The sequence below is a fragment of the Umezawaea endophytica genome (genome assembly GCF_025061645.1).
GTDB lineage: Bacteria > Actinomycetota > Actinomycetes > Mycobacteriales > Pseudonocardiaceae > Umezawaea > Umezawaea endophytica.
Window position 1 is genome coordinate 4,539 of the sequence record NZ_JANYMP010000005.1, and the last position, 87,983, is coordinate 92,521.

Here is an 87,983-nt window from a genome sequence, read left to right on the forward strand (position 1 = left end):
CGGCCACGACGTCACCCGTCGTGGCCCCCCCCCATCGGCTCCGTCAACGCCCATCAGGACGCCGGGTTCCAACCGGACCACCTACAGAGGGAGGACCTCACGCGACGGCGAACTGCTCGTCGCGGTGCTCTCGTTCGTCATTCAAGAACGCCGTGGCCCACTGCGCCACGGCGTGCGGTGGCGGCGTCGGCTCCCCGCCCATGCGGGCGACCACGAACAGGTCTTCGCCATTCCGGGTCTCCACGGCGGCCGACCAGCCGTCCTCGTCGCTCCACAGCAGTGCCACGTCGCGATCCGGGAAGTCCTCCACCCAGCCGTCCACGGCGAGGTAGGCCTGTGCGGGCGTGCCCGCCTCGATGTAGGAGGACTCGCCGGTCATCCCGAGCGCCTCGGTCACGAGCCGGACGTATCGGCGCAGACCCAACCTCGCGGTGTCGTCGAAGTCCACGTCCATCACGCGCCACCTCGCGCCACATCCGAGCGGGTGCCGAACACCGGGTCCACCTTCGACCTCTCCCTTCGACTTCGGAAGGGTGCTGCCGGAGCACGTCGTGCCACCCCGGCAGCACCCGGTTGACCTCGATGAGCGCGTCGAACTCGCGCACCGGCGGGAACCTCTCCCCGGTGCTCGTGCGGACGCGACGGTCAGGCGTTGATCTGCTTGACGTTCCGGTCGCCCGCGGTGATGGAGATCTTGCGCGGCTTGGCCTTCTCCGAGATCGGGATGCGCAGGGTTAGGACACCTGCCTCGTAACCGGCCTGGATGTTCTCGGTGTCCAGGGTGTCGCCGAGGAACAACTGGCGGGAGAACACGCCCAGCGGCCGTTCGGACACCTGCGTCTCCACGGTGTCCGCCGACACCGCGGGACGCCGTTCGGCCTTCACCGTCAGGACGTTGCGCTCGACGTCCAACTCGATCGCGTCCGCCGCCACTCCCGGCAGGTCGAACGCCACCACGAACTCATCCCCCGCGCGGTACGCGTCCATCGGCATCGCCGTCGGCCGCGTCCACGTGCCCGACCCGGTGGACACCTGCTGCGCCAACCGGAACGGATCTGTGCGCATCAACATCCGGCACCTCCTCGTTGTTCTCTACTCCGTCAACGCGCACGACAGTTCTATCATGTCATCACAAGGACGACAACACCTGAGTCATCGATCGGATGACAGAGCCGTTCGGCTGGGGTCCACCGCGACATGGATGTCCGACCATCTGTCGACCTCGGTTGGACCGGATGTCCTCGGGTCCGCCACTACGTCGAGGAAGAGGAGCAGGAGTGGTTTCCGGAGGTCCGCAAGGCCCTGGGACGCAAACGCCTGCAAGAACTCGGCGCGCGCATGATCGCCGCGAAGGCCGACGCCCCGCGCGACCCGCTCGCCCTGCGCAGCGCCTCCGCGAAGTAGTGGAACGTCCCGCGCCGTCTCGTCCGGTCCGGACGAGACGGCGCGGAAGCGAAGTGCGATGGTGAGCCCGGTCCAGCGAGGGTGGCCACCGCGAACCTGGTGCTGTGTCCGCGACCCTCACCGACTGAGGGGACGGCGGGCGACGAACACGTACTCCGTGCTGCTCTCGGTGAACGGTTCGCCTGCGAACCCGCCGTACAACGCCTCCAGTTCGAGGCCTGCGACGTCGAGCAGTCCGAACCATTCGTTCTTCGTCGCCCACCACAGCGAGATCGTGGCGCCGTCGTCGCGGATGATGTCGGTCCTGTTGTCGCCCACCGAGTACCGGATCGTGTGCGGTTGCGGTTCGTCCTGGTGCACGCCATCGAGGCGTGCGGCGACGTGGTGGTCGAACGCGAACGCGTTCCAGGCGAACCGCCCACCCGGCCGCAACGAGGCGGCCACGCGTTCGAACGTGCGGCGACGATCGGCCCACGTGGCCAGGTGGAGGAGCGAGCGAGCCGGGCAGTAGATCAACCCCGCCGCTTCGTCGAGACGCAGGTCGCGCATGTCCGCCTCGCGCAGATCGAGTTCCACGCCCGCGCTGTCGGCGCGAGAACGGGCCTGCTTGAGCATGGCCGGGGACGAATCGAGGCCGATCACCCGCTGCCCGGCCGCACGCGCGACCGGGATCGCGACGCGCCCGTTCCCCACCGCCAACTCGACCACCGGCCCGACGACCTCACCCGCGAGACCGGTGTAGAACGCGATGTCCCCGGTCACGTGAGGCCACCATTCCTCGTAGGCGATCGAGAACGCCTCGTCCCAGCTCATGTGCCCGAGGTTGCCACGCCACGACCTGGCGCAGCCAGTCAATTCCACGCATCCGCTCGATGCCGACAAGCCAGTCCGGCGGCGCCACCCTCCACGACACGCAACCCGTGGCACGTGCGGGCGGTTGACCGGGAGGTGAAACCCGACCTGTTCGGTCTCGGCAAAGCAGGCAACTTCTTTCACCCGCGGGAAAGAAGTCTTGACCGGCGCGGTGGAGGGGAAGGAAGTACGGTCGTCGGAGTGGACGAGCGCCTGGAACAGGGCGGACGGGAACGGGAAGTCGATGCGGCAGGACACGGAGTCGTCGGCCGGGCTCGTGCGCGTGCAGGTGGCGGATGACCTCGTGGTCCTGACGCGGGACGGTCGGTGGGCCGCGGGTGAGGCGCACTACCTCTACCACGAGATCTTCACCCACGACGACTACCTCAAGGACCTCCCGCCTCTGCCACCGAACGCCGTCGTCGTGGACGCGGGCGCCAACATCGGCCTGTTCGCGCTGCGAATCGCTCGCGCCTGCCCGGAAGCGCGCCTCGTCGCGGTGGAACCCGTTCCCTCCACGTGTGCGCTGCTGCGCCTCAACCTCGCCGATGTCGCTGCCGCTGCCGCTGCCGAGCAGTTGCGCGTGCTGGAGGTCGCGCTCGGGGAGTCGTCCGGTCGAACGGTCCTCACGGCGTACACGCACCTGTCGGCGAACTCGACCGGGCGCCCGCGGGAGAAACCGGCTTCGTGGGTGGCGGCCATGCGCGGTGCCCAACCCGACCAGGCCACGGCCGACGAGATGCTGAGCACCAGCTCGGTGGAGGTCGACGTCGTTCGCCTGTCGCAGGTGCTGCCGCAGCACCCGACGCGGATCGATCTGGTCAAGGTGGACGTCGAGGGCGCGGAACTGGAGGTGCTGCGCGGCATCGACGATCAAGACTGGCCGCGGATCGCCGCGGTCGTGGTCGAGGTGCACGACGTCGACGGCCGTCTGGAGGAGGTCGAGCGCCTGCTCACCCGGCACGGGTTCTCGTGCACCCGGCGGGTGCCCGCCATGATGTCACCGGACCTGGAGCACTACATCGTGACCGCCAGGGCGAACGACGTCGATCACATCGGGACGACGACCGCCGGGTGAGGACGATCGTCTAACCGCCACAACGATTTCCTCCGGTGCCCGGCGAATGACCGTCACCGCCACGTGGAGAAGAACCCCTCCAGGGTCCGGCTGCGGTCGTCGCTCGCGTCGAGGTCGATCCGGTGGGTGCCGAAAGCCCGTCGCAGGACCTCGTCCCGCTCGAACCGGTGAGCCCACCGACGCGCGCGGCCGAGCGCGCGGGTGGACCACGCGACGGCCGACAACTCCCCCTCGTGGACCAGGTCGACCCGACCGACGTCGGTCTCGGTGATCAACCCCACCGCGCGGCGGACGGCGGAGACGGGCAGCGGCCCGTGCACGGTGAGGTGGACCCGTGCTCGACGCGCCTGGTCCACCGTCCACGGTTCCGCTCGCACCACCCCCGCGTAGGTCTCCAGCAGCCTCTTGTCGTCGACGGGGAGCCGGATACCGAGGTCCCGGTGGTCTTGGCGCAGCAGTGAGTGCACCGTGCGCACCACGCGGTGGAAAGGCCCCTCGGCGCGCACGGTGGCCAGCACGTCGAACACCACCCCTGGCAGAGGGGCACCGCGGGTCGCGGGTTCGGGTATCACGGCTGCCAGCCTCGCGCTTTGCCGGTCCAGGACGTCGGTGTCGTCCCCGCGCCCGCTCCAGTCCGGTCCGTCGTGCCACGCGACAGCCGTGGGCTCGTGCACGAGCACGGCACCCGCGTTCCACGCGCGGTAGGCGAAGTCCCAATCCTCTCCGCCGTAGCCCACGAACCGCTCGTCGAACCCGCCGAGGTCGAAGAACAGCGCTCTCCGGCAGGCCATCACCGCTCCGATCACGAAGCGGAAGCTGCGGCCGTCCGCGTGCAGGAGGTTTTCCGTTGCCGCGTAGGCATCTCGCAGCCACGGTGGCTCGTCGAGTGCGTCCACGTCCTGGGGCTGTTCGTCCTCGGCGAGTCGGGAGAACGACGTGTGCCTGCGGCGGCCCACCGCCAGCACGTCGGGGCAAAGACCGATGTGGTGCACAACGCGTTCCACGTAGTCGGCTACGGGCACGGTGTCGGCGTCCAGGAAGACCAGGACGTCACCGGTGCTGTGCCGTGCCGCCAGATTTCGGACGGCCGCGGCCCGGAACCCCTCATCGGGCTGGCTCACCACGAGGGTTTCGACATCCTGCACGACGAAGGTCGGGGTGACGGCCGACCCGTCGTCGGCCAGCACCACCTGGGTCGGTCGCAAGGTCTGACGTCGCAGGGCCGACGCCATGCGGCCGAGCAGGTGGTGCTGTTCGAAGTGGGTCACGACGACGGTCACCGCGGGTTCCTGCCGCGGGTACCCCGCCAACGAGTCCCATTCGTTGTGCGGTACCAGGATGTCGGTCAGCACGGTGGCTCCTCCGACCTCGCCAGCTCGGAGCGGTAGACGGCGACGTGCTCGGCACCCGTGTCCTGCCACCGCGGGCGACGCGGCAACCGCGTCGTCCCCGGATCCTCCAGTGCGCGGGAGATGTGCTCGACCAGTTCGCGTTTGTCGTTCCCCAGCAGCAGGTTGCCCGGATGGCGGTGGTCGATCTCCGTGCTGTACGGACCGGCCCAGGTGATCGGCCGTCGCAGGCAGGACAGCCAGGACAGCAGCGAACCGCTGGCGCTGACGTCGCGGTTGAGCACCAGGGGGACCCCTGCCGTTGCGGCCATCGAGGCGAACCGCGCGTCGGTCAGGTAGCCGGTGATCACCAGTGGCACCCGTCTGCGCTGGGCGTGCCGTCGCAGGCGGTCCTCCAGGTCGTGGTGCCCGGTGCTGGTGGTCCCCGCGGCGATCACCGCGGGGGCGCCGCCCGCGCGGTCGCGGCCCACGTCCGCGGCCAGGTCGATCGCGTCTTCGTGCCCCTTGCCGGGGTAGAGGTAGCCGAGCAGGACCAAGGACGAGGACGCGCCAGCGGGGCTCGCGGCCGGTGCCGGCTCCGGCGGCAGTGGCAGTGGCAGGTCGATGAGGTACGGGGTCTTGCCGGTGAGTTCGGCGATCTTGTGCGCTTCGTGCTCCGCGGAGACGACGACGGCGTCGCTGGCGTCCACGACGGCCGCGTAACCGGCGCAGCGCGCTCGGTCACGACGGCTGTGGCCGCGCGGATCGGGGACGTCGTGCACGGTGAGGACCAGCGGGCGACGGGCTCCTTCCGCCCACCTGCGGTACGCCTGAGCGGCTTCCTCGATCGTGGACCCGAACAGGGCGTCGGTGAAGTGGGCGTGCGTGAGGTCCGGGGCCTGGTCGGTGTCGAGCACCCCGTGCGGCGCGCAGAGGCGGGCGATTGCGCGCGCGTGGCGGACGACTCCGTGACCAACGGGCCCCGGAGCGTGGGTGTGGACCCTCATCGGGGGACGCGAGCGGTGGAGGTCACCGCGTGGTAGAGGGCGTTGTGGGCGCTGGTGATGGCGGACCGGTCGGCCCTTCGCCGGTCGGGGTCGGCGCGCCACCGCGGCCGCTGGGAAAACGCGCGGCGCAGTGCGGCGTCCAGGCTGTCGAGGTCCAGCGCGGTCTCCGTGCGGTGGTAGAGCAGGCAGGGAGCCTGCTGGTGGTAGAACCCGCAGTCCGGGGCCAGCACCGCCGTCCCCAGGTCGTAGCAGGCTTCCAGCCAGCCCGAGTGGGTGCCGAACCGGTGTGGGAGGACGGAGACGTCGAGCCCCTCCAGGTAGTCGTACAGCTCGGGGTCGGAGAACGGCGGCCCCACCGTGACCGCGATGCCGCGCCGGCCCAGCTCTGCCGCGGCGCGGCGTCCGCCCTCGTCGTCGTGGGCGTGAACGACCAGTCGCGCGTCGGGCAGCGTGGACGTCGTGCGCGCGAGCTGGTCGGCCACGGCGACGGCGTCGCAGTTGGCGCGCACGCTCTTCGCGTGCACCCCGACCACGAACGAGTCGCGTTCGCCACGCGTGGACGCCCGCCGCGCGCGCTCCGGGTCGACCACGTTCGGGTGCGGGATGACCGTCGCGACGCGCCCCCAGGTGGAGGCGATGTGCTCGGCCGCCCCAGGGGTCAGGGTGATGACGGCGTCGGCTGAGGGGATGAGCAGGTCGAGCGCCTCGCGGTGCGGCCGGGGATCGACCTGGTGGGGGTTGCGCAGGTCGTGCACGGTGAGGACCAGGGGTTTGTCGTACGCGTGCAGGGTCTCCACCACCGAACGCAGGTCCCGTGTGGAGAGGTGCTCGTAACCGAAGTGCAGGTGCAGCAGGTCGAACCGCGCGTGGTGGGTGCGCAGCCACCCGAGTTCCAGTGACCGGTGCGGCCACCAGCGCCCGGCGGGCGCTCCCGGCACCGGCGGGTCGGGCAGGACGTGGAAACCCGGTGCGGCGCCCACGTCCGAGATGTTGCGGATGTAGGGGTGCCCTGCCGGCACGGAGGCGACTCTCAGCGGCCGTTGCACAGGCTGCGGTTAGCCCTTGTCCCCCTTGGCCAAACGCGTCGACGCGACACCTCTTCGAGTGAAAACGCCCGAGGTGCGCCGTGTTTCCCCCGTCCCTGCGCGGGTATCTCCGGCACACGGGGCGGAAAGTCCGGTCTCGAAGTCGTCGCAACGGATCGAGGCGCGCGAAGATCTCGCAGGCTCCACCTTGGACGTTCGGGGGCCTGCTTCGTGCCCGCACGCCAAGGATTCTCGCGTTCTACGCCGACATCCCGTCGTTCGTCCACATCGGCTTCCGGCCGGATCGACGAGCGCGTCCGGTAGAAGGAGCACACGCGGTGGCACCAACAGCACCCGCCGTCACGTCAGGTGGGTTTCACCCAGTACCGCACGAGGACGGTCGCGCGGGACCCGTGACGGGTTCGCGCGGGCTGCCGGGGGCTGACCTCGCCTGCCCTCCGCTGTCCATCGGCCTGATCGCGTCGGCGCGCTACCCCATCCGCGAGCCCTTCGCAGGCGGGTTGGAGGCGCACACGTGGCAACTGGCCACCGGGTTGAGGGCGCGAGGGCATGAGGTGACGGTCTTCGGGGGCACCGGTTCGGACCCGTCGCTGCGGGTGGAGGCCATGCCGGTCCTCCCGACCCTGTCGGCGCAAGCCCGGCGCGACGTCAGCATGCCGCCCGACTACTTCATCGCCGAGCACCACGCCTACCTGGGGTTGATGATGGACCTCAGCACCTCCGCGGTGTGCGACGTGGTGCACAACAACTCGCTGCACTACCTGCCGGTCGCCATGGCGTCGACGCTTCGCACGCCGGTGCTGACCACTCTGCACACACCGCCCACCCCGTGGTTGGAGTCCGCGATCAGGTTGTGCTCCCCCGAGCACGCCTCCTTCGCCGCCGTCAGCGCCCACACCGCCCGGCAGTGGTCGCCCCTGGTGCCCTCGATCACCGTGGTGCGCAACGGGGTCGAACTCGACCGGTGGCTGCCGGGCCGCGGTGGAGGAACACCGGTCTGGTTCGGGCGCCTGGTACCCGAGAAGGGCGCGGAACTGGCCATCAAGGCCGCTCGCGCGGCCGGAACGGGACTGCGGCTGGCCGGTCCCAGACCGGACGCCGAGTACTTCCGGCACGAGATCGAGCCGCTGCTGGGTGGTGATGTCGAGTACGAGGGGCACCTGACCCACCACGACCTGGTGCGACTGGTCGGATCCGCCGCCGTCGCCGTGGTGTCGCCGCGCTGGGAGGAACCGTACGGGCTGGTGGTGGCCGAAGCGCTCGCCTGCGGGACCCCGGTCGCCGGTTTCGCCAGAGGTGCCCTGCCCGAGGTGCTCGACGAGCACAGCGGCGTCCTGGCGGCTCCCGACGACGTGGCCGGACTCGCCAGGGCCATCACCCGAGCGGCCACGTTGAGCCGCGCCGCGGCACGACACCGCGCCGAGACCACGTGCTCGGTGGACCGCATGGTGGACGCCTACGTGCGGATGTACCGGGAGTCGCGGTCGTGATCGCCTACTACGTGCACCACCACGGGTCCGGGCACGTCCACCGGGCCACGTCCATCGCCCACCACTTGGGTGAGGACGTCATCGGCATCTCCAGCCTCGACGCACCCGCCCGCTGGCCGGGTCGGTGGACGACGCTGCCCGGTGACGCCCACGGCGTCGACGCGGCGCACGACGACGTCAGCGCGGGCGCCACGCTGCACTGGGCACCCAGGCACCACGCGGGACTGCGTGAACGGATGGCACTGGTGAGCGCGGACCTGCGCGGCGGTGCGGTCCGCCTGCTGGTCGCGGACGTGTCGGTCGAGATCGCCCTGCTGGCCCGGCTGCACGGCGTGCCGGTGGTGGTCGTCGCGCAGCCCGGACGGCGGACCGACCGGGCGCACCGCACGGCCTACGACCTGGCCGACGCGCTCATCGCGCCGTGGCCGCGACAGCCCGCCCCGGACTGGCCGGAGGCGTGGCTGGCCAAGACCGAGCACGTCGGGGCGTTCTCGCGCTTCGACGGCCGTCCCGCCGCACCGGCCACCGCCCAGCGGAACGTCCTGGTGCTGTGGGGGGCGGGCGGCCTGACGGTGTCCGAAACCCAGCTCCACGCTGCGGCGGCGGCCACCCCGCACTGGCGCTGGGACATCGCCGGTCCGCCCGTCTCCGGGACGGCCTCCGACCCTCCCCCGCCCAACCTGCGCCACCACGGCTGGGTGGACGACCCGTGGCCGCTGCTGGGCGAAGCCGGTGTCGTGATCACCCACGCCGGGCAGAACGCGCTGGCCGAGGTGGCGGCGGCCCGCAGGCCCGCGGTCGTCATCCCCCAGCCCCGGCCCTTCGACGAGCAGCACGCCACCGCCGCGGCACTGGTCCGCGCGGGCCTGGGTGTGGTGGTCCCGACCTGGCCCGAACCGCACCGGTGGTCGGCCGTGCTGACCACCGCCCAGGCGCGCGGCGGCGACTGGTCACCGTGGTCGCGCGGTGACGGCGCCGCGCGTACCGCAGCGGTGCTGCGCGATCTGGCTCAGCGCCGATGACGGGGCCCGCGCGACGGCCCCGCACCGCCGTCATCACCATCGCCGCCGGGCGTGAGGCCCATCTTCAACGACAGCGCGAAGCCCTCGACGCCGACGAGGTCGACCTGCACGTCGTCGTCGGCATGACCGGCTCTCCACGGTTGGGTCCTGTTGACTCCGCTCCCGAGGTGACGCCGATCTCCGTGCCGTCGGGGCACCGGGGGCTTCCCCTGGCGGCGGCTCGCAACGCCGGCGCACGAGCCGCGATCGAGCACGGCGCCGAACTCCTGGTCTTCCTGGACGTCGACTGCATACCCGGCCCGCGGTCGCTGTCCCGCTACACCGCCGCTGCCCTCGAAGTCCCGCGGGCGACCCTGCTGTGCGGCCCCGTGGCGTACCTGCCGCCTCCGCCGCGCCAGGGATATCCCCCACCCGCGGAACTGGCGTGCCTGGCCGAACCGCACCCTGGAAGACCCGCTCCCGAAGCGGGCCGAATCCTGTTGGACGACAAGCGGTTCGACCTGTTCTGGTCGCTGTCGTTCGCGACGTCCAGCGACGACTGGGACCGCTTCGGCGGTTTCTGCGAGCAGTTCGCGGGCTACGGCGCTGAGGACACCGACTTCGCGCTCCGCGCGGCGGAACGCGGGGCCCGGCTGGCCTGGATCGGCGGAGCCGTCGCGTACCACCAGCACCACCCTCCCAGCAGGCACGAGGAGCGCCACGTCCGGGAGTTGGTGGTCAACGCCCGGCTCTTCCACCGACGCCACGGCTTCTGGCCGATGGAGGACTGGCTGACCGACCTGGACCAGGCCGAGGTCGTCCGGTTCGACCGTGCGCGCGACGTGCTCCGACTGCTGCCGAATTTCGGGGCGAAGCTCCGAGCTCACAGGCTGCGGTAGCGCGTCCGGGCGTTCGACTCCGGGGTGGTCACGCGAGGCGGACGCGGATCGGACCCCGCCACGGCCCGTCCACGTCGAGCACCTCGCCGCGCTGGGTGATCTCGACGGCACCGCGGCGTGCGAGATCCCTGGCGATCTCACGGGTTCGGTCCATCAGGTCCCTCCACTCCGCACCACCGACCGCGCGTGCCGCGTCGGACGGGCACGTGGTGCCGGGAGACCGGTGTTCGGCCAGGGCCAGCAGGGCGGCTTCGAGCCGTTCCTCGACAGACGCGTCGGACAGCGCCACCTTCGCCGACGCCGATCCGATCGACGTCAGCTCGGCGCGCAACCGCCCGTCGGACATCGCCCGAGCCTAGCCGGGTGAGCGCTCCACGTCGCAGCGGCGACGTGGACAAGACAGAAACAGCGGTCACCCGTTGACCCGATCGGTTCGCGCGGTGAACAGTTCCTCCCTGACCGCCCCGGTTCCGGAGGAACGATGCGACGAAACCTGTGCTTGGTCCTGTCCACCATCCTGGCCGCGGTCAGCCTGGTGCTGCTGCCGAACACGGCGAGCGCCGCGGCGGGCGGCGAGCTGGCCTACGTCGCGATCGGCAGTTCCTTCGCCGCCGGTCCCGGAATCCCCTCGCCCCAGCCCTCGTCACCGGGCGGGTGCTCGCGGTCGACGAACAACTACGCCAGCGTGCTGGCCCATGACCTCGGCGCCGGGCTGGTCGACGCGAGTTGCAGTGGCGCCACGACGGCCAACGTGCTCACGACGTCGCAAGCCGGTCAGCCGCCGCAGGCGGACCTGGTCACCGCGGCCACCAAGCTGGTGACCGTCACGATCGGCGGCAACGACGTCAACTACCTGGGCAGCCTGGGCGCGTACTCCTGCCAGGACAGCGGGAGTTCCGGGTGCGGCACGGTGGACACCGCCGCGATCGACCGGGCTTTCGGTGAGCTGCCAGGACGTTTGCGCGCCGTCGTCGACCGCGTTCGGGCAAGGGCACCGCAGGCCACCGTCCTGCTGGTCGAGTACTTCACCCTCCTCCCCGATTCCGGTGCCTGCGCAGGGGTTCCGCTCACCAGCGCGCACCTGGACTACGAGCGCGGCATCGCCGCCCGGCTGGCCGCCGCCACGAGCGACGCCGCGACGGCGACCGGGGCGCGGTTGGTCGGCCTGGCGTCCGCCAGCCACGGCCACGACGCCTGCGCGGCCGACCCGTGGGTCGAGAAGTACGCCGTGGCTTCGGGGAAGTCCAGCTACCACCCCAACGCCAACGGCATGCGGGCGGCCGCTCACCTGATCGAACGCGAACTCGACGCACTCGCGATCACCGCGACCGGCCCCATCCGCTCCGCGTTCCCCGGAAAGTGCCTGGTGGCACCGAAGGCCGTCGAAGGCACCGCGATCGAACTGACCGGCTGCGCCGACTCGGCCAACCAGCAGTGGACGAAGGTGAAAGCCGCGCCGGAGGGCACCCTGCGCGCGCTCGGTGGTTGCCTGGACGTGAAAGGCGGTGGCACGGCCAACCACACGGCGGTGCAGTGGTGGTCCTGCAACGGAACCGGCGCGCAGCGGTGGGTCCCCGACGCGCGCGGAGGACTCGTGAACCCCCAGTCGGGTCGGTGCCTCGACCTGCCGGAGGGCGCGAGTGCGAACGGAACCCGCTTGCAGATCTTCGACTGCAACGGCACGGCCGCGCAGCGGTGGACCACGGCGGGATGACCTGGCGTTCCCTCGCTCACACCCCCGATGAACCGGCGGCGTTGACGGTCGACTTCACCACCAGATCGCCCAGGCCAGGAGGACCGCCCCCACGCACAGGACCGGCAGCAAAACCAGTGCCCACAACGGAAAGCGGGAGGTCTTGGGCGACGGGGCCACGACAGCCGGGCTGAGGAACTCGGTGGGCGCCGACGACGCGCGTGACGGGGGCGCGGTTCCGTCGTCCACGACGTCGGCCACGATGACCGTCACGTTGTCCGGTCCTCCCCCGTCCAGCGCGAGTCCGATCAACGTGTCGGCGCACGTCTCCACGTCGTTCCCACGCATGGCCGCCGCGATGGCGTCGAACTCGACCACATCGGACAACCCGTCGGAGCACAGCAGGAACCGGTCGCCCGCGCGGGCCAACCGGACGTGCATCGTCGGCTTGATGGTCGACTCGCCCGTCAACACCTGCAACACGATCGACCGGCGCGGGTGGGTCTTGGCCTGCTCCGGCGTGATGTGGCCCGCGTCCACCAGGAACTGCACGAAGCTGTCGTCCTTGGTGACCTGGGTCAGTTCCCCGCCGCGCAGCAGGTACGTCCGCGAGTCGCCGATGTTCAGCGACGCCACCCACTCGCCACCGAACAGCAGCGCCGTCAACGTCGTACCCATGGACCCCAGCGCGGGATTCGCCGCCGTCAGCTCGGTGATGGCGGCGTTGCCCGACTCGACGGCGGTCCGCAACCGCTCCACCGGGTCGCCGCGCAACGCGTGGTCGTCGAGGGACGCCAACGCGCCGATGACGACCTTGCTCGCCACCTCACCCGCCGCGTGACCACCCATGCCGTCCGCGACCGCCACCAGCCTGGCACCCGCGTAGAGCGAGTCCTCGTTGTTCTGGCGCACCAGACCGGGGTCGCTGCGCGCGGCGTAGTTGAGCACGAGAGCCATCCCAACAGCCTAACCAAGTGGTGGGGCTGCTAGGCGCGGGCCCACTTCTGGTTCGTGCCGCCGGTGCAGGGCCAGATGACGAACTCGGTGCCGTTGGCGGTGCCGTGTCCGGTCACGTCCAGGCACTTGCCCGAGCCGACGTTGACGACCGCGCCGTCGGACCGGACCCTCCACTGCTGCCCGGCCGATCCGGTGCAGTCGGTGATCTGGACCGGAGTGCCGTCCGCGACGGCGCCACCCGCGGCTTCCAGGCACTTGGTGTCGAACACCTTGAGCTGGTTGGTGGTGGTCGACGTCCACGCCTGGTTGACGCCGTTGTTGCAGTCCCACAGCGCGGGCCTGGTGCCGTTGGTCTGGTTGGCCGCCGGGACGTCGGCGCACTTGCCGGACTCCTGGCCCCTGAGGATGCTAGACGCGTCGGCGCGGGCCCATTTCTGGTTCGCGCCGCCGTTGCACCCCCAGATGACCAGTGCGGAGCCGGTGGTCGTACCGTGCCCGGTCACGTCCAGGCACTTGCCCGAGCCGGTGTTGACGACCGCGCCGTCGGCGTTGACGCTCCACTGCTGACGGCCGCCCGTGAGGCAGTCCTCGATGCGGACCGGGGTTCCGTCGGTGGAGCCGCCCGCGTCGAGGCACTTGGTGCCGTAGACGGTGAGCTGCTTGGCCGGGGTCGCCGTCCACACCTGGTTGGCGCCGCCGTTGCAGTCCCACAGCGCGACAGCGGTGCCGTTGGTCTGGCTCTGGCCGGGCACGTCGACGCACAACCCGGACTCCTCGCCCTTGAGGATCCCGGCGAAGTCACCGGCCGCGTTGGGCGTGACGGTGAGGTTGTCGAACTGGTTCGTCTGGTAGCCGACGACGCCGAACCCGACCTGCCCAGCGGTGAAGGAGGTGTCGGTGACCGCGCCGAGCGGCGCGCCGTCCAGGGTCGCGGTGATCCGGTTGCCGGAGAAGCCGAGCGTGGCGGTGTGCCAGGTGTTCAGGCCCAGCGCCGGTCGCGTGCCGGAGGTCAGGGTCGTGAGGACGCCGCCGCTGCTGTTCCTGGCGATCGACCAAGCCCCGGTGTCACCGATCCGCAACTGGTAAGCGGCTTGCTTGCTCTGCGGCCGGTTCTGCGTGTTCGCCCGCCCGAGCAGCGTCACCGTGCCCGCCCGCTGCATGGCGACGTCGACGCTGACGGTGTAGTCGCTCCACGTCGGGTCGCCGACGAGTCCGTAGGCGTCGCTGTCGTCCTGCCAGTTGATCGGCTTGACCGGCGCGACCTGCTGGAGGCACTGCCCACCGCGACCCGCGGCGCAGGGGCGGGCCTCGTAGGCGCCCTGCATGGTGGAGAAGTACTTCGCCATGTCACGGGTGGCGTAGCTGTCGAACGTGTCGGAGTACGGCAGGGGCAGCGCCCTGGTCGCGGGGCTGGTCGCGGAGCCCTTGCCCTGGCCGGTCGTGGTGGTGACGGTGTAGACGCGGTTCGGTTGCAGGGTCAGCGAGTACGTCCCGCCGCTCGGTGTGACGTCGGCCTGCTTCACGAAGTGGTCGGCGGTGTTGGACGATCCGAGGTCGGTCGACCAGACGTGCACGGTGCCGGTCTTCAGCCCTCCCGCGACGGAGACGGTCACGGTCTGGGCGGCGGTGGTGCCGGTGGTCTCGTAGACCGTCGAGTAGTCGGTCCCGTTGGTGGACTTGAGGGAGATGTAGCTGCCGTTCGCGCGGTTGCCGCCGAGGTAGCCGCTCGCCGAGCCGGTGAGGAACTTCCAGCCGGGCTGGGTGAACTGGGCGACCTGGGCGTTGGCCCACAGGTTCTTCCCGAGCTGGTAGGAACCCGACCACGGGGAGCCCGCGACGGCCAGCGCCACCGTGGCGTAGGGCAGGTTGGGGTAGAGCGCGGCGACCAGCGGCCAGTTCAGGAAACCGGTCATCTGCCCGTCGAGGTAGCCGCGGGTGATGCTGCGGATGTAGGGAACCGATCCCGAGTTGTAGTCCTGTGATCCGAACTCGCTGGCCCACAGCGGTTTCCCGGTCGCCACGGCGTTCGCCGAGGACGCGCACGAGGTCGCGTCGGACAGGTAACCGCACGGGTAGTGCGAACCGACCACGCCGACCGCGTTGTTGAACGCGCCGTCGGAGAGCATGTCGTCGGCCGTGTCCCACCCGGTGTCGTCCCCCACGATCTGCACCGAGGCGTACCCGCGGGCGTTCAGCGCCGACCGCAGGTTCTTGTACCAGGTCTTGTCGCGGCCGCGTTCGTTCCAGCCGCCGAGGTAGCTGATGGTCAGACCGTGCCCCTTGGCGCAGTCGAGCCAGGAGATGTCGTAGTCGATCATGTCCTGGGTCCAGAAGTTCCCGTTGCCGATCCACCCCGGCGCGGCCCACGGCAGGGCGACGAGTTTGATGCCGGGGTTGCGGGCGACGGCTTCCTTACCGAGCCAGAACTCGTAGCCGACAGCGCAGTTGATCTCGCCGCGGACGTGCTGGTGACTGGGTTCCGCGCCGTCGGTGGAGTTCGCGTCGCCACCGATCTCCAGTTTCAGCAACTGCACCGCGGCGCCGTGGTTCGGCTTGAACAGGTAGTCGAGGATCTGCGCGCGCTGCTCGGGCGGGTAGTCGATCAGCAGCCTGGAGTTGCCGCCACCACCGCTGATCGCGCCGACACCGTCGAAGGTGCGGCCGGTGCTCGCGCCGTTGACGGCGACCGTCGTGGTGACGGCGTCGGCCGTGGGCGCCGAGCGCACGCCGGACACCACCGCGACGGCCAACGACAGCACGGCGAGGACGAGAAATCCCCGCCTGGGGCCAGGCTGGAGCATGGGTGGTTCTCCTTCGACGTTGACGGAGAGGTCGCCGTGGGACGGTGCGCGAGATCCACTCTGCTCTCACCTTCGAGCGGTTTCTCCCGCGCTGTCAACGGATTCGCGCAACCTTGTCCACGTTGTCAGGACCGTCACTCAATTGGACTAGACCAGCCACTTCTCTCTGCTGGCGCGGTGATCACTATCCGAGGTCGCGTCGGAGCAGGTCCTCCTCGGTCTCCCCGCGCACGAGGACGGTCGCGGCGCCGTCGTGCACGCCGATCAGGGGCGGTCGGCACACCTGGTTGTAGTTGGACGCCAGCGAGTGGTGGTAGGCGCCGGTGCAGGGAACGGCCAGCAGGTCGCCCGCCCGCACGTCGGCGGGTAGCAGGACGTTCGTCGCGAGGACGTCTCCCGCCTCGCAGTGCCTGCCGACCACGGTGACCAGGACACGGCGGGCGGGTGAGGGCCGGCCGATCAGCCGGACCGAGTAGCGCGCGCCGTACAGCGACGGGCGGGGGTTGTCGCTCATGCCGCCGTCGACCGCGACGAACGTCGTCGCACCGCGCTTGACGGTGACGACCCGGTAGACGGTGACGCCCGCGGTGGCGACGATCGACCGGCCGGGCTCGATGATCAGTTTGGGCACCGGGACCCCGTGCGCCTGGCACTCGTAGTGCACGGCCACCCGCAGCCGGTGGGCGTATCCGACCAGGTCGAATCCGTCGTCCTCGGGCAGGTAGGGCACGGCGAAGCCGCCGCCCAGGTCGAGTTCGCCGATGGTGATGCCGTGGTCGCGGCGCAGTCGGGCGATCAGGCCGACCATGCGGCGTGCGGCGAGTTCGAAGCTCGCGACGCGGCGGACCTGGGAGCCGATGTGGCAGTGCAGGCCGGACAGTTCCAGGTTCGGGTGGGTCAGGACTCGGCGGACGGCGTCCTCGGCCGCGCCGGAGGCGAGGGAGAACCCGAACTTCTGGTCGTCGGTCCCGGTCGTGATCGCCTGGTGGGTGTGACCGTCGACGCCCGGTGTCACCCGGATCATCACCCGCTGCCGGGTTTGGGCCAGTGCGGCGAGTTGGTCGATCTCGTCGAGGGAGTCCACGACGATCCGCACGTTCCCGTAGGCCACGGCGGCCTTGAGGTCGTCGGGGGTCTTCGCGTTGCCGTGCACCAGGATCCGGTCGGCGGGGAAGCCGACCGAGCGGGCGACGGCGAGTTCACCGGCGGAGCAGACGTCGAGGGACAAGCCCTCCTCGGCGACCCAGCGGAGCACCGCCCGGCAGCTCAGCGCCTTGCCCGCGTAGGCGACCTCGGCCTCCGGCAACACCTCGCGGTAGGCCCGGCACCGGGCGCGCACGGTGGCCTCGTCCAGGACGTTGATCGGCGTACCGGAGGTGGCGGCCAACGACGCGAGGTGCACTCCCGCGACACGGACGTCGTCGTCCTGGGTGGTGCTGTCGGGCCAGAGGTGCGCGGGCACCTTGTCGGCCAGGGAGACGGCCAGCGTCGGGAGTAGGTCTGCGAGCGTCACGGTGTCCTCCGGTTGTGCGTCCGACACCACCTCAACGGCCACCGCGGCACCGCTTCGCGGTCGTGGACGAACCCTTGATACCGCGACGCGCGATCCTGACGCCTTCCTGACACCGCCGTGGCGGCGGTCACGCGGACGGACGGCCGCAGTTGCGGGTGCTCTCGATCCCAGAGGTCATACTACTTGAATAACTCCATGAGTTTCTCAGGTAGCATCTCACGCATGAGCGACATCTCCATGACACGCGTACGACTGACCACTGCCGGAGGACCCGACGTGCTCCGAGTCGAGACCCACCCGGTTCCCACGCCCGCACCAGGCACGGTGCTCATCCGCACCGAGGCAGCAGGGGTCGCGTTCAACGACGTCACGACCAGGCAGGGCCTCAACCCCGGTCGACTGCCGGAGGTGCTGGGGTTCGACGTCGTGGGCCGTGTTGTCGAGGTCGGACCGGGAGTGGAGGGGTTTTCCGAGGGGCAGCGGGTCGGCGCTCTCGTGGGCACGGGTGGTTACGCGACGCACGTGGTCGCGCCGGTCGACCGCGTCGCGCCGCTCCCGGAAGGGCCTGACGCCGCCGTTCTCGACGCGCTGATGCTCAACTACCTCACGGCCAGGCAGATGTTCCACCACGTCGCGAAGCCCCGCGCGGGCCAGGCGGTGCTCGTCCTCGGGGCGGCGGGCGGCGTGGGGTCGGCGCTCTCCCAGATCGCGCGCGCGGCCGGTGTCGCGGTCTACGGCACGTCCAGCCGCGCGCGCCGCGACCGCGTGGAGTCCCACGGGGCGACGTGGGTCGCCGACGCGTCCGCCGTGCCGACACCCGTCGCGGCGACCTTCGACGCCGTGGGCGGACCTTCCCTGGCCACGTCCCGGCGTGCGACCGCCGAGGACGGCGTGGTCGTCTCCTACGGGTTCAGCTTCGCGTCCGGGGCCGGGCACTCGCGGAGCGGTGCGCTCGTCCGCACCGCCGCCGCCATCGCACGCGCCAAGCTCACACCCGGCCCCCGTCTCGTGCTGCACACCGTGGAGAGCGCGGTCGCGAAGGACGTGGCGGGGTTCCGCGCGGACGTGGCGGCGCTGACCGGCCAGCTCGCCGCGGGTGAGATCGCACCCGAGGTCACGACGCTGCCGCTCGCCGAGGCGTCGGAAGCGCACCGCCGCCTCGAAAACCGCGAGGTCGCGGGCAAACTCGTCCTGATCCCCTGACCGGCTCGACTCACTCCTCCAGGGAGAGGACCTGGCCGGGGCACACGAGTACGGCTTCACGGGCCTTGTCGACCAGTTCGCCCTCCGGCGCCTCGTTCAGCACGATGATCGTGCCGTCGTCCTCGTCCTGGTCGAACAGCGCGGGCTCGGTCAGCACGCACTGTCCGGCACCGACGCACTTGCCGGTGTCCGCGATGATCTTCATGGCCCTCTCCTCCCGGGATGGCGGTCGGTCCTCTACCAGGTCACCGGGAGCCGGTAGAGGCCGTAGATGTTCGCGTCGTCCTTGAACGGCAGGTCGTCGACGTCCACCGCCAGTTCCAGGGTGGGGACGCGGCGGAACAGGGTGTCGAACACGATCTGGAGCTCCATCCGGGCCAGGTTCTGGCCGAGGCACTGGTGTGGCCCGAACCCGAACGCGACGTGGTGGCGAGCACTGCGCTCGACGTCCAGCTCGTCGGGGTTCTCGAACGCCCTCGGATCCCGGTTGGCCGCATGACCGAGCGTCAGCACTCCTTCGCCCGCGCGGATCAACTGGCCGCCGACCTCGATGTCCTCGACGCACAGCCGGGCCGACGCCACGTCGATGATCGTGAAGTACCGCAGCATCTCCTCGACCGCGTTGAGCGTGTTGCCGGGGTCGGCCTTGATCAGCGCGAGCTGCTCCGGGTTGCGTAGGAACGCCACGGTCGACAGCGAGATCATGTTCGCCGTCGTCTCGTGGCCCGCCACGAGCAGCAGCAAACCCATGCCTACCAGCGCCGACCGCCGGTAGGTGCCCTCCGCGCGCAGCTTGACGATCTGCCGCCCGAGCAGGTCGTCCGGCGGGTTCTGCTCCTTCTCCGCGATGAGGTCGGCCATGTACCCCTGGATGGCCCCCATCGCCGCCATCCGCTCCTCGGGCGGCGTCGACTGCCTGAACGTCTTCACCGTGAGGTCCTGGAAGAACTCGTGGTCGGCGTAGGGCACACCCAGCATCTCGCAGATCACCAATGACGGGACCGGCAGCGACAGCGCGTTCACCAGGTCAGCGGGCCGCGGGCCTGCCAGCAGCGCGTCGATCCGCTCATCGACGATCTCCTGGATCCGCGGCCGCAGCGCCTCCAACCGGCGCACCGTGAACTCGCCGAGCACGGCCCTGCGCGCCGGCCCGTGCTCGGGCGCGTCCATCGCGATCAGCAGGCGTTCCTCGTCCGGCCGCCGGGACGCCGCCTCCCCCTTGACCAGCGCCGGGAAGTCCGGGTGCTGCCGGTCGGCGCTGAACCGCCGGTCGTTCAACACGGTTCGCACGTCTTCGTGACGGCTGACCACCCAGGCCCATCCGTCGGGCAGGCGAACCCGTGAGACCGGCTCCTCTTCGCGGATCTGCTCGTACGCCGACGGTGGCGCGAACGGGCACGTGCGGGCCATGGGGAACTCGTGCTTCTCGGTGGTGGTCATGACTTTCCTTCCACGACGTCACGGACAGCGAGAACGGCAACGGGGCCGATTCAGACTTGGCCTTTCCCCTCACGGGCGAAGTGCGGTTCCGCCGCTTCCAAGCGCGGTACCGAGATGCCTCGTGGGGTACGATCTGGAGGTCATCTCCACTTCCAAAATATGGAGATCGTCTCCACTTGTCAACCCGAGGAAGCGCATGACCGCCGACAAGCCGCTGCGGGCCGACGCCCAGCGCAAGCGTGAAGCCCTGCTCGCCAAGGCACGGGAACTGTTCGACGCCGGGGACTTCTTCGACCTGCGCTTCGACGACTTCGCCCGCCTGGCAGGCGTGGGCACCGGCACGCTGTACCGCCACTTCCCCACCAGGGAGGCACTGGCCGAGGCGGTCTACCACGGGGAAGTCGCCGCGCTCTGCGACCGCGCCCGCCAACTACAGGCCACGCTGCCCGCGGCGGAAGCCCTGGCGACCTTCCTCCGCGGCATGGTCGACCACATCCACGCCCACGAGGGCCTGGCCCGGACGTTCGCCACGCTCATGACCCACCGCTCAGGCGCCCTCACCGAAGGCAGCCAGGCACTGGAGCAGGCCGTCACCGACCTCGTGGCCATCGCCGTGAAGGACGGAGCCATCCGCGACGACGTGGACGCCGGCGCCATCATGATGGCGCTGCACGGCATCGCCGCGGCCCACAACCGCCCCAACTGGCGGACCGAGGCCGACGGTGTCATCACCCTCGTGGCGAACGGGCTGCGCCGCCCGCTCTGACGAGGCTGGCGTACCCGTCGAGATGGTGGCGGCGGGCGACGATCAGAAGCTCCACCTCGATGGCGTCACCCCGACCTTGCCGACCCAGCGGCCACTCCCTGGACTGCCCCAGCAGCAGCGACAGGATGACGCGCTGCGAAATTCCGGTGTCGGGTGCAGGTATTCGCCGATGTCGGGCCGGACATGCCTCCACCTAGACTTGCAGTCTGACTGCAAGGTAGACTTACAGTCTTACTTCAGCTTGAGAAGGGACAGGCTCATGGTTGACGAACAGCGCCAGATCGAGGTCGCCATGCTGGTGTGCCCGGACTACGCGCCGGTCGACGTCATCGGGGCGCACGCGGTGATGGCAAGCATGCCTGGGGTGAACGTTCACCTCGTCTGGAAGAACTTGGACGAATTCCTGGGTTACGGCGGATTTCCGGGTCGCGCGACCACCACGTTTTCCGACTGTCCAGCCGACTTGGACGTCCTGCTGGTGGGGGCGACGCCGACGGAACTTCTGGACGACTCGGAGACACTCGCGTTCCTTGCCGACCGGGGTGCCCGTGCCGGCTGGGTCGCCGGGGTGTGCGAGGGCAGCCTGGTGCTCGGCGCGGCCGGATTGCTCCGCGGGTACCGAGCCACCACCAACTTCCACTTCTACGACCAGTTGGATTGGTTCGGCGCGAAGACGGTCGAGACGCCCAACGTGGTGGAAGACCGGAATCGGATCACCGCAGGCCCGGCCACCGGGTGCATCGAGATCGCTTTGCGGCTGGTCCAGGTCTTCTTCGGTGACGAAGTGGCTCGCCAGACGGAGCTCAACGCCGAGTACGCGCCGCAACCGCTGTTTGGCGTGGGTACGCCCGCGTTGGCCGGGCCGGAACTCACCCGACGCACGCTGGCCGGGTCGCACGAGTGGACACAGGCGGTCGCGGCGGGCGCGCGGCGGGCCGCCGACAGGCTGGAGGCTTCCGCCGTTGGGTGATGCTTGGCCCAGAACCGCGCCAAGATCGAGTCTCTGACAGTTCAGCGAGGTTGCGGACCGGCCTGATCCGCCCTGTCGAGTGGGTACCGCTCAAGGCGCGGGGTGCAGCACTGCCGTTCTCCAAGCGTTACCCGCACCTTCATCTATCAGTCTGACTTCAAGCGTGCATGCGAGAATCATCAAATGACCACCAGCGCCCCAGGGCCGTCACCCGCCGGCGAGTCCGTCGGATTGCGGCTCGTCGGCATCGGCCGGATCTTGCAACGTCAGTACGAGGTCGAGCTGTCCAAGATTGGAATTACCCTCCGTCACCTTGGAGCCCTGGGGCACCTCTCACGCCATCCAGACATGTCCTACAGCGATCTCGCTCGTCGCTCCCGCATCACCAGCCAGAGCATGAACGCCACCGTTCGGGCGCTCGAAGAACTCGGCGCAGTGCAACGGATCCTCCCCGGCCAGGGCCATGCCGCACGCCTCCAGGTAACCGCAAGGGGCCGAGAGCTGCTGCAATCGGCAAGTGCGGCGGCCACGCGGTTGGACGACAGCATCGCCATGAACCTGCCCGCGGCCGAATGGGACACGCTGAAGAAGCTGTTGGACAAGCTTGGCACTCTCGACTCGCCACCTGTCGGCAACAGCTAGTGTCCCACCGGGCCAGGTCCGGGCTCGCGAGAACGGCGTGATCGGGCCGGCCGCACTTGGGCTCTGCGTCATCTCAACGTTGTAGGACTCTGCTCGCACACGATCAGCGCTCCGGATTTGCTTTCCTCGTGCGGCGGCCTGAGTATCGTCGCTCGCGGCGGAGGACACAGCGATCGGTTGACTGATCAGGCCGAAAGATCCGAAGTGGACCGTGCAGGACGAATGTCCACTTGGGTCACGGGACTGGATACACAGTGGACGTTCGTCGAGCAGCCGATGGGCAAGATGTGAAACATCTTGTTGCCCCTCAACTACTAACACCGCGGCGCGCCGGCGCGATACGTGGGTGAGTGGATTCGGTTCGCTGCCGTCGGGGAGATCCATTGGAACATCACGGGTTGACATCGGTCATCGAGTCCGCGCACGGCGCGCTTGCGGGCTGTGCCGCCGCGCAGCGGCTGTGCGACGAGGTCGCGGCCGATCCGCGGGCGGTGCGGGTGGTCGATGTTTCCGGGCCTGGTGGGGCAGGCAAGACCGCGTTGTTGTCGATCCTGTCGACGATCTTCGACGCGGCCGGTGGTGACGGGGCTGTGCTGGTCGACGACGCGCACAGGCTCGGGGACGCCGAGTTGAGCAGGCTGGCCCGGCTGGCTGAGGACGGTCGTACGAGGCTGGTGGTCGCGCACCGCCCGTGGCCGCCGCTGTCGCCCCTGCGGTCCTTCGCGTGGACCCAGCCCCTCGTGCGGCTGGAGCCGCTCACCCGTGCCGCGGTGGCGGAGCGGATCGCCGCCCTGGTGGACGCGGACCCGTCGGAGGAGTTCGTGGACCGCGTGTGGGCGCAGACGGGGGGTATGCCGTCACTGGTCGTCCAGGTCGCCATGACACTGCGTGACGGTCGGCCGATTCCCGTCGACGTGCTGGAACAGGTGCGGCGCGAGGTCGACAGGGCGCCCGCGGCGGTGCACCGGGTGCTCGCCGCCGTCGCCCTGGGGTGCGGCGCGACGGTGGACGCCTTGGCGTCGGTGCTCGGGACCGACGGGGAGGAGATCGCGGCGGCCGCCCACGGGGCGTGGGCCACGGGCTTGCTCACCGGTGCCGGGACCGTGGTCGAGCTGGCCAGGGAGGCCGTTCTCGACCAGATCCCGGCCGCGGAGCTGCTGGAGCTGAGGCAACGGGTGGCGTTCGCGCCTATGGATCAAGGCGGGTCCGTGATGACGGTGGGGCGGTCGCTGCTGGAGTGCGGTGCGCGCGGGGTGCGGGCGGCCTCCGCGTTGGAGGCCGCCGGGGACGAGGTGCACCTCAGCGAGCCCGCGTTGGCGGCCGAGCTGTACACGGCGGCCGTGGCCGCGGGTGCGTCCGCGTCGGACCTCGGCGCTCGGCGAGCCGAAGCCGCCGCGTTGTCCGGCGACCTCGACACGGCGTTGAGGCTGGCCCAGGAAGTCCTCGAACGACCGGACGGGCAGGCGCAGGCGCACGCGCTGGCCGCGGCCGTCACCGCCACGGCGTTGGCGCACCGGGGGATGCCCGCCGCGAGCGCGTCCCTCTACCAGTGGCCGGTCCCGTCCACCAGCGCCGTGCCGCTGCTGGTCGGGCTCGGTCGACTCGACCAGGCCAGGAAGGTGCTCGACACGGCCGACGAGGACCACCCGACGGTCGGCAGCGCGGTGCGTTCGCTGATGGCGCGCGGCGTGGTCGACTCGGTCGTCGGCTCGCCGGTGTGCGCGTTGTCGGAACTGCTCCGCGCCGAGGCGCTGCTCGAACCCGGCGGGCGTGCCGAGCTGCTTCCGGACACGCCTGTCGCCCTGGCCGCGCTGGTGGCGATGCACCTGGGCGAACTGGACATCGCGACGGACGCGCTGACCCGAGCGATCGACAACCCCCGCGGTTCCGTGGACCTGACCCGCTACCGGCTCCTCCGGGCGTGGGCGCACATGCTGGGCGGCGAGTTGGGGCGCGCGAGTGCCGGGCTGCGGGAAGCCACCGCGGGACGCCCGGCCGCCGATCCGCGCGACGAGCTGTTCGCGGCGGCGATCGAGATCGGCGTCGCTCGACGGCTCGGGGAGAACGCCGACCTCCTGAGCGCGTGGCCCCGCGCGCGTGACGCGATCATGCGGTGCCCGGTGGACCTGTACGTGCTGCAACCGATCGGGGAGATCGCGGTGGTCGCTGCGCGCCTGCGCAAGGAAGCCTGGGTGGCACCCCACCTGGCGGAGGCGGAGACGCTGCTGGAGCACCTCGGCCGACCGCCGCTGTGGAGCGCCCCGCTGCACTGGTACGCCGCGCAGGCGGCCATCGCGGCGGGGGCACCGGCCAAGGCGTTGCACCACGCGTCGCTCATCAAGGCCATGGCCGACGGCACCCCGCTCGCCGCCACCCTGGCCGAGGCGGTCCACTGCTGGCTGCGGGTCCTCGCGGGCGACGTGGACGTGCTCGCGGTGCAGAGGGCCGCGCGTTCGATGCAGGAGGCGGGCCTGACGTGGGACGCCGCCCAACTCGCGGGCCAGGCGGCCATCCGCACTCCGGATCGCCGCGCGATGAGCACGTTGCTCACGTGCGCGCGCTCGTTGCGGGACCACAGGGACAACAGGGACCACAGGGACGCCGCCTCGCCCACCTGCCCGCAGAGCGACCGGCCCGGTCCCGATCTCAGCGACCGCGAACTCGAGGTGGCCGAACTCGTCGTGGCGGGCCTGACCCACCGGCAGATCGGCGAACGGCTGTTCATCTCGGCCAAGACCGTGGAGCACCACATCGCCCGCATCAGGCGGCGCATCGGCGCGGGCAATCGCGCCGATCTGCTGGCGCAGCTCAGGCTTCAGCTCGCCGCACGGGACTCGGCCTAGTCACCGAGCCTGCTCACCACACCTTCGCAACTGCGCACCACGATCCGCGCCAGTTCGACGAAAGCGCGGCTGGACATGGGGCTCTCCGCCCAGCGCTGCCACCGCGCCAGCACCAGCGCCACGGCCTCGCGCTGCTCCTCCCGCGTCGCGTCCGGTCGTAGGGCGAGCCGGGACCACGCGGTGCTCCCCGCCCCGCCGAGCAGCCGTTCGGCCTCCGCCTTCGCGTCGGCGGGCATGGCCACCGTCCCCGAACGCACCACACCGATCGCGCGGAGTTCGGCGAACTCGTGCGCGTCGGCCAGCACGCGTTCGACGGCGGTCGACAGCGCCGCCGCCTCCGGGTTCGGGCGCTCCCGCAGCACGGTGTCCAGTGCCAGCAACGCCGAACGAGCCTTGAGCAGGTCGCGCCGCTCGGCGAACAGGACGGACAGCGTCTCGCGCAACTCGTCCAGACCGCTGCGGCGCACCAGTTCGGCGGCCAGGCGCGCGGGGTCGTCGAAGCCCTGCCGGATGAGCACGACGGCGAGGCGGATCCCGAAGAGCCCGAACCTCGCGAGCAGCCGCGCGTGGTCCGGCCCGGCACGGGTGAACCTGTCCACCGACAGCATCGCCGCCTCGACCTCGTCACGCGGCGCCGCGGCGAGTTCGGCGAGCGCGGCGAACTCGTCCTGCCGAAGCGTGCGTGCGGTCTGCGCGATCAGCCCGGCGACCGGCACCACGGTCTGGCACAGCTTGCGCAGCCGCGGATCCGAGCGGTAGCGCTGGGCGATCCGCCGTGCGGACATCAGGGCATCGATCCGGCCGACGCCCACCTCGTCCGCGCGGGAGAGCACGGCGATGGTGTTGACGGGAGTCGCCCTGGCCACGCCGCGGTCGTGGAACGACTCCAGCAGCCCCAGGTCGGCGCTGTGCAGGTGGCGCATCAGGTAGATCACCGCGTCCGCGTCGCTCGGCTCGTCCTCCGGGGCCAGGAACCGGGTGGCCGCCGCGGAGACGTCGCCCGAGATCGAGGCGATGCCGGGGGTGTCGATCAACGTGGTGTCCCGCAGCCCCTGCGTCGGCCAGTCCACCGACAGGCGTTCGACGGCGTCCGGCTCGATGCCGTCGAGGTCGACGCGCAGTGCGCCGTCCACGCGGTTCACCGGCAGTTGCCGGGCCGACCCGTCGCGGGGGTGCAGGGTCACCCTCGGGCTGTGGCCGTGCCGGTACCAGATGACCACGCGGGTGCACTCGCCCGCGTCGGTCGGCGCGATCTCCTCCCCCACCAACGCGTTGAGCAGCGTGGACTTGCCCGCCTTGACCTTGCCCGCGATGGCCACCCGCAGCGGCTCGTCCATGCGGTCGAGCTGCCTGCGCAACAGCTCGGCGGTCTCGACGTCGTCCCGGTAGACCTCGATCGCGTCGCGCAGCAACGAGCGCACCTCACCGGCGAGGTGGTTCCTCCCGCTCACCGCGCCGTCCCGACCCGGTCGACCAGCGCGTCCGCGGCCGTGGCGAGGTGCGCGATGCGGTCCAGTTCGGCCCGCACGTCCCGGATGCGCTTGTCCCGCTCACCGCGGTCGGAGTCGACCGCGCGCTGCGCGGACTTCATCGACTCGCTGAGCGATCGGGACAGTTCCGCGGCGCGGCCGGTGAAGTGGTCCCGCAGGTCGCGCTGGAGTTCGCGCAGCACGTCCCTCGACTCCTTGCCGAGTTGGAACACCACGTCGTCGACGAAGCGCCGCACGGCGAGCTTGGCCTCCGACCGCCTGCGTTCCAGCATGCGCTTGCGCTCGTCCTTGACGACCTTGCGGCCCAGCAGCACACCCGCGGCCACCGAGAGCGGGTTGAGCAGGGCGAGCCCTCCGATCGTGCTCAGCATGCCGATCATGAGCGTGCCGCCGTAGCCGCCGCGCAGGCCCACGATCAGCTTCTGCCCGAACCCGAACGCCTCCGGACGGCCGAACTCGAGCGGGATCGCCTGGCTGAGGGGGGCCTCCGGGTCGTGGGTGTGCAGGTCCGGCAGCACCCCGCCACCGTCGTCGGCGAAGTGGTCGCCGACCTGTCCGGCCAGCCACCGGGCGCGCTGGTTGGTCCACACGAAGTTGGCCGACGCGGCGGCGGCCACCCGTTGCAGGACCCAGCCGACGAACTGCTCCTCCACCAGCGCCGGATCGATCCCGTCCAGCTCGGCTTCGGCGTCCCGCGTGATCTTGCGCATCCGGTCGCGCAGGTCGTACTCGACGTCCGAGATCAGGTCGCCGACACCGTCGTTGAGGGTCTGCTGCCACCGCGCCGAGCGCTCCCGCAGGGCGTCCGCCCGCCGCTTGGCCTCGCGCAGCCCCGACAGAAGGTCCTCGGCGCGGTCCGGGTCCCGCAGGGCCGTCAGCTCGGCCCCCATCGCGGTGGTGAGCTGCACGGCCGCCCCGCGCACGTCGTGCACGACGGACCGGGTGGCCAGTTCCGCGGCTCGCCCGACGATGCGGTCGCGCAGGTGGTTGAGCAGCAGGGGGAAGCCGGACTCGTGGTTGAGCGCCTGGTCGCCCTCGCGCACGGCGTGCAGGCGCAGCACCGAGGACACCGGCAGCAGGTCAGCGGACAGGTCGGCGGCGGCCAGGTGCGCGCGGTCGCGCTCGGCGATCCGCCGCCAGTCCGGGTACAGGTCGATCTTCGTGAGGACGCACACGACGGTCGGGCACACCCGTGCCGCCTGCCGCAGGAACTCCAGTTCGGTGGCCGTGTACTCCTGCGCCGCGTCGGAGACCATGAGCACGGCGTCCGCGGACGGCAGCGCGGTCATCGTCGTCGCGCCGTGCACCGATCCCAGCCCACCCACGCCGGGGGTGTCCACCAGGCACAGACCTCCGGCGAGCACCGAACGCGGGATGCCGACCTCCGCGTGCCGCAGCCCGCGCCGGTTGCCGGGGTTGCCCGCCTCGGACACGTGGTCGGCGAGCTGCTCGACGGGCACCTCGGTGCGCACCGCCGTCTCGCCGACCAGGACCACGTTCGGGGACTCCGCGTAGCGCACGACCGTGGGCACCGCGGTGGCCACGTCGTCGTCCACCGGGCACACCGGGGCGTTGACGAGCGCGTTGACCAGGTGGCTCTTGCCCTGCTTGAACTCCCCCACGACGAGCACGCGCACGGTCGGGTCCAGCAGCCGCTGCCTGGTCTGCGCCAGCCGACCGGCCAGGTCGTCACGGCCGTAGGCGTTCGCCGCCTTCAACGCGAGGTCGACCACCTCGACCGGTGTCCGTCCGCTCACCGCCGCTCCTCTCCGGGACACGCGGCGACCGCGTCACCCAGGGGGTGACGCGGTCCAACCGCTGTGGCCAAGGGAAGGACATCCGGGGACATCCCGCCACTCGAACCGGTGGTTCAGCCGACGACGATGGCGTCCTCGACCTCGACGTCGTTGTTGGACAGGATGTCGGTGTCGGTCTCGGTGTTGAACGAGTCGTCGACGTCGACGCTGTTGTCGATGTCCGTCTCCGGCTCGAAGTTGAACGAGTCGTCGATGTCGACGCTGTTGTCCGTGTTCGTCTCGACGTCCGTGTCGATGTCCGTGTCGGTCTCGGTGTTGAAGGAGTCGTCCACGTCGACGCTGTTGTCGGTCTCGGTATTGAAGGAGTCGTCGACGCTGTTGTCGGTCTCGGTCTCGGTGTTGAACGAGTCGTCGATGTCGACGCTGTTGTCGCTGTTGTCGCTGTTGTCGGTGTTCGTCTCGGTGTCGGTGTTGTACGAGTCGTCGACGTCGACGCTGTTGTCGGTGTCGTGCGAGTCCTCGTTCTGCCAGTCGTGGGAGTCGTTCTGGACGGTGTCGCTGCCGTTGGTGGCGACCGCGACGTTGCCGGAGCCGTAGGCCTCCACATCGGTGGAGTAGTCGTTGGCCTCGTACTCGCCCGAGGCGTTCCCCCCACCGATCGACACGGCGCCGCCGGTGGCCGCGGAGGCCGAACCGACGTGGTTCACCTCGTTGTCGTCGCCCACGACGTTGCGGTCGCCGGTGGTCACGGTGCCGTTGATGTCGTCGCCCGCGGCGACGGCACCGTCACCCGAGGCGATCACCGGGTCGTTGTCGAACCACTGCACCACGTCGCCGTCCGCCCAGATGTTCTGGTTCACGGAGTTGTCCAGCACCGTGTTGTGGCTGTCGCTCCACGAGTAGGTCTGGGTGATGTAGTGGATCTCCTGGATGGCCCCGTCCATCCCGCCGTCACCCCCGTGGCCGCCGTGACCCCCGTGGCCGCCGTGGCCGCCCTCCGGAGGTGGCGGAGGCGTGTGGTGCACCTGGGTGGTGTTGCCCCCGCCGTTGAGCTCGCGGTCGAAGGAGTTGCTCTGCGCCGTCTGCACGTTGTCCACGATCAGCGGCCGCGCGTCCCGCACGTCGTCGGCGCACAGGTCGTCGAAACCGTTCTCGCGCAGCACCTGGTGGGGGCTCGCGGTGAATTCGGCACGGGCACCCTCGTCGCCGAGCAACTGGAGGATGAACTGGAGAAGGCTCATGTTGGGCATCGGTCGCACCTTTCCTCGGGGAAGCTGACATCACGCTACGTAGCGAATCCCGGTGCGCCATCGGTGTGTCCCCCCGGTTCTCCAAGCTGATCGATGGGGGATTTGAACGCCCCGTTAGGGGATCCGGGCTGCGGAGGCCTCCCAAAAGTTGGGGGCTCACCTGGGCTAATGATGACGGGACCGGCTGCGATACTCCAGATGGACGAGCCGGAACGACCGGGTGCGGCAGCGTGCCCCAGGTGACCGTCCGTCACTGTCGTTGGTCTGGGTGGAGGGACGAGCGGATGTCCTACGTGCTGGGTGTCGACCTCGGAACGACGTTCACGGCGGCCGCGATCTGCCACCGGGAGGCAGGCGACTGGGGGAAGGTGGAGGTCCTGCCGCTCGGCTCGAGATCCGCCGCGGTGAGCTCGGTGGTGTTCTTCGGCCCGGACGCGGCGGTGCTGTTCGGTGACGCGGCCGAGCGCCGCGCGCTGGCCGCTCCGGACGGCGTGGCGAGGGAGTTCAAGCGCCGCATCGGCGACCGGACTCCGCTGCTGCTCGCGGGCGAGCCGCACACCGCCCACGAACTGGCCGCCCGGCTGGCCCGCTGGGTGGTCGACCGGGCGATCGAGCGCGAAGGCGGTGCGCCCGAGCAGGTCGCCATCACCCACCCGGCCGGGTGGGGCGAGCACAAGAAGAGCCTGCTGGTCGACGCGCTGTCCGAGGTAGGACTCGGTGGCGCGAGACTGCTCAGCGAGCCGGAGGCGGCGGCGTTCGACTACAGCGGCGCCGAGCGGGTCGAGCCGGGCAGCGTCATCGCCGTGTACGACCTCGGCGGCGGCACGTTCGACGCGGCGGTGGTCCGCAAGGTCGACGACACCCGGTTCGAGCTGCTCGGCGAGCCCACCGGCGTCGACCGGCTCGGCGGCGTCGACTTCGACGAGGCCGTCTTCGAACACCTGCGCGCGACCGTCGCCAGAGGACTCGACGACCTGGCGCCGGACGACCCGGTGGCGATGTCCGCGGCGGCACGGCTCCGCCGTGAGTGCACCGAGGCCAAGGAAGCCCTCTCCACGGACACCGAGGTCACCATTCCGGTCCTGCTGCCCAGCGGGCACACCCAGGCGCGAATGGTGCGCGGCGAGCTCGAGGCGATGATCCGGCCCGCGCTGGACGAGACCGTCGAACTGCTGCGCGCCGCCATCCGTTCGGCGGGCGTGGCGGAGTCCGAGCTCGACGCCGTGCTGCTGGTCGGCGGCTCGTCGCGGATACCACTGGTCAGCCAGCTACTGTCGCAGCGGCTCGGTCGCGCCGTCGCCGTGGACAGCGACCCGAAGAGCACCGTCGCGCAGGGCGCGGCCAGGGCCGTCGTCCCCGTCGCGCAAATCGTGGCCCCCGCCCCACAGCCTCCCGCCGAGCCGAGCAGTCCACCGGCACGACCGGAAGTCGCGGACATCCCGTTGGTGGTGTCGCCGCCGTCCACGACGCGCAGGCGTGTGCTGAGGCCACGGGTCCTGGTGGGAGCGGCGGTGCTCGCCGTGAGCGGGGTCGTCGCGATGGGCATCCACACCGTGAGCGACGTCGCGTCGACCAGTTCGGCCCTGGCGCCCACCACGGAGGTGGCCGCGGAGCAACCGGCACCGGTGCTTCCCGCCGAGGTACCGGTCGCCGAGCAGAAGTCACCCGCTGTTCGGCAGTTCGCACAGCCCAGTCCGACGACGCAGACGACCACCCGCAAGGCCAAGCCCGAACCGAACACCCCCGACGCGAGCCTGCCGACCACCGGCACCTCAGCCGCATCGTCCCGCTCGACCAGCACGTCGACGTCGGCGGCCAAACCGTTGTCGCGGCAATTGCCCCCGACGACCCAGGCCCCTCCGCCGACGACCCAGAACCCAGCACCGCAAACCGCGAATCCGCCACCCACCACGGATGACCCACCACCCGTCACCCAGGATCCCCCGCCCATCACCCAGGATCCCGCGCCCACCGTGCAGAATCCCCCGCCCACGACCGAGGACCCGCCACCCGCCACTCAGGACCCACTCCCCACGACCGAGGATCCACCGCCCACCACGCAGGACCCGCCACCGACGCCGTGAGTCCTGATCCCCTCTCCTCGGCACGTCGCGCTGTCCGTCCGATGTGGACTCCACGTTCGGGCGAGGTGAATGCGCCGTTCGGCCCACCGGCACTGGCCGGTGGGCTGGGACGATCATCGGCGAGAAGAAATCGTGGCTCCTCTCGGGCGTCGCCGTGACCGTGGTCGCCGCCGTCGTGGTCCTCGTCATCGTGCTCACGAGCGGACCGGACACCAGCACGGCGGATGGTGCCGCGAAGGCGGCCGTCACCGCGTTCGCCGACAAGGACACGAAGGCGCTCACCGCACTCCTGTGTTCCGGCGCGTCGAACCCCCTCGACCAGGTCGCCCCTTCGCCGTTGGTCGGCGCCGAACTGGGCGCCGTCCGCCCGGACGGCGCCGACAACGCGGTCGCCGAGGTCTCCGTGACGTACGCCGATTCGACCGAGCCGACCGAGATGGGTTTGGCCAGGGAGAACGGCCGGTGGTGCCTAGCCTGGTTCGGGAACTGAGTTCACCCGCGTGGGATGAGCAGACGATCGGCGGTTACGCCCGCCGACCGGCGCTCCTAGTGTTGGAGCCTGATCGGAAAACCCTGCTCCCGGTCCGTTTCGGCGGTCCGGGATTTCCGGCGAGGAGCACAACACCATGAAGATCCTGCGTGCAGCGGGGTTGGCCTTGCTGACCGCTTCCGCGGTCGCGTTGTCCATGACGACCGCGTCCGCGCACGACCCCGACACCGCCGAGGGGCAGGCGGCCGCCCGGACGTTCCTGGCCGACCACCTCCCGGCCGAGCGGCACGCCGTGGTCGGCACCGCGGCGGGAGTGCCGTGCGTCAACGGCAAGGCCGACATCTACCCGTGCAAGAACGTCGACCTGCTCAGCGTGCTGCCACTGTCCGGCATCGGCGGCGGCAACGGCAACGACATCTGGGGCTGGACGGATCCGTCCTCCGGCAAGGAGTACGCGATCGTCGGCCGCACCAACGGCACCGCGTTCGTCGACGTGAGCACCCCGACCTCGCCGAGGTACCTCGGCAACCTGCCGTCCAACGGCGGCAGCAGTTCGTGGCGGGACATGAAGGTCTACCGGGACCACGCGTTCATCGTCGCGGACATGATCAGCGGGCACGGGATGCAGGTGTTCGACCTGACCCGCCTGCGCACGATCACGACACCGCAGACGTTCACGACCGACGCCCTGTACAAGGAGTTCGGTCCGGCGCACAACATCGCCATCAACGAGGAGACCGGCTTCGCCTACGCGGTCGGGTCCAACACCTGTAGCGGCGGACCGCACATCGTCGACATCCGGAACCCGAAGTCCCCGGTGAAGGCGGGGTGCGTGTCGCAGGACGGCTACACCCACGACACGCAGTGCGTCCTCTACCGCGGCCCCGACACCGCGCACCGCGGCAAGGAGATCTGCTTCAACTCCAACGAGGACACGCTGACCGTCGTCGACGTGACCGACAAGGCCGCTCCCGTGCAGATCGCCCGCAAGGGCTACTCCGGCGCGCAGTACTCCCACCAGGGCTGGCTGACGGAGGACCAGCGGTACTTCCTGCTCGACGACGAACTGGACGAGTCGCGCGGCACCGACAAGCGCACCAAGACCTACCTGTGGGACCTGGCGAGCCTGGCCGACCCCGTGCACACCGGCGTCTACAACTCGCCCGCCACCGCGATCGACCACAACCAGTACATCAAGGGCCACCACTCCTACCAGGCCAACTACCAGGCCGGTCTGCGCGTGCTGGACATCAGCGGGGTCGCGTCGGCGAAGCTGACCGAGGTGGGGTACTTCGACATCTACCCCGCGGGTGACTCGGCGAACTTCAACGGGGCGTGGAGCAACTACCCGTACTTCGCCAGCGGCATCGTGCTCGTCAACGGGATCGAGCAGGGACTGGTCGTCGTGAAGCCGGACCTCGACGCCGTCGAACCACCGCCGCCCGGCGGGAAGTTCGAGAACACCGACGACGTCGCGATCCCGGACGCGGGCGCGGCGGTCACCTCCTCGGTGACCGTCTCCGGAGTGGCGGGCAACGCGCCCGCGACCCTGGCCGTGACGGTCGACATCAAGCACAGCTACCGCGGCGACCTGGTGCTCGACCTGGTCGCCCCGGACGGGACTTCGTTCCGGCTCAAGGGGTCCAGCTCGGATTCGGGTGACGACGTGCGAGCCACCTACACCGTGAACGCCTCGGCGGAGGTCGCCGCGGGTGTGTGGAAGTTGAGGGCGCAGGACGTCGCCAGGGCCGACACCGGGTTCATCGACTCCTGGAACCTCCAGTTCTGAGACTCGCGGTGGGTGGCGGCGGCCTCGTCGCCACCCACCGACGCGCCCCCCAGTGAGGAGTGGTCGATGCGCGCGCCGCGGTTGACCGACTGGTTGTTCATCGCGGTGTTCGTGGTGGTCCTCGTGGCAGCCGGACTGGTGCTGGTCCAGCCGAGTGGCCCGGCGCACTCGGCGCACCAGGTCATGGCGTCCGCGGACCTGGTGCCCGCCGCGCACAGCGACGGGTTGTCGGACTCGGAGAGCGGGTACCGGTTCGAGCAGATCACCACACCCGCCACCCGCGGCCCGGCCGTGCCGGTCGAGTTCCGGATCCTCGACGGTGACGGGAAACCGGTGACCCGGTTCCTCGACAACCAGACCAAGCAGGTGCACTTCTTCGCGATCCGGGACGACATGCACGTCTTCCACCACGTGCACCCGACCCTGGTCGGCGACACCTGGCGCACCGCGCTCGCGTTGACCGACGGCGGCGCGTACCGGATGTTCGCGGAGTTCGTCCCGGTGGACACCAAGGACCCCCGCCACCCCGTGGTGCTCGGCGTCCCGTTCAGCGTGCCTGGGGACACCACGCTGGTGCCGGTCCCCCCGCCTGCGGCGCACTCCGTGACCGCCACGGGTTTCACCGTGGTGCGCGTGGACGAACCCGTCCACCCCGCCGTGATGACGCCGCAGACGCTCCGGTTCGCCCTCCGCACCCCTGACGGCACACCGGTCAGCAGGCTGGAACCCCACCTCGGCGCCAACGGCCACATGACGGGCTTCCACACGATGCTCCTGTCGGCCACCCACCTGCATCCGCTCGAACCGCAGGGCGCCCTGCTGGTCAACGGCGAACTGACCTTCCAGGCGGTGTTCGCCGACCGCGGCGAGTACCGCCTGTTCCTCGAGTTCTCCCACGGCGGGGCCGTGCACACCGCGTCGTTCACCGTGGCCGTGAGCTGATCGGTTCGTGGTCAGGGCGTTAGATCACGCGGCGTCGTACCCGCCACACCACCACACCGATCAGGACCGCCGCGACGGTGAGGAACAGGGCGGTCTCGATGAGCTGGAACGGCCAGAACCGGTCGGCCGGGTGGTAGACCCCGAACTGCTGGACGCCCCGCGCGTGCAGGAACTGGTTGAGGTTGGTGCCCGCCCGGTCGGCGGCGCCCTCCAGTTCGGCAAACTCGGTCGCGCTCAGCCTGCGCCCGGTGGCGTCGGCGTAGCCGCGCTCGATCATCCAGTCGGCGACATGCCCCGCGCGGTCCTTCGAGCCGCCGACGGGCACCGGCTCCACGCTGGTGAGCGGCGTGGCGTACGCGGGACGGGCCAGCAGCGCCACCGTCATCCGGGCGGCCAGGAACGCCCCGAACGCGACGCCGAACGCGGGCAGGCTCCGCCTCAGGATCGCCCCCGCGGCGGTGGCGACGCCGAACGCGAACAGCGCGTACGCCACCGGGACGAGGCCCTCCAGGTCGAAGGCGTCGTACTGGAACCGCCCTTCCCCCGCGTCGAACGGCTCGCGGAACCAGGTGAGCACCGCGGTGAACATCCCGGTGAGCGCGACGGTGACACCGGCCAGCGCCGCGAGCTTGGCCGCCAGCCAGCGCGTCCGCGGCACGGCCTGCGTCCAGGCGAGCTGCCAGGTGCCGTCCTCCAGTTCACGTGCGAGCAGCGGCGCCCCGAGGAACGCGCCGATGACGACAGGGACCAGGTAGAAGGCCGCCAGCAGGTTCTCGACGTACCCGTACCGCTCGTCGAGCCCGCGGAAGGAGGCCGCGCAGGCCTCGTCGACACCGGCCTGTCCCGCGCACCGGGCCGGACCGCCGGGGAACAGGTCGTGGGCCTGCGTCCCCAGCACGAGCAGGGCGAGGCCGAACACGCCGACGAGCACCGCCAGCACGCAGACCTCGGCCCGGTGCTGGCGCCAGATCAACCACGCCATGCCGCCACCCCCGAGGCGCTCGGTCGGCGCAGGTAGGCCAGCACCAGTTCCTCCAGCGCCACCGGCCGGGCCTGCCACCCCGGCGCGGTCGGGATCGCCCCGTCGCGGACCAGCAGGGTCGTGTGCCGGTCGCTGTGGACGGCCTGCACGACGGCGCCTGCCCGGTCGAGATCGGTGGCCGTGCGCGGGCCGACCAGCAGCCGGTGCTCGGCCAGCAGGGTGTCGATGTCACCGGTCAGCGTGACCCGGCCGTGGTCGAGCACGACCAGGTGGTCGCAGACGCGCTCCAACTCGTGCACGACGTGGGAGGAGAACAGGACGGTCACCCCGCCCTCGGCCACCGCCCCCATCAGCACTTGCAGGAACTCGTGCCGGGCCAGCGGGTCGAGGCTGGCCACCGGTTCGTCGAGGACCAGGAGGTCCGGACGCTTCGCCAGGGCCAGCGCCAACGCGACCTGGGCCTGCTGCCCACCGGAGAGCGTGCCCGCCCTGCGGTCGAGCGGGATGCCCAACGTCGCCAACCGACGCTCGGCCAGCCCCTGGTCGAACCGCAGGTTGCACGCCCGACCGAAGCGCAGCATCTCGGCGACGGTGAAACGCTTGTACAGCGGGTGCTCCTGGGCCAGGAACCCGACCCTGGACAGGGTGTGCGGGGTGCCTGCGGTGACGTCGTGGCCGAGTACCTCCACGCTGCCGGCGGACGGCGCCAGCAACCCGACGACCAGGCGCAGCAACGTGGTCTTGCCCGCCCCGTTCGGCCCGACCAGCGCGATCACACCACCCGCGGGCAGGTCCAGCGTGCAGTCGCGCAGCGCCCAACCCTTCCGATACCGCTTGCCCACCCCGTCGGTGCGCAACGCGAACTCCGTCGCCGTCACGCCACGTCCTCCTTCCTCGTCTGCTGGTGGACGGAGGCGAAGAGTGCCGCGACCGCCTGCTCGTCGAGACCGGCCGCGTAGGCGCGACGCAACCAGACCGCCAGCCCGCGACCCAGCGACGTGTACGTCGACGCCGACAGCGCGGGCGACTGCTGTTCATCGACGAACGTGCCCTGACCTGGTCTGCCGGTGACCAGGTTCTCCTGCTCCATCTGCCGGTAGGCCTTGGCGACGGTGTTCGGGTTGATCGCCAGGTCCTCGACCACCTCGCGGATGAGCGGGAGGCGGTCACCGGGTTGGAGGAAGCCCAGCAGCACCGCCTGGCGGACCTGCTGGACCAGTTGCAGGTACGGCGGAACGCCGGAGTGGGTGTCGAGCCGAAAGACGAACACGGAAGCCCCTTTGCTGCTTTACTAGTTCCATAGTAAAGCAGCAAAGGGGTCATCACGCTTTCCGCCGCTCGGCGTGGTGGGACGTCGCGGCGGAGCTGTATCTCCATCGACGTACGGATGACTCCTCAGGTGGAGGTCACGACTGTTCAGGGGGAGGACATGCCGGAGTTACGCGTCCACTTCACCGATCGGGACTTCGCGCGCACGCGGTTGAGGCTGAAACCCGACCTGATGTGGGAGATCGTCAGCAGCGCGCAGATACTGCAGCACAAGGACGGCGACCTGTCGTTCGGTGCGTGGCGCCGCGGTGTGCGCGAGCTCGCCGCACGCGATCCGGGGCTGCGAACGGCGCTGCACACCGTGGTGACGGTGGCGCCGCACGCGGCGTACTTCCCGGATCTGTTCACCCCACCGGAAGACCTGTGCGGCATCGACCAGTGCGTCGACGCGGTCCTGTCGACGGAGCCGGACCGCCTGCGCGCGGAGATCGAGCTGATCCGCCCCGAGTCGGGGCCGCAGGCGAGCTGGCTGGGCGACCTCGCCAGAGGGAGAACGCCAGCACTCCGGCAGTTGCGCGAGGCCTTGCGCGTCTACTTCAGGTCCGTGATCGCGCCGCACCTGCCGACGATCGAGGAAGGGCTGTGCTCCGACGTGGCGCCCTGGATCGAGCGGTACCTGCACGGCGGCCCGGAGGGGCTGCTGGACGCGCTGGGGCCCGCCATCCGGTGGGACCCGCCCGTGCTGACCGTCGACTACGCCCTCGACCGGGACCTCCACCTGGACGGCAGGGGTCTGGTGCTGATCCCGTGCTACTTCGCCCTGCACCACCCGGTGGCCTTGGCCGATCCCCAGCTACCTCCCGCGCTGGCGTTCCCCATCCGCACCGAGTCACGGCTACTGGCGGCCAGGCCCGCGGGCGGCGACCGGTTGACGGCGCTCCTGGGCTCCACCAGGGCGTCGATCCTGCGTTCGGTGGTCGGCGGGAGCACCACCACCAGGCTCGCGAAGCTGGTGGGCGTCGCCCCGGCCACCGTGAGCCACCACACCGGCGTCCTGCGCGAGGCCGGTCTCATCGCCACGGAGCGCGAGGAGAACTTCGCCCGCCACCTGATCACGCCGCTGGGGCTGAGGGTGCTCGCGGCCGGGGGCTGAGCCGCCGGGGCACGACAACAGACGTCCGAGGGCTACCCCGCCGCGGTCCGTCGGCGCGGCGGGGTGACCTTCCCCGACGTCGGCTAGGAGTTGAAGCACGCGTTGCCGGAACTCACCCAGCGGTGCGACCTGACGATGTACTGAGGGCCGGGCACGTACGTCTGGCCCTGGGGTACGTAGTACAGCCAGTGGGTGTAGTTCGCGTTGGCGTACAGGCAGACACCGCTGTAACTCGAACTGGTGCCGTTGTTGTAGATGGCCTTCACCGTCTGGCTGGACGCCCAGCTACACACGACGGGCGTGTTCCACCAGTCGTTGTCGCTGTTCAGCCAACTACAGCGGTTGCGGCTGCCATCGGTGACCGGCCAGACGCAGAGGTTGCCCGAGGGACAGGTCAAAGCCTGGGGCGTGACACCGGGGTCGGCCGCCTGCGCCTGGCCCGTCGTGGCGGACCGGGACGCGGCGGTGTCCGCGGGGTCGGTGTCGGCGCCGGCGGTGCCCACCAGGCCTGCCAGAGCTCCGAGGACGACCAAGAGCACACAGAGTGCCTTTTTCATCTTTACCCCCTGGAAGAGTGATCTGCGGACGCGGAGTATGCCGAGACCGCCACCCGCCGGGAGGGTCCTTCGAACCTGGTCGAAGCCCTTCCACGCGACGCGGACTGATCGCGGCGCCACCTTTCGTCGCGCGAAATCAACGCTCCAGCGTGCCGCCCCGACAGGGATCCCCAGGGGACCATCGCAAGAGGTGCTGCTCCCCGGTCCGGACGATCGGGGAACAGCACCTCGGATCCAGCTCAGAGCGAGAGGACGAACAGGTCCCACTCGGTGTGCCCCTTGTCCCAGGTGCAGTACGCGGCGAGGTCGGCCCCGCTGCGGATCCCGTTCGCGGCGCGCTCGCAGTCGGCCTGCGACTGGTAGCTGCGGATGTACTGGGGGTTGCTCGCGGAAGCCGTGCCCGCCGCGAACCCGAGGAGCGAACCGGCGATGACGGTGACGGCGCCCAGACGCCCTAGTGCCTTCTTCATGTCGAGATCTTTTCACGGCACCGGGAACGCTGTGGGCAAGAATCCGTCAATTCGCTGAAAGTGGTGATCGCAGCCGAGGAACAGGGGTTCAGCCACACGATCGGCGGTGGTCACAGCTCGTCGACAGGCTAAGTTGACTATTGAAACTCAGCTCGATACCTTCGCCTCCACCGATCGAAGGAGAGGCTCATGGCAGTGGCGAAACACCGGTTCCGGGTGGCGGTCGAGACCAGGGACATGGACGCGTTGGTCGCGTCGTTGGCTCCCGACGTGGTCTTCTACCCGCCGATTCGCGACGCGCCGTTGCGCGGCCGGGAGGCGGCGGTGGCCGGGCTTCGGTTCGCGGCCAAGGCGTTCGCGTTCACGGATCGGTTTCGCTACGTCGACGAGCTGGCGGGCGCCAGTTCGGTGGCGTTGGTGTTCGAGACCGAGATCGACGGACAGTTCCTCGAGGGCGTGGACTACCTCGTCCTCGACGAGGACGGACTGGTGCGGGAGCTGAGGATCAGCATGCGGCCCGTGTCGGCCGCCCAGAAGTACCTCGACTTCGTCACGGAGTCGATCGCCAGTGGGGAGTTCGCGTCGGCTTACGAGGTCCGGGCGGACGCAGGACAGCCCAGCTAGATGTGAGATGTAAACCCAGGTAGGGTTCGGGCATGGAGTTCGACCGGTCGAAGTGGAGTGCCGAGAACTGTTCCGCCAAGCGCACGCTGGAGATCGTCGGGGAGAAGTGGACGTTCCTGGTGCTGCGCGAGGCGTACTTCGGCGCTCGTCGCTTCGAGCAGTTCCTGGCAGGCGTCGGGTGTGCGCGCAACCTGTTGACCGATCGGCTCACCACCCTGGTCGATCACGGTCTGATGCGGCGCCTGCCCTACCAGGAGCCGGGGGCGCGGCAGCGGCACGAGTACCGGTTGACCGAGGCGGGCGTGGAGTTGTTCCCCGCGCTGGTCGCGCTGATGCAGTGGGGCGACCGCTGGGTCGCGGGCCCGGACGGTCCCCCGGTGGAGGTCACCCATCGGGACTGCGGTCAGCGCGTCCGGGTGGAGCTGCGCTGCGGTGCCGGACATGACGGATTGACCGCCCGTGATGCCGTTCCGGCGCCAGGGCCGGGGGCGCGGCGGGTCGGGTGACTGCCGCGCCCCTGACCAGCGTCGACCTGCGTTGAACTGGCGGCAACGTCTCGCTGAGGTAGACTGATCGAGTTCCTGATGTCCGTGCGACATTCCCGCTACGCGGAAGCACCTGTTCTCGGGTTCATCCCAGAGCCTGGCGACCGACGCCTTTCTCGTGGCCTCCACATCCAGGAGGTCCACAGATGACTTGTCCTCCCACGACCGAGCGCCTGGACGTCGTGCCCGCCGATGGCGACCTCGACATGATCAGCGCTTCCGACCTCGCGATCGACCTGGGCCTGGCCCTGTCCGCCAGGCCGCGGGCGGTGATCGCCGACCTGACCGCGGTGCGGTTCGTCTCCGCTGCCGGGCTCTCCGTGCTGGAACGCGCGCACCACCACGCCGAGACGGTGGGCAGCCGGTTCGTGGTCGTGGCCGCGCAACGCTGCGTGCTGCTGCCGCTGGCGCTGACGGGGCTGGACGCGGTGCTCTCGGTGTTCCCGGACGTGCGTGCCGTCGTCGAAGGCCTGATGAGCGGCGCTTCCTGACCACTGCCCAGGTCAGGCCAGGGTCATCGCGGCCCAGACGGTCTTGGTGCGCTCGCCCCGCAGGACTCCCCACGATCGGGACAGCGTCTGCACCAGGCGCATCCCCCTCCCCCGGTAGGGGCCCGCCGTGGACTGGTTGATCAGCGGGACCAGGTCGCGCGACCCGTCGAGGACCTCGATCAGCACCTCACCTCGCCCGATCAGCACGGCCGGGTCGACGTCGCGCGGCACGTAGCTCGCGATGGTCACCTGGTGCGGGAGCCGGGCGTGGTCCACGGCGTTGGAGATCAACTCGGTGGCGACCAGCTCCACGTCGCCCACCACGTCCGGCGAGCACCAGTCCAGCGACAGCCGCACCCGCTCCCGGACCGTGGCCAGGTCGTCGCGGGCGATCGACATCGTCAACAACGTGGTCCGCTGAGTGCCCTTGACCGGCAGGTAGACCTGGCTGGTCTGGGAGAGCAGCAGCTCGGAGGCGGGTAGGACGACCGGCCGGGACGAGCCCACCACCGGAGCCGGGTCGACGGTGATCGCGGGCCAAGTGGTCGGCCGCATGGTCGTCGCCTCGGGGTCTGCCATGTCGAAGTGCTCCTCGTCCGCCACATCGGCGTGTCGGGTCGTGCTGTGCCATTCCACCATCGGGCACCGAGCTCGGTCGACTGGGGGTTACCCCGTTCGGCGGGCTGTCACGCAAAGTCGCCCGCCCGAGTGACACCGCGTCGCGAACTCCGGCCGTGTGGTCACGCTGCGGCGTCGTCGAACAGCCTCCGGCGGCGACCCGAGCAGCGGCGGCGGATCACCCCCGCCGCACGCGTGTCCACCGGGTGGGGACGCCGTCCATCAGGCACCATCCGTGGGAGCCGGGTGTCCCGGCTGTGGTGGCGTGACTGACGGAGGGTGGACGAGGTGCTCGAGATCGACGGCCTCACGTGGGCCGCGACCATCGGCCTGGTGTTGGCGCTGCTGGCGGTCGACCTGGTCGTGGCGGCGCTGAGGCCGCACCGGGTCGGGTTCGCGGAGGCGACCGCCTGGTCGGTCTTCTACATCGGGGTCGCGGTCGCGTTCGGCGCCTGGCTGTGGATGGCCCACGGCGGCGAGTTCGGCACCGAGTACTTCACCGGCTACATCGTCGAGAAGTCCCTGTCGGTGGACAACCTGTTCGTGTTCGTGATCATCATGACCACGTTCGCCGTGCCCGAGGAGCACCAGCACAAGGTGCTGACGTTCGGCATCGTGCTCGCGTTGATCATGCGCGGCATCTTCATCGCCGTGGGCGCCACGCTGCTCTCGTTGTTCTCGTTCATGTTCCTGCTGTTCGGCCTGCTGCTCATCTTCACCGCCGTGCAACTGTTCCGGCACCGCGACGAAGACCCCGACGTGGAGAACAACGTGGTCGTCCGCACGGCCCGCCGCCTCCTGCCGCTGTCCACCGAGTACGACGGCGGGAAGCTGTTCATCCGCCAGGGCGGCAAGCGCGTCGGCACCCCGCTGTTGATCGTGCTGGTCGCCATCGGCGGCATCGACCTGCTGTTCGCGCTGGACTCCATCCCCGCGATCTTCGGCGTCACCGAGGAGCCGTACATCGTCTTCGCCGCCAACGCCTTCGCGCTGCTCGGCCTGCGCGCCCTGTTCTTCCTGGTGAAGGGTCTTCTCGACCGGTTGGTCTACCTGTCGACGGGCCTGGCGATCATCCTGGCGTTCATCGGCGTGAAGCTGATCCTGCACTGGCTGCACGTCGACATCTCCCCCAGCGTGCCCGAGATCGCCACACCGGTCAGCCTCGGCGTGATCATCGGCGTCCTCGTGATCGTGACCGTCGCGAGCCTGATCAAGTCCCGCCAGGACCCGTCGACCAAGGCACACCCCGGTTCCCTACGAGCCTCACGCCCGCACCGGGACGAGACGCCCTGACGGCGACTCGGGAATCACAGCTCGGTGTCCAGGAGGTAGGTGTACTGCTGGCCGGAATGCATGTCGCGCTCCTCGACGCCGCCCTGCGGTGACTTCCTCGGGTAGGACACCTTCAGCACCTTGAGCGCCGGGATCGGGTACAGCGATACCGTCGCGGCGTCGACGCCGTAGACCGCCGCGATCGACTCGGCGCTCAACGCCGGACTCGCCGAGTAGCGGTCGAAGTTCTCCTGGCCGTCGAACATCACGTCGACGCTGACCCAGAACGGTCCGGCCGCCTTGGACCTGACGTGCCGGGTGACCTCACTGAGCTTGGGCACTGCTGACCAGCCTTCCTGCGGAGGGGGTTTCGAGCGTCTCGATCCGGACGAGTTCCAGCGGGTGCTCGACGCTCACGACGTGGTTGAGCACGAACTGGTAGACGGCCCCGCGGTCGATGTCGCCGGGGCTGAACGCCCAGCCGTAGCTGGGCAGCTCCATGCCCGAGCGGAGCGGCATGTGGAAGAAGTACGGGTTGCAGGCCTTGGCGACCTCGCTCGCCAAGGCCTGGGTGTTGGCGGTGATGACCGCCATCAGGCCGATCTCGAGCGGCACCGAGCCCGGCGCGGGCGGCATCCCGCTCACCCCGTTCCACCCGTACATCCGCAGCGAGATGTGGAACTCGTCCTCGTCGAGACCGGTCGCCGACTTCGCCCGTTCGGTCAGGACGAACAGCATCTTGTCGTGGAACGCCTGCGGTTCGGCCAGCACGTCCGGGTCGGTGATACCGACGATCATGATGGTCTGGAACAGGTTCCCCGAGGCGCCCTCCAGCTTCATCGTGTACGGCTGCGGGGTCCACTTCGAGCCGGTCACGCGCACCTTGGCCTCGGTCACCTGGACGTACTCGCAGTCCTGGACGTCGAGTTCACCGCCGGGCTCGGTCAGCTTCCACGGGTTCTTGTTCTCGTAGAGGAGGTGGACCGGGATGCTGTCCGTCGTCGCCCGGAACCGCGGGTCCACCGGTTCGACGTCGAAACCGTCCTCGTGGATCTCGATCAGCACCCCGCGCTGCCCGGTCGCGGCCGTGGTCGCCTGGGCCCCGCACTCGGCGATCTTGCCCGCGTGCCAGGACGGCCCGGCGGGCGCGCCCTTCCAGAGCGGGTAGGCCGCGATGACCGCCGGGTCGGAGGAACGGCCGCCGATGACGATGTCGGCACCGGCGTCCAGCGCGGCGAAGTACGGCTCGGGGCCCATCAGCGCGACGATGTGCAGGCAGGTGTCGATGGTCTCCTCGTCGAGGTCACCCAGCGGGGGCAGGGCGGCGATCTTGCCGTCGGCGAGCTTCTGCTTGACGAGCCGGGGCGACTGCTCCGAGTACAGCAGCGCGATCTTCGGCGTGTAGCCCCGTTCCTCGGCGATCTCCAGCACGATGTCCCGCGTCCAGTCGACGTTCAGGTCACCGCCCGCCTGACCGGACGTGCCGATGAGGATCGGGATCCCCGCCGTGTGCTGCATGCCCATGAGCAGCTCCAGGTCCTTCTTGACCGAGCCGCGGTCGTTCTTGGACATGCCCTTGGCCAGGTACGCCGCGCCGCTGTCCGTCGAACCGGCGTCCACCGCGATCGCGTGGGGACCGAGCGCCAGGGCGTGGTCGACTTCTTCGGGGAACATCCCGGCACCCAGAGAGCCTTGGGGCACGAAGACTTTGACGGATGTGTACATGGCGCCTTCCTCTTGCGGTGGTGGGGCGGGGGTCTTGGACGGCATGACACGAGCGTAGCAGTTTTGCTGTAGCAAGAACTGCAAAAGTTGCTTAGTGATTTTGCTATAGCATATGCGGTAGAGTGTCGACGCGGTGCAGCACCGCGCCCGTCGCGACGTCGAGCACCTCGACCAGGTGCGCCGAGCGCTGCACCGCGATCCACGGAAGTTCGTGGTGGATCAGCACCGGCCCGTCGAACTCGACGACCGTGCGCCCGCCCTCCGCGGTCCGCGCTCGGACGGTGTCGCCCTCGCGGGTCAGCAGCGCGTGCCCGTCGCCGATCTCCGTCAGGCTCAGCACGGTCTCGCCCGGCGGGACGGGGATGACCTCGTCGGCCCCGCCGGGCCCCCAGACCCTCCACGTGGATCCCTGCGGTGCGGCGTGCCAGAAGCGCGGCCCGAACAGCACCTTCCCCGCGCCGTCGATCGTGGTGTGGCCGGGCGACCTGCCGGGTTCGTGCACGACCGCGGTCGACCGGCGGAGCGAGACCTCGACGCCGTGGCAGCGCAGGTTCCACCACTCCCCCGCGCGGCGGAAGTAGACGCCGAACTTCCAGAACTCGTCCATGTCGAGGTACAGCGGCGACAGGTCGTGCTCGGCCTCGTCGGCGACGCTGAAGTCGATCGGCACGCGCAGCTTCCGGAGGAAGGTGACCTGGTGGCCCTCGACGTGCACCAGCAGTTCGCCGTCGACCTCGATCAACGAGATCAACTGCTCGGTGGTCGAACCGGACACGTAGATCGCGGCCAGTACGGGGCCCGGCAGGCGGAACCTGGCCGTCGGCGTGCCGCACCGCCACAGCACCAGTTCGTCCGGCCCGTCACCGCGAGCGACCAACGACGGACCCGAACTGGGGAAGACCGGGAACCGCAGCGCCGTGCCCCGCGCCCCGGATCCCAGCAACCGCAGGCACTCCTGCTCCGACGGCACCGTGACGTCGACCCACACGTCCCCCACCGCCACCCTCACGGACCCGTCGCCGTTGTCGGACAACACGACCGTGCGCTCGCGCGGCTGCTCCGCCCCGTCGGCGAAGGTGAACCCCTGAGCAGGCGCGACCCGTGAGACCAGCCACTCCGTGCCGATCCGGTTCCAGTGGCAGGCGGTCACCGGCAGGACCCGGAGGCTCTCGGCCCGCCGCTCCAGCGCCACGAGCACCGCCAACCGCACCAGGTCCAGGCGGAGGGAGAAGTCCGGCCGGTCGTCCAGCAGCGCTTGGACCCACCGACCTTCGGGCGACACCAGTTCGGCGATGGCGTCCACCACCGCGCGGAACTCCGGCCCCTGATCGACACCGACGAGCACGGGCACGGTCGTTCTCATGGTCAACCCCCTGTCCAGCGATCGTCCCCTGTGCAGGGTCTCATCGTCTCTGACATGGTGAGGTTCGCCGACCTGCCTCAAGTGCGCAGCGGCTGCGAGCAAAACACCACGGCGTAGCTGGACGGGGCCTGACCGGAGGAATTCCCGAAGTGCCGACGAAGGAATCCGACGACGTCAAGGTGAGGCTGGGAGGTCGGTTCTACAGGCTCTTCGGTGCCACGCTGGTGTCGGCCGTCGGTACCGGTATGCACGCCGCCGCGTTGCCCCTGCTGGCCTTGCAGAGCACCAGCAGTCCGATGGCGTTGAGCTTCGTCGTCATGGCCGCCGAGATTCCCTGGGTGCTGCTGTCGCTGCACGCCGGTGTCGTGGTGGACCGGCTGGATCGCCGACGGGTGATGGTGTGGGCGGACCTGGGGCGGTTCGGCGTCCTGGTCGTTCTCGCGTCGCTGATCGTGACCGCTCGGGTGAACCTGGTATGGCTGGTGCTGGCGGCGTTCCTGTTGGGGGTCGGCCAGGTCTTCTTCGACCTCGCCGCCCAGTCGGCCATTCCCGACTTCGTGTCGCGGGATCCGCGGACCCTGGCGACGGCGAACGGGCGGATCGTCGCGGCGGAGAGCAACGGTGAGGACTTCGTGGGGCCTCCGGTCGGCTCCGCGCTGTTCGGCGTGTGGAACGTCCTGCCGTTCGCGGGCAACGCTCTCTCGTTCGTCGCCAGCGGTCTGTTGATCCTCTCGATCCGGACGGACGCCAAGCCGGAGGAGAAGTCCGAGGCTCCGCGCCAGAGCGTGCGGAGCGACATCGCCGAGGGCGTTCGGTGGTTGTTCCGAAACCGCACCCTACGGGCCCTGGCCACGGTTTCCTGTCTCGGCAACGTCGCCGTCACCGCCCAGTTCGCGATGCTCGCGCTGCTGGCCAAGGAAGTTCTCGGACTTCCGGACTTCGGCTTCGGCCTGTTGTTGACGGCCACCGCGGTCGGCGCGACGTTCGGAGGGCTGGCCGCCGCGGCGGCCAGCAAGCGATTCGGTCCCGGCACGGTGATGCTCGCGGGCAAAGCAGGCGTGGGAGCGGCCATCCTGGTTCTGGGACTCGTCGCCAATTCGTGGGTCGCGGCCGCGATGATGATGGCGACCGGTGCGTTGATGACGGCGGAGAAGGTCGTCGTGAGTACCTTGCGCCAGCAGATCGTGCCCGGTGAACTCCTGGGGAGGGTGCTCTCGTCGAGCAGACTGGTGGTGATGATCGGCGGGCCGATCGGTGCGGCGCTGGGCGGTGTTCTCGCCAGTGTGTTCGCCGTTCAGGTCTCGTACGTCGCCGCCGGCGCTTTCCTCCTCGTGGTGGCGCTGGCCTTCTATCCCGTGCTGAACAACCGAGCCCTGGCACGCGCTGCTGATGGAGCAGCCGGGTAACCGGGAACCCGCCCGTGCCTAGAGATCAGCGAACTCGTCGAGCAGGGTGGCTGCCACTTGGACGTCGAGGGTGAGCTGGCGGTCGACCATGGTCGGGCTCAGCACCGCTGCCGCCAGGTCGTAGGCGGTGCGGGCCGGGGAGCCGCCGGCGGGTGAGGTGTGCCGCAGCCTGAGGGTTCGGAGTGCGGCGACCAGTTCGCAGGCGAGCAGCAGTCTGAAGGCGGTCAAGGACTTCAGTGCCGAGCGGGCGGACAGGTAGGCGAAGCTGGAGTGCTCCTCCATGCCGCGCGACACGACGGCGTTGCCCAGGCTCGCGGGCTCGGCCAGGTGGCGGACCTCGGCCAGTGCGGAGTTCGCGCCGTATTCGAGGAGCATCACGCCTGAGCTGCCCGCGGCGCCGTCGGCCAGGAACGGGCGCAGGCCGGTGAACGCGGGTTCGACCAGTGTGGCCAGGCGGGCGGTGGACAGTTGGCCGGTGTGCAGCAGGGCGAGGCGGGTCCGGTCCAGCGCCTGGCCCAGGTACGCGCAGTGGAAGGCGCCGTGGTGGTAGGCCGCGTCGTCGTCCGGCCAGATGAGCGGGTTCTCGGCGGCCGCGTTGATCTCGATCGTCAGGACGCGGCCCAGGTCCTCGACCGCGTCCAGCGCGGGCCCGTGGATCTGGGGGAAGCAGCGGAAGCCGAACGGGTCCTGGAGCCGGGCGGCGGGAGTGGTCGGTGGCCCCAGGAGTCTGCGCAGCTCGGCCGCGACTCGGACCTGACCGGCGTGCGGTCGGGCCGCGTGGACGGTTTCGGCCAGCGCCTCGCGGGAGCCGTCGACGGCGAGGAACGACAACGCCGTCACGACGTGGGTCGCCCGCAGCAGTGTCCGGGCGGTGTGCCAGGCGAGCGCGGCGATGCCGATGGTCAACGCGTTGCTGCTCATCAAGGCCAGCGCGTCGCCCGAGTCGATGACGATCGGCTTGGGGTGCGGGGTCGGACCGAGCCAGGAGCGCTCCCCGATGAGGGCGAGGCCGGTTTCGGCCAGTGCGGTGAGGTCGCCGGTGCCTATCGAGCCGAACTCGTGCACGGCGGGGTAGGCGCCGGTGTTGAGGGCGTCGGCCAGGGCCTCGACGACCGCGACGCCCAGGCCCGCGCCGCCTGCCAGCAACTGGTTGAGGCGGATGACCATCATGGCGCGGACCAGGTCCTCGGGGAGCAGCTCGCCAAGGCCGCTCGCGTGGCTGCGCAGGAGCCGCAAGGCGTGGTCGGCGTGGTCGTCCTGGTGGACGGCCTCGGTGCGGTTGGCGCCGACCCCGGTGGTGCGACCGTAGACCTCCTGGCGGAACACCAGGCTTCGCGCCGTGCGCCACGAGGCCTCGACGCGCGCGAGTCCGGCGTGGTGGAGCACCACGGGTGCGTGGAGTCGGGCGACTCGGACCACCTCGTCCGCGGACAGGGTCCGTCCGGTGAGGACGACGGGGTGGGAAACGGAGGTCGGGACTTCGACTTCGAGCGACATGAGGTTCTTCGTTCAGCCTTGGGGAAGAGGTGGTCGGAGTGCGGAGGTGAGGCGTGCGCGGAGAGCGGGCCACTCGTCGGCGGTCATCGAGTACACGACCATGTCGCGCAGGGAGCCGTCGCTCTGCCGCCGGTGGTGGTGGCGCAAGACTCCTTCGCGCGTCGCGCCGACGCGCTCCACCGCTCGGTGCGAGCGGGTGTTCTCGGTGTCGACGTGCCACTCCACCCGTTCGGCCGCGAGTTCGTCGAAGGCGCGGCTGAGCAGGAGGAGCTTGGCCTCGGTGTTGAGCCCGGTGCGCCACCACGGCCGCCCGATGATCGTGTGCCCGATGGCCACCGACGCGCGACCTTCGCTGATGTCGTAGTAGGACGTCGTGCCCGCGACCGCGCCGGACCGCGCGTCGCGCTGCACCCAGGGCACCCTCGCGCCGGTCCGGTGGTCGCGCAGGGCGTCGGCGACGATGGCCGTCATCTCCGCCGCGTCGGCGGGTCGGCGCAGGTGCAGGTGCTGCCAGACCTCGTCGTGCGCGGTGGCGGCCAACAGGTCCGGAACGTGCGCCAGGTCCAGCGGCTCCAGGATCACGTGCTCGCCGCGCAGGGGTGTGGCCGTCGACCAGGGTGATCGTGCTGTTCGGGGATTTCCGACTCCCTCGAACGACACCTCGACGAGCGGCAGGGCGAGCACCTCGCCACCGGCGGAGCCCCCGTCGTCGGTCAGCGTGGCCAGCACCCGTGCGCGCTCGGCAGGATCGTCCACCAGCCTGGCCGTGCCGCGCACGATGACCGAGCGGTAGTCGGGACGAGACCCGTCGAGGTCGGTGACGGACACGCAGATCCGCAGGTCGTCGTGACGAGAGCCCGGCAGTGGCCTGCCCGCGGTGAACCCCCGCAGGTAGAGGGTGTCGGCCACGCGCGCGATCCGCGCGGGCGACACCTCCGCCTTCCCGTCCACGACGAAAGCCACGCTCGCCGCGGCCGACTCGTCCAGCAGGGCGCGCGCGCTGGAAACACTGTCCACTCAGGACTCCTGTATCCGAGATGCCTGTCAGGGTTCGAAGATGTCGTCGGTCCACGCCCGCAACCGCGGTTCCAGCGGTCCCCCGCCGGTCAGCACGTGGCCGACGAACGCGCTCCGCTCGTGCGTCAGCACGGCGGCCTCCCAGACGCACGGCCCCAGCCCCGGAGGAGCCGGGCGCAACCGCCCCGGTTCCCCCGGTGGGCCCGCGAAGATCGTCAGGGACGTCATGTAGTCGGTGAGCCAGGACTGGATGATCACGTAGTCCCCGTCGGCGCCTGCGTGCACGACGACCACCGTGAGGCCGGTGGAGTCGCCTTCGCCGTCGTGCGGCCGGGCGGCGAGGTGGAGTGCGGCCTGCTCCTGACCGGCGTCGACGACGCGGCCGGGTGCCTCGACGGCGTACACCTTGACCAGTTGCCCGTCCTGCTGCCGGGTGCCCAGGCTCCGCGTCCGGCGCTCGTGGTAGCCGTCGGCCAGTTCCCGCAGCAGCTCCGCCCTGGCCGGTCCCAGCGCGCTCGTCACGCCGTTCCGCACGCGGTCACCCCCGTGGTCCGCGCAGCACGCGTTCGGTCATCCGGTCGATCGGCCACGGTCCGGTGCCGCTCCACCCGTTCGACCACGGGTCGAGGGTCTCCATCCACCAGGTCGCGCCGGCCTCGGCGTAATCGTCCATCACCGCGCCGGCCGAGCCGTGCGGCGTGACGCCCCAGTGGACCAGGTCGAAGGGCTCGTCGTTCTCCCGGTGACGGGCCACGAAAGCGGCCACCGCGCGGATCTCCGCCGGTTTCATCATCTCGGTGTAGAACAGCCCTTCGCCCATGGGGACCACGCCGTCCCAGCGCGCGGCGCGCCGGAACGGGCGCGGCCGGGGCCACACCCCGCCGACCCACACGGGTATCCGCGGCGTCTGCACCGGGCGGGGCTGGAACGTGGTCGGACGAACCGAGTAGTGGGTGCCGAGGTGCTCGAACTCCACGCCGGTCCACAGCCCGGTGACGATGCTCAGCGCCTCGTCGAGCTTGGCCGCCCGGACCGTGGCGCTGCCGTCCTCGCCGAACCGCTCGAAGTCCGCGTCCGGCGGGTAGCCGAGGCCGACGCCGAGGACCAGCCTGCCGCCGGACAGGACGTCCAGCGCGACGGTCTCCCGCGCCACCTTCCACGGTCGGCGCCGGGCGAGCGGGGTGACCATCGGACCGATGCGCAGCCGCTCGGTGCGGGCGGCGACCGCGGCGAGGGTGATCCACGCGTCCCCGATGGGCAGCACCATGCCGAAGTCGGTCAGCAGGTGGTCGGCGACGAAGAAGCCGTCCCACCCGGCCTGTTCGGCCGCCGCGGCCAGGACCGCGACGACGCGCGGGTCGGCGTAGCCGTCGAAGATGGGCACGTTCACGGCGTGGCGCACGATGGCTCCCAGGAGAAGGACGGGACGTCGGCGTCGAGCGCCGAGGCCGGATCGGTGAAGCGCGACAGCGACGGCTCGTCCGGGAGGCCGAGCGAGCGCCAGAGCCGTCCGGCGAAGTCGGGTGTCACGGGGGCGGCGAGGAACGCCAGCCCGCGCAGCCACCAGAGCGAGCCGTCGGCGGGCACGCCGTCGTCCACCCAGGCGTGCACGGCCGCCATGACCGCCTGGAGGTCCTGGTCAGCCGGGTCGAGTGCGCATTCCTGGTCGGACAGCAATCGGTCCAGGCGATCCGCCAGGCGGGACGGCAGCGGCCCCTCGGACGCCCCACCGGTCGCCCGAGCGTGCTCGACGGCGGTGCGCCACCGTCGGCGGAACACCTCGTCGTGATAGTCGGCAAAACCGGTGCGGGAGAAGTCCGTGGTGGACCGGTCGGGGCTGTTCTCCGCCAGGTACGCGCGGATCACGTCACCACCGGTCTCCTGGGCCAGGTCACCGGCCCAGATCACGTGGTCGCGGCTGGTGGAGAACTTGCTCCCGTCCAACGTCATGAAGTGGTTGAGCAGCATGTGGTCCGTCGGCCGCAGGCCGGGAAGTGCCGTGGCGAGGCCGATCCCGCCGAGCAGGAAGGGCAGCGCGTTGTCGTAGCCGAAGCTGGTGACGGTGCGCGGCGGGTGGTCCGGTCCGAGGCCGAGGTCCTCGGCGCCGATCCGGGCGGACAGGGTGAGGAACGCCAGTCCTCCCACCACGTAGGTGAACGCCACCTGGTGCACCGGGCTGCCCTCGACCGGTACCGGGACGCCCCACGTGCCGGGGTGGGTCAACCGGAGTTCCGGTCCCTGCGAACGCAGGTAGGTGCGCACGATCCGCTCGAACGGGCTCGGCACCCCCATGTCCGCCATGCGCCGGACGACCGCGTCGGGGTCGGGCAGCCGCGCGTACAGGCACGGGATCTCGCGCCACTCCGGCGCGCAGTCGTCGAAGCCGCACCGGACGTCGACGACCTGCTCGGGCCGGAAGTGCAGGCCGCACTGCTCGCAGAAGTAGCCCGCCACCGGCCCGGCGCAGTCCGGGCACCGCCCGCGGACGAAACCTCCGGTGGCGAACGCGCCGACGCCCGTGCAGTACGGGAACCGCTCGCGCCGCACGGTCACCAGTCCCAGCGCCCTCAGGTCCCGCAGGATCGCTTCGCACGCCCGGTGGTTGCGGCCGCGCCACGGCGGGTCGAGGAAGTTCATGAACCGGTCGGGGACGATGCCGACGGCGTTGAGGTCGCGCTCGATGAGCGGGTGCCAGTGGTCGACCACCTCGGTGGGGGGCTGGCCCTTCTCCTGACCGCGCAGCAGGACGTAGGAGTCGTAGGGGTCGGTCGAGCCGACCAGCGAGACCCGGCCGCCCATGCGCCTCAGGTGGCGCGCCAGCACGTCGAGTTTCAGCATCGGGCCACCGATGTGGCCGAGGTGCAGCCTGCCGTTGGCTGTGGGGGCGATCGGCAGGAGCACGTGCTCGCGCGGTACCTCGTGGGACCGCCGGATCACGCCTGCCCCTGCCAGTACACCGAGTGCACCACCATGGTTTCCGGTCCGTCGTTGACCAACTGGTGGGTGCGCGGCGGCTCGAACCGGACGGCGTCGCCCTCGCCGAGCCGGATGCCCTCGACGCCGTCGTAGCGCAACTCACCGCTGCCCCTGGCCACGACCCACACCTCGTGCACCGCGTGCGAGTCGATCGGGGTGGCGCACCCCGGCTCCACGGTCAGGCGGGCCACCGTGAAGGGCGCGCCCGTCACGTCGACCTCGTGCCAGCCGATGCCCTCCGGGGCCGCTGGGTCGCTCGTGGAAGACAACAGCGGGTTCACGACAAGGTCGTCCCTTCGTGCCAGGTGATGGTGGGGAATGGGTCGCTCACGTCGTACAGTTCCTTGCCGAGCAGGCTGTTGACGATGACCGCCGAGCGCCACGCGAGCAGGCTCAGGTTGGGGTCGGCGATGCCGTGGCTGTGTCGCGCCATGTTCTGGAGGTGGATCGTCGACTCCTCCGGGCCGTCCCAGTCCAGGGAGAAGTCGGGGCCGACGACCGGGTGCCCGTCCTCGAACCGGATCCGGTCGCGCAGCGGGTCGAGGTACGGCGGCAGGTCGTGGTGGTAGCCGGTGGCGAGCACGACGACGTCGACGACCTCCTCCAGCACCTCCCCCGTGCCCGTGTGGCGCAGCGCCAGCGCCCACCCCGAACTCCGGGGCCGCAGGTCGACCAGCTCGTGCAGGGGGCGAACGGTCGGCTGGCCGGTGCTGTACTGCGACTGGTACATCTCGCGGTAGATCCGCCGCAGCAGGTCGGTGGAGATGCCGTCGCTGGTCAGCCGCTGCTCGGCCAGCAGGCCGCGCCGGGTCGCGGTGTCCAGGCCGTGGAACATGACCGCGTAGTGCGGGGTGAAGAACTCGTTGGCGAACGGCGAGTCGTCCAGCGGCAGCAGGTTCGACCGGCGGGTGACGAACAGGACGTCCCGGCACCGGTGGCCGAGCAGGTCGAGGAAGACCTCGGCGCTGCTCTGGCCGCCACCCACCACGGCCACCCGCTGGTGCGGCAGCGGCCTGCGGTAGGCGTACTCGCTCGCGTGGAACACCGTCGTGCCCAGGTGCGGGGCGGCGCAGTCGGGCACGGTGGGCACGGGACCGGTGCCCAGGACCACTGATCGGGTCCGGTGCGCCTGACCGCCCGCGACGACGCTGAACCCCACGCCGTCGTGGTGGATCTCGTCGACCCGGAGCCCGTACTCGATCGACGGCAACTGCTTGGCCACCCAGCGCAGGTACTGGTCGAACTCGACCCTGCTCGGCCGGTCGTAACCGGCCGCCGTGAAGCGGTAGAACTGCTTGTTCTGGACGAGGAAAGACAGGAACGAGTACGGGCTGGTCGGCAGGACCGGCGTCACCAGGTCTTTGAGGTGGGAGACCTGGAGGCTCGCGTCGGGCAGGAGCAGACCGGGGTGCCAGCTCACCTCCGACCGTTGCTCCAGCAGCCGCAGTCGAGTCGGTTCGGCCGCCAGGAGCGCGGCGAGGCTGAGGTTCGCGGGTCCCGCGCCGACACCGATGACGTCGAACGTCACCGTGCACGTTCCTCTGCCGGGAACCGGTCGAGGGCCAGCGGGGCCAGTGCCGGTGCTCGTGTGGCGGTGCAGATCCAGTCGGCGAGCAGGCTGGCGATGATCGGGCCGTAGGACATGCCGTGCCCGTTGAAGCCGCCGACGGCCCACACGGACTCGTCGACCTCGTCGACCACCGGCAGCTCGTCGGACGTGACGGCCATGGCGCCTGCCCAGCCGCGAACGGCGGGAGTCGGGCCGATCTCGGGGAAGAGCCGGGGCAGAACGGTTTGCAGTGCCTCGTGCACCGCCGGTTGCGGGACCTGCGCGGCCGGGTCCGACGGAGCGGTGGTCACCGCCCGGCAGCCACCGAGGATGATCGTGCCGTCGGGGGTCTGGTGCCAGTACTCCCCGGTCGCCGTCAGCGGTGCCGTCATGCCGAACCGGAAGACCTCCGGCATCGGCCGGGTCGCGATGACCTGCCCCTGCAAGGCCCGGACGACACCGGACAGCCGCGGCACCAACTCGCCGAGCCACGCGTTGGTCGCGATCACGGCGGCGGTCGCGTGCACGGGCCCGCCGCTCGTGTCGATCACGACCCCCGAGCCGGTCGCGCGCACGGAACCGACCCGGACCCCGGTGCGGATGGTGACCCCGAGCCGCCGCGCGGCCGTTCCGATGCCGTCGACGACCGCGACCGAGTTCGTGAGCGCGCCGGGCACCGCCCTCCCGCCGACGATCCGGCGACCGAGCGGGGTCGGGATCAGGTCGGCCAGTTCGCGACGGTCGAGCCACGACTCGTCGAACCCGTCCGCCTGGGACAGGGCGACCTCCTGCCGGCTCTTCAGTGCCTGGTCGTCGGTCAGCGCCAGGTGGACCGAGCCGCGGTCCCGGTGCGCCCCGGCGATGGCCTCGTCCGCGACGATGTCCGCCAGCAGGCGGGCGCCGTCGATCGCCAGTCGCCTGAGAGAACGTGCGACATCGACACCGTGGGTCGCCACCGCGTCCGGGTAGGACCGCGCGGTGGTGGGGAGGACGAAACCGGCGTTGCGGCCGGTCGCACCCGCGGCGATGTACTCGCGTTCGAGCAGCAGCACGCTCTTCCCGCGGCGAGCCAGCCAGTACGCGCAGCAAACTCCCAGCAGGCCGCCTCCGACCACCACCACTTCCGCGTCACCCGGTAAAGCACCGTGCTGACGTGGGATTCGTGAAACATCCCGCTGCCAATAGGATTCGGATTTCATCTCCGCCAGTCTTCCCGTGCCCTAACGCTCCAGTCGACACATTCTGCTGACGACTGGGAAAAGAGGCGGTGCGGTCACCACAATTCCCCAGCGCGAGTATCCGCGCTCGGGCGGTCACCGTTGTCCGATGTCCACCGGCGTCATCGTTTCGCCTGCGGTACGAGCTTCGCTACTGTCCGAAGTGGATGTGGCATTTGTTTGCCCACTTGCCTGACACCCGTTGCCACCGGCCCTCGTCGGGCATCGCCGAAGACAGGCCTGGCGAGGGCCGGTGGCATTTATTCGTCAGCGCTCTCTTCATTGACGAATCGTGTCGCGAAGCGATAAGGGGATTCGGATAGCCGAGGATCACGGCCGTAATCTTCACGGCCGCTTTCCGAGGACCGAGCCCTTTTCAGTCCGCGAAGGCCTCTAGGCGATGCCCGCCGCGATCAGTTGCTGCCAGATCACGCCCTGGTCGACGACCTCGACCTCGAACTTCTCCGCCTTGGTCAGCTTGGCCGCGCCGACACCCTCGCCGGTGATCAGCATGTCCGTGCTCGCCGACACCGAGGACGCCGCAGTGGCACCGGCCTTCTCGCACAAGCGCTGGAACGTCGGCCGCGCGACCTTCTCCCCCGACCGGGGGTCGCTGATCGCGCCGGTGATCACCACCGTCTTGCCCTCCAGCGGCGCTCCGGCCGCGACGACCGGCGGCAGGTCCTCCTCGCGCACGTCCAGCGACACCCCGCGCTCGCGCAGCCGCTCCAACTCCGGCCGCAACCGCGTCAGGTGCTCCACGAGGGACGCGGCGACCTTCGGGCCGATGTCCTCCACCTCCACCAGCCCATCGACGCCCGCGTCGAGGACGTCCTCCAGCGACCCGAAGCCCGAACGGCACAGGCGCGCGGCGGTGCCCTCCGACGCCATCGGGATCGCCAGGCCGATCAACGCCCGCCGCAGGCCGACCTGACGGCTGGTGTCGATCGACTCGATCATGCGGGTCGCGGAGACCTCGCCGATGCGGTCGAACTCCAGCAGCCGTTCCTTGGTCAGGGTGTAGAAGTCCGACGGGTTCTCAAGGATCCCGGCCTCGGCGAGCCGTTCGATCCACACCCCGCCGACGGCCTCGATGTCCGCCGCCGCACGCGAGGCCCAGTGGATCAGGCGGCGGACGGTCTGGGCGGGGCAGGCCACGTTGGTGCAGAACAGTTCCCGGCTGTTGCCCTGTTCGGTCAGCGGCTGCGCGCACGACGGGCACTCGCTCGGCGGGACGATCTCGCGTTCCGCACCCGTGCGCTGCGCGGCGTCGAGCACGCCGGCGACGAACGGGATCACGTCGCCCGCGCGGCGCACGAGCACCGTGTCGCCGATGCGGATGCCGCGGGCGCGGATGACCTCCTGGTTGGCCAGGGTCGCGCGGGTGACGGTGGTGCCGCCGACGAACACCGGTTCCAGCCAGGCGACCGGGGCGATCTTGCCGGTTTTGCCGACGTCCCAGACGACGTCCGCGAGCACGGTGGTCTTCTCCTCGGCGGCGAACTTGAACGCCAGCGCGCCGCGCGGGGAGTTGGAGCGGGTGCCGGCGGCGGCGTAGGCGGTGCGGTCGGCCAGGCGCAGCACGGCGCCGTCCAGGTCGTAGTCCAGGTCGTTGCGCTGCGCCTCGATGGCGCTGATGACCTCCTGCGCGGCCTCGGCGTCGTCGCAGTGGCGCATGTCCGCGACGGCGAAGCCGAGCGTGGTCAACGCGACGTGCAGGTCGGTCTCGGCGGCGTCGGGCTCGGTGGTCAGGTCGAAGGCGAAGAACTGCTGGCGGCGTTCGGAGACGGTGGCCGGGTCCTTGGCGCGCAGGGTGCCCGCGGCGGCGTTGCGGGGGTTGATCAGCGGCTTGTCCGGGTGCGCGGCGTTGTAGGCGGCGAAGGTGGAGCGCAGCATCACGGCCTCACCGCGCACCTCGACCCGGCCGGGCGCGTCGACCCGTGCGGGAACGCCGTCGGTCAGGGCTTTGACCAGCGGGGTCACGTCGTCGCCGGTGGTGCCGTCACCGCGGGTGACCGCGCGGGCCAGGCGCCCGTTCTCGTAGACCAGCGCGAGGGACAGGCCGTCGAGCTTGGGCATGACCACGACCGGCTGGCCGGGGAAGCGGGCGAAGAAGGCGGTGACCTGTTCGGGTTTGGTGGCCTTCTCCAGCGACAGCATCGGCCGGGAGTGCCGGACGGGCGCGTGCAGCACCGTCGGGGCGCCGACCTGCTCCAGCGGGTTCGGGTCGGGCGCCAGGTCGGGGTTGGCCTCGATCAGGCCGCGCAGTTCGTCCTCGACCTCGTCGTACTCGGCGTCGGCCACCTGCGGCGAGCCGCGGTAGTAGGCGTCGCGCAGCACGACGATCCGGTCGGCGAGTTCCTGGATGCGATCCCGAGCGTTCACGGTCCACAAGTTACCTGCGACCGCCGGATTGCGGACCCTGCCGCACCGATCGGGTCAGAGGTCGAAGTGCGCGGCGGCCGTCGCGGTGCCACCGTCGGCCAGCACCCGGCGGAGGAAGTCGCGGTACGCCAGCACGTCGCGCGCCGCCTCCTCGAACCACGCCCACGGGTCCGCACCGCCGCGAGGACGGCGGCTACGCTGACCTCGGCACCACGTCGATCGAGCCCCCCGCTCTCGGCGGTCCGGCCGCCACTCCCCCTCGTCGCACGGAGGAACCCGCCATGCCCAAGTACGTCCTGACCGGCACGCCCGGCGCCGGGAAGACCGCCGTCCTGCGGCTGCTGGAGACCAGGGGCCACGTCGTCGTGGAGGAGGCCGCGACGGACACCATCGCGCTGGACCACGCCCTCGGCCACCGGGAACCGCAGCACGACAACGCCTTCATCGACCGGATCGTGACGCTCCAGCGGTCGCGGGAGCGACTCGCCGGGGCGTCCACCGCCTTCTTCGACCGCTCGCCGGTGTGCACGCTGGCGCTGAGCCGCTACCTCGGGCTCACGACCTCGCCGCTGCTCGCGCGCGAGGTCGACCGGGTCTTGGCGGAGCGCGTCTACTCCACGACGGTCTTCCTGGTCCGCAACCAGGGTTTCGTCCAGCCCACCGCCGCCAGGAGGATCGGCTTCGCGGACTCGCTCGACTTCGAGCGGGTCCACGAGCGGACCTACCGCGAGCTCGGGTTCGAGCTCGTCGAGGTGCCCGCCGGTCCGCTGACCGAGCGCGTGGCGCTGGTCGAGCGGACCGTCGGGCGCCTCCCTACCCCACCGTGAACGTCACCGTGAGGAAGTCCCCGTTCCGCACGACCGCGCGGGCGGGCTCGTTGTTCAGCTCCACCGTGCGGATCCCCGGCGCGTACACGGACATCGTGACGCGGCCGGTGCCGACCTCCGGCCCGCCGCCGACCCGATCCGCCGTGCGGTGCACCGCGAGCCGCAACGTGGTCCCGTCGTAGACGGCCGAGGCGTTGCGCAGGACCTTCGGCGCGCCACCGCCGGTCACCCTGATCCACTCGCGGCCGTCCACCGCGACCGACGACCGGTCGAGCAGGTCGACGCTGACCGGTTTGCCGCCCGCGCGCCGGACCAGCGCGTAGCCGCCGTCGAACAGCACGTCGTCGCGCCGGTCGCCGGTCAGGTCGACGCGGACGTGGCCCTGCGCGACATGGGTCGCGGCGGTCACGGCGCCGGGGGCCGCCGCCGAGCGGGTCTCCAGCAGGGTGGTGAACCTGGTGGCGGCCAAGCCGTCGCGGCGGGCCAGCACGAACGGGATCCGCTTGCCGTCGGTGGCCACTCCGGGGCCGGTGGTCCGCACCACGGAGGTCGCGACCGGTTCCAGGGCCCGCGCCTCCAGCACGGCGTTCGGGGTCGTCCACCGCGCCGACCAGTCACCGGTCCCGGCCCGGCCCTCCGCCACGACGCGCAGTTCGTCGTAGCCGAAGTCCTTGTCGTTCGGGTCCAGGACGCAGTCCTCGCCGCAGCTCGGCGCGCCCATCACCGGGCCCTGCACGGCGAGTTCGCCGAGGCCGTGCCACGACTGGTCGAAGCGGTGCGGGGTCGTGCCGGTCGCGTCGAACACGTCCACCGCGTACTCGTCGGTCATCAGCTCGGCCCGCCGCAGCGACACGTCGGGGATGCTCGCGTAGGGCTTGTCCGCCTTGGCGTCCACCACCTTCAGCCGCGGCGTGGTGCCGAAGAACGCCAGTGCGCCGCGGACGTTGCGGTCCTGGCTGCGGCCGTCCACGACGACCGTGTTGTGCGACACCGATTCCCGGTACCAGTTGTCGGTGAGGTCGCGGTTGTCCGCGCCGTAGATCTGCCCGAGGTCGGTGGACTGGTTACCGCCTCCGCCGACGATGTCGAGGTGCAGCTTGTCCGCGTGGCCGTGGGTACCGCCCGCGACGCCGTGGTCGAGCCGGAGCGCGTTGGCCTGGAAGGGGTCCACGGCGCCGGAGAACCGCAGCACGACGTCGTCGAACAGGGCGAGGCCGAGCGCGTTCTCCACCACCAGCGAGACCCGTGCCGCGATGGCGTCCTTCGGCACATCGGCCGACAGCGTCCGCGAACGCCACCCGAGCGGGTCGCGGAACGCGGTGCTCACGGGGGTCATCACGCCGGACGGGGTCACGAACGACAGCTCGACCCGTGCGCCGCCCTGGTCCCGCAGCGGGATCAGCGGGGACAGCGTGCGCGCGTCGAGCCGCACGGACGTGACGTTCCCGCCGCTCACGGGGACGTCGGTCGTCCACCCACTGCGGTCCGGCCCGCCGACCACCTTCGCCGCCGCCGAGCCGCGCTCACCGAACGGGGCGACCTCGGCCCGCCCTTCGGCGCGCCACCCGGTCGAGCCGTCCTCGAACCCGCCGTTGCGCGCGAGGTCGTCGACGAACAGGTCGACGTCGTCCACGGCCAGCGTGCCGCGCACCGCGATCCGCACGGCACGGGCCGACGCGGGCACGTCGAGCCCCAACTCCTTCGAGGTCCACGAGGTGACGCCCTGCACCGGCAGCGTCGCGGTGCGGACGTCCCGACCTGCGGCGTCCAGGAACGTGACGTCGATCCTCCCGGTACCCGTCGAGCGCACCACCGCCTGCAACCCCAGGTGCGCGACGCGCGTGCCGTCGAGCGGGAACTCCTGCTCGGCACGACCGCCGGTGACGGACAGGGAGCGTTTGCCCGCGAAGGCCCCGCGGTCGGCCCAGGAGGCGCCGTCGAGCCTCCAGAACGACGGCGCGGCGGCGTTGGACACCGACGCCTCCTCCAGGCCGCCGTTCGGCACGAGGTTGGGTGAGTCCGACGAGCGCAGCACGGTCTCGCCCAGTCCGTCGAAGGTGGCGCTGGTCTGCCGGGGGCCGCTGAAGCCGGGGATGGCGTCGGCCCCGTAGCGCAGCGCCCACCGGTCCGTCCTCGGGCGGGCGAGGTTCCGGTAGGCCAGTGAGAGCCCCGTGGCGAAGTCGCGCGAGCCGTACTCGGCGTAGGCCCACTCGGCCATGGCGGTGAAGCTCGGCCCGAAGCGCCTCCCCCACGTGCCGCCGTCACCCGCGGCCGGGATCGTCAGGTCGGGTTGCAGGTAGGGCAGCAGGGTCGTGTGCATCGACCGGAACCGCTCGTCGCCGACGTAGTCGCGCTCGCCCGCGTTGCGCGCGGAGATCGCGAGCTGCGTCAACGCCTGCACCGCGTACACGTGGTAGCTCGCGGCGCCCTCCCACCACCAGCCGTCGGCCAGGCGGGCCTTGTCCAGCAAGAACTCCGCGCCCATCTGCGGGTCGTCGAGCGCCCACTTCCGCAGACCCGCGTCGTCGACGGCGGTCCCGACCCCGTGCACGGCGGCGACCGTCCACGCCTGGAAGTTCGACGTCACCGTGGGGTAGGCGATCACCAGTTCCGCCAACGGTTTCAGCAGGTTGTGCTCCACGTCGACGCGGTCCGCCTCGGACAGCGCGTCGCGCACCAGGTCGTAGGCGTCGACCAGGCCAATGGCGGCCACCGCCTCGTCCAGCGACTGGTAGTGCACCCGCCCGTAGAGCACGCTCATCGGGACGGACAGGAACCGCTCGGCGTAGTAGACGAGGATGTCGCGGGCCTTCACGGCGTACCGGGCGTCGCCGGTGACCCGGTAGGCGAGCCCGAGGTCGGCCGCGGCCTGCGCGGCGTTGTTGTGCCAGATCTCCACCCACGCGGCGTCCAGCAGCGGCCCGGTGTGGGTCGAACCGTCGATCGGGCAGCGGTGCAGCGTCGGCGAGCGGTAGTCGAACTCCAGCGAGGTGTTGGTGCCGGGGCACTTGAAGTTGCCGCTCCACCCACCGTGGTCGACGGGCTGGTCGAGCGGGCGGTCCAGCCACGCGTCGGCCTCGGCCTTCACGGTGGTGTCGAACGCCTTGGCCGCCCAGTCCTGGCCCGCGATCCGCCGCTTGAGCACGTCGAGCTGGGCGGGGGTGGTGTAGGTGCGGGGCGGGCCGGTGGACGCCGTCGCCTTCTCGACGCGGAACGTGGCGGGCTGCGCGAGCGCCGCGTCACCGGCCGGGGTGGCGGTCAGCACGGCGCTCCCGCCCGCGGGCACGGCCACCCTTACGGTCGCGGACTGCCCTGGCCGCAACAGCGGCGTCGCGGCGGGCGTCACCGTGCCGGGGCCGTCCAAGGCGAGCTGGAGCACGTCGGCCACGGCCCGGCGGTTGGTGACGGTGGTGAGGAACGTGGCCGACGTGCCGTCCGCGGCCTTCCTGGTCTCCGCGTCCGGCGCGATCCACGGCGACTCCGGGGTGACCCGGACGTCGTCCACCCACGCGGTGCCGGTGGCGTTCTGGATCGCCGGGATGATCTGGAGCTTGGTCATCAGCGGTGGCACGCGGAACGACCCGGAGATCGTGGTCCAGTCTCGCGAGCCGGTGAGCACGCCGTTGAGCAGGCCGGACGCGGAGTAGACGCTCGCGCCCGCCGCGTCGGTGTAGAGGAACCCGATCGACACCCGCAGGCCGCCGGGGAAATCGGTGTAGTCGGCGGTCTCGACCCGGTCGAGCCTCACCTTCGCCGAGACGTGCACGAGCGGCCAGGTCTTCTGGTCCAGCGGGACCGTGACGAAGCCGCCGATCTTGCGGGTGGGCGAGGCGTCGATGCGCAGCGACCTGGTGCCGTGGGACGCGGTGGTCGGGTCGACCCGGTAGGTGTCGCTCAGGTACGGGGTGCACCAGGCCGGTGCGGGGCAGGTGTCGGTCGAGGGCGTGGTGAGCTCGAAGCTGGGGTTGGCGACCAGGTTCACCCACGACGCCGGGGTGACCGACAGGTCGTCGAACCGGGCGGTGCCCGTGGCGCGGTCGAGCGCGACCGACAGGAACGCCGACACCGTCCCGGCGGGAACGGTGTGCACGTCGGACCGCTCGGTCCAGTCCTGCGTGCCGGTGAGGGAGACGCCCTTCCAGGTGCGCTTGCCGGTGGCGTCGACGAACGCGACGCTGATCTTCGCGGCGTTGTCGGCGGTGGCGCCCGGCACGACGCCGTCGAGCTTGACGAAGCCCCCGATCCGCACCGAGGCGACCCGGCGGGCGTCGACGGCGAACGACGCCGAGGTCGCGCCCTCCCAGGACGTTCCGGTGGCCGAGGTGACGGCGAGGGACGCCGTTCCGCCGTGGCCGCCCTGGTCCCGTCTCGCCGCGCCGGAGAGCGTCCACGCGGAGGTGGTGTTCTCGAAGCCGCCGTCGCGCAGCGACTCGTGCGCGACGGGGCCGTCCGCGGCGGGTGGGCCGGGTTCGGCCGACACGGCCGGGGTGGACGCGGCCACGGCCACCGCGGTGGCGGCCACGACGACGAACGCTTGCAGCACCGCGATCGGTCTTCTCATCGGATTCCTCCAGGAAATCCCGCAGTCATTCCCTTTGAGGGAACGAATTCCACGGTCCCAACACCTTGCCGAGATCCTGCGACACGACGAATGTCCAGTCAACAGCGGGTTTTTCCGCGAGCGTCCACACGGGAATCAATGAGGAATGACTTCACCTGCCGTTGACCCGCCGTCGCGACACTGGCGATACTGCTTGCCCAAGTGGTGTAGACCACATCACCTCCCGTCCGCCCGCGGGTCCGACACCAGTGGAGGAGAACCATGAGAACCCTGCCGATGCTCGTGCTGTCCGCTTGCGCGGCCCTGGTCGCCACCACCATCGCCGCCCCTGCCGCGATGGCAGCTTCGCTGAACAACACCTTCGAACGCCCGACCGCCGGTTCCTCCTACCCCCGAGCCCAGTGGGGCACCGACGGGTGGAGCGCGCCGTGGGACCTCGGTCTCGACAACCGCACGCTGATCGACTCCAGCGTCAAGCGCAGCGGCTCCAAGTCGTTGCGGGTGACCTACCCGGCCCGGCAGATCGGGCCGGAGAACTCCGGCGCCTCGGCGCCGTTCGCCATCCCCAGGGCGCGGGAGTACTACGTCGCGCAGTGGGTCCGGTTCAGCCCGGACTTCAGTTGGGGGACGACCCAGTTCGCGGGCAAGATCGGGATCGGTCTCGGCGCGGGCGCGTCGTGCTCCGGTGGCGTCCCCTGCGACGGCTACAACGGCTTCACGTCGCGCTTCATCTGGCGCAGCGGCGGCAAAGCCGCGATCTACTACTACAGCATGGACCACGCCGGTCAGTACGGCGACTACCGCGACCTCAGCGTGGGCGGCTCCACCGTCTACTACCCGCGCGGGCAGTGGGTGGAGATCGTCCAGCGGGTGCGGGTCAACACCGTCACCAACGGCAACGCCAACCCCGACGGTGAGATCCAGGTCTGGTACAACGGCCAGTCCGCGGCCCTCATCTCCGGGCTCAAGTTCGTCCGCAACGGCGACCTGATCGACCGCGCCTACCTGTCGTCGTTCCACGGCGGGGCCGACACGACGTTCGCCCCGACCAACACCTCCTACATCTGGTACGACGACCTGAGGGTCAACACCAGTCCCGTCTAGGCGATCCACAGGTCCCGTCCACCCAACCGGGTGGGCGGGACCCGTGCGGTCAGGGCGTCACCGCCTGCCGGGGGACGTCCACCGGGTGGCCGCGGTCGGCGGCCTCGTAGACCGCGAGCGCCGCGGACACCACGGACCGGCCGTAGGCGCCGCCGACGTGCTCGCCCGCCCGGCCGGTCGCGACGGCGACGAACCCGTCCAGTTGGGTGCGGAACGCCGACCGCAGGTGCTCGGGGCTCGCGGGCACCAGCGTGGTCACCGCGCCGTCGCGCAGGAGCAGGAGGCCGTCGGCGGCCGACACCCGCAGCGTCACCTCCGGCATCACGACGTCGGTCTCGTCGACGTACGGCACGCCCCGGCTGGTCAGCACGACGCTCGCCGCGACGCCGTTGGCGAGTTCCACCAGCGCCAGCGAGTCCGTCTCGACGTCCATGCCCTCGCGGCCCCGCACGACGCTGCTGACGCGCTGGATCTCACCGCCGCCGAACCACTGGATGCGGTCCAGGCCGTGGGTGCCGACGTTGAGGACGATGCCGCCGCCCGCGAGGACGGCGTCGAAGAACCACGCGGGCCGCGAGTCGCGGTCGTAGTGGGCGGACCGGCGGTGCGCGATCAGCAGCGGCGCCCCGAACTCGCCGGAGGCGATGAGCCGCCGGGCCTCGCGCGCCACCGGGTCGAAGTGGATCACGTGCGCGACCGCGAGCAGCGTGCCCGCCTCCTCGCAGGCCTCGATCATCCGCGAGCAGTCCTCGACGGTGGTCGCCATCGGCTTCTCCACCAGGACGTGCAGCCCGGCCCGCGCGGCGTCGACGACCTGCTGGGCGTGCAGGGCGTGCGGGGTCGTGACGATCACCGCGTCCAGCCCGGCTTCGGCGATCATCCGCCGGTGGTCGGTGTGCACCGCGACACCGGGCCCCGCCAGCACCTCGGCCGCCTCCCGGCGCACGTCGCAGATGGCGGCGATCTCGTAGGAGTCGGCACCGGCGGCGGCCGTCACGTGCAGCGCCCCGACAGCTCCGGCGCCCAGCAGCCCGATCCGGAATGAGGTCATGCGTCAGTTCCTGCTCTCTCGTCGCGATGGCGTCAGGCCGAGGCGGTCAGCGCGGGTTCCGCGAGCCGGGCGCCGCAGGACGCCCGGATCACGAGGCGCGGCTGGATCAGCACCTGCTGCGAGGGGACGTTCGGGCCGCCCTCGACGCGGTGCAGCAGCAGTTGCGCGGCGAGCGCGCCGACCTCGGTCTTGGGCGGGGAGACCGCGGTGAGCGGCACGTCCCCGACCTCGGCGACCTCGTCGTCGTAGGCGACCACGGCGAGGTCGCCGGGCACCGACAGCCCGAGCCTGCGCACGGCCACCACGAGCGCGGCGGCGTCGCGGTCGCCGTGGCAGAACACCGCGGTGACGCCCGCGGTCGCGCACTGGCGCGCGTAGGCGGTGATCTCCTGGGGCTGCCACAGGAGCCTGCGGGAGCGCACGCGGGGGTCGACGTCGACCTCCAGCAGCGCGGTGGCCTTCTCGAACCCGTCCGCGACCTGGTCGGCCGTGCCGGTGTTGACCCGGCCGAGGAACCCGATCCGTTGGTGGCCGAGGTCCCGCAGGTGGCGAACCGCCTTGCACACGCCGCCCGCGTGGTCCGCGCCGACGAACGTCGTCGGGTCGTCCGGCTCCGGCGAGGGCGGGCGGCGTTCCGCGAGCACGTACGGCACCGGCAGGTCGCGCAGACCGTCCACGTAGGACTGGGGGTCGTCCATCAGGTGCAGGCTGGGCACCAGGACCAGGCCTTGCACGCCGGTGTCGAGCATCCCGCGCAGCTCGTCGCGCTCCACGTCGAGGTCGTACTTCGAGCACACGAGCACCACGCCGAACCCGGCACCGCGCAGCACGCGCTGCAAGCCGTCGATGACGCGCGGGTAGTAGTAGGTGGTCGACGGGACCAGCACGCCCACCAGCCGTCGTCCGGGGGCGGTGGGAGCGGGTTCGGGGCACACGAACGTACCGGCGCCCTGGCGGCGCAGCACGACCTGCTCGCGCACGAGCTGGCCCACCGCTCGGCGGATCGTGTTGATGCTGACCGACAGGGTGTTCGCGAGTTCCCGTTCGACGGGCAACTGGTCCCCCGGCGCCCAGGACCCCTCGGCGATGTCCTGGCGCAGACGGTCAGCGGCCCATTGCCATTTCGGGCGGGCGGAATGAAGGAATGAATCCTCCGATTCAGCTGCTGTCATGCTGGGAAGAATGACCTATTCCTGCCCTTGCCGCAAGAGGTGACCTGTGATTTCGTGGTTCCGATCGACAAAGTTGCAGAAATTCATTCCTTCCAAAGAATGAATTCGACATTCCGGAGAGTGCGCCGCGATGGGCGAAGAAGAACTGGACGAAGAACTCGGCAGGCCGAGTCCCGCGCTCGTCGGGGAGGCGGCGGGGTGGGCCGGTGACGTCGTCGTACTCGGGGCGGGCGGCAAGACCGGGTCGGGCATCGCGGGCATGGCCCGGCGCGCGCTCGACGAGGCGGGCCGGGCTGATGTGCGGGTGCGGGCGGTGTCGCGCTGGTCCGACCCGGACAGCCGCGACCGGGTCGCCGCTCGCGGGGTGGAGGTCGTCGCGGCCGACCTCGCGGACCCGGCCGCGGTGGCGGGACTGCCCGACGCCGAGGTCGTGGTCTTCCTGGTGGGCGCCAAGTTCGGCACCGCGGACGCGCCCGAACAGGCGTGGATGACGAACGCGGTGCTGCCCGCGTACATCGCCGAGCGCTACCCGCGGGCCCGGATCGTCGCCCTGTCGACCGGCAACGTCTACGGGATGACCGAGCCGGTCGGCGGCGGCAGCGTGGAGACCGACGAGCCACGACCCGAGGGGAACTACGCGATCACCTGTCTGGGCCGCGAGCAGGTGTTCACCCACGCGGCGCGGACCAGGGGCACGCCGGTCGCGCTGGTCCGGCTCAACTACGCGTGCGAGCCGCGCTACGGCGTGATCGCGGACCTGGCGCGGCGCGTGCTCGACGGCGAGCCGGTCGACCTCGGGACCGGCGCGGTCAACGTGGTGTGGCAGCGGTACGCCAACGAGGTCGTGCTGCGGTGCGTCGCGCGTGCCTCCGACGCGCCGTTCGTGCTCAACCTGACCGGCCCGGAAACGGCGTCGGTGCGGTCGATCGCGACGCGGCTCGCGGACCGGCTCGGCGCAGAGGCCGCGTTCACCGGTTCCCTGCCCGGTACGAGCCTGCTCAGCGACGCGTCGCTGTGCCACGGGCTCTTCGGCTACCCGGACCGCACGCTCGACGGCCTGATCGACCTCCAGGTCGAGTGGCTGCGCGCGGGCGGGCACCTGTGGGACAAGCCCACGAAGTTCGAGCGAAGGGACGGGCGGTTCTGATGGACGCCACCAGGACCGCGCTGCTGCGCCGGGGCACGGTGATCCCGGCGCACCCGCTGGCGCTCACCGCCGACCGGACGCTCGACGAACGCCGTCAACGCGCGCTCACCCGGTACTACCTCGACGCGGGCGCGGGTGGTCTGGCCGTCGGAGTGCACACGACCCAGTTCGAGATCCGCGAGCACGGCCTCTACCGGCCCGTGCTGGAACTGGCGGCCGAGGAGTTCGACGACCGGCCGTTCCTGCGCGTCGCCGGGGTGGCCGGGCCCGCACACCAGGCCGTGCGGGAGGCCGAGGTCGCGCGGGAACTGGGGTACGACGCCGTGCTCGTCTCCCCCGGTGGCCTGCCCGACGCGTCCCCGGCCGACCTGCTCGACCGGAGCGCGGCGATCGGCGAGGTGCTGCCGGTGATCGGCTTCTACCTCCAGGAGGCGGTCGGCGGCCGGTACCTGCCGCGCGACTACTGGCGGCGGCTCGCCGACCAGGAGTCGACGGTCGCGGTCAAGGCCGCGCCGTTCGACCGGTACCGCACGCTGGAACTCGTCCAGGGCGTCGTCGACTCCGACCGCGGCGCGGACGTTGCGCTGTACACGGGAAACGACGACAACATCGTCGGCGACCTCCTCACGCCGTTCCACGTGGGCGGCGAGGTGCGCCGGTTCGTCGGCGGGCTGCTCGGCCACTGGGCCGTGTGGACCCGCACGGCGGTGCGGCTGCTGGACGACGTCCACGCGGCGTGGGACGGCGACGTCGAGGCACGGCGGCGCGCGGAGGCGTGGACGGCGATGTGCGTCGACGCCAACGCGGCGGTGTTCGACGTGCGCCACGGGTTCGCGGGCGTGATCGCCGGGGTGCACGAGGTGTTGCGGCGTCAGGGCTTGCTGGCAGGCACCTGGTGCCTGGGCCCCGCGGAGGCCCTGTCACCCGGCCAGGCCGACGAGCTGACCCGCGTGCACGGCGAGTACCCGTACCTGCGCGAGGAGGACGACTTCGTCGCCGCGGGACTCGCGCGCTGGCTGACGTGACGCGGTGTGGGCACCCGTCCGCCCACGGGTGCCCACACCTCGGCGGCCGGCACACGTGGTGCCCGCCCTGGCCGGGACGAAGGGCGCGACGCCCCGGCCAGGTCTCTACTTCACCGCCCCCGCGGTGGCCCCCGCCTGGATGTAGCGCTGGAAGCACACGTAGGCGAGCAGCACGGGGAGCATGGCGATGGTCAGCCCGGCGAACAGGCCGCTCCAGTCGCTCTGGTAGCCCTGGCTCGTCGACAGCGCCGCCAACCCCTGCGCCAGCACGTAGTCCTCCGGGTCGGGGTTGAGCACCAGCGGCAGCAGGTACTGGTTCCACAGCCCGAGGAAGTTGAAGATCGCGACCGACACCAGGCCGGGCCTCGCCATCGGCAGCATCACCCGGAAGAAGACCCCCCAGTGCGTGCAGCCGTCGATGAACGCCGCCTCGGCCACCGCGCTCGGCAGCGACCGGAAGAACGCGTGCAGGAAGAAGACGGTGAACGGGGTCGCGAACGTCGCGTACACCAGGATCAGGCCGAGCTTGGTGCCCAGCAGCCCCATCTGCTCCACGGTGAAGAAGAGCGGGACGAGCGCCAGGAACGTGGGGAAGAACTGCGAGGTGACGAACAGGTAGTAGACGGCCCTGTTGCCGGGGAACCGGTACCGGGCCAGCGCGTACGCCGCCAGCCCGCCGAACAGCATCGTCAGCACCAGCGCGCCGCCGACGACGATCACCGAGTTCAGGAAGTACTGGCCGATCGAGGCCTGGCTCCACGCGCGGGAGAAGTTGTCCCACCTCGGTTCCGCGGGCAGCGTCCACGGGCTGGTGAGGATCTCGCTGTCGGACTTGAACGAGCTCGTCACCGCCCACAGCAGCGGGAAGGCGGTGACGACCGCCCAGAAGGCCAGCGCCAGGTGCAGCGGGAACCGCCTCATGCCAACTCCGTCCGGTCCTTGCCGCCGCTGCCGCGCAACGCGATCAGCGCGAACACCAGCGTGCCGAAGAACAGCGCCACGCCCATCGCGGACGCGTAGCCGAACTTCCCGTACTCGAACGCGGTCCGGTACAGCGACAGGCCCATCACCTCGGTGGAGCCGTCCGGCCCGCCTGGTCCGACGGTCATGATCTGCACCAGCGCGAACGCGTCCAGCGCCGCCATGCCCAGGTAGACGAACGCGACCTGGACGTTGTCCCGCAGCAGTGGCAGGGTGATCCGCCAGAACGTGGTCCAGCCGTTCGCCCCGTCGATCAGCGCGGCCTCGTAGATCTCCTTGGGCACGCCGTCGATCGCGGCGCTGAAGAGCACCAGGTAGAACCCGACGCCGGACCAGATCATCACCGCCATCACGGCGAACAGCGCGAGTCCCGGTTCGGCGAGCCAGCTCCGGGCTAGGCCGCCGAGGCCGACCGCCCGCAGCACGCCGTTGATCAGCCCGTTGTTCGGGTTGTACGCGAAGCCCCACAGGACCGCCACGATCGCGACCGACAGGAGCTGCGGGAAGAAGAACACGATCCGGTAGAACCGCGCGCCGCGCACACCGCCGCGGCCGGTGCGGGAGCCGCGCTGGATCATCGTCGCGAGGAATAGGCCGATACCGATCGTCGCAGCGGGCATCAGCAGCAACAGCAGCAGGTTGTTCCGGATCGAGGCGAGGAACAGCGAGTCGCCCGCGAGGCGGCCGAAGTTGGCCAGCCCGACGAAGTTCGCCGTGCCCGCGACGCCGTTCCAGTCGGTCAGCGAGAGGTAGAACGCCTGCGCGTAGGGCGACACGACGAAGACGACGTGCATCACCAGCGCGGGCAGCAGGGCGCCGATGACGAAACCGTAGCCGCGGTTGAGCTTCCGGCGGCGCTTCGGCTTCACCGGCGGCGGGGCGGGCGGGTCCGTCCGCTCCACCCGCGGGGTCAGCACGGCCCTGCTCATCGGCGCTCGTACTTCTTGACGCTGGAGTCGGCGGCGACGTCGTCGGCCGCCTTCTGGACCCGGTCGACCCACTCCGCGGGCGTGATGCGGAGGCTGACCAGCTCGCCGACGCCGTCGTCGACGGCCTTGGTCAGCGTCGGGTACCAGGTGCGGTGCCGGTAGTTGATCATGTCGGTGCCCGCGGCCTTGACCGCCTCGGTCACCGAGGTGAGCGCGGGCGAGAGCGTCAGGCCGTCGGTGGCGCCGGACACCGACGGCATCGTGCCCACGGCCTTCGCGAACTCGTTCATCGCCTTGCGGGAGAACAGCATCCGCAGGAAGTCCAGGCCACCGGGCACGTTCTTGGCCTGGCTGGGCACGAGGTAGGCCTCGCTGCTGGCGGCGTGGATGGCGTTGCTTCCCAGCTTGTCCGAAGAGGACAGTGACGGCACGGCGCCCATGACCATGTCGAACCCGGCGGGCGTCACGCTCTTCTGCTCGCTCTCCAGCCACGAGCCGCTCGGGATGATCGCCGCCTTGCCCTGGCACCACGCCCCCTGGGCCTCGGTGTGCGAGAGCGCTTCCGAGCCGGGCATGACGTACCCCTTGGCGGACAGTTCGGCGATGGCCTCGGCAGCGGCCTTCACCGACTCGTGCCGCCAGGCGTTCGGTTCCAGGTTGTCGATCGACCTGAGCAGGTCGACACCACCGCCCCTGGCGGCCATGACGAGCAGCGGGTCGGCCACGTACTCGGGGAACTTGCCCTGGTAGGTCCACGGCGCGACACCGGACTTCTTGATCTCCTCGCACAGCGCGAGCATCTCCGGCCAGGTCGACGGCCACCGCCAGCCGTTCTTCTCGAACAGCGGCTTGGAGTACCAGAGCCCCCAGGCGGTGTAGACGTAGTTGAGGCGCACGAACGACCCGTCGTAGGTGCCGTCCTCGACCACGCCGGGCAGCAGGGTGTCCCGCACCTTGACGTTGGGGTCGTCCCACGACGGCGCGTCGAGCAGGCTGTCCAGCACCTCCAACTGCTTGGACTGGTTCAGCGCGGCGATGTCGAGCCTGCCCGCGCCAGTGTTGTTGACGACGTCCGGCGGGTTGCCCGCGACGAACCGCGGCCGCAGCGTGTCGCCGACCTTCTGGATGCCCTTGTGGTCGATCACCGCGCCGGAGAACCGACTCTTGTAACCGTTCTCCGCGGCGATCACGTAGTCGTCGCCGTAGGCGCCCTTGAAGACGACGACCTCCAGGGGCGCGTCGGCCTGCACGCCGAACGGGTTGGCGGCGCTCCGGTCGCCACCGCCTGCCGACGAGGACCCGCCCCCGGATCCGCTGGTCACGCAGGCCGCGAGGCCGGGCAAGGACACGCCGAGCACGGCGGCCGCGCGCAGCACCGCGCGCCGCGAGATCTCGTTGGAGGGCATGGCGGTATCCGTTCTCGTTGACGGGTAGGGGTTTCTCAGGCGAGCGCGACCCAGCCGCAGCCCTGCCGCCAGTGGCGGCCCGCCCGCAGGTGGGTGACGATGGCGCGCTGCAACGTGGTGTCCTGGGGCAGTCGGGCGAGGTCGCCCGTGCCCGGCGGCAGGTGGAAGACGAATTCGAGGACGTCGCTGTCGCACGCCGGTTCCGGGCCGAACAGCTCGAACCTCCGCTGGAACCGGACGATGTTCGAGTCGGCGGGCAGGACGTCGGCGAGTTGCCGGTCGAGCAACCAGGACCGGCAGGTCGCGTGGTCGTAGCGCTCGTCGGGGAAGTGCTCGGCGAAGAACGGCCGGGCGAGCCGGAACGACTCGTCGCACAGGTCGGGGGTCATCGGCCCGTCGCCGGGGATGTGCACCTCCAGCACCGGGGTGCCCTGCTTCGGCCCGGTGCCACCGGCTTCGGCGTGGTACTGCTCGACGGCGAGCGCCGCGCGGTCGAACTGGAGCCTGCCGAGCCGGAACAGGGTGGCGCGGAAGTGCCGGACGAGCCAGGTCTGCCGGTCCAGTCCACCGACGCCGTAGTACTCGCGGTAGCTCGCCACCTTGGCGCCGACGTCCCGCGCGGTCGCGACCGTGACGTCGTACGGCACGCGCAGCGCGCGGTGCCGTGCCAGCAGACCGGGCAGTGCCAGCAGGTAGAGGTGCACGTAGAAGTAGCGGCCCGCCGCGCCGAGCGACGCGGGCGCGTTCGGCCAGACGACGGCGCGGCTGGGGACGGCGTCCGCGTGCAGGACCTGATGGCAGCGCACGAGCGCGGCCCACAGCTCCGGGGTTCCGCTCGGCGTGGGCAGGGTCGCGAGGACGTCCGCCCGGTCGACCTCGGGCACGTCCAGCAGCGCCAGCCGCCGCCGCGCCTCCTCGGCCCCGACTGGCTCCGGATCCGCCACGTCGGCGGCGGGCGGCTGCCCGAGCAACAGCGCCGCCCAGTCCTCGTGCTCACCCACCGGCCGTCCCCTTCCTCGCGCCGCGGCACCGCTCCGTCCTTCCGGAAGTCATTCCCCGATCGGGGGAAGGAATTCGGTGGCCACTCACCTGGTGCGGCACATCATTATGCGTGACCAGCAGTTAGTCAATGATTCATCCGGGTTCACGCGAAACTCCGTGGAATGACTGCCGAGCATTCATGCCATCATGCCTGAGCAGGCACAATCATTCCCACATCGGCAATTCATTCCTATCCGGGACGCTTGACCAGCTCCCCGGAGGAGCATTTCAATGACCCCCATGCACGATTCCCCGCTCCGGCTCGCCATCGCCGGGGCAGCACATCCGCACGTGTCCTACGCACTCGACGAACTGGCCCACCGCGACGACGTCCTGCTGGTGGGCGTGAGCGACCCGGACCCGACGCTCGTCGCCGCTTCCCACACCGACCACCGCGCGCTCCTCGCTGAACGGCGCCCCGACGTCGTCGTGGTCGCGGGTGTCTACGCCGACCGGGCCGAGGTCGTCGTCGACGCCCTGCGGTCGGGCGCGCACGTGCTGGCGGACAAACCGCTGTGCACCACCCTCTCCGACCTGGACCTGATCGAGGAGACGGCCGCGGAGACCGGCCGCGTCGTGTCGTTGATGCTGGAGAAGCGGTTCTACCCGGAGACGCTGGCCGCTCGCGCGCTGCTCGACTCCGGCGAACTCGGCTCGCTGGTCCTGGTCGCCGCGTCGAGCCCGCACAGGCTGAACCGGGCGACCCGGCCGGCGTGGTTCCTGCGGCGCGAGACCTACGGCGGCGTCATCGGCGACCTCGCGGTGCACGACGTCGACCTGGTGCTGGCGCTGTCCGGCGCGACCGAGGGCACCGTCACCGCGATCGGCGACCGGAACGCCGAATTCCCCTTGCACGGGGCGGTGTTGCTGCGCGCGGGCGACGTGGCGGCGACCATCGAGACGAGCTGGCTCACCCCCGCCGCCTCACCCTGGCACGGCGACTACCGCATGCGCCTCACCGGCACCGAGGGCACCGCGGAACTGCTGTGGGCGCGCGGTGAGCTGACGGCGACGACCAACGACCGTCCGCTGTGGACGGTGCCGCTGCCGGAGGGCGGGCGGCCCGCGGCCGACGCGCTGGTTGCGTTCGCGACCGGGCGCGTGCCGCGGGTCGGCACCGCCGAGAGCGTCACCGCGACCCGGATCGCCCTGCTGGCTCAGGACAGCGCGGACAACGGCGGCGTGGTCCACCGCTGGACGGGAGGTCCGCGATGAGGTTCGCGCTGGTGGGCGCGGGCGTGATCGGCGAGGTGCACGCGCGGCTGATCACCTCGCTGGCCGGTCGCGCCGAACTGGCCGCGGTGGTCGACGTCGACGCGGAGCGGGCACGGTCGCTCACGGCCGAGTTCGGCGGCACGCCGTTCACGTCGCTCGCGGACGCGCTGGCCGACGTCGACGCGGTGAGCGTGTGCCTGCCCAGCGGCGCGCACGCGGACGCGGCGGTGCTCGCGCTGGCGGCGGGCAAGCACGTGGTCGTGGAGAAGCCGATCGACATCACCCTCGCCGCGGCCGACCGGATCGCCACCGCGGAACAGGACAGCGGTCGCACGGTCGCGGTGATCAGCCAGCGGCGGTTCCAGCGGGCGCCCGCGTTCGTGCGCCGCGCGGTCGTCGACGGCCGGTTCGGGCGGATCACCTCGGGCACCGCGGAGTCGACCTTCTGGCGTCCCCAGTCGTACTACGACTCCGGCGGGTGGCGCGGCACCAGGGCGCTCGACGGCGGCGGCGCGCTGATGAACCAGGGCGTGCACGCGGTGGACCTGCTGCTGTGGCTGATGGGCGAGCCGGTCGAGGTGGTGGCCAGGAGCGGTCGCCTGGCCCACGACCGGATCGACGTCGAGGACACGGTGGCCGCGGTCGTCACGTTCGCGAGCGGCGCCATCGGCACGATCACCGCGACCACGGCGGCGTTCCCCGGTCTGCCCGTGCGGATCGCGGTGCACGGCGACCGCGGCGGCGCCGTCGTCCTGGGCGACGACCTCGCGCACTTCCACACCGCGGACGGCGACGAGGCTCCCGACCTGTGCGGGTCGAGCGTCGAGGACGCGCACCGGGCCCAATACGCCGACTTCCTCGACGCCGTCCGCGACGGCAGGCCACCGCTGGTCGGCACCGCCGACGGCCGGCGCGCCCTCGCGGTGGTGCTCGCCGCCTACGAATCGGCTCGAACAGGGGCGCCCGTCGCCCTGGACGGAGACAACCAGTGCGCATCGGCATAGTCGGCACGGAGAACAGCCACGTCGACCACGTCATCGACCACCTCAACACCGAGCGGGGCCACGACGGGGCGCGGGTCGTCGCGGTGAGCGGCGGCCCGAGCGAACGCAACGAGGCGCTGCGCGCCAAGGGGGACCTGGAGCGGATCGTCGACGAGCCCGGCGACCTGCTCGACCTCGTCGACGCCGTCGTCGTCGCCGACCGGCACGGCGGACTGCACCGCGCGCACGCGCTGCCGTTCCTCGAAGCGGGCCTGCCCGTGTTCGTCGACAAACCCCTGGCGTGCACGGTGTCCGACGCCGAGGCGCTGGTCGCCGCGGCACGGGCGAACAACGCCGCCCTCACCTCGTACTCGGCCCTGCGCTGGCTGCCCGACACCGACGCGCTGGCGGCCGTGGCGGGACCGGACCTCGTCACGGCGTCCGGTCCCGCGGATCCGGCCAGTCCGCACGGCGGCGTGTTCTTCTACGGCATCCACCCGGTCGACGTCGCCCTGCGGCTCGCGCGGGGCGCCGTCGGCGAGGTCGAGGTGACCCGGCTGACCGACGGCGTCATCGCCCGCGCGGCCGTCGGCGACGCCACCGTCCGGATCGAGCTGGCGTTCCCCCGTGACGGCGTGGACCCCCCGTTCCGGGGCTCGGTGCGCGCGGACGGCCGCACGACCGAGCGCGCTCTCACCCTCGACCGCCACTACTTCGTGCCGGGGCTGGAACTGTTCCTCGCCATGGTGGAGACCGGCAGGCCGCCGGTCGAGTACGACGACCTGCTCCGCCCCGTCCGGCTGCTCCACGCCATCGCGGAGGCCGTCGACTGAGCCTGCGCCCCTACCAGGGCAAGGTTCCCTCGTCGCTGGTGAAGGTGCCGGTCGGCCCGTCGGCGGCGATGGTCGCCATCCGGACCGCGGCCACGGCGCCCTGCGCGGCGGTGCGGTAACCGGCGTGGTCGTTCAGGTCGGTGGCGCAGTAGCCGGGGCAGACCGCGTTGACCAGGATGCCGTCTGGGCGCAGGTCCTTGGCGTACTGGACGGTCAGGGCCGTGAGCGCGGTCTTGGACGGGACGTAGCCCGCGGACACGAGGTGGGCCGCGGGGGAATCCTGGTCGGACATGGTGGTCAGCGACCCGGTGACGCTGGAGACGTTGACGATGCGCGGGGCGGCCGAGCGGCGCAGCAGCGGGAGCAGGGCGTTGGTGACGGTGACGACGCCGAAGAAGTTGGTGTCGAAGACCCGACGGAGGACGTCGACGTCCGCGACGGACGGGCGCTGGCCGTCCAGGTCGCTGCCGGGAGGCGCGGCGACGCCCGCGTTGTTGACCAGGGCGTCGATCCGGCCGTGCCGGGCCTCGACCTCGGTGGCGGCCGCCGCGGCGGAGGCGGGGTCGGTCACGTCGAGCACGACGGAGGTGACGTCGGCGCCCGTCGCGCGCAGTTCCGCCGCGGCCTTCTCGCCGAGTTCGGCGCTGCGGGCGCCGATCACGACGGTGTGCCCGAGTGCGGCGAGCTGGGTGGCGATCTCACGGCCGATGCCCTTGTTCGCGCCGGTGACCAGGGTGATCGTGGTGTCGTTCATGGCTCAACGGCATCACGGCGCGACTCGTGCGGGCCAACACCGATGTGGCCCCGATCGATACCCTGGCGGTATGGACGCACCTGAGACGCGGGAGCTGGCCTACTTCGTGGCCGTCGCCGAAGAGCTGCACTTCGGTCGCGCGGCCGAGCGGCTCGGCATGGCCCAGCCCCCGCTGTCGCGCGCCATCCAACGGCTGGAGCGGCGGATGGGCGTGGCGCTGCTGGAGCGCACGAGCCGGGCGGTGAGCCTGACGCCCGCGGGCGCCGTCTTCCTGGCGGAGAGCCGCAAGGCGCTCGACGCGGTCGCCGCCGCGGTCCGGCGGGCCCAGCGCTCGGGCCGGGAGTCGCCACGGCTGCTGGTGGTGATGAAACCCGAGGGCGACGCGGGTCTGCTGGGGCGGATCCTGCCCGCGTACCGACTGGACCCGGACGCCGTCGAGGTCGAGGTGGTGGTGTGCGGGATCGGCGAGCAGTCCGCGATGCTCCGCGACGGGCGCGCGGACCTGGCGTTCCTGCACGGCCCGTGGGACGACGTCAGCGGCTTCGACGTCGAACCGCTGCTCACCGAGGACCAGGTCGCCGTGCTCCCCCGCGGCCACCGCCTGGCCGACCGGGCCGCGCTGGTGCTGTCCGACCTGGACGGTGAGCAGCTCCCCCGCTGGCCCGGCGTGGACGTGGCCGGGGCGAGCGGTCCGCTGGTGCGCGACGCCTCGCAGCTCATGCAGTTGATCGCGCTCAGCCAGGTGGTCGCCGTGCTGCCGGAGACGATGCGGCGCAACGCGCGGGCGGACGTCGTGTGCGTGCCGGTGCTCGACGCGCCGAGCAGTTCGATCCTGGTGGCGTGGCCCGAGAGGACCCGGTCGCGAGCGGTGGCCGCGTTCGTCCGGGCGTGCACGGAGGTCGCGCACGGCGGTCGGGCGGTCGAGAACGCCGGGCGCTAGTGTCCCGTCAGCGTCCACGGGAGGAGACGGGTGTGCGGCGGATCGGACTCGCGACGGTGCTGGTCGACGACGTGGACGCGGCCATCGCGTTCTACGTCGACGCGCTGGGCTTCGACCTCGCGGAGGACGTGGCGCAGCCCGACGGCGGCCGGTGGGTGGTCGTGCGGCCCTCCGATGCGCCGGGAACGGGTCTGCTGCTGGCCCGCGCGGGTGCCGACGACCGCGGTCCGGTCGGACGGCACGTGGCGTTCTTCCTGCACACCGACGACTTCGCGGGCGACCACGAACGGATGACCGCGGCCGGGGTGAGGTTCCTTGAGGAGCCGCGGCAAGAGCCGTACGGCACGGTCGCGGTGTTCGAAGACCTGTGCGGCAACAGGTTCGACCTGATCCAGCCCGCGGGCTGACCCGGCCGGGTCGGGGCGTTCGTCGTAGGGTTCCCCGAGTTCCCCGACACGGGAGGTGCATCGACAGCCATGACCAAGACGCACGTGCTCGACACCGGTGGTGCCGACATCACCTACGACGTCCGCGGGCCGCTGCCCACCGCCGACGGCCGCCCGCCGCTGCTGATGATCGGCCAGCCCATGGCCGCCAGCGGCTTCGAGAGCCTCGCCTCGTTCTTCCCCGACCGCACCGTGGTCACCTACGACCCGCGCGGCCTGGACCGCAGCACGCGCAAGGACGGGCGGAGCGACCACTCCCCCGCCGTGCAGGCCGGTGACGTGCACGCCGTGGTGGAGGCGCTCGACGCCGGGCCGGTCGACCTGTTCGCGAGCAGCGGCGGCGCGGTCACGGCGCTCGCGCTCGTGGCGGCCCACCCCCAGGACGTCGTCACCCTCGTCGCGCACGAGCCGCCGCTCATCCCGGTGCTGCCCGACGCCGCGGCGGCCGAACGCGCCCGCGCGGCCGTCCGGGACGCCTACGAGGCCAAGGGCTTCGGCGCCGGCATGGCCGCCTTCATCGCGATGACGTCGTGGCGCGGCGAGTTCACCGACGCCTACTTCGCGCAGCCGCCCGCCGACCCTACACAGTTCGGCCTGCCCACCGACGACGACGGCACCCGCGACGACCCGCTGCTGTCCGACCGGTCCTGGGCCGTGAGCGACCACCGCCCCGACGTCGAGGCGCTCACCGCGGCGCCGACGCGCGTGGTGATCGCCATCGGCGAGGAAACCCTCGACGTGTTCACCGGCCGCACGGCCACGGCGACCGCCGAGCTGCTCGGCAGGCGAGCGACGGTGTTCCCGAGCCACCACGGCGGTTTCCTCGGCGGCGAGTTCGGCTACGCCGGCCAACCGGAAGCCTTCTCGCACAAGCTCCGCGCGGTGCTCGACGACCGCTGACCGGAGGTCAGGCCGCGCGCTCGGGGCTCGGGGCTGAGTGTCGGTCTCGCCGCCGGAAAGCGCCGGGGTGGACGTGGTCGGTGTCCCTCGGTCGCGACACGCTCCAGCCCCAGGGCCGGAGCGTGTCGGCGGAACCGGTGCCGCGTCGGGTTCCCCGGCCTTACCGGTCGTCCCACGGCGAGGTGTGCGACTCGTCCCAGTCGTCCTCCACCGGTGCCCGCCTCGGTTTCTGGGGCGGCTGGTCCGGTGGGTCGAGGAGGTCGGCGGCGCGGTCGCCCAGGTCCTCCGCCGCGCGCCGCTCCTCCGCGGACAGGCCTGCCAGCGTCGGCACCACGTCGCGCGCCGCCACCGCGAACGCCTCCGAGTAGGCGAGGCTGCGGGTGGCGTCGTGCAGGGTCATCCGGCCGGACAGCACCTCCCGCGCCATCTCGCCCATCACGTCCGACGGTGGCCGCCGCGCCAACGACCGCAGCACCGCCTGGCCGAGCCTGTCCTCCACCGGTCCGCTCACCGCAGCGACTCCTGCACGACCAGCGCCTTCATCCTGGTGAACTGGTAGGTGTTGACGCTGGTGTTGAACAGCTCGGCCACCTTCTGGAACTTGTCCACGCCGTCGAGCAGGCGCTTCACCAGCTTGCCGACCCTGGAGCCGATGACGGCCAGCGCCGCGCCTGCGGCAACGCGCACCAGGGGGTGCGGTGCCCCGCGCAACACCACTGTCGCCGCGGCCCCGAGGGCGGCGTTGATGACCAGGTCGGACAGAATGCCCGACGCGAGCTCGTTGAAGCTCTTCGCCGCCTCCACCGCGTTGCGGTAGTGCCCAACCAGCGTCCCGCAGAACTGCCCGAAGTCCGTCGTCGCGTTGGCCAGCGCGTGCAGGTACCACTGGGCGGCGCCCGCCTCGCGGCCCTTCCACACCTCCGGCAGCTCCAGCGCCGCGCGCGCCAGGTTCTTGCCCAGGCGTTCGCTGAACTGCTCGATCTCCACCCACGTGAACAGCACCCGCTCGAACGCCGTCCAGTCGCCGGACAGCCACCGCACCGCTTCCTCGAACGGGTCCCTGCCCGCCATCTCGTTGATGACGTCGCGCACCCACGCGGAGGGGTTGAACCAGTCCACGGAGTACGGGTCGAAGTCCCACAGCGGTTGCCGCTGCCCGATGTTCGGGTCGCGCAGCACGTCCGTCGGCTCCGCCACGTCCGAGAACTGCCTGCCCGCGAACGTCAACCCGTGGCGCAGGAAGCTCGGCGGATCCGACCCCCGGCCCAGTACCGACGCCAGGTCGCCGAACACCCGGCTGCTCTCGTCGTCGATCGTCCGGTAGTCCTCGACGCTGGCCCCGATCCCGTCGACCACGTACTTCGTCCGCTCGACGAGGTCGCCCAGGGTGCTCAGCACCAACCCCACGGCCCGCTCGTGGGCCCCGAACGTGTCCAGCAGGACGCCTTCGCCGACGAGCGTCAGCTTGCAGTACCGCTCGACGTGCGCCTTGGCCTTCTCCGCGTCCACCCGCGCCCGGTCGACCTGGGCGGTCAGCGCGGCCACGCCTTCGTCGAACATCCAGAAGGTCTCCACCACCACACCACCCCACCACCCCTCGGCGGCCCGCACGAGGTGTCGGAGCACGAACGTGACTACGCCATGTGGCCCGTCCGCTCCGGACCGTCGAGGTAGCGGTCGAGGGCGGCGGCCGCGGTGAGCATCGCTCGTGCTCTGGTGTTGAGGGCTCGGCGGCGGTCGGCCAGGGCGTGGGCGACCCTGGTGGGGTCGTGGGTGTCGCGGAGTTCGTCGAGCAGCAGCCTGATGTCGGGCAGGCGGTGGCTTGCCCGGCGGAGTTGGCTGACGAGGTGGGCGTCGCGCACGTCGCCCGCGGTGTACGCGCGGTGGCCCTGGTGGTCGCGTCCCGGCCTGAGCAGCCCCTCCTGCTCCCAGCGGCGCAGGGTGGCGGGGCGCGAGCCCGTTCGGTGGGCGAGGGTGCTGATCGGGATCGGTGGGCCGTCCCACGGTTGGACGGTGATGTCGTTCAGGGCGGTCTCGACCGCGTCGACGACACCGCGCGCCGAGACGAGCCCGACGTGGCTCCGGTCGATCAGGTCCAGCGCGTCGTCCAGCCGGTCGCCGTTGACCGCGACCATGATCGCGCTCGCCGTGGGGTGGCCGTGAGCGGGGACGAGGGCCAGGAACGCGGCCAGTGCGAGCGCGTGGCGCTCGGCGTACCGCCGGTACCCCGAGCCGGTCCGCTCGGCGGGCGGCAGCAGACCCGCCTCCTCGTAGTTGCGCACCGCCTGGGTCGACAGCCCGTGCCCTCGCGCGAGATCGATCGGCCGCATGACTCCCCCGGTTGAAGGTTCTGCCCCACTCACCTGCGGATGGTCGCTCCGAAGTTTCAATGGAGTGTTCAAGGATACGGTTGAGCTGGTCAGATCGTCCGACCGGAAGGACCGAGCATGACCAGCGGCACCCCCGCTCCCCTGATCAGCGCCACCGACCACCGCGCGCTCGGTGACGCCGTCGCCGCCCGGCCGCGCCTGCCGCGGGTGCTCGGCCTCGGCGAGCCGATGCACGGCGAGGACGAGTTCCTGCTCGTCCGGAACGCCCTCTTCGCCGCGCTCGTCGACCAGGCGGGTTTCACCACGATCGCCCTGGAGAGCAGCGTCTGGCACGGCCGCGTCGTCGACGCCTACGTCCGGGGAGGCGACGGCGACGAGGACGACGTCCTGGCCACGGGCCTCACCCACGAGTTCGGCACGTTCGCGGGCAACCGCGCGCTGGTCCGGTGGATGCGCGAGCAGAACCGGCACCGCCCGCCGGGCGAGCACCTGCGGTTCGCGGGCTTCGACGCGCCCGTCGAGATGGCCGCGGCGCCCAGTCCGCGCGCGGCGCTCCAGGAACTGCACGACTTCCTGCGCACGCACGCCCACGACGAACTCGACCTCCCGCCGTGGGAGGGGATCGACCGGCTGCTCGGACCCGAGGACCCCTGGATCGACCCGGCCGCGGCGATGGACGCCACCCGCTCGATCGGCGCGGACCCACGGGTCCACGCGCTGCGCGCCCTCACCGACGACCTGCGCTGGGCCCTGACCGGCGAGATCCCCCGGCTGCGCCACGAGATCAGCGCCGACGACCTGGACAACGCCCTCCTCGCGGGCCGCACCGCCGCGGGCCTGCTCGCCTACCACTCGGTCATGGCACGGGACACCGAACACCGCTGGCAGCACCTGTCCGCCCTCCGCGACGCGCTGATGGCCGACAACGTCCAGGCCATCGCCGACCGCGGCCCCACCCTCGTGTTCGGCCACAACCTGCACGTGCGAGCGGGCGCCGCCCGGATGGCGTTCGGCCCGGCGACACTGCGCTGGCAGCCCGCGGGCGCGCTCCTCGCCGACCGCCTGGGCGACGACTACCACGTCATCGCCTGCGCGCTCGGCGAAGCCGCCCACCGCGACCTCGCGGACCCTCCGGTGAACACCGTCGAAGGCGCTCTCCACCGCGACCTGCCGCCGGGCCACCACCTCCTGTCCGCCCAAGCCCTCCGTCCGCTCCAGCAGCGCTGCGTGCCCCGCGTCAGCCCGAGCTACAACTACTTCCCCATCGACGAGACCCTGCTCGACCAGGTCGACGAGATCCTGTTCCTGCACACCATCACGGCCGACTCGACCACCTCCGACCGGACCTCGGTGTGGTGAGCCGGTAGCGCGGGCCCACCGCGCCGCCTCGGCCGGGCCGGGAGTGCCCGGCCGAGGCGCGGACCGTCGGCGCGTTCACGAGCCCGCCACCTCCGTCAGCTCGGCCAGGTCGGCCAGCAGTTCGCTGGCGGACACGGCGTCGAGCGCGCCGAGGGTCGTGTCGGCGGGGGTGTTGTGCCAGCGGTGGCCCACGGTGTCGCGGTCGACGAACACGCGGCGCAGCGTCTGGTCGCCGAGGGCGTCCAGGTCGCCGACGACGAGGCCGGGGTCGAGTTCGACGATCGCGTGCTGCCCACCGGGCAACCGCTTGTACAGGCCCGGCTCGACGCCGCCGTCCATCGGCGCGCCGCGCTCCCAGCCCAGCCGCACCAGCAGCAGCACGCGGGTGGTGGGCAGCACGACACCCTCGAACCTGGACAACCTCGTCCCGGCCCGCTCGGCCTCGGTCAGCGCGTGCACCGGGCGGCCGAGCTGCGGGAACGGTTGCAGGATCTCGTAGTCCGCGAAAACGCCCGACCACGCCTCGACCGACTCCCCCAGCCGCAGCGGGTGCGCCACGGCGACCACCGCGTCCTCCGGGAGCACGAAGACGTCGTCGTCCACTGTGGACAGCGAGCTGTCCTCGGCGACCCGGAACGACCCGGTGACCGCGCCAGACTCGCTCTGCGTCACCCACACCAGCCGTCGCACCAGGTGCACCAGCAGCGGGTGGCCCGCGAGAAACTCGGTGAACTCCTCGCCGGTCCACGTCCTGCCGCTCACCATCGCCCGCTCCAGCCTGGTGATCTGGTCGGCGGCGAGCGTCCGCACGTCCTTCTTCAGATCGGTGAAACGCTGGTAGGCGGCCGTCGCCAGGCCCTCGTCGTCCTTCGCCCCCGGCTTCGGCAGCGACTTGCGCGGCGTGCCGTCCTCATCGGACACGAACGGCCTCAACCGCTCGTCGAAGCCCACCACGAACCGGCGCGGGCCGTAGTCGAGCACCGCGGACCCGGCCCGCGACAGGCCGAGGTCCGGCACGAGGCGGTCGGCCAGCCGCTCCGGCGACAGCCCCAGCTTGGCGGCGACGTGCTCGATCTTCTCCCTCGCCTTCTCGCGGAGCCCGGCGAACTTCACCTTCCGCGCGATGCCGTCGAGGTGCATGAGCGCGACGTCCGTGCCGATGTCGGCCAGCACGTCCAGCCCGGTGACGGCCCGCACGTGACCGCCCTCCCCCGGCCAGGCACGGATCACCGGGGCGAGCGCGCGCACCGTGCCGTCGTCGCCGAGCACGCCCAGCGCGGTGAGCGCCCAGCCGTCCTTGGACGGCATCCCGGCCGCGCGCCACTGCTCGAACAGCGCCCAGCCGAACTCCGCGACCGACGCCGGGTCGCAGGCCTCGACGACCGGGGCGACACCGCCGTAGGGCTCGCCCGGCCGGGACAGCGCCAGCATCGTCAGCAGGTCGCCGACGGCTCCGGTCGGCAGCGCGACCCGTTCGTCGCGCAGGCGGATCTGCGGCAGCGTCGCCACGGCCACCCACCCTCCCGGTACCGGGAGCTTCTTCGGCAGCAGCGACAGCGGGTCTGTCGCGAGGACGACGCTCACCGCTCTGACGGCCTCGGCGCCCAGCGCCGACGCGGCGGCGACCACCGCGGCCTCCCCGATCTCCGCCGCGACCAGGCGGACCGCGCCCTCGGCCGCGGTCCGCTCCCGGCCCAGCGCGCCGAGCGCGGTGGGCAACAGGAACGGCAAGGCGTCCGCTCCGTGCCGGGTCAGCCAGGCCACCGCCTGCGAACGCACGGACTTCTTGTCCAGCGCGGCCACCATCGTGCGGGCGACCCGCTCGTCCAGCACCGGCCGGAGCACGCGCAGCGCGTCGGCCGCGGTGCCCAGGTTCAGCAGGGCGGGGAGCGCGGCGAGCCCGAAGCGCTCCAGCAGCGCCGCGCCCCACGACTCCACCCGCCAGGTGCTGGTCGGCCGGTACGCCGCGATCAGCGGCTCGACCAGCTCCAGCGGCGCGTGCAGGAACGTCGGGTACGCGACGATGCCGCGCCGCGCCACCTCCGCGGCCCAGTCGGTCGTGCGGCGGTGGTAGAGCAGGTTCGCGTCGCGCTCGGCGGCTGCGGCCCGTTCCTCGTCCGGCAGCCAGGCGATCCGCGCGGCGACCGGGATCGGCAGACCCGGCACCACGACCGGCGGCGCGGGCTTCGGGCGCGTCCACGGTGGCACGCGCAGGACCTCCGGCAGCGACTCGGCGGACGCGTCGGGCAGCCGTTCGACCCCGGCGAGCAGCGTCGACGCGACCTCCCGCTCGGCGGGCGCCAACCCGTCCAGCAGCGCGGGGACCGCGACGAGGTGGCTGCGCAGCAGGTCTGCCGCGGCGGGCGACCACGGCTGGTCCGCCACGGCGGCAGCGGCCAGCAGCCGTGCCGCGCGCCGCGGGTACCGGCGCATCGCCTCCTGGAGCGCGGGCCGGACCTGCGGCGCCTCGACCCGGACCAGCAGCCTGGTGAACGCGTCGTCCGTGGGCATCTCGACCAGCCCGGCCAGCAGCCGCCTGGTCAGGTCGGCGTCGGCGTCCTCCAGCCAGTCGGCGAACGCCGCCGCCGCGCTCGGCCCGAGCGCGCGCAGCAGCGTCGGCACGACCCGGCCGTCCCGCTCGGCGACGCGGCGCACGGAGCCCTCGGAGACGGCCGCGAGCTGCTCCGGCGTGCTCAGCGCCGCCAGCAGGCAGGCTCTGGTGACCGCGTCCACGGCGTTCTCGGCCTCGGCCACCGCCCGGTCCACCAGCGCCGTCTCGGTCGGCAGCAGGAACGCCGCCACGCACGTGCCGATGTGACCGATGTCCAGCGCGACGACCTCCGCGACCGCGGCGGCGTACTCGTCGTCGGCAGCCGCGGCGAGTGCCCGCCGGACCTCGCCGCGCATCTCCTCGACCGCCGAACCCCACCGCAGGAAATCACGGGGCTGCGCTCGCCGCAGCACCTTCGACTTCGCCTCGGCCACGACGTCGGCCGCCAACACGGTCGCGGCGGCGGCGAACGCGACACCGTGCTGCTGGACCCAGTCGGAGGCCACCAGCCCGAGCCCACGGCGTTCCCGGTAGTCGAGCACGGCGGCGAGGGCGACCACCGCCGCCGCCGCGCCCAGCGGATCGGCGGCACCGGCGAGGTAGCGCGCCACAGCCTCGCGCATCTCCTGGTCGCCGCCGTCGATCAGCGGGGTGAACCGCGGCGAGTGCCGTTCGACGAGCGCGGCGGTGGTACCGACGGCGGCCGGGTCCGCCTTGCGCTTCACCCGCCCCTGGTCCCGCCGCGGGTACGCCGACCGCACCTGCGTACCGGGCGTGAACACGTCCTCGTCGGCCGGGTCCACGGCCGGGCTCACGCCCTCGGACGAACTCACGGCCGCAGCCGGGCTCTCAGCCTCGGACGAACTCACGGCCGTGGTCCCACCCTCGGACCGACCCCCGTCCACCACCGGGCCCTCATGCTCGGGCGGACCATCCACCGCCGGAGTGGCCGGGCCTTCGACCTCGGGCGGGCCCTCCGCCGCCAGAGCAGCAGGCCCCTCGTCCTCGGGCGGACCCTCCGCCGCCGGAGCGGCCGGGCTCTTGACGGCCGCCGCCTCGCCGACCTCGCTGTATCCCTTGCGGAGCTTGGCCGCCGCCTGGGCGTCCAGGAAGGACCGTGCCGCGGCGGCGGAGGCGAACTCCTTGCGCTTGGTCTGCCCGGCCGTGCCGAGCCGCCCCCACCGCACCGTCACGGCAGCGTCCTCACAGGACGCCTCCCAGAACTTCTCGGAGCTTCCCCCGATGTACTCCAGCCGCCGCACGGCCCCTCCCACCACTGTGGATCGTTGTCGAGCGCACCGTATCCCGGAGCACCGACAATTCCTGATCCCAGCCGGGCGGGAGGGCCGTCAGGGCGACCAGGGCGCGTCGAAGGACCAGGCGATGTCCGGCACCAGGTTGGCCGCCGTGTCCCACGCGTTGGAGCCGCCGGGGGTGGCCAGCCACAGCTCGCTGTTGATGTGCCGGAGGTAGGAGCCGGGGATGTTCCACGAACTCAGCCGCACCCCGGTCGGCGCGGACCGGCCGCACCAGGTCGCGTCGGCGCGCGTGAGCGCCGTGCCGTCGTCGGCGCTGATCCTCACGCGGGAGTTCTGGTGGCGGAGGTAGTAGCCGGGGAAGTTGCGGGACTCGAGGCTGTGGCAGCCGCCCGCCAGGCCGGGAACGACCCGCCAGGTGGCGTCGGACTTGAGCAGGGCGGAACTGCCCGCGTCCACGTGTTCGGTGCGCCCCAACGAGTTCTGGTGGCGGACGTACCGGTCGGTGAAGCCCGGCGTGGTGACCCGCAGCGACCGGGCACCGGACGGCAGGGTGACGGGAGCGCCGTCGTCGCCCGCGGAACCGGGGACGGCGGCGAGCGCGGTGGCCCAGCGGGCGGCCATCTTGTCGTAGCCCGCGCGGGTGGGGTGGACGCCGTCGGCGAGGTCCGCCGCGGTGAGGGCGGAGTTCATGTCGACGAAGTGCACGCGGGCGCCCTTGCCCTGGACCACGCCGGGGATGGCGGCGTTGAGGGTGTTGGCCTTGGCGTTGAGCGCGGGGTCGCCCAGCGGGATGAGGGAGGACACGAACACGTCGGCGTTCGGCGCCGCGGCGCGGATGTGGTCGACCAGCGCGCCGAGTCGGGCGGGCGCGCCGGGCAGGTCGTGGTTCTGCACGACGTCGTTGGTGCCGACGTGGATCAGCACGGTCCGCGGCGCGGTGCCGCGCACCCAGGCGTCGACGTTGGCGTCGATCTGGTCGATGCGCCAGCCGGGGTGGCCCTCGTGGTCGTGGTCGGGCAGGTCGGCCGGGCCGTTGGACTGCGAGCCGACGAAGTCGACCAGGTGGCCCGCGTTGGCCAGGGTGCGCCACAGGGCGATCCGGTAGCCGCCGGGGACGTTGAAGCCGTCGGTGATCGAGGCGCCGAGCGGCAGGATCCGCACGCCTCCGTTGCTCTCCGCCGCCGTCGCCACGCCCGTGAGGCCGAGCGCCGTGAGACACAGGGTGGTCAGGACCAGCGCGCACCGTCGCCACATGTCGAACTCCCGTTGTTCGGGTGAGACCGCGAGGGGGACGGGCGGGGGGGGGGGGGGGGGGGGG

The 87,983-nt window shown here is 71.2% G+C and carries 78 protein-coding genes; 32 read left to right on the top strand and 46 right to left on the bottom strand.

The window, feature by feature from the left end; all coding sequences use genetic code 11:
- Positions 1–97 precede the first annotated feature (97 nt).
- A complete protein-coding gene (locus tag NZH93_RS12320) occupies positions 98–454 on the bottom strand; it encodes a DUF6292 family protein (protein ID WP_259623158.1) in 357 nt (118 codons plus the stop codon).
- Between the two features lie 191 nt (positions 455–645).
- On the bottom strand, positions 646–1,071 hold the full coding sequence (locus tag NZH93_RS12325) for an Hsp20/alpha crystallin family protein (RefSeq protein ID WP_259623159.1): 426 nt from the start codon (positions 1,069–1,071) through the stop codon (positions 646–648).
- A 126-nt stretch (positions 1,072–1,197) separates the two neighbouring features.
- On the opposite strand from NZH93_RS12325, the gene NZH93_RS12330 reads away from it, so the two are divergent.
- Positions 1,198–1,404 (top strand): hypothetical protein, encoded by a 207-nt coding sequence (locus NZH93_RS12330; RefSeq protein WP_259623160.1) that lies wholly within the window; start codon positions 1,198–1,200, stop codon positions 1,402–1,404.
- Positions 1,405–1,521: 117 nt separating this feature from the next.
- Here NZH93_RS12330 and NZH93_RS12335 read toward each other — a convergent pair whose 3' ends face one another.
- Positions 1,522–2,217 (bottom strand): class I SAM-dependent methyltransferase, encoded by a 696-nt coding sequence (locus tag NZH93_RS12335; RefSeq protein ID WP_259623161.1) that lies wholly within the window; start codon positions 2,215–2,217, stop codon positions 1,522–1,524.
- 199 nt (positions 2,218–2,416) lie between these two features.
- Between NZH93_RS12335 and NZH93_RS12340 the strand changes: the two genes are divergently transcribed.
- Positions 2,417–3,334: an FkbM family methyltransferase gene (locus NZH93_RS12340; RefSeq protein ID WP_259623162.1), complete on the top strand. Its 918-nt coding sequence runs from the start codon at positions 2,417–2,419 to the stop codon at positions 3,332–3,334.
- Between the two features lie 53 nt (positions 3,335–3,387).
- Here NZH93_RS12340 and NZH93_RS12345 read toward each other — a convergent pair whose 3' ends face one another.
- Genes NZH93_RS12345 through NZH93_RS12355 form a run of 3 tightly spaced genes read right to left on the bottom strand, consistent with a single transcriptional unit; the run spans position 3,388 to position 6,688 of the window.
- Complete coding sequence (locus tag NZH93_RS12345) at positions 3,388–4,686, bottom strand: glycosyltransferase (RefSeq protein ID WP_259623163.1); 1,299 nt, start codon at positions 4,684–4,686, stop codon at positions 3,388–3,390.
- Positions 4,680–5,669: a hypothetical protein gene (locus NZH93_RS12350; RefSeq protein ID WP_259623164.1), complete on the bottom strand. Its 990-nt coding sequence runs from the start codon at positions 5,667–5,669 to the stop codon at positions 4,680–4,682. The genes NZH93_RS12345 and NZH93_RS12350 overlap by 7 nt, the downstream gene beginning before the upstream one ends.
- A complete protein-coding gene (locus NZH93_RS12355) occupies positions 5,666–6,688 on the bottom strand; it encodes a glycosyltransferase family protein (protein WP_259623165.1) in 1,023 nt (340 codons plus the stop codon). Before NZH93_RS12355 ends, NZH93_RS12350 begins: the two co-directional genes overlap by 4 nt.
- A gap of 419 nt (positions 6,689–7,107) precedes the next feature.
- Here NZH93_RS12355 and NZH93_RS12360 point away from each other — a divergent pair, with 419 nt between their 5' ends.
- Genes NZH93_RS12360 through NZH93_RS12370 form a run of 3 tightly spaced genes read left to right on the top strand, consistent with a single transcriptional unit; the run spans position 7,108 to position 10,105 of the window.
- Positions 7,108–8,205, top strand: coding sequence for a glycosyltransferase family 4 protein (locus NZH93_RS12360; protein WP_259623166.1), 1,098 nt, complete (start codon positions 7,108–7,110; stop codon positions 8,203–8,205).
- Positions 8,202–9,227 (top strand): glycosyltransferase, encoded by a 1,026-nt coding sequence (locus NZH93_RS12365; RefSeq protein ID WP_259623167.1) that lies wholly within the window; start codon positions 8,202–8,204, stop codon positions 9,225–9,227. Before NZH93_RS12360 ends, NZH93_RS12365 begins: the two co-directional genes overlap by 4 nt.
- Positions 9,224–10,105 (top strand): galactosyltransferase-related protein, encoded by an 882-nt coding sequence (locus NZH93_RS12370; RefSeq protein ID WP_259623168.1) that lies wholly within the window; start codon positions 9,224–9,226, stop codon positions 10,103–10,105. Before NZH93_RS12365 ends, NZH93_RS12370 begins: the two co-directional genes overlap by 4 nt.
- 28 nt (positions 10,106–10,133) lie before the next feature.
- Here NZH93_RS12370 and NZH93_RS12375 read toward each other — a convergent pair whose 3' ends face one another.
- The gene (locus tag NZH93_RS12375) at positions 10,134–10,451 is read right to left on the bottom strand and encodes a DUF3253 domain-containing protein (RefSeq protein ID WP_259623169.1); all 318 of its coding nucleotides are present in this window, start codon (positions 10,449–10,451) and stop codon (positions 10,134–10,136) included.
- A gap of 135 nt (positions 10,452–10,586) precedes the next feature.
- On the opposite strand from NZH93_RS12375, the gene NZH93_RS12380 reads away from it, so the two are divergent.
- Positions 10,587–11,819 (top strand): GDSL-type esterase/lipase family protein, encoded by a 1,233-nt coding sequence (locus tag NZH93_RS12380; RefSeq protein ID WP_259623170.1) that lies wholly within the window; start codon positions 10,587–10,589, stop codon positions 11,817–11,819.
- 54 nt (positions 11,820–11,873) lie between these two features.
- Here the strand turns inward: NZH93_RS12380 and NZH93_RS12385 are convergent, their stop codons facing one another.
- The 3 genes from NZH93_RS12385 to lysA all read right to left on the bottom strand — a co-directional run bounded on the left by NZH93_RS12385 (position 11,874) and on the right by lysA (position 17,069).
- Complete coding sequence (locus tag NZH93_RS12385; RefSeq protein ID WP_372506617.1) at positions 11,874–12,755, bottom strand: PP2C family protein-serine/threonine phosphatase; 882 nt, start codon at positions 12,753–12,755, stop codon at positions 11,874–11,876.
- Between the two features lie 29 nt (positions 12,756–12,784).
- Positions 12,785–15,556, bottom strand: coding sequence for a ricin-type beta-trefoil lectin domain protein (locus tag NZH93_RS12390; RefSeq protein ID WP_259623171.1), 2,772 nt, complete (start codon positions 15,554–15,556; stop codon positions 12,785–12,787).
- A gap of 184 nt (positions 15,557–15,740) precedes the next feature.
- Positions 15,741–17,069 carry a diaminopimelate decarboxylase gene (lysA, locus tag NZH93_RS12395; protein WP_259623172.1) on the bottom strand — a complete coding sequence of 443 codons (1,329 nt, stop codon included), beginning with the start codon at positions 17,067–17,069 and terminating at the stop codon, positions 15,741–15,743.
- 222 nt (positions 17,070–17,291) lie between these two features.
- Here lysA and NZH93_RS12400 point away from each other — a divergent pair, with 222 nt between their 5' ends.
- Complete coding sequence (locus NZH93_RS12400) at positions 17,292–18,272, top strand: alcohol dehydrogenase catalytic domain-containing protein (RefSeq protein ID WP_259623173.1); 981 nt, start codon at positions 17,292–17,294, stop codon at positions 18,270–18,272.
- Positions 18,273–18,282: 10 nt separating this feature from the next.
- Here NZH93_RS12400 and NZH93_RS12405 read toward each other — a convergent pair whose 3' ends face one another.
- Positions 18,283–18,477, bottom strand: coding sequence for a ferredoxin (locus NZH93_RS12405; RefSeq protein WP_259623174.1), 195 nt, complete (start codon positions 18,475–18,477; stop codon positions 18,283–18,285).
- A gap of 32 nt (positions 18,478–18,509) precedes the next feature.
- Positions 18,510–19,712 carry a cytochrome P450 gene (locus NZH93_RS12410; protein WP_259623175.1) on the bottom strand — a complete coding sequence of 401 codons (1,203 nt, stop codon included), beginning with the start codon at positions 19,710–19,712 and terminating at the stop codon, positions 18,510–18,512.
- Between the two features lie 196 nt (positions 19,713–19,908).
- On the opposite strand from NZH93_RS12410, the gene NZH93_RS12415 reads away from it, so the two are divergent.
- The 4 genes from NZH93_RS12415 (at position 19,909) to NZH93_RS12430 (ending at position 24,933) form a co-directional block, all read left to right on the top strand.
- A complete protein-coding gene (locus NZH93_RS12415; protein WP_259623176.1) occupies positions 19,909–20,478 on the top strand; it encodes a TetR/AcrR family transcriptional regulator in 570 nt (189 codons plus the stop codon).
- A 259-nt stretch (positions 20,479–20,737) separates the two neighbouring features.
- Positions 20,738–21,448: a DJ-1/PfpI family protein gene (locus NZH93_RS12420; RefSeq protein WP_259623177.1), complete on the top strand. Its 711-nt coding sequence runs from the start codon at positions 20,738–20,740 to the stop codon at positions 21,446–21,448.
- A gap of 183 nt (positions 21,449–21,631) precedes the next feature.
- Complete coding sequence (locus NZH93_RS12425) at positions 21,632–22,090, top strand: MarR family winged helix-turn-helix transcriptional regulator (RefSeq protein WP_259623178.1); 459 nt, start codon at positions 21,632–21,634, stop codon at positions 22,088–22,090.
- Positions 22,091–22,488: 398 nt separating this feature from the next.
- Positions 22,489–24,933 carry a LuxR C-terminal-related transcriptional regulator gene (locus NZH93_RS12430; protein WP_259623179.1) on the top strand — a complete coding sequence of 815 codons (2,445 nt, stop codon included), beginning with the start codon at positions 22,489–22,491 and terminating at the stop codon, positions 24,931–24,933.
- Here the strand turns inward: NZH93_RS12430 and NZH93_RS12435 are convergent.
- The 3 genes from NZH93_RS12435 to NZH93_RS12445 form a co-directional block, all read right to left on the bottom strand.
- Positions 24,930–26,384: a dynamin family protein gene (locus NZH93_RS12435; protein WP_259623180.1), complete on the bottom strand. Its 1,455-nt coding sequence runs from the start codon at positions 26,382–26,384 to the stop codon at positions 24,930–24,932. The two genes, NZH93_RS12430 and NZH93_RS12435, sit on opposite strands and share 4 nt — an antisense overlap.
- The gene (locus NZH93_RS12440; protein WP_259623181.1) at positions 26,381–28,180 is read right to left on the bottom strand and encodes a dynamin family protein; all 1,800 of its coding nucleotides are present in this window, start codon (positions 28,178–28,180) and stop codon (positions 26,381–26,383) included. Before NZH93_RS12440 ends, NZH93_RS12435 begins: the two co-directional genes overlap by 4 nt.
- Positions 28,181–28,293: 113 nt before the next feature.
- Positions 28,294–29,430: an IniB N-terminal domain-containing protein gene (locus NZH93_RS12445; RefSeq protein WP_259623182.1), complete on the bottom strand. Its 1,137-nt coding sequence runs from the start codon at positions 29,428–29,430 to the stop codon at positions 28,294–28,296.
- Between the two features lie 284 nt (positions 29,431–29,714).
- Here NZH93_RS12445 and NZH93_RS12450 point away from each other — a divergent pair, with 284 nt between their 5' ends.
- The 4 genes from NZH93_RS12450 to NZH93_RS12465 all read left to right on the top strand — a co-directional run bounded on the left by NZH93_RS12450 (position 29,715) and on the right by NZH93_RS12465 (position 34,735).
- Positions 29,715–31,514: an Hsp70 family protein gene (locus tag NZH93_RS12450; RefSeq protein WP_259623183.1), complete on the top strand. Its 1,800-nt coding sequence runs from the start codon at positions 29,715–29,717 to the stop codon at positions 31,512–31,514.
- A gap of 154 nt (positions 31,515–31,668) precedes the next feature.
- Entirely contained in the window at positions 31,669–32,004 is a 336-nt protein-coding gene (locus tag NZH93_RS12455; protein WP_259623184.1) for a hypothetical protein, read from the top strand.
- A 136-nt stretch (positions 32,005–32,140) separates the two neighbouring features.
- Positions 32,141–33,793, top strand: coding sequence for a choice-of-anchor B family protein (locus NZH93_RS12460; RefSeq protein WP_259623185.1), 1,653 nt, complete (start codon positions 32,141–32,143; stop codon positions 33,791–33,793).
- Between the two features lie 66 nt (positions 33,794–33,859).
- Positions 33,860–34,735 (top strand): DUF8832 domain-containing protein, encoded by an 876-nt coding sequence (locus NZH93_RS12465; RefSeq protein ID WP_259623186.1) that lies wholly within the window; start codon positions 33,860–33,862, stop codon positions 34,733–34,735.
- A 19-nt stretch (positions 34,736–34,754) separates the two neighbouring features.
- Here NZH93_RS12465 and NZH93_RS12470 read toward each other — a convergent pair whose 3' ends face one another.
- From NZH93_RS12470 to NZH93_RS12480, 3 genes are read right to left on the bottom strand one after another with little or no spacing between them, the layout of a single operon-like run.
- Positions 34,755–35,717, bottom strand: a complete 963-nt coding sequence (locus NZH93_RS12470; protein ID WP_259623187.1) for an ABC-2 membrane transporter-related protein — start codon at positions 35,715–35,717, stop codon at positions 34,755–34,757.
- Positions 35,705–36,595: an ABC transporter ATP-binding protein gene (locus NZH93_RS12475; RefSeq protein WP_259623188.1), complete on the bottom strand. Its 891-nt coding sequence runs from the start codon at positions 36,593–36,595 to the stop codon at positions 35,705–35,707. The genes NZH93_RS12470 and NZH93_RS12475 overlap by 13 nt, the downstream gene beginning before the upstream one ends.
- On the bottom strand, positions 36,592–36,987 hold the full coding sequence (locus NZH93_RS12480) for a GntR family transcriptional regulator (protein ID WP_259623189.1): 396 nt from the start codon (positions 36,985–36,987) through the stop codon (positions 36,592–36,594). Before NZH93_RS12480 ends, NZH93_RS12475 begins: the two co-directional genes overlap by 4 nt.
- A 159-nt stretch (positions 36,988–37,146) precedes the next feature.
- Between NZH93_RS12480 and NZH93_RS12485 the strand changes: the two genes are divergently transcribed.
- Positions 37,147–38,139 carry an ArsR/SmtB family transcription factor gene (locus NZH93_RS12485; RefSeq protein WP_259623190.1) on the top strand — a complete coding sequence of 331 codons (993 nt, stop codon included), beginning with the start codon at positions 37,147–37,149 and terminating at the stop codon, positions 38,137–38,139.
- Positions 38,140–38,222: 83 nt separating this feature from the next.
- Here the strand turns inward: NZH93_RS12485 and NZH93_RS12490 are convergent, their stop codons facing one another.
- Positions 38,223–38,672 (bottom strand): peptidase inhibitor family I36 protein, encoded by a 450-nt coding sequence (locus NZH93_RS12490; RefSeq protein WP_259623191.1) that lies wholly within the window; start codon positions 38,670–38,672, stop codon positions 38,223–38,225.
- 263 nt (positions 38,673–38,935) lie between these two features.
- Positions 38,936–39,166: a hypothetical protein gene (locus NZH93_RS12495; protein ID WP_259623192.1), complete on the bottom strand. Its 231-nt coding sequence runs from the start codon at positions 39,164–39,166 to the stop codon at positions 38,936–38,938.
- Positions 39,167–39,355: 189 nt separating this feature from the next.
- Here NZH93_RS12495 and NZH93_RS12500 point away from each other — a divergent pair, with 189 nt between their 5' ends.
- From NZH93_RS12500 to NZH93_RS12510, 3 genes are all read left to right on the top strand, one after another.
- Positions 39,356–39,790, top strand: coding sequence for a nuclear transport factor 2 family protein (locus NZH93_RS12500; RefSeq protein WP_259623193.1), 435 nt, complete (start codon positions 39,356–39,358; stop codon positions 39,788–39,790).
- Positions 39,791–39,822: 32 nt separating this feature from the next.
- Entirely contained in the window at positions 39,823–40,296 is a 474-nt protein-coding gene (locus NZH93_RS12505) for a winged helix-turn-helix transcriptional regulator (protein ID WP_259623194.1), read from the top strand.
- 185 nt (positions 40,297–40,481) lie between these two features.
- Positions 40,482–40,826: an STAS domain-containing protein gene (locus NZH93_RS12510; RefSeq protein ID WP_259623195.1), complete on the top strand. Its 345-nt coding sequence runs from the start codon at positions 40,482–40,484 to the stop codon at positions 40,824–40,826.
- 12 nt (positions 40,827–40,838) lie between these two features.
- Here NZH93_RS12510 and NZH93_RS12515 read toward each other — a convergent pair whose 3' ends face one another.
- Complete coding sequence (locus NZH93_RS12515) at positions 40,839–41,465, bottom strand: ATP-binding protein (RefSeq protein ID WP_259623196.1); 627 nt, start codon at positions 41,463–41,465, stop codon at positions 40,839–40,841.
- A 267-nt stretch (positions 41,466–41,732) separates the two neighbouring features.
- Between NZH93_RS12515 and NZH93_RS12520 the strand changes: the two genes are divergently transcribed.
- The gene (locus NZH93_RS12520; RefSeq protein WP_259623565.1) at positions 41,733–42,737 is read left to right on the top strand and encodes a TerC family protein; all 1,005 of its coding nucleotides are present in this window, start codon (positions 41,733–41,735) and stop codon (positions 42,735–42,737) included.
- Positions 42,738–42,751: 14 nt separating this feature from the next.
- On the opposite strand, the gene NZH93_RS12525 is transcribed toward NZH93_RS12520, so the two are convergent.
- The 3 genes from NZH93_RS12525 to NZH93_RS12535 all read right to left on the bottom strand — a co-directional run bounded on the left by NZH93_RS12525 (position 42,752) and on the right by NZH93_RS12535 (position 45,804).
- Positions 42,752–43,057 carry a DUF4387 domain-containing protein gene (locus NZH93_RS12525; RefSeq protein ID WP_259623197.1) on the bottom strand — a complete coding sequence of 102 codons (306 nt, stop codon included), beginning with the start codon at positions 43,055–43,057 and terminating at the stop codon, positions 42,752–42,754.
- Positions 43,041–44,390 (bottom strand): acyclic terpene utilization AtuA family protein, encoded by a 1,350-nt coding sequence (locus NZH93_RS12530; protein WP_259623198.1) that lies wholly within the window; start codon positions 44,388–44,390, stop codon positions 43,041–43,043. Before NZH93_RS12530 ends, NZH93_RS12525 begins: the two co-directional genes overlap by 17 nt.
- 154 nt (positions 44,391–44,544) lie before the next feature.
- Complete coding sequence (locus NZH93_RS12535; protein WP_259623199.1) at positions 44,545–45,804, bottom strand: hypothetical protein; 1,260 nt, start codon at positions 45,802–45,804, stop codon at positions 44,545–44,547.
- 149 nt (positions 45,805–45,953) lie between these two features.
- On the opposite strand from NZH93_RS12535, the gene NZH93_RS12540 reads away from it, so the two are divergent.
- Positions 45,954–47,210, top strand: a complete 1,257-nt coding sequence (locus NZH93_RS12540; protein WP_259623200.1) for an MFS transporter — start codon at positions 45,954–45,956, stop codon at positions 47,208–47,210.
- A gap of 18 nt (positions 47,211–47,228) precedes the next feature.
- On the opposite strand, the gene NZH93_RS12545 is transcribed toward NZH93_RS12540, so the two are convergent.
- From NZH93_RS12545 to ligA, 9 genes are all read right to left on the bottom strand, one after another.
- Positions 47,229–48,707, bottom strand: a complete 1,479-nt coding sequence (locus NZH93_RS12545; protein ID WP_259623201.1) for an aromatic amino acid ammonia-lyase — start codon at positions 48,705–48,707, stop codon at positions 47,229–47,231.
- Between the two features lie 12 nt (positions 48,708–48,719).
- The gene (locus NZH93_RS50640; protein WP_308214194.1) at positions 48,720–49,724 is read right to left on the bottom strand and encodes a GNAT family N-acetyltransferase; all 1,005 of its coding nucleotides are present in this window, start codon (positions 49,722–49,724) and stop codon (positions 48,720–48,722) included.
- Between the two features lie 27 nt (positions 49,725–49,751).
- Complete coding sequence (locus tag NZH93_RS12560; RefSeq protein WP_259623202.1) at positions 49,752–50,258, bottom strand: hypothetical protein; 507 nt, start codon at positions 50,256–50,258, stop codon at positions 49,752–49,754.
- Between the two features lie 4 nt (positions 50,259–50,262).
- Positions 50,263–51,126 carry an LLM class flavin-dependent oxidoreductase gene (locus NZH93_RS12565; protein WP_259623203.1) on the bottom strand — a complete coding sequence of 288 codons (864 nt, stop codon included), beginning with the start codon at positions 51,124–51,126 and terminating at the stop codon, positions 50,263–50,265.
- A complete protein-coding gene (locus NZH93_RS12570) occupies positions 51,111–52,661 on the bottom strand; it encodes a class I tRNA ligase family protein (protein WP_259623204.1) in 1,551 nt (516 codons plus the stop codon). Before NZH93_RS12570 ends, NZH93_RS12565 begins: the two co-directional genes overlap by 16 nt.
- Entirely contained in the window at positions 52,658–52,981 is a 324-nt protein-coding gene (locus NZH93_RS12575; protein ID WP_259623205.1) for a cupin domain-containing protein, read from the bottom strand. The genes NZH93_RS12570 and NZH93_RS12575 overlap by 4 nt, the downstream gene beginning before the upstream one ends.
- On the bottom strand, positions 52,978–54,228 hold the full coding sequence (locus NZH93_RS12580) for a lysine N(6)-hydroxylase/L-ornithine N(5)-oxygenase family protein (protein ID WP_259623206.1): 1,251 nt from the start codon (positions 54,226–54,228) through the stop codon (positions 52,978–52,980). The genes NZH93_RS12575 and NZH93_RS12580 overlap by 4 nt, the downstream gene beginning before the upstream one ends.
- A complete protein-coding gene (locus tag NZH93_RS12585) occupies positions 54,225–55,370 on the bottom strand; it encodes an NAD(P)/FAD-dependent oxidoreductase (RefSeq protein WP_259623207.1) in 1,146 nt (381 codons plus the stop codon). Before NZH93_RS12585 ends, NZH93_RS12580 begins: the two co-directional genes overlap by 4 nt.
- Before the next feature lie 489 nt (positions 55,371–55,859).
- Entirely contained in the window at positions 55,860–57,851 is a 1,992-nt protein-coding gene (gene ligA, locus NZH93_RS12590) for an NAD-dependent DNA ligase LigA (protein WP_259623208.1), read from the bottom strand.
- A gap of 281 nt (positions 57,852–58,132) precedes the next feature.
- Between ligA and NZH93_RS12595 the strand changes: the two genes are divergently transcribed.
- A complete protein-coding gene (locus NZH93_RS12595) occupies positions 58,133–58,678 on the top strand; it encodes an AAA family ATPase (RefSeq protein ID WP_259623209.1) in 546 nt (181 codons plus the stop codon).
- Here NZH93_RS12595 and NZH93_RS12600 read toward each other — a convergent pair.
- Positions 58,665–63,239, bottom strand: coding sequence for an alginate lyase family protein (locus NZH93_RS12600; RefSeq protein WP_259623210.1), 4,575 nt, complete (start codon positions 63,237–63,239; stop codon positions 58,665–58,667). The two genes, NZH93_RS12595 and NZH93_RS12600, sit on opposite strands and share 14 nt — an antisense overlap.
- 261 nt (positions 63,240–63,500) lie before the next feature.
- On the opposite strand from NZH93_RS12600, the gene NZH93_RS12605 reads away from it, so the two are divergent.
- Positions 63,501–64,343 (top strand): polysaccharide lyase, encoded by an 843-nt coding sequence (locus NZH93_RS12605; RefSeq protein WP_259623211.1) that lies wholly within the window; start codon positions 63,501–63,503, stop codon positions 64,341–64,343.
- Positions 64,344–64,392: 49 nt separating this feature from the next.
- Here the strand turns inward: NZH93_RS12605 and NZH93_RS12610 are convergent, their stop codons facing one another.
- Both NZH93_RS12610 and NZH93_RS12615 read right to left on the bottom strand, forming a co-directional pair.
- Positions 64,393–65,394: a Gfo/Idh/MocA family protein gene (locus NZH93_RS12610; RefSeq protein ID WP_259623212.1), complete on the bottom strand. Its 1,002-nt coding sequence runs from the start codon at positions 65,392–65,394 to the stop codon at positions 64,393–64,395.
- Between the two features lie 32 nt (positions 65,395–65,426).
- Positions 65,427–66,566 (bottom strand): GntR family transcriptional regulator, encoded by a 1,140-nt coding sequence (locus tag NZH93_RS12615; RefSeq protein WP_259623213.1) that lies wholly within the window; start codon positions 66,564–66,566, stop codon positions 65,427–65,429.
- A 130-nt stretch (positions 66,567–66,696) separates the two neighbouring features.
- On the opposite strand from NZH93_RS12615, the gene NZH93_RS12620 reads away from it, so the two are divergent.
- The gene (locus tag NZH93_RS12620; RefSeq protein WP_259623214.1) at positions 66,697–67,713 is read left to right on the top strand and encodes an NAD-dependent epimerase/dehydratase family protein; all 1,017 of its coding nucleotides are present in this window, start codon (positions 66,697–66,699) and stop codon (positions 67,711–67,713) included.
- The gene (locus tag NZH93_RS12625) at positions 67,713–68,738 is read left to right on the top strand and encodes a dihydrodipicolinate synthase family protein (RefSeq protein WP_259623215.1); all 1,026 of its coding nucleotides are present in this window, start codon (positions 67,713–67,715) and stop codon (positions 68,736–68,738) included. Before NZH93_RS12620 ends, NZH93_RS12625 begins: the two co-directional genes overlap by 1 nt.
- Before the next feature lie 105 nt (positions 68,739–68,843).
- Here NZH93_RS12625 and NZH93_RS12630 read toward each other — a convergent pair whose 3' ends face one another.
- The 4 genes from NZH93_RS12630 to NZH93_RS12645 are packed head-to-tail and all read right to left on the bottom strand — an operon-like array spanning position 68,844 to position 73,055.
- Positions 68,844–69,659, bottom strand: a complete 816-nt coding sequence (locus tag NZH93_RS12630) for a carbohydrate ABC transporter permease (protein WP_259623216.1) — start codon at positions 69,657–69,659, stop codon at positions 68,844–68,846.
- Positions 69,656–70,648, bottom strand: coding sequence for a carbohydrate ABC transporter permease (locus NZH93_RS12635; protein WP_259623217.1), 993 nt, complete (start codon positions 70,646–70,648; stop codon positions 69,656–69,658). The genes NZH93_RS12630 and NZH93_RS12635 overlap by 4 nt, the downstream gene beginning before the upstream one ends.
- Positions 70,645–72,054 carry an N-acetylglucosamine/diacetylchitobiose ABC transporter substrate-binding protein gene (gene ngcE, locus NZH93_RS12640; RefSeq protein WP_259623218.1) on the bottom strand — a complete coding sequence of 470 codons (1,410 nt, stop codon included), beginning with the start codon at positions 72,052–72,054 and terminating at the stop codon, positions 70,645–70,647. Before ngcE ends, NZH93_RS12635 begins: the two co-directional genes overlap by 4 nt.
- Positions 72,055–72,089: 35 nt before the next feature.
- Positions 72,090–73,055, bottom strand: a complete 966-nt coding sequence (locus NZH93_RS12645) for an acyltransferase domain-containing protein (protein WP_259623219.1) — start codon at positions 73,053–73,055, stop codon at positions 72,090–72,092.
- A 271-nt stretch (positions 73,056–73,326) separates the two neighbouring features.
- On the opposite strand from NZH93_RS12645, the gene NZH93_RS12650 reads away from it, so the two are divergent.
- From NZH93_RS12650 to NZH93_RS12660, 3 genes are read left to right on the top strand one after another with little or no spacing between them, the layout of a single operon-like run.
- A complete protein-coding gene (locus tag NZH93_RS12650) occupies positions 73,327–74,310 on the top strand; it encodes a Gfo/Idh/MocA family protein (protein WP_259623220.1) in 984 nt (327 codons plus the stop codon).
- Positions 74,307–75,314 carry a Gfo/Idh/MocA family protein gene (locus NZH93_RS12655; RefSeq protein ID WP_259623221.1) on the top strand — a complete coding sequence of 336 codons (1,008 nt, stop codon included), beginning with the start codon at positions 74,307–74,309 and terminating at the stop codon, positions 75,312–75,314. Before NZH93_RS12650 ends, NZH93_RS12655 begins: the two co-directional genes overlap by 4 nt.
- Positions 75,299–76,126, top strand: a complete 828-nt coding sequence (locus NZH93_RS12660; RefSeq protein ID WP_259623222.1) for a Gfo/Idh/MocA family oxidoreductase — start codon at positions 75,299–75,301, stop codon at positions 76,124–76,126. The genes NZH93_RS12655 and NZH93_RS12660 overlap by 16 nt, the downstream gene beginning before the upstream one ends.
- Before the next feature lie 10 nt (positions 76,127–76,136).
- Here the strand turns inward: NZH93_RS12660 and NZH93_RS12665 are convergent, their stop codons facing one another.
- On the bottom strand, positions 76,137–76,880 hold the full coding sequence (locus NZH93_RS12665; protein WP_259623223.1) for an SDR family oxidoreductase: 744 nt from the start codon (positions 76,878–76,880) through the stop codon (positions 76,137–76,139).
- A gap of 70 nt (positions 76,881–76,950) precedes the next feature.
- Between NZH93_RS12665 and NZH93_RS12670 the strand changes: the two genes are divergently transcribed.
- The 3 genes from NZH93_RS12670 to NZH93_RS12680 all read left to right on the top strand — a co-directional run bounded on the left by NZH93_RS12670 (position 76,951) and on the right by NZH93_RS12680 (position 79,166).
- Positions 76,951–77,820, top strand: a complete 870-nt coding sequence (locus NZH93_RS12670) for a LysR family transcriptional regulator (RefSeq protein ID WP_259623224.1) — start codon at positions 76,951–76,953, stop codon at positions 77,818–77,820.
- A 32-nt stretch (positions 77,821–77,852) separates the two neighbouring features.
- Positions 77,853–78,227 (top strand): VOC family protein, encoded by a 375-nt coding sequence (locus NZH93_RS12675; RefSeq protein WP_259623225.1) that lies wholly within the window; start codon positions 77,853–77,855, stop codon positions 78,225–78,227.
- A gap of 69 nt (positions 78,228–78,296) precedes the next feature.
- A complete protein-coding gene (locus NZH93_RS12680) occupies positions 78,297–79,166 on the top strand; it encodes an alpha/beta fold hydrolase (protein WP_259623226.1) in 870 nt (289 codons plus the stop codon).
- Positions 79,167–79,326: 160 nt separating this feature from the next.
- Here NZH93_RS12680 and NZH93_RS12685 read toward each other — a convergent pair whose 3' ends face one another.
- The 3 genes from NZH93_RS12685 to NZH93_RS12695 are packed head-to-tail and all read right to left on the bottom strand — an operon-like array spanning position 79,327 to position 81,496.
- Complete coding sequence (locus NZH93_RS12685) at positions 79,327–79,677, bottom strand: hypothetical protein (protein ID WP_259623227.1); 351 nt, start codon at positions 79,675–79,677, stop codon at positions 79,327–79,329.
- Positions 79,674–80,792, bottom strand: a complete 1,119-nt coding sequence (locus NZH93_RS12690) for a hypothetical protein (protein WP_259623228.1) — start codon at positions 80,790–80,792, stop codon at positions 79,674–79,676. The genes NZH93_RS12685 and NZH93_RS12690 overlap by 4 nt, the downstream gene beginning before the upstream one ends.
- Positions 80,793–80,800: 8 nt before the next feature.
- Positions 80,801–81,496: a MerR family transcriptional regulator gene (locus tag NZH93_RS12695; RefSeq protein ID WP_259623229.1), complete on the bottom strand. Its 696-nt coding sequence runs from the start codon at positions 81,494–81,496 to the stop codon at positions 80,801–80,803.
- Between the two features lie 117 nt (positions 81,497–81,613).
- Between NZH93_RS12695 and NZH93_RS12700 the strand changes: the two genes are divergently transcribed.
- Positions 81,614–82,855, top strand: coding sequence for an erythromycin esterase family protein (locus NZH93_RS12700; RefSeq protein WP_259623230.1), 1,242 nt, complete (start codon positions 81,614–81,616; stop codon positions 82,853–82,855).
- 75 nt (positions 82,856–82,930) lie between these two features.
- Here the strand turns inward: NZH93_RS12700 and NZH93_RS12705 are convergent, their stop codons facing one another.
- Together NZH93_RS12705 and NZH93_RS12710 are read right to left on the bottom strand one after the other, a co-directional pair.
- Positions 82,931–86,668, bottom strand: coding sequence for a DUF4132 domain-containing protein (locus NZH93_RS12705; RefSeq protein ID WP_259623231.1), 3,738 nt, complete (start codon positions 86,666–86,668; stop codon positions 82,931–82,933).
- Between the two features lie 87 nt (positions 86,669–86,755).
- Complete coding sequence (locus tag NZH93_RS12710) at positions 86,756–87,919, bottom strand: AbfB domain-containing protein (protein WP_259623232.1); 1,164 nt, start codon at positions 87,917–87,919, stop codon at positions 86,756–86,758.
- Positions 87,920–87,983 lie beyond the last annotated feature (64 nt).

What these genes read in the sequence shown, in the direction of transcription:
- NZH93_RS12635 (WP_259623217.1), bottom strand. Translation starts at nt 70,648, where the DNA reads ATGAGCAGGGCCGTGCTGACCCCGCGGGTGGAGCGGACGGACCCGCCC.
- NZH93_RS12625 (WP_259623215.1), top strand. Translation starts at nt 67,713, where the DNA reads ATGGACGCCACCAGGACCGCGCTGCTGCGCCGGGGCACGGTGATCCCG.
- NZH93_RS12460 (WP_259623185.1), top strand. Translation starts at nt 32,141, where the DNA reads ATGAAGATCCTGCGTGCAGCGGGGTTGGCCTTGCTGACCGCTTCCGCG.
- NZH93_RS12350 (WP_259623164.1), bottom strand. Translation starts at nt 5,669, where the DNA reads ATGAGGGTCCACACCCACGCTCCGGGGCCCGTTGGTCACGGAGTCGTC.
- NZH93_RS12650 (WP_259623220.1), top strand. Translation starts at nt 73,327, where the DNA reads ATGACCCCCATGCACGATTCCCCGCTCCGGCTCGCCATCGCCGGGGCA.
- NZH93_RS12665 (WP_259623223.1), bottom strand. Translation starts at nt 76,880, where the DNA reads ATGAACGACACCACGATCACCCTGGTCACCGGCGCGAACAAGGGCATC.
- NZH93_RS12400 (WP_259623173.1), top strand. Translation starts at nt 17,292, where the DNA reads ATGAGCGACATCTCCATGACACGCGTACGACTGACCACTGCCGGAGGA.
- NZH93_RS12320 (WP_259623158.1), bottom strand. Translation starts at nt 454, where the DNA reads ATGGACGTGGACTTCGACGACACCGCGAGGTTGGGTCTGCGCCGATAC.
- NZH93_RS12485 (WP_259623190.1), top strand. Translation starts at nt 37,147, where the DNA reads ATGCCGGAGTTACGCGTCCACTTCACCGATCGGGACTTCGCGCGCACG.
- NZH93_RS12380 (WP_259623170.1), top strand. Translation starts at nt 10,587, where the DNA reads ATGCGACGAAACCTGTGCTTGGTCCTGTCCACCATCCTGGCCGCGGTC.
- NZH93_RS12330 (WP_259623160.1), top strand. Translation starts at nt 1,198, where the DNA reads ATGGATGTCCGACCATCTGTCGACCTCGGTTGGACCGGATGTCCTCGG.
- NZH93_RS12630 (WP_259623216.1), bottom strand. Translation starts at nt 69,659, where the DNA reads ATGAGGCGGTTCCCGCTGCACCTGGCGCTGGCCTTCTGGGCGGTCGTC.
- ngcE (WP_259623218.1), bottom strand. Translation starts at nt 72,054, where the DNA reads ATGCCCTCCAACGAGATCTCGCGGCGCGCGGTGCTGCGCGCGGCCGCC.
- NZH93_RS12530 (WP_259623198.1), bottom strand. Translation starts at nt 44,390, where the DNA reads ATGTTCCCCGAAGAAGTCGACCACGCCCTGGCGCTCGGTCCCCACGCG.
- NZH93_RS12375 (WP_259623169.1), bottom strand. Translation starts at nt 10,451, where the DNA reads ATGTCCGACGGGCGGTTGCGCGCCGAGCTGACGTCGATCGGATCGGCG.
- NZH93_RS12505 (WP_259623194.1), top strand. Translation starts at nt 39,823, where the DNA reads ATGGAGTTCGACCGGTCGAAGTGGAGTGCCGAGAACTGTTCCGCCAAG.
- NZH93_RS12425 (WP_259623178.1), top strand. Translation starts at nt 21,632, where the DNA reads ATGACCACCAGCGCCCCAGGGCCGTCACCCGCCGGCGAGTCCGTCGGA.
- NZH93_RS12610 (WP_259623212.1), bottom strand. Translation starts at nt 65,394, where the DNA reads ATGACCTCATTCCGGATCGGGCTGCTGGGCGCCGGAGCTGTCGGGGCG.
- NZH93_RS12420 (WP_259623177.1), top strand. Translation starts at nt 20,738, where the DNA reads ATGGTTGACGAACAGCGCCAGATCGAGGTCGCCATGCTGGTGTGCCCG.
- NZH93_RS12680 (WP_259623226.1), top strand. Translation starts at nt 78,297, where the DNA reads ATGACCAAGACGCACGTGCTCGACACCGGTGGTGCCGACATCACCTAC.
- NZH93_RS12335 (WP_259623161.1), bottom strand. Translation starts at nt 2,217, where the DNA reads ATGAGCTGGGACGAGGCGTTCTCGATCGCCTACGAGGAATGGTGGCCT.
- NZH93_RS12510 (WP_259623195.1), top strand. Translation starts at nt 40,482, where the DNA reads ATGACTTGTCCTCCCACGACCGAGCGCCTGGACGTCGTGCCCGCCGAT.
- NZH93_RS12410 (WP_259623175.1), bottom strand. Translation starts at nt 19,712, where the DNA reads ATGACCACCACCGAGAAGCACGAGTTCCCCATGGCCCGCACGTGCCCG.
- NZH93_RS12470 (WP_259623187.1), bottom strand. Translation starts at nt 35,717, where the DNA reads ATGGCGTGGTTGATCTGGCGCCAGCACCGGGCCGAGGTCTGCGTGCTG.
- NZH93_RS12655 (WP_259623221.1), top strand. Translation starts at nt 74,307, where the DNA reads ATGAGGTTCGCGCTGGTGGGCGCGGGCGTGATCGGCGAGGTGCACGCG.
- NZH93_RS12325 (WP_259623159.1), bottom strand. Translation starts at nt 1,071, where the DNA reads ATGTTGATGCGCACAGATCCGTTCCGGTTGGCGCAGCAGGTGTCCACC.
- NZH93_RS12620 (WP_259623214.1), top strand. Translation starts at nt 66,697, where the DNA reads ATGGGCGAAGAAGAACTGGACGAAGAACTCGGCAGGCCGAGTCCCGCG.
- NZH93_RS12390 (WP_259623171.1), bottom strand. Translation starts at nt 15,556, where the DNA reads ATGCTCCAGCCTGGCCCCAGGCGGGGATTTCTCGTCCTCGCCGTGCTG.
- NZH93_RS12465 (WP_259623186.1), top strand. Translation starts at nt 33,860, where the DNA reads ATGCGCGCGCCGCGGTTGACCGACTGGTTGTTCATCGCGGTGTTCGTG.
- NZH93_RS12370 (WP_259623168.1), top strand. Translation starts at nt 9,224, where the DNA reads ATGACGGGGCCCGCGCGACGGCCCCGCACCGCCGTCATCACCATCGCC.
- NZH93_RS12710 (WP_259623232.1), bottom strand. Translation starts at nt 87,919, where the DNA reads ATGTGGCGACGGTGCGCGCTGGTCCTGACCACCCTGTGTCTCACGGCG.
- NZH93_RS12495 (WP_259623192.1), bottom strand. Translation starts at nt 39,166, where the DNA reads ATGAAGAAGGCACTAGGGCGTCTGGGCGCCGTCACCGTCATCGCCGGT.
- NZH93_RS12535 (WP_259623199.1), bottom strand. Translation starts at nt 45,804, where the DNA reads ATGAGAACGACCGTGCCCGTGCTCGTCGGTGTCGATCAGGGGCCGGAG.
- NZH93_RS12445 (WP_259623182.1), bottom strand. Translation starts at nt 29,430, where the DNA reads ATGCCCAACATGAGCCTTCTCCAGTTCATCCTCCAGTTGCTCGGCGAC.
- NZH93_RS12615 (WP_259623213.1), bottom strand. Translation starts at nt 66,566, where the DNA reads ATGACAGCAGCTGAATCGGAGGATTCATTCCTTCATTCCGCCCGCCCG.
- NZH93_RS12605 (WP_259623211.1), top strand. Translation starts at nt 63,501, where the DNA reads ATGAGAACCCTGCCGATGCTCGTGCTGTCCGCTTGCGCGGCCCTGGTC.
- NZH93_RS12415 (WP_259623176.1), top strand. Translation starts at nt 19,909, where the DNA reads ATGACCGCCGACAAGCCGCTGCGGGCCGACGCCCAGCGCAAGCGTGAA.
- NZH93_RS12600 (WP_259623210.1), bottom strand. Translation starts at nt 63,239, where the DNA reads ATGAGAAGACCGATCGCGGTGCTGCAAGCGTTCGTCGTCGTGGCCGCC.
- NZH93_RS12545 (WP_259623201.1), bottom strand. Translation starts at nt 48,707, where the DNA reads ATGTCGCTCGAAGTCGAAGTCCCGACCTCCGTTTCCCACCCCGTCGTC.
- NZH93_RS12385 (WP_372506617.1), bottom strand. Translation starts at nt 12,755, where the DNA reads ATGGCTCTCGTGCTCAACTACGCCGCGCGCAGCGACCCCGGTCTGGTG.
- NZH93_RS12670 (WP_259623224.1), top strand. Translation starts at nt 76,951, where the DNA reads ATGGACGCACCTGAGACGCGGGAGCTGGCCTACTTCGTGGCCGTCGCC.
- NZH93_RS12515 (WP_259623196.1), bottom strand. Translation starts at nt 41,465, where the DNA reads ATGGTGGAATGGCACAGCACGACCCGACACGCCGATGTGGCGGACGAG.
- NZH93_RS12700 (WP_259623230.1), top strand. Translation starts at nt 81,614, where the DNA reads ATGACCAGCGGCACCCCCGCTCCCCTGATCAGCGCCACCGACCACCGC.
- NZH93_RS12450 (WP_259623183.1), top strand. Translation starts at nt 29,715, where the DNA reads ATGTCCTACGTGCTGGGTGTCGACCTCGGAACGACGTTCACGGCGGCC.
- NZH93_RS12500 (WP_259623193.1), top strand. Translation starts at nt 39,356, where the DNA reads ATGGCAGTGGCGAAACACCGGTTCCGGGTGGCGGTCGAGACCAGGGAC.
- NZH93_RS12405 (WP_259623174.1), bottom strand. Translation starts at nt 18,477, where the DNA reads ATGAAGATCATCGCGGACACCGGCAAGTGCGTCGGTGCCGGACAGTGC.
- NZH93_RS12695 (WP_259623229.1), bottom strand. Translation starts at nt 81,496, where the DNA reads ATGCGGCCGATCGATCTCGCGCGAGGGCACGGGCTGTCGACCCAGGCG.
- NZH93_RS12595 (WP_259623209.1), top strand. Translation starts at nt 58,133, where the DNA reads ATGCCCAAGTACGTCCTGACCGGCACGCCCGGCGCCGGGAAGACCGCC.